The organism is Streptomyces sp. SudanB25_2051, assembly GCF_964272635.1.
Classification (GTDB): domain Bacteria; phylum Actinomycetota; class Actinomycetes; order Streptomycetales; family Streptomycetaceae; genus Streptomyces.
In genome coordinates this window covers 3297610-3411586 of record NZ_OZ186787.1, presented here as the reverse complement: position 1 = coordinate 3411586, position 113977 = coordinate 3297610, and the positions used below count along the sequence as shown (strand labels likewise).

The 113977-nt window shown below is 73.5% G+C and carries 95 protein-coding genes, 1 tRNA gene, 1 rRNA gene and 2 pseudogenes (1 of these 99 cut by a window edge); 45 read left to right on the top strand and 54 right to left on the bottom strand.

Annotated elements, in window-relative coordinates; genetic code table 11:
* Positions 1 to 42 (bottom strand): annotated as a pseudogene (locus ACSUPT_RS15240) (helix-turn-helix domain-containing protein); it reaches 229 nt to the left of the window's first position.
* A 141-nt stretch (positions 43 to 183) separates the two neighbouring features.
* Between ACSUPT_RS15240 and ACSUPT_RS15235 the strand changes: the two are divergent.
* The 4 genes and pseudogenes from ACSUPT_RS15235 to ACSUPT_RS15220 all read left to right on the top strand — a co-directional run.
* A pseudogene (locus ACSUPT_RS15235) lies at positions 184 to 737 on the top strand (class I SAM-dependent methyltransferase); the annotation flags it as partial.
* Between the two features lie 119 nt (positions 738 to 856).
* A complete protein-coding gene (locus ACSUPT_RS15230) occupies positions 857 to 1384 on the top strand; it encodes an ATP-binding protein (RefSeq protein WP_403500727.1) in 528 nt (175 codons plus the stop codon).
* Between the two features lie 248 nt (positions 1385 to 1632).
* Positions 1633 to 3192, top strand: coding sequence for an Eco57I restriction-modification methylase domain-containing protein (locus tag ACSUPT_RS15225; protein ID WP_436944639.1), 1560 nt, complete (start codon positions 1633 to 1635; stop codon positions 3190 to 3192).
* Positions 3193 to 3350: 158 nt separating this feature from the next.
* Positions 3351 to 4343 carry a BsuBI/PstI family type II restriction endonuclease gene (locus ACSUPT_RS15220; protein ID WP_403500723.1) on the top strand — a complete coding sequence of 331 codons (993 nt, stop codon included), beginning with the start codon at positions 3351 to 3353 and terminating at the stop codon, positions 4341 to 4343.
* 43 nt (positions 4344 to 4386) lie between these two features.
* Here the strand turns inward: ACSUPT_RS15220 and rrf are convergent.
* Both rrf and ACSUPT_RS15210 read right to left on the bottom strand, forming a co-directional pair.
* Positions 4387 to 4503: ribosomal RNA gene (gene rrf, locus ACSUPT_RS15215) — 5S ribosomal RNA — on the bottom strand.
* A gap of 430 nt (positions 4504 to 4933) precedes the next feature.
* Entirely contained in the window at positions 4934 to 5416 is a 483-nt protein-coding gene (locus ACSUPT_RS15210; RefSeq protein WP_436944637.1) for an MSMEG_6728 family protein, read from the bottom strand.
* 350 nt (positions 5417 to 5766) lie between these two features.
* On the opposite strand from ACSUPT_RS15210, the gene ACSUPT_RS15205 reads away from it, so the two are divergent.
* The 5 genes from ACSUPT_RS15205 to ACSUPT_RS15185 all read left to right on the top strand — a co-directional run bounded on the left by ACSUPT_RS15205 (position 5767) and on the right by ACSUPT_RS15185 (position 10166).
* Positions 5767 to 6210 carry a hypothetical protein gene (locus ACSUPT_RS15205; RefSeq protein WP_351966968.1) on the top strand — a complete coding sequence of 148 codons (444 nt, stop codon included), beginning with the start codon at positions 5767 to 5769 and terminating at the stop codon, positions 6208 to 6210.
* Positions 6211 to 6370: 160 nt separating this feature from the next.
* Positions 6371 to 7276 carry an ABC transporter ATP-binding protein gene (locus ACSUPT_RS15200; RefSeq protein WP_436944635.1) on the top strand — a complete coding sequence of 302 codons (906 nt, stop codon included), beginning with the start codon at positions 6371 to 6373 and terminating at the stop codon, positions 7274 to 7276.
* Positions 7273 to 8049, top strand: coding sequence for an ABC transporter permease (locus tag ACSUPT_RS15195; protein ID WP_361654442.1), 777 nt, complete (start codon positions 7273 to 7275; stop codon positions 8047 to 8049). The genes ACSUPT_RS15200 and ACSUPT_RS15195 overlap by 4 nt, the downstream gene beginning before the upstream one ends.
* Before the next feature lie 7 nt (positions 8050 to 8056).
* Positions 8057 to 9421, top strand: a complete 1365-nt coding sequence (locus tag ACSUPT_RS15190) for a sensor histidine kinase (RefSeq protein ID WP_436944633.1) — start codon at positions 8057 to 8059, stop codon at positions 9419 to 9421.
* Positions 9414 to 10166 (top strand): response regulator, encoded by a 753-nt coding sequence (locus ACSUPT_RS15185; RefSeq protein WP_399218589.1) that lies wholly within the window; start codon positions 9414 to 9416, stop codon positions 10164 to 10166. Before ACSUPT_RS15190 ends, ACSUPT_RS15185 begins: the two co-directional genes overlap by 8 nt.
* A gap of 10 nt (positions 10167 to 10176) precedes the next feature.
* On the opposite strand, the gene ACSUPT_RS15180 is transcribed toward ACSUPT_RS15185, so the two are convergent.
* Both ACSUPT_RS15180 and ACSUPT_RS15175 read right to left on the bottom strand, forming a co-directional pair.
* Entirely contained in the window at positions 10177 to 10656 is a 480-nt protein-coding gene (locus ACSUPT_RS15180) for a hypothetical protein (RefSeq protein WP_399218590.1), read from the bottom strand.
* Between the two features lie 284 nt (positions 10657 to 10940).
* Positions 10941 to 12416, bottom strand: coding sequence for an MFS transporter (locus ACSUPT_RS15175; RefSeq protein WP_436944632.1), 1476 nt, complete (start codon positions 12414 to 12416; stop codon positions 10941 to 10943).
* Positions 12417 to 12480: 64 nt separating this feature from the next.
* Between ACSUPT_RS15175 and ACSUPT_RS15170 the strand changes: the two genes are divergently transcribed.
* Positions 12481 to 13140, top strand: a complete 660-nt coding sequence (locus ACSUPT_RS15170) for a TetR/AcrR family transcriptional regulator (protein WP_399218592.1) — start codon at positions 12481 to 12483, stop codon at positions 13138 to 13140.
* A gap of 228 nt (positions 13141 to 13368) precedes the next feature.
* Here the strand turns inward: ACSUPT_RS15170 and ACSUPT_RS15165 are convergent, their stop codons facing one another.
* The 7 genes from ACSUPT_RS15165 to ACSUPT_RS15135 form a co-directional block, all read right to left on the bottom strand.
* The gene (locus ACSUPT_RS15165) at positions 13369 to 14673 is read right to left on the bottom strand and encodes a hypothetical protein (protein ID WP_436944630.1); all 1305 of its coding nucleotides are present in this window, start codon (positions 14671 to 14673) and stop codon (positions 13369 to 13371) included.
* Between the two features lie 300 nt (positions 14674 to 14973).
* A complete protein-coding gene (gene cobM, locus ACSUPT_RS15160) occupies positions 14974 to 15726 on the bottom strand; it encodes a precorrin-4 C(11)-methyltransferase (RefSeq protein ID WP_351966974.1) in 753 nt (250 codons plus the stop codon).
* A complete protein-coding gene (gene cbiE / locus ACSUPT_RS15155) occupies positions 15723 to 16946 on the bottom strand; it encodes a precorrin-6y C5,15-methyltransferase (decarboxylating) subunit CbiE (RefSeq protein ID WP_436946218.1) in 1224 nt (407 codons plus the stop codon). Before cbiE ends, cobM begins: the two co-directional genes overlap by 4 nt.
* Before the next feature lie 547 nt (positions 16947 to 17493).
* Complete coding sequence (locus ACSUPT_RS15150; protein ID WP_351966975.1) at positions 17494 to 18576, bottom strand: MerR family transcriptional regulator; 1083 nt, start codon at positions 18574 to 18576, stop codon at positions 17494 to 17496.
* A gap of 93 nt (positions 18577 to 18669) precedes the next feature.
* Entirely contained in the window at positions 18670 to 19557 is an 888-nt protein-coding gene (locus ACSUPT_RS15145; RefSeq protein WP_351966976.1) for an ABC transporter permease, read from the bottom strand.
* Positions 19554 to 20537: an ATP-binding cassette domain-containing protein gene (locus ACSUPT_RS15140; RefSeq protein ID WP_351966977.1), complete on the bottom strand. Its 984-nt coding sequence runs from the start codon at positions 20535 to 20537 to the stop codon at positions 19554 to 19556. The genes ACSUPT_RS15145 and ACSUPT_RS15140 overlap by 4 nt, the downstream gene beginning before the upstream one ends.
* Positions 20538 to 20763: 226 nt before the next feature.
* Positions 20764 to 21207, bottom strand: coding sequence for a hypothetical protein (locus ACSUPT_RS15135; protein WP_351966978.1), 444 nt, complete (start codon positions 21205 to 21207; stop codon positions 20764 to 20766).
* A 300-nt stretch (positions 21208 to 21507) separates the two neighbouring features.
* Between ACSUPT_RS15135 and ACSUPT_RS15130 the strand changes: the two genes are divergently transcribed.
* Together ACSUPT_RS15130 and ACSUPT_RS15125 are read left to right on the top strand one after the other, a co-directional pair.
* A complete protein-coding gene (locus tag ACSUPT_RS15130; protein WP_361654427.1) occupies positions 21508 to 22992 on the top strand; it encodes an APC family permease in 1485 nt (494 codons plus the stop codon).
* Between the two features lie 35 nt (positions 22993 to 23027).
* Entirely contained in the window at positions 23028 to 24116 is a 1089-nt protein-coding gene (locus ACSUPT_RS15125) for a hypothetical protein (protein ID WP_351966980.1), read from the top strand.
* 244 nt (positions 24117 to 24360) lie between these two features.
* Here the strand turns inward: ACSUPT_RS15125 and ACSUPT_RS15120 are convergent, their stop codons facing one another.
* On the bottom strand, positions 24361 to 26424 hold the full coding sequence (locus tag ACSUPT_RS15120) for a PhoX family protein (RefSeq protein WP_436944627.1): 2064 nt from the start codon (positions 26422 to 26424) through the stop codon (positions 24361 to 24363).
* A 268-nt stretch (positions 26425 to 26692) separates the two neighbouring features.
* On the opposite strand from ACSUPT_RS15120, the gene ACSUPT_RS15115 reads away from it, so the two are divergent.
* From ACSUPT_RS15115 to ACSUPT_RS15105, 3 genes are all read left to right on the top strand, one after another.
* Positions 26693 to 28498, top strand: coding sequence for a VWA domain-containing protein (locus ACSUPT_RS15115; RefSeq protein WP_436944626.1), 1806 nt, complete (start codon positions 26693 to 26695; stop codon positions 28496 to 28498).
* Between the two features lie 229 nt (positions 28499 to 28727).
* Positions 28728 to 30347 carry a methionine--tRNA ligase gene (gene metG / locus ACSUPT_RS15110; protein ID WP_436944625.1) on the top strand — a complete coding sequence of 540 codons (1620 nt, stop codon included), beginning with the start codon at positions 28728 to 28730 and terminating at the stop codon, positions 30345 to 30347.
* 283 nt (positions 30348 to 30630) lie between these two features.
* Complete coding sequence (locus ACSUPT_RS15105) at positions 30631 to 31650, top strand: DMT family transporter (RefSeq protein WP_436946217.1); 1020 nt, start codon at positions 30631 to 30633, stop codon at positions 31648 to 31650.
* Here ACSUPT_RS15105 and ACSUPT_RS15100 read toward each other — a convergent pair whose 3' ends face one another.
* Together ACSUPT_RS15100 and aspS are read right to left on the bottom strand one after the other, a co-directional pair.
* Entirely contained in the window at positions 31651 to 32508 is an 858-nt protein-coding gene (locus tag ACSUPT_RS15100; protein ID WP_361654593.1) for a hypothetical protein, read from the bottom strand.
* A gap of 261 nt (positions 32509 to 32769) precedes the next feature.
* Positions 32770 to 34536, bottom strand: coding sequence for an aspartate--tRNA ligase (aspS, locus tag ACSUPT_RS15095; RefSeq protein ID WP_436944623.1), 1767 nt, complete (start codon positions 34534 to 34536; stop codon positions 32770 to 32772).
* A gap of 224 nt (positions 34537 to 34760) precedes the next feature.
* Between aspS and ACSUPT_RS15090 the strand changes: the two genes are divergently transcribed.
* Positions 34761 to 36899 carry a SpoIIE family protein phosphatase gene (locus tag ACSUPT_RS15090; protein WP_351966547.1) on the top strand — a complete coding sequence of 713 codons (2139 nt, stop codon included), beginning with the start codon at positions 34761 to 34763 and terminating at the stop codon, positions 36897 to 36899.
* Here the strand turns inward: ACSUPT_RS15090 and ACSUPT_RS15085 are convergent.
* Positions 36863 to 37921, bottom strand: coding sequence for an AI-2E family transporter (locus ACSUPT_RS15085; protein ID WP_351966546.1), 1059 nt, complete (start codon positions 37919 to 37921; stop codon positions 36863 to 36865). The genes ACSUPT_RS15090 and ACSUPT_RS15085 overlap by 37 nt on opposite strands.
* Before the next feature lie 65 nt (positions 37922 to 37986).
* Positions 37987 to 38550, bottom strand: a complete 564-nt coding sequence (locus tag ACSUPT_RS15080) for a rhodanese-like domain-containing protein (protein WP_399218601.1) — start codon at positions 38548 to 38550, stop codon at positions 37987 to 37989.
* A 76-nt stretch (positions 38551 to 38626) separates the two neighbouring features.
* Between ACSUPT_RS15080 and ACSUPT_RS15075 the strand changes: the two genes are divergently transcribed.
* Entirely contained in the window at positions 38627 to 38908 is a 282-nt protein-coding gene (locus ACSUPT_RS15075; RefSeq protein ID WP_018845516.1) for a metal-sensitive transcriptional regulator, read from the top strand.
* 30 nt (positions 38909 to 38938) lie between these two features.
* Here ACSUPT_RS15075 and ACSUPT_RS15070 read toward each other — a convergent pair whose 3' ends face one another.
* The 4 genes from ACSUPT_RS15070 to ACSUPT_RS15055 form a co-directional block, all read right to left on the bottom strand.
* On the bottom strand, positions 38939 to 39748 hold the full coding sequence (locus tag ACSUPT_RS15070; protein ID WP_436944622.1) for a TSUP family transporter: 810 nt from the start codon (positions 39746 to 39748) through the stop codon (positions 38939 to 38941).
* Positions 39745 to 40107 (bottom strand): rhodanese-like domain-containing protein, encoded by a 363-nt coding sequence (locus ACSUPT_RS15065; RefSeq protein ID WP_436944621.1) that lies wholly within the window; start codon positions 40105 to 40107, stop codon positions 39745 to 39747. The genes ACSUPT_RS15070 and ACSUPT_RS15065 overlap by 4 nt, the downstream gene beginning before the upstream one ends.
* A 241-nt stretch (positions 40108 to 40348) precedes the next feature.
* Positions 40349 to 41728: an MBL fold metallo-hydrolase gene (locus tag ACSUPT_RS15060; protein ID WP_436944619.1), complete on the bottom strand. Its 1380-nt coding sequence runs from the start codon at positions 41726 to 41728 to the stop codon at positions 40349 to 40351.
* A gap of 281 nt (positions 41729 to 42009) precedes the next feature.
* The gene (locus ACSUPT_RS15055; protein ID WP_351966541.1) at positions 42010 to 42981 is read right to left on the bottom strand and encodes a pirin family protein; all 972 of its coding nucleotides are present in this window, start codon (positions 42979 to 42981) and stop codon (positions 42010 to 42012) included.
* Positions 42982 to 43414: 433 nt separating this feature from the next.
* On the opposite strand from ACSUPT_RS15055, the gene ACSUPT_RS15050 reads away from it, so the two are divergent.
* Positions 43415 to 44575, top strand: a complete 1161-nt coding sequence (locus ACSUPT_RS15050) for a sensor histidine kinase (RefSeq protein WP_436944617.1) — start codon at positions 43415 to 43417, stop codon at positions 44573 to 44575.
* A gap of 14 nt (positions 44576 to 44589) precedes the next feature.
* Here the strand turns inward: ACSUPT_RS15050 and ACSUPT_RS15045 are convergent, their stop codons facing one another.
* The gene (locus ACSUPT_RS15045; RefSeq protein ID WP_399218608.1) at positions 44590 to 44997 is read right to left on the bottom strand and encodes a hypothetical protein; all 408 of its coding nucleotides are present in this window, start codon (positions 44995 to 44997) and stop codon (positions 44590 to 44592) included.
* Positions 44998 to 45226: 229 nt separating this feature from the next.
* On the opposite strand from ACSUPT_RS15045, the gene ACSUPT_RS15040 reads away from it, so the two are divergent.
* Both ACSUPT_RS15040 and ACSUPT_RS15035 read left to right on the top strand, forming a co-directional pair.
* Positions 45227 to 45559, top strand: coding sequence for a CopG family transcriptional regulator (locus ACSUPT_RS15040; protein ID WP_361654392.1), 333 nt, complete (start codon positions 45227 to 45229; stop codon positions 45557 to 45559).
* Positions 45560 to 45600: 41 nt separating this feature from the next.
* Positions 45601 to 45951, top strand: coding sequence for a PIN domain-containing protein (locus ACSUPT_RS15035; RefSeq protein ID WP_436944616.1), 351 nt, complete (start codon positions 45601 to 45603; stop codon positions 45949 to 45951).
* 9 nt (positions 45952 to 45960) lie between these two features.
* Here the strand turns inward: ACSUPT_RS15035 and ACSUPT_RS15030 are convergent, their stop codons facing one another.
* Positions 45961 to 46413, bottom strand: coding sequence for an SseB family protein (locus ACSUPT_RS15030; protein ID WP_023587607.1), 453 nt, complete (start codon positions 46411 to 46413; stop codon positions 45961 to 45963).
* A gap of 62 nt (positions 46414 to 46475) precedes the next feature.
* Positions 46476 to 46811, bottom strand: a complete 336-nt coding sequence (locus ACSUPT_RS15025) for a hypothetical protein (RefSeq protein ID WP_365727539.1) — start codon at positions 46809 to 46811, stop codon at positions 46476 to 46478.
* 39 nt (positions 46812 to 46850) lie between these two features.
* On the opposite strand from ACSUPT_RS15025, the gene ACSUPT_RS15020 reads away from it, so the two are divergent.
* On the top strand, positions 46851 to 47516 hold the full coding sequence (locus ACSUPT_RS15020; RefSeq protein ID WP_436944615.1) for an SMI1/KNR4 family protein: 666 nt from the start codon (positions 46851 to 46853) through the stop codon (positions 47514 to 47516).
* Here the strand turns inward: ACSUPT_RS15020 and ACSUPT_RS15015 are convergent.
* Entirely contained in the window at positions 47506 to 47628 is a 123-nt protein-coding gene (locus ACSUPT_RS15015; protein ID WP_399218613.1) for a DUF397 domain-containing protein, read from the bottom strand. The genes ACSUPT_RS15020 and ACSUPT_RS15015 overlap by 11 nt on opposite strands.
* A gap of 34 nt (positions 47629 to 47662) precedes the next feature.
* Entirely contained in the window at positions 47663 to 48526 is an 864-nt protein-coding gene (locus tag ACSUPT_RS15010) for a helix-turn-helix domain-containing protein (protein ID WP_436944613.1), read from the bottom strand.
* Positions 48527 to 48657: 131 nt separating this feature from the next.
* Between ACSUPT_RS15010 and ACSUPT_RS15005 the strand changes: the two genes are divergently transcribed.
* Positions 48658 to 48852, top strand: a complete 195-nt coding sequence (locus ACSUPT_RS15005; protein WP_399218615.1) for a hypothetical protein — start codon at positions 48658 to 48660, stop codon at positions 48850 to 48852.
* Positions 48853 to 48979: 127 nt separating this feature from the next.
* Positions 48980 to 50809 carry an acyl-CoA dehydrogenase gene (locus ACSUPT_RS15000; RefSeq protein ID WP_436944611.1) on the top strand — a complete coding sequence of 610 codons (1830 nt, stop codon included), beginning with the start codon at positions 48980 to 48982 and terminating at the stop codon, positions 50807 to 50809.
* Between the two features lie 220 nt (positions 50810 to 51029).
* Here the strand turns inward: ACSUPT_RS15000 and ACSUPT_RS14995 are convergent, their stop codons facing one another.
* Positions 51030 to 51521 (bottom strand): DUF6083 domain-containing protein, encoded by a 492-nt coding sequence (locus tag ACSUPT_RS14995; RefSeq protein WP_361654367.1) that lies wholly within the window; start codon positions 51519 to 51521, stop codon positions 51030 to 51032.
* A 125-nt stretch (positions 51522 to 51646) separates the two neighbouring features.
* On the opposite strand from ACSUPT_RS14995, the gene ACSUPT_RS14990 reads away from it, so the two are divergent.
* Together ACSUPT_RS14990 and ACSUPT_RS14985 are read left to right on the top strand one after the other, a co-directional pair.
* Positions 51647 to 52942, top strand: coding sequence for a M18 family aminopeptidase (locus ACSUPT_RS14990; RefSeq protein ID WP_361654364.1), 1296 nt, complete (start codon positions 51647 to 51649; stop codon positions 52940 to 52942).
* A gap of 97 nt (positions 52943 to 53039) precedes the next feature.
* A complete protein-coding gene (locus ACSUPT_RS14985; RefSeq protein WP_351966529.1) occupies positions 53040 to 53273 on the top strand; it encodes a hypothetical protein in 234 nt (77 codons plus the stop codon).
* Positions 53274 to 53396: 123 nt separating this feature from the next.
* Here ACSUPT_RS14985 and ACSUPT_RS14980 read toward each other — a convergent pair whose 3' ends face one another.
* Together ACSUPT_RS14980 and ACSUPT_RS14975 are read right to left on the bottom strand one after the other, a co-directional pair.
* On the bottom strand, positions 53397 to 55223 hold the full coding sequence (locus ACSUPT_RS14980; RefSeq protein WP_436944609.1) for an NHL domain-containing thioredoxin family protein: 1827 nt from the start codon (positions 55221 to 55223) through the stop codon (positions 53397 to 53399).
* Positions 55224 to 55351: 128 nt separating this feature from the next.
* Positions 55352 to 56140 carry a carbon-nitrogen family hydrolase gene (locus ACSUPT_RS14975; RefSeq protein ID WP_351966527.1) on the bottom strand — a complete coding sequence of 263 codons (789 nt, stop codon included), beginning with the start codon at positions 56138 to 56140 and terminating at the stop codon, positions 55352 to 55354.
* Between the two features lie 200 nt (positions 56141 to 56340).
* Here ACSUPT_RS14975 and ACSUPT_RS14970 point away from each other — a divergent pair, with 200 nt between their 5' ends.
* On the top strand, positions 56341 to 57165 hold the full coding sequence (locus tag ACSUPT_RS14970; RefSeq protein WP_351966526.1) for a maleylpyruvate isomerase family mycothiol-dependent enzyme: 825 nt from the start codon (positions 56341 to 56343) through the stop codon (positions 57163 to 57165).
* A gap of 143 nt (positions 57166 to 57308) precedes the next feature.
* On the opposite strand, the gene ACSUPT_RS14965 is transcribed toward ACSUPT_RS14970, so the two are convergent.
* From ACSUPT_RS14965 to pdhA (ACSUPT_RS14945), 5 genes are all read right to left on the bottom strand, one after another.
* On the bottom strand, positions 57309 to 58619 hold the full coding sequence (locus tag ACSUPT_RS14965) for an MFS transporter (RefSeq protein ID WP_351966525.1): 1311 nt from the start codon (positions 58617 to 58619) through the stop codon (positions 57309 to 57311).
* Positions 58616 to 59299, bottom strand: coding sequence for a GntR family transcriptional regulator (locus ACSUPT_RS14960; protein WP_351966524.1), 684 nt, complete (start codon positions 59297 to 59299; stop codon positions 58616 to 58618). Before ACSUPT_RS14960 ends, ACSUPT_RS14965 begins: the two co-directional genes overlap by 4 nt.
* Positions 59300 to 59521: 222 nt before the next feature.
* The gene (locus tag ACSUPT_RS14955) at positions 59522 to 60943 is read right to left on the bottom strand and encodes a dihydrolipoamide acetyltransferase family protein (RefSeq protein WP_436946216.1); all 1422 of its coding nucleotides are present in this window, start codon (positions 60941 to 60943) and stop codon (positions 59522 to 59524) included.
* A gap of 29 nt (positions 60944 to 60972) precedes the next feature.
* Positions 60973 to 61953 carry an alpha-ketoacid dehydrogenase subunit beta gene (locus ACSUPT_RS14950; RefSeq protein ID WP_436944607.1) on the bottom strand — a complete coding sequence of 327 codons (981 nt, stop codon included), beginning with the start codon at positions 61951 to 61953 and terminating at the stop codon, positions 60973 to 60975.
* Between the two features lie 2 nt (positions 61954 to 61955).
* Entirely contained in the window at positions 61956 to 63149 is a 1194-nt protein-coding gene (pdhA, locus tag ACSUPT_RS14945) for a pyruvate dehydrogenase (acetyl-transferring) E1 component subunit alpha (RefSeq protein ID WP_351966522.1), read from the bottom strand.
* Between the two features lie 604 nt (positions 63150 to 63753).
* Here pdhA (ACSUPT_RS14945) and ACSUPT_RS14940 point away from each other — a divergent pair.
* A complete protein-coding gene (locus ACSUPT_RS14940; protein WP_351966553.1) occupies positions 63754 to 64743 on the top strand; it encodes a phosphotransferase in 990 nt (329 codons plus the stop codon).
* 41 nt (positions 64744 to 64784) lie between these two features.
* On the opposite strand, the gene ACSUPT_RS14935 is transcribed toward ACSUPT_RS14940, so the two are convergent.
* Positions 64785 to 66515: a protein kinase domain-containing protein gene (locus ACSUPT_RS14935; RefSeq protein WP_399218619.1), complete on the bottom strand. Its 1731-nt coding sequence runs from the start codon at positions 66513 to 66515 to the stop codon at positions 64785 to 64787.
* A gap of 313 nt (positions 66516 to 66828) precedes the next feature.
* Here ACSUPT_RS14935 and ACSUPT_RS14930 point away from each other — a divergent pair, with 313 nt between their 5' ends.
* From ACSUPT_RS14930 to ACSUPT_RS14905, 6 genes are all read left to right on the top strand, one after another.
* Positions 66829 to 68493 (top strand): protein kinase domain-containing protein, encoded by a 1665-nt coding sequence (locus ACSUPT_RS14930; protein WP_399218620.1) that lies wholly within the window; start codon positions 66829 to 66831, stop codon positions 68491 to 68493.
* A 382-nt stretch (positions 68494 to 68875) separates the two neighbouring features.
* Positions 68876 to 69724, top strand: a complete 849-nt coding sequence (locus ACSUPT_RS14925) for a hypothetical protein (protein WP_436944605.1) — start codon at positions 68876 to 68878, stop codon at positions 69722 to 69724.
* Between the two features lie 86 nt (positions 69725 to 69810).
* Positions 69811 to 70449, top strand: coding sequence for a PadR family transcriptional regulator (locus ACSUPT_RS14920; RefSeq protein ID WP_351966518.1), 639 nt, complete (start codon positions 69811 to 69813; stop codon positions 70447 to 70449).
* A gap of 74 nt (positions 70450 to 70523) precedes the next feature.
* Positions 70524 to 71294 carry an ABC transporter ATP-binding protein gene (locus ACSUPT_RS14915; protein ID WP_365724826.1) on the top strand — a complete coding sequence of 257 codons (771 nt, stop codon included), beginning with the start codon at positions 70524 to 70526 and terminating at the stop codon, positions 71292 to 71294.
* Positions 71291 to 74173, top strand: a complete 2883-nt coding sequence (locus ACSUPT_RS14910) for an ABC transporter permease (RefSeq protein ID WP_403504402.1) — start codon at positions 71291 to 71293, stop codon at positions 74171 to 74173. The genes ACSUPT_RS14915 and ACSUPT_RS14910 overlap by 4 nt, the downstream gene beginning before the upstream one ends.
* A 96-nt stretch (positions 74174 to 74269) precedes the next feature.
* Positions 74270 to 74815, top strand: a complete 546-nt coding sequence (locus ACSUPT_RS14905) for a bacterial proteasome activator family protein (RefSeq protein WP_351966516.1) — start codon at positions 74270 to 74272, stop codon at positions 74813 to 74815.
* A 163-nt stretch (positions 74816 to 74978) separates the two neighbouring features.
* Here ACSUPT_RS14905 and ACSUPT_RS14900 read toward each other — a convergent pair whose 3' ends face one another.
* From ACSUPT_RS14900 to pdhA (ACSUPT_RS14870), 7 genes are all read right to left on the bottom strand, one after another.
* Positions 74979 to 75974 carry an NAD(P)H-quinone oxidoreductase gene (locus tag ACSUPT_RS14900; RefSeq protein WP_436944603.1) on the bottom strand — a complete coding sequence of 332 codons (996 nt, stop codon included), beginning with the start codon at positions 75972 to 75974 and terminating at the stop codon, positions 74979 to 74981.
* A 10-nt stretch (positions 75975 to 75984) separates the two neighbouring features.
* Complete coding sequence (locus ACSUPT_RS14895) at positions 75985 to 77118, bottom strand: potassium channel family protein (RefSeq protein WP_351966514.1); 1134 nt, start codon at positions 77116 to 77118, stop codon at positions 75985 to 75987.
* On the bottom strand, positions 77106 to 78506 hold the full coding sequence (locus tag ACSUPT_RS14890) for a molybdopterin molybdotransferase MoeA (RefSeq protein WP_436944600.1): 1401 nt from the start codon (positions 78504 to 78506) through the stop codon (positions 77106 to 77108). Before ACSUPT_RS14890 ends, ACSUPT_RS14895 begins: the two co-directional genes overlap by 13 nt.
* Complete coding sequence (locus tag ACSUPT_RS14885) at positions 78503 to 79345, bottom strand: NTP transferase domain-containing protein (protein ID WP_351966512.1); 843 nt, start codon at positions 79343 to 79345, stop codon at positions 78503 to 78505. Before ACSUPT_RS14885 ends, ACSUPT_RS14890 begins: the two co-directional genes overlap by 4 nt.
* A 515-nt stretch (positions 79346 to 79860) precedes the next feature.
* On the bottom strand, positions 79861 to 81240 hold the full coding sequence (locus ACSUPT_RS14880; protein WP_436944598.1) for a dihydrolipoamide acetyltransferase family protein: 1380 nt from the start codon (positions 81238 to 81240) through the stop codon (positions 79861 to 79863).
* Entirely contained in the window at positions 81240 to 82256 is a 1017-nt protein-coding gene (locus ACSUPT_RS14875) for an alpha-ketoacid dehydrogenase subunit beta (RefSeq protein ID WP_365724833.1), read from the bottom strand. The genes ACSUPT_RS14880 and ACSUPT_RS14875 overlap by 1 nt, the downstream gene beginning before the upstream one ends.
* Positions 82253 to 83395, bottom strand: coding sequence for a pyruvate dehydrogenase (acetyl-transferring) E1 component subunit alpha (gene pdhA / locus ACSUPT_RS14870; RefSeq protein ID WP_351966509.1), 1143 nt, complete (start codon positions 83393 to 83395; stop codon positions 82253 to 82255). Before pdhA (ACSUPT_RS14870) ends, ACSUPT_RS14875 begins: the two co-directional genes overlap by 4 nt.
* Before the next feature lie 183 nt (positions 83396 to 83578).
* Here pdhA (ACSUPT_RS14870) and ACSUPT_RS14865 point away from each other — a divergent pair, with 183 nt between their 5' ends.
* On the top strand, positions 83579 to 84100 hold the full coding sequence (locus tag ACSUPT_RS14865) for an Lrp/AsnC family transcriptional regulator (protein ID WP_351966508.1): 522 nt from the start codon (positions 83579 to 83581) through the stop codon (positions 84098 to 84100).
* Between the two features lie 328 nt (positions 84101 to 84428).
* On the opposite strand, the gene ACSUPT_RS14860 is transcribed toward ACSUPT_RS14865, so the two are convergent.
* The gene (locus ACSUPT_RS14860) at positions 84429 to 85022 is read right to left on the bottom strand and encodes a TetR/AcrR family transcriptional regulator (protein ID WP_351966507.1); all 594 of its coding nucleotides are present in this window, start codon (positions 85020 to 85022) and stop codon (positions 84429 to 84431) included.
* Positions 85019 to 86572 carry a 3-hydroxyacyl-CoA dehydrogenase gene (locus ACSUPT_RS14855; RefSeq protein WP_436944595.1) on the bottom strand — a complete coding sequence of 518 codons (1554 nt, stop codon included), beginning with the start codon at positions 86570 to 86572 and terminating at the stop codon, positions 85019 to 85021. Before ACSUPT_RS14855 ends, ACSUPT_RS14860 begins: the two co-directional genes overlap by 4 nt.
* A gap of 123 nt (positions 86573 to 86695) precedes the next feature.
* On the opposite strand from ACSUPT_RS14855, the gene paaN reads away from it, so the two are divergent.
* Positions 86696 to 88390: a phenylacetic acid degradation protein PaaN gene (gene paaN, locus ACSUPT_RS14850; protein WP_436944594.1), complete on the top strand. Its 1695-nt coding sequence runs from the start codon at positions 86696 to 86698 to the stop codon at positions 88388 to 88390.
* Between the two features lie 124 nt (positions 88391 to 88514).
* Here paaN and ACSUPT_RS14845 read toward each other — a convergent pair whose 3' ends face one another.
* The 3 genes from ACSUPT_RS14845 to ACSUPT_RS14835 are packed head-to-tail and all read right to left on the bottom strand — an operon-like array spanning position 88515 to position 91116.
* Entirely contained in the window at positions 88515 to 89183 is a 669-nt protein-coding gene (locus ACSUPT_RS14845) for a TrmH family RNA methyltransferase (RefSeq protein WP_351966504.1), read from the bottom strand.
* Positions 89180 to 90394 (bottom strand): HTTM domain-containing protein, encoded by a 1215-nt coding sequence (locus ACSUPT_RS14840; protein ID WP_436944593.1) that lies wholly within the window; start codon positions 90392 to 90394, stop codon positions 89180 to 89182. The genes ACSUPT_RS14845 and ACSUPT_RS14840 overlap by 4 nt, the downstream gene beginning before the upstream one ends.
* A complete protein-coding gene (locus ACSUPT_RS14835) occupies positions 90391 to 91116 on the bottom strand; it encodes a DUF5819 family protein (protein ID WP_361654325.1) in 726 nt (241 codons plus the stop codon). The genes ACSUPT_RS14840 and ACSUPT_RS14835 overlap by 4 nt, the downstream gene beginning before the upstream one ends.
* A gap of 113 nt (positions 91117 to 91229) precedes the next feature.
* On the opposite strand from ACSUPT_RS14835, the gene paaA reads away from it, so the two are divergent.
* Genes paaA through ACSUPT_RS14810 form a run of 5 tightly spaced genes read left to right on the top strand, consistent with a single transcriptional unit; the run spans position 91230 to position 94793 of the window.
* Positions 91230 to 92219 carry a 1,2-phenylacetyl-CoA epoxidase subunit PaaA gene (gene paaA, locus ACSUPT_RS14830; protein ID WP_351966501.1) on the top strand — a complete coding sequence of 330 codons (990 nt, stop codon included), beginning with the start codon at positions 91230 to 91232 and terminating at the stop codon, positions 92217 to 92219.
* Positions 92216 to 92503 (top strand): 1,2-phenylacetyl-CoA epoxidase subunit PaaB, encoded by a 288-nt coding sequence (paaB, locus tag ACSUPT_RS14825; RefSeq protein ID WP_168437187.1) that lies wholly within the window; start codon positions 92216 to 92218, stop codon positions 92501 to 92503. The genes paaA and paaB overlap by 4 nt, the downstream gene beginning before the upstream one ends.
* Positions 92500 to 93240 (top strand): 1,2-phenylacetyl-CoA epoxidase subunit PaaC, encoded by a 741-nt coding sequence (gene paaC, locus ACSUPT_RS14820; protein ID WP_361654320.1) that lies wholly within the window; start codon positions 92500 to 92502, stop codon positions 93238 to 93240. Before paaB ends, paaC begins: the two co-directional genes overlap by 4 nt.
* The gene (gene paaD / locus ACSUPT_RS14815) at positions 93234 to 93731 is read left to right on the top strand and encodes a 1,2-phenylacetyl-CoA epoxidase subunit PaaD (RefSeq protein ID WP_351966499.1); all 498 of its coding nucleotides are present in this window, start codon (positions 93234 to 93236) and stop codon (positions 93729 to 93731) included. Before paaC ends, paaD begins: the two co-directional genes overlap by 7 nt.
* On the top strand, positions 93732 to 94793 hold the full coding sequence (locus tag ACSUPT_RS14810) for a 2Fe-2S iron-sulfur cluster-binding protein (protein WP_436944590.1): 1062 nt from the start codon (positions 93732 to 93734) through the stop codon (positions 94791 to 94793).
* 291 nt (positions 94794 to 95084) lie between these two features.
* Here the strand turns inward: ACSUPT_RS14810 and ACSUPT_RS14805 are convergent, their stop codons facing one another.
* The 7 genes from ACSUPT_RS14805 to ACSUPT_RS14775 form a co-directional block, all read right to left on the bottom strand.
* The gene (locus tag ACSUPT_RS14805) at positions 95085 to 95429 is read right to left on the bottom strand and encodes a rhodanese-like domain-containing protein (protein ID WP_351966497.1); all 345 of its coding nucleotides are present in this window, start codon (positions 95427 to 95429) and stop codon (positions 95085 to 95087) included.
* A gap of 73 nt (positions 95430 to 95502) precedes the next feature.
* Complete coding sequence (locus tag ACSUPT_RS14800; protein WP_436944588.1) at positions 95503 to 96453, bottom strand: hypothetical protein; 951 nt, start codon at positions 96451 to 96453, stop codon at positions 95503 to 95505.
* 221 nt (positions 96454 to 96674) lie between these two features.
* Positions 96675 to 98186 (bottom strand): DUF2252 domain-containing protein, encoded by a 1512-nt coding sequence (locus ACSUPT_RS14795; protein ID WP_436944587.1) that lies wholly within the window; start codon positions 98184 to 98186, stop codon positions 96675 to 96677.
* A 231-nt stretch (positions 98187 to 98417) separates the two neighbouring features.
* Entirely contained in the window at positions 98418 to 103430 is a 5013-nt protein-coding gene (locus tag ACSUPT_RS14790; RefSeq protein WP_436944585.1) for a DNA repair ATPase, read from the bottom strand.
* A 291-nt stretch (positions 103431 to 103721) separates the two neighbouring features.
* Positions 103722 to 105806: an SPFH domain-containing protein gene (locus tag ACSUPT_RS14785; protein WP_436944584.1), complete on the bottom strand. Its 2085-nt coding sequence runs from the start codon at positions 105804 to 105806 to the stop codon at positions 103722 to 103724.
* A 131-nt stretch (positions 105807 to 105937) separates the two neighbouring features.
* Positions 105938 to 106543, bottom strand: coding sequence for a hypothetical protein (locus tag ACSUPT_RS14780; RefSeq protein ID WP_361654306.1), 606 nt, complete (start codon positions 106541 to 106543; stop codon positions 105938 to 105940).
* A gap of 557 nt (positions 106544 to 107100) precedes the next feature.
* A tRNA-Leu gene (locus ACSUPT_RS14775) sits at positions 107101 to 107185 on the bottom strand.
* A gap of 821 nt (positions 107186 to 108006) precedes the next feature.
* Between ACSUPT_RS14775 and ACSUPT_RS14770 the strand changes: the two genes are divergently transcribed.
* The 5 genes from ACSUPT_RS14770 to ACSUPT_RS14750 all read left to right on the top strand — a co-directional run bounded on the left by ACSUPT_RS14770 (position 108007) and on the right by ACSUPT_RS14750 (position 113929).
* Entirely contained in the window at positions 108007 to 108870 is an 864-nt protein-coding gene (locus ACSUPT_RS14770) for a DUF3662 and FHA domain-containing protein (protein WP_351966492.1), read from the top strand.
* Between the two features lie 10 nt (positions 108871 to 108880).
* Complete coding sequence (locus tag ACSUPT_RS14765) at positions 108881 to 109375, top strand: FHA domain-containing protein FhaB/FipA (protein ID WP_351966491.1); 495 nt, start codon at positions 108881 to 108883, stop codon at positions 109373 to 109375.
* 126 nt (positions 109376 to 109501) lie between these two features.
* Positions 109502 to 111001 carry a Stp1/IreP family PP2C-type Ser/Thr phosphatase gene (locus ACSUPT_RS14760; RefSeq protein ID WP_351966490.1) on the top strand — a complete coding sequence of 500 codons (1500 nt, stop codon included), beginning with the start codon at positions 109502 to 109504 and terminating at the stop codon, positions 110999 to 111001.
* A 28-nt stretch (positions 111002 to 111029) separates the two neighbouring features.
* The gene (locus ACSUPT_RS14755; protein WP_351966489.1) at positions 111030 to 112472 is read left to right on the top strand and encodes an FtsW/RodA/SpoVE family cell cycle protein; all 1443 of its coding nucleotides are present in this window, start codon (positions 111030 to 111032) and stop codon (positions 112470 to 112472) included.
* A complete protein-coding gene (locus tag ACSUPT_RS14750; RefSeq protein ID WP_351966488.1) occupies positions 112469 to 113929 on the top strand; it encodes a peptidoglycan D,D-transpeptidase FtsI family protein in 1461 nt (486 codons plus the stop codon). The genes ACSUPT_RS14755 and ACSUPT_RS14750 overlap by 4 nt, the downstream gene beginning before the upstream one ends.
* Positions 113930 to 113977 lie beyond the last annotated feature (48 nt).

Genomic DNA, 113977 nt, shown 5'->3' with positions numbered 1-113977 from the left:
GTGCGCAGGGTCCCCTCGGGAACGTCCAGGAGCCGGGGCTATCTGGGCGAGCGGAAGATCGTTTCCGGGCGAGGAGAGGTCCTTCTCTGGCCAGGCGTGGGACGGCGAATCCCGTGCTGGCCGGTTGATCGTTCAGGGATGGGGTTGTGCGGCGCCGACCCCGGCGGAGGCTGACCTCGGCCTCCCGCCAAAGTGCAGATCGGCGGCGGGGCCCACCGCATCGACGGCTTCTTCAACATCGACCTCGTCCCTCCGGCCGACCTCCTCTGGGACATCCGCGAAGGCATCCCCCTCCAGGACGACAGCACCGACGAGATCTTCTCCGAGCACTTCCTGGAGCACATCGACTACCCGCGCTCGGCCAAGCACTACGTCCGCGAGGCCCACCGCGTCCTCGTCCCGGGCGGCTGTGTCATCACCGGCGTCCCCGACGCCGCCTTCGCCCTGAGCCAGTACCCGGCCCCCTGGACGCCACCGACGAGACGATCGAGCGCTGGTACGCCAAGCGCGACTGCCGCGGCGACATCAGCACGCAGCTCGACCTCGTCAACCTCGTCTTCCGCGACCAGGACGACGACCCCACCTATACCCCGCACCTGTGGGCCTACGACCACGAGAAGCTCGTCCAGATCTTCGCCGAGGCCGGCTTCACCACCGTCGAACCCTGGACCTTCGACCCCACTATGGCCAATCCGAAGCGCCGCTGGGGCAGCGTCTACGTCTTCGCCACGAAGTAGCCCCTCAAGCAGCCCGCGGGTCCGGGACGCACCGTCCCTAGCCGGCCTGGCCCCGCGGGCACCACCCACGCCACGGCGCCCCGCATCCGCCCGGCCACGCCGCCGAGGGAGCCACCCGCATGAACCAGGTCCCCCCTTCCATCAGCGAACTCACCCTCGCCGCCACCCCCAACGCCGTCGCGTGGGCCCGACGTCACACGGTCGACATCCTCCAGCGCTGGCGCTTCCCCGACGAGGGGATCGAAGTCGCCCGGCTCGTCGTCTCGGAGCTGGCTACCAACGCGATCCAGCACGCACGCCCCACAAGGACGTCTGAAGCGGCCACTCATTCCGTCGGCATCGGCACGATCGTGCTCATGCTCTGGCCCACCGACGGCGGCATCATCCTCGCGGTCAGTGACCCCGACCCGCGACCGCCGGCACCTCGCGCCAGTGACGCCAGCGCCACCAGGGGCCGCGGACTGGTCCTCATCCAGACCATGGCCAACCGTTGGGGCTACTCCCCCACGCAGCCACACCCCGGGAAGATCGTCTGGGCAGAGGTTCCCGCTCGTCCCAGCAGGGCCCTGGGTGAGCCAGGCTTCGGCGGCCGGCAGGCGGCCCCGATGCTCATCGGGCGAGTCCTGACCGGCCTGCGCGAGCTGTAATCGGGACACGGCGGCAGGCCGTGCCACTTCTCCTCTGGCGGGGAAAGAGGGTCTACACCGAATCCACGACTATTGGATGCCGCACCTCGCTACCCGGCCAAGGGAAAGCCGTGTCAGCAGGTCAGAGCGACAGCTTCGCACTCCACCTTGCAGCCCTCGGAGAGCAGCCGTGTTTCCCGCAGAAGTGATCACACAATGGGTTTTCCACAGGCTCATCGGATCCCGCGCGATCTGGCTACGCTGTGCCCATGGCAACAGAGGTAGCAGCAGCGGAAACGGATCTTGTGGCCCGCACGGAAGCGAGGAGGCAGGAGTCATCTTCGGCTCTTGACCCCAAGGAGCGTGCGAAGCGCGGTCAGTACTTCACGCCCGCCCCCGCTGCGGACTTCATTGCCTCGCTGGCGAGGCTGGACGGCGCAGCCCCGATTCGGCTCCTCGACCCCGGTGCCGGGGCGGGGTCTCTGACCGCCTCGGTCGTATCGCGCATCCTCCGGGAGCAGCCACGAGCCCAGATCACCGTGACCGCGTGCGAGAACGACCCACAGCTTCACGAGCCGCTCTCTGCAACGTTGGAAGACTGCGCGAACACGGCCCGAGCGGCCGGCGGATGGGTAGAGACCACCCTGGTGAAGGACGACTTCATCACCTGGGCGACCGAGGATGCAGGGCTGTTCGGTGAGGATCGGGGTCCGTTCGACCTCGTAGTCATGAACCCCCCGTACAAGAAGCTGGCCGCCAACTCACGTGAGCGGAGGGCAGTCGCTGCGGCCTGCACAGAGACCTCGAACCTCTATTCGGCATTCATGGCACTGGGGATCCACCTCCTCGCTCCAAGCGGCCAGCTCGTCGCCATCACGCCACGAAGCTTTGCGAATGGCCCTTACTTCCGGCCATTCCGCAAATATCTTCTGGACCGCATGCACATTGACCGCGTGCACCTGTTTGAATCGCGAAACAAAGTATTCGCCGATACAGACGTGCTCCAGGAGAACGTGATCTTCTCGGCGACACGCACCGACAAGCCTGACCGAGGCCCCATCATCGTCTCCTCAAGCCGCAGCTACGACGGCGAAATCCGTAGCCGCTCGGTGGAGTACAGCGAGATGGTGCATCCAGATGATGGCGAGCACTTCATCCACATCAGCGCAGACGAGGAAGACGCGCAGCTCGCGGCTACTCACGCCAACCTTCCCGCCACCCTCACACAAATCGACTGTCAGGTTTCGACGGGGCGCGTGGTGGACTTTCGTTCCAAGGAGCACCTGCGAGCCAACCCAGAGGAGGGAGCGGTTCCCCTCATCTACCCGCTTCACATGCGTAACGGCGGAATCCATTGGCCTGTACCGGGTGCCAAGAAAAATAATGCGATCATGCTCACCCCAGACACCGAAAAGATGACTTTCCCGTCTGGTTATTACGTCGTAGTGAAGCGGCTTTCTTCTAAGGAGGAGAAGCGCCGTGTGGTCGCTACCGTTTTCGATCCCGAAGTGACACCACACGCCCGGATTGGATTCGAAAACCACGTAAATGTGTTCCACAGGGCAGGGGCCGGACTCCCCCGGGACGTCGCACGCGGTCTCTGCTTCTGGCTCAACTCCACCCTGCTAGACCGGCTCATTCGTCGATTCAGCGGCCACACACAGGTGAACGCGACCGACCTACGGAACCTCCGCTACCCAAGCGAAGCTCAGCTGCAGGCCATTGGTGGCGAGTGGATAGAGGATGGGTGGCCCGATCAAGAGAAGCTCGACGATCTCGTCGAACGTCACCTAGAGCTGGATGAGACCGTCTCGTCCGGCGAAGCGTAGCGTCCGCGAGCACGGCCACAGAATGGCTTATTAACGTCGGGCATGGCGGAATCTTACCGCCCCTCAAGGTGTGTCCCCATCACCTGTCAGCGCACCCCCAGAGGCCCTGTAGCCTGAGCCGCACTCACTGTATCGATGTGGCTGGGGAGGGCCAGCGAGTGACCAAGGCACAGCAAGAAAAGAAGCTCAAAGAGGCGAAGGAAATTCTCGCCTCTATAGGGATGCCCGCGAAGCAGCAGAACACCCGGACCGCACTGGTCCTGCTTGCGATGTTGGACCTTCGCCCGGATCAGGAATGGGCGGAGGCGAGCTCCAACACCCTCGGCATCACCGAGTGCATGGATTGGATGGCCGTCCACTATCCCGACATCCCGAAAGGGACGAAGGACCCGAGCAGGTACGCACCGAACAGCCGCGAGTCCGTGCGCAAGGAATCCGTCCACCAGCTCATCGATGCCGGCGTCCTCGTCAAGAATTCTGACGCCCCAGGACGAGCCACGAACGACAAGAACAATCGATACCACCCGAGCCAGCTGGCCATAAAGGCGCTGACGACCTACGGGACCTCGGCATGGCAAGACTCGCTCGACGAATTCCACGCCGAATGGAAGAAGCTGATCGAGCTCTGGGCCGCTGAGAGGTCGGTTCACCGAGTGCCCGTCAAACTTCCTGACGGAACGGAGGTCAAGCTGAGCCCTGGCGAGCACAGCGAACTCATCGGGGCTGTCGTCGAACGCTTCGCATCGCAGTTCACCCCCGGAGGCACGGTCGTATACCTGGGCGACACGGGCTCCAAGTGGATCGTCAACAAGCCCGAGTACCTCGCGGAGCTCGGCGTGGTCGTGGATGCCCACGGCAAGATGCCCGACGTGGTCATCCACTACACGGACAGGGACTGGCTGGTGCTCGTGGAGGCAGTCACCTCCACCGGGCCGGTCAACGGTCTACGGGTCGCGCAGCTCAAGAAGCTCTTCGAGGGAGCGCGCCCGGGGCTGGTCTTCGTCACTGCCTTCCAGACGAAGAAGAAGTTCCGACAGTTCGCAGCCGACATCGCGTGGGAAACGGAAGTCTGGGTCGCGGAAGAGGAGACGCACATGGTGCACTTCAACGGCGAGCGCTTCCTCGGCCCCTACGGCGAAACTCACGAATAAACAACGAGGGCCGCCCCGCGAGGCGGAGCGGCCCTCAAGCAGATATCGGCGACGACCTACTCTCCCACGAGGTCCCCCTCGCAGTACCATCGGCGCTGGCAGTCTTAGCTTCCGGGTTCGGAATGTTGCCGGGCGTTTCCCCACCGCTATGGTCACCGAAAAACTACGCGCACGCCCAGGGGCAAGCACTTTCGAGCGATGAGTATACAGGCGGGCAGGTCGTTGGTCGGCCGGCCCGGACGTACCAAGTGGGGCGTGACGTGCACCGTTCCGCCGGGCACCGGCCGCCCCGTCGCCATCGTCCTGCCCACCCATGCCGAGGCCATCGTGGTTGCAGTTCTGGTTGCATTCACCCCCGTCCGGCTCCGTCCGGATGGGTCCACCTCGAACGCTCCGCCACAGGTCAGGACGGGTGCGGCCCGCTCCGGACCCCCGTACGAACATTTGGAAAGCGTGTTGGGGGCAACCCCTCACGAGTTCGAATCTCGTATCCTCCGCCAGTGCCTCACCGGGCACTTTGTCGAAGGGCCCCACCGCTTGCGGTGGGGCCCTTCGGCGTTGTCCCCACGCATGCGCCCCGCTCGCGGAGTTCAGGTGGGGTGGAGGGGGGTCTGGCGGTCGGAGGCGGGCCAGATGTAGGGGAGGTCGCCGGGGACGCCCGGGAAGACCCGGGCGTAGAGCTCGGGCTCCTTGCGGATCAGCGCCGATCTGTGGCTGCGGTGGAAGGCGGCGTCGCCCAGCCACGGCGGGAGTTCCCCGGCGGCCGCCAGGTCCTCCTGGGCGCGTACGGGGGTGTGCGGGCGCAGGGCGGCGTACCCGGAGACGAGGGACGCCGCGCAGCTGTCCTGGTGGCCGAGGTCGCGCCAGACGCGGCACACCTCCAGGCCGTACCGGACCAGCGCCTCCTCGTAGCCGGCCCACATGCGGACCGCCGGGTGCCGGCGCCACCCGTAGCCGGGGACGGTCAGGCCCCGCAGGACCTGGAGCGCCTCCACCCGCTGCTTGCCGAGCCTGCGGCGGTCCAGGGCCCGCGCGGAGTCCCGGAAGTCCGGGTACGGCAGGAAGGTCTGCATCGGTCGCCCCTCGTACGGCGTGCGCGGATGCCGCGCGGGTACCACGCCGCGCCCGGCCCACGCCGGGGGCGGGGTCACGCGGGTGCGGGCCGGGCCGGGGGCGGGGTCACGCGGGTGCGGGCCGGGCCGGGTGCGGGGTCACGCGGGTGCGGGCCCACGTCGCCGGGCCTACGCCGGGTGCGGGCCCACACTGGCCCGGCCCGCGTCGCGCCGGGCCTACGCCGGGTGTGAGCGTCCTCGGTGCGGGGGTGGGTGTGCGCGGTTCGGGGGCGTACGGGATTCCCGCGGCCGTTCCGGGGCACCCGACCGCGCGGACGGCAGCGGAACGGCAGAACGGCGAAGCGGCGGACATGGAAACCCACCAGGACGGCCCCGACCGGGCCCACCAGCGCCCCGAGGGGCTCGACGACGTACTCGTGGAGGCCCTGGGGTCGCTCTCCAAGGCGCGCGAGACGACGGAGCGGGCACGCGGGCACCTCTACGCGTTCCACCAGCTCACCGGCACGGCCGACCTGGAGCTGGACCGGGCCGTCGCCCTGCTGCGCGAGGCGGGCCACCCGGAGTGGGCGGAGCGGGTGGCCACGGAGATCCTGGGCCGCAACGTCATCCCCGGCCACTGGACGTTCCAGATCGTCGAGGCGTACGACGACACGTACTACGGGCCGTTCCGCGCCCTCGAAGGCGCCGCCGTGGACGAGCTGGCCGGAGGGCGCCGCCACCTGTACGAGGCCGAGATGAAGGAGGCCCGCCGCACCCCGGGCCACCCCGACCACACCGCCCGCCCCTCCGACTGACGGTGCGCCCCTCCGACTGACGGGGCAAGCCCTCAGGACTGGCCGGGCGGCCGCCGGCCGGGCGGCCCGGAGTCGTACCCGGGCATCAGCCGATCGGATGATGCCGGTCGGGCGGGGTGGTGGATACCGCGCGGCGCCCGGGGGCGGGAGGCTCTCGGGCATGGGAATCATCGAGGTCAGGGACCTGCGGAAGGTCTACGGGGAGAAGACCGCCGTCGACGGTGTGTCGTTCGACGTCGAGGAGGGGGAGGTCTTCGGCATCCTCGGGCCCAACGGCGCGGGCAAGACCACCACCGTCGAGTGCGTCGAGGGGCTGCGGCGGCCCGACGGCGGCACCGTGCGCGTCGCCGGGTACGACCCCGCCGCCGACCGCGACGCCGTCACGCGGCTGCTGGGGGCGCAGCTCCAGGAGAGCGACCTCCAGCCGAAGATCACCGTGCGGGAGGCGCTCCGGCTGTACGCCGCCTGCTACCCGGAGCCCGCCGACTGGTCCGCCCTCGCCGAGCGCCTCGGGCTCACCGACCGGCTCGACACCCGGTTCGCGAAGCTGTCCGGCGGCCAGAAGCAGCGCCTGTTCATCGCCCTCGCCCTGATCGGCAACCCCCGTGTCGTCGTCCTGGACGAGCTGACCACCGGGCTCGACCCGCGCGCCCGCCGCGACACCTGGCAGCTGATCGAGGACGTGCGGGACAGCGGCGTCACCGTCCTCCTCGTCACCCACTTCATGGAGGAGGCCCAGCGGCTGTGCGACCGGATCGCCCTGATCGACAAGGGCCGGGTCACCGCTCTGGACACCCCCTCCGGGCTCATCGGGCGCACCGCGCGCGGCACGGAGATCTCGTTCGTCCCGTCCGCCCCGCTGGACACGAGGCTCCTGGCCGAGCTGCCGTCCGTCGCCTCGGTCGCCGAGCGGGACGGCGGCCGGATCGTCGTCCACGGCACCGACGACACCGTCCACGCCGTGCTGTCCCTGCTCGCCCGGCTCGGCACCACCGCCCTCCACCTCCGCGTCACCGAGGCCACCTTGGACGACGCCTACCTCAACCTGACGGGACCGGACGCATGACCGCCCTCGCACGCCCCCGCCCCGCCGCCGTCAAGGGCAGCGCGACCGCCGTCCTCGCGGCGGAGGCACGCCTCTTCCTGCGGGACCCCGCCGCCCTCTTCTGGATCCTGGTCTTCCCGACCGCGCTGCTGTGCGTGCTCGGCGCGATCCCCGCCTTCCGGGAGCCGTCGCCCGACCTGGACGGGCTGCGCGTCATCGACCTGTACGTGCCCATCACCGTCCTGCTGGCGATGATCACGTCGGCGATCCAGTCCATGCCGCCCGTCCTCACCGGCTACCGCGAGCGCGGGATCCTGCGCCGCATGTCCACCACGCCCGTGCGGCCCGGTGCGCTCGTCGGCGCGCAGATCGTCCTGCACGGCGCGGCCGTGGTGGTCTCGGCGCTGCTCGCCCTCGCCGTCGGCCGGGTCGTGTTCGGCGTCGCCCTGCCCGGCCATCTGCCCGGCTACCTGGTGGCGTTCGTCCTCGCCGCGCTGGCCACCCTGGCGCTCGGCAGCACCGTCTCCGCCGTCAGCCGCACCACCAAGATCACGCAGGCGGTGGGTTCGGCGGTGTTCTTCCCGGCGATGTTCAGCGCCGGGGTGTGGCTGCCGGTCTCGGCGATGCCCGACACCCTGCAGCGGATCGTGCACCTCACGCCCCTCGGCGCCGCCGCACGGGCCCTCGACCAGGCCGCCGCGGGGGGCTGGCCCTCCTGGACGCACCTGGGGATCATGGCCCTCTGGACGGTCGCGCTGATCGCCGCGGCACGGCGCTGGTTCACCTGGGAGTAGGGCGGGGATGAGGACGACGCTCGAGGAGCGGTGGGCGCAGTTCTACCGGTACGGCCCGTACATCGCGCTCGGTCTCTCGACGCTCGTCTCCGCCGCCACCGCCGATCTGCTGATGACCCGGCGTGAGATGTACGCGGCCGGGGCCCTGCTCCTCGTGTCGCTCGCCCTCCACGTGTGGTGGACCCGCACGGCCGGCGCGACCAGCACGGCCGGCACGGCCAGCGCGACCAGCACGGCCCGCGCGACGCCCAGCACCGGCACGGCCCGCCCGGTGCCCGCGACCGGCACGGCCCGCACGACGCCCAGCACCGGCACGGACCGCGAGGTGGACGGGCGGGGCGGCGTGCGGGTGGATGGTGTCGCCGGGCCGGTGTACTTCGTCGTCCGTACCGTCCTGGCGTTCGCCCTCACCTGGCTCAACCCGTTCTTCGCGATCTACGCCTCGCTCGGCTACTTCGAGTCCCGGCGCGTGCTCCCTCCGCGTGCCGTCCGCGCCGGGCTCCTGGTCACCGCCGTCACCATGGCCGGCTCCCAGTCCGGCGGTCTGCCGCCCGCCTCCCCGATGGGCTGGGCCGCCTTCGCCGCGCTGTTCCTCTTCAACTCCGCGCTCGCCGTCGTCATGGACCACATGGAGGGCAAGGAGGGGGAGAAGGCGGCCGAGCGGGCCGCGACCATCACCGCCCTGGAGGCCGCCCTCGCCGAGAACGCCGCGCTCCACGCCCAACTCGTCGTCCAGGCGCGGGAGGCGGGCGTCGCCGACGAGCGCCGCCGCCTCGCCGCCGAGATCCACGACACCATCGCGCAGGGCCTGACCGGGGTCATCGCCCAGCTCCAGGCCGTCTCCACCACCACCGACCCGGAGGTCGCGCGCCGGCACCTGGCCCGCGCGCAGGCGCTGGCCCGCAGTTCCCTGGGCGAGGCCCGCCGCTCCGTGCACAACCTCTCGCCCGCCGCGCTGGAGCACGACACCCTGCCCGACGCGCTCGCGAAGACCGTCGCGGAGTGGGCCGAACGCACCGGCGTGGACGCCCGGTTCACCGTCACCGGCACCGAGGAGCCGCTGCACGACGAGGTCGCCGCGACCCTCCTGCGGATCGCCCAGGAGGCCCTGTCCAACGCGGCCCGGCACGCCGGCGCCGAACGTGCGGGCGTCACCCTCTCGTACATGGGCGACGAGGTCACCCTGGACATACGGGACGACGGCCGCGGCTTCGACCCGCTCGCCGTGCCGCCGCGCACCGGCACCGGCGGCTTCGGTCTCGACGGCATGCGGGCCCGCGCGGAGCGCATCGCGGGCACGGTCGCCGTCGAGTCGGAGCCCGGCCAGGGCACGGCGATCAGCGCCCGCGTACCGTTGGTGCGCCATGACTGAACGCGACGCCGCGACCGGGGGGAACGTGACCAGCGAGGACGTGAGCACGGAAGCCGGGACGCGGCAAAGCCCGCAGGCCAAAGGAGAGTTGGCGGAGTCGGCCGGTGCCGGGCGGGCCGTGACGCTGCTGATCGTCGACGACCACCCCGTCGTACGGGACGGTCTGCGCGGCATGTTCGCCGCCGACCCGGGCTTCCACGTGCTGGGCGAGGCCTCCGGCGGTGTCGAGGGCGTCGCGCTCGCCCGGAGCCTCGACCCGGACGTCGTGCTGATGGATCTGCGCATGCCCGCCGGGAGCGGCGTCGAGGCCATCGCGGAGCTGTCCCGGCTCGGCGTCCGCTCGAAGGTGCTGGTCCTCACCACGTACGACACCGACTCCGACACGATCCCCGCCATCGAGGCGGGCGCCACCGGCTATCTGCTCAAGGACGCGCCCCGCGAGGAGCTGTTCGCGGCGGTCCGCGCGGCGGCCGAGGGGCGGACCGTCCTGTCGCCCGCCGTCGCCTCCCGGCTGGTCTCCGCCGTCCGCAAGCCGGCCGAACCGGCGGGCGGGGCCCTGTCGGCGCGCGAACGCGAGGTGCTGGAACTCGTCGCGAAGGGCCGGTCCAACCGCGAGATCGCCCGCGAGCTGTTCATCAGCGAGGCGACGGTCAAGACGCATCTGACCCATCTGTACGCCAAGCTCGGTGTGAAGGACCGCGCGGCGGCCGTGGCCACCGCCTACGACCGGGGCATCCTCGGCTGATCCGCCGCCTTCACGCGCGTGTACGGGCGGCGCCCCGGGGCCAGATGACCTCCACCGGGATGCCCCGGGCTCGGGCGAAGGCGACCAGGTGGGCGGTGGCGTCGCGGCCGTCCGTCGGGGAGCCGTCCCAGACGGCCAGGAGGCGGCGGCTAGTGGTGATCATGCGTTCGTCGGCGGCCACGCACGCGTCGCGGCCCTCCGGGTCGTAGGGCATCAGCCGCATCTGCTCGGCCAGCCGGAGCAGTTCGCCCGCCGCGTGGCGGTCGCGGTGCGGGAGGACCGCCGGTACGGAGCCCTGTGCCGGGACCAGCACCACCAGGGGCCTGCCCACCTCCCGCGCGGCGCGGCCCGCCGCCACCGGGAGGCCGGGACCGACCCGTACGACGCCCTTCGCTCCCTCCTCCTGGCGGCGCAGGCGGGTGCGCAGCTCCGCCTCGACCAGGGTCAGCGTCTCCGGGGTCAGGTCGGTGTGCCCGACCATCGCGATCACCTCGCGGCTCGCTTTCCGGCCATGGCGCCTCCCGTTCGTCCGTCGTTCGCGTCCGCTAGTGAACACAGCGGACGCGTCGAGCGGAAGGGCGCATCGGGTCCCCGCCGGGTGCGCGGCGGGGACCTTGGGCCCCCGGCGCCGGGACTTGCGGCTCTGCGGGGGCGGGCGCGCCGCGTGGTTGTGTGGGGGACGCGGGATGGTGCGCCCGGCTCGGCGGTGCCTCCCCGTCCGGACGGCGACGGCCGGGCGCACCCCCGTCCAGGCGCCCACGCCCCGTACGGTCCTCAGTGGGCGTGCGGGACCGCCGGGCGCTCCGGGCGTACCGCCGGGACCAGCGCCGCGCACACCAGCGCGGCCGCCCCCGCCACCGCGGCGCACAGGGTGAACGCGTCGCCGAACGCCGTGACCGCGCCGCGCTCGATGCCCGCGGCCGCCACCGTCGACACGACGGCAACCCCGACCGACCCGCCCACCTCGTGGAACGTGTTGACCACCCCGGACGCCAGCCCCGCCTCGTCGTGGCGCACCAGCGCCAGGGCCGTCGTCGTCGCCGTCACGAAGACCGCGCCCAGCCCCAGCGCCGCCACCGACAGGGCGGGCGCGACCGTCGTGAACACGCCCGGCTCGCCGTCCAGACCGGCCAGCGGTACGCATCCGAGCGCCGCGACCGCCAGGCCCGCCACCGCGACCGTACGGCTGCCGAGGCGGCCGACGAGCCGGGCGCCCAGGTGCGCGCCGATCCCCGTCGCCACGGCGACCGGCAGGAAGACCAGGCCGGTGCGCAGGGCGCTGTAGCCGCGTACGTGCTGGAGGTAGACCGAGCCCAGGAAGAAGAACGCGATCAGCAGTGCCGTCGCGACCAGCATCAGGAACGCGCCCGTCACCACCGGGCGGCGGGTCAGCATCCGCACGTCCATCAGCGGCGCTCGCACCGACCGCTCCACGGCCGCGAACGCCGCGTACAGCGCCACGGCGGCGGCCAGCGGCAGCAGTGTGCCCGTGCCGGTCCAACCCGACTCGCCGGCCCGCACCAGGCCGTAGATCAGCGCCCCGGTCGCGGCCGTCACCAGCAGGGCGCCGGGCAGGTCCAGGCGGACGGGCGCCCCGTCGGCCGCCGGGGACCGCCGGGCGGGCAGGACCGAGGGGAGCGCCACGAGCAGGGCGACGCCCACCGGGACGTTCACATGGAAGATCCAGGGCCAGCCGGGGCCCGCCGTCAGTGCGCCGCCCACCAGGACGCCCGCCGCCGCGCCCGTACCGCCCAGGGCCGCCCACACGCCGAGCGCCTTGTTCCGCTCGGGCCCGTGGAAGGTGGTCGTGACCAGCGACAGCGCGGCCGGCGAGAGCAGCGCGGCGCCCACGCCCTGCGCCACCCGGCCGGCCAGCAGCGTCGTGGCGTCACCGGCGAGGCCCGCGGCCAGGGAGGCGGCCGTGAACAGCGCGAGCCCGGCGAGCAGGACGCGCCGCGCGCCGTACGTGTCGGCGAGTCGGCCGCCGAGGAGCATCAGGCCGCCGAAGCACAGGGTGTACGCGGTGACCGTCCAGGTCAGCGTCTCCCGGTCGAGACGCAGGTCGGCGGCCATGTCGGGGAGCGCGACATTCACCACGGTCACGTCCAGGACCAGCATGAACTGCGCCACGCAGACCAGTGCCAGCGCCCACCAGCGGCGGGGCGGCGGGTCCGTGGCGGAGGCGTGGTGGGCGGAGGCGTGGTGGGGGGACGGGTGGCCGGGGGAGGTGGAGTGCTCGATGGAGTCCATGAACTGAACTGTACGGTTCAGTTCATGTGAACTCAAGTGTTCAGTTCTGCGCTAGCCTCGGGACATGAGCGGTACCGACAGCAAGCCCGCGCCGTCCGGGCCCCGCGCCGCCCGCAAGCGCCGGGCCATCGTGGAGGCGGCCCGCACCCTGTTCCTGCGAGAGGGCTTCGGCGTCGGCATGGACGCCATCGCCGCCGAGGCCGGGGTGTCGAAGGTGACGGTCTACAACCACTTCGGCAGCAAGGAAGCCCTGTTCACGGCCGTGGTGACCGGCGCGCTGGACGACGCGCTGGGGGGCGACGACTCGTCCGCGGCACTGGACCGGCTCGCGGACGCAGACGATCTGCGCGCCGCCCTCCTGGAGGCCGCCCGCACCTGGGTCGGCGCCGTACGGGCCAACCAGGACGTGGCCGCCCTGCGGTCCCTGGTGGCCACCGAGCTCCACCGCTTCCCACAGCTCGCCGGCGCCTGGCGGGAGCACGGGCCCGCCGGCCACCACCCGGCCGTGGCCGACGCCCTGCGCGCCCTCGCCGACCAGGGCCGCCTGCGCGTACCGGACCTGGAGGTCGCCGTCATCCAGCTGTACGCGCTGCTGGTGTTCCCGCACATGGTCTTCGGGCAGTACGGCGCCGACCTGGACGAGGAGTTGGCGGAGCGGCTGCTCACCAGCGGGGTGGACATGTTCCTCGGCGCGTACGGGACCCGGGGCGCGGCCGGGGGCTGATCACCCGGTACGGGGCCGGGGCCGCCGGGCTCCGGGCCGGGGCGGCTTGAACAGGGCCGGGGCGTCTGGGCGGGCGGGCAGGGGTCGTCCGCCGGTACGCCGAAGGCCCCGGCCGCGCGGGGGCGGTCGGGGCCTTCGTACGGGTCGTCCGGACGCGGGCGCCATTCAGGTGGCCGGGCCCGTCGGGCGTCAGGCGTCAGGCGTCAGACGTCCGTCCGGCGTCAGGCGTCAGGCGTCCGTCGTGCGGCGGCGGCGCGTCGCGAAGACGGCGGCCGCGCCCAGCGCCACCGCCGCGCCGCTCGCGGCGGCGAGGCCGCCCAGGGCGTCGGACGAACCGGTCTTGGCGAGCGTGCCGGACGTGGCCGTCGTGGTGGTCGTACCGCCGGTCAGCGGCGTGGTGGTCGTACCGCCCTGCGGCGCCGGCGTGTTGGGCGTCGTGGTGGGCGCGGGCGTCGCGGCGGGCGCCACGACCTGGAACTTGTGGGACTTCAGCGTCGTGTTCGCGCCGCAGTCGTCGCCGCGCTCGTACCAGCCGTTCACCTCCAGCGAGCCCGACCAGTCCTTCAGCGAGGCGGCGGGGTTGAGCCGCAGCTTCAGGTCGGCGTGGGCGCCGGGCTCCAGCTTGCCGACGTTCAGGGCGATGCCCCACGAGTTCCAGTCGCGCCACTTGTCGGACGTGGCAGCGAGGTACTGGGGCTTGAAGAGGGGGACGAGCTTCGCGCCGCCCGGCTCCAGGGTGACCCGCCCGTACGCGCGGTCCACCGCCTTGCCGGTGTTGTTCGTGACCCGGACCGTGAGGTCGACGGTGGTGCCGGCGGTGACCTTCTCGGGCAGGCCGGTCAGTTCGGCGACGAGCGCGTCGTCCCCGGCGCACATGCCGTCGTCGTCCTGGTCCTTCTTCGCGTCGGCGAGCGCCTTCTCGGCGGCGGCCAGGTCGGCGGCGGCCTTCTTCACGGCTTCCGTCAGCACGCTGTACTGCCGTGCCATGGCGACGCGCCGGTCGTCGAACGCGGTGCGGGCGTCGGCGCGCTTCTGGTCGGCGAGGGTCTTCGCGGCCGCGGCGGTGTCGGCGGCCGTCTGCGCGTCTGCGACGGCCTTCTCCGCGGCCTTGCGCTCCTCGTCCGTGGCCGTGCCGGGCAGGGCCGCGAGCTTCGCCTTCGCCTCGTCCAGGGCCTTCACCGCGGCGGTGTGCGCGGCGGCGGCCTCGGTGGCGGCCTTCTCGGCGGCGACGAGCGCGATCGCCTCCGGCCAGTCGCTCTCCTTGTAGTCCTTCCTCAGCTCCTTGACGAGGACCTCGTAGGCGGCCTCCTTGGCGGCCACCGCCTCCTCGTGCGCCTTGCGGGCCTTGGCCACGGCCTTCTCCAGGTCCGCGATCGACGGGCCCTTCGCGAAGGCGGACGGCTCGGCCACGGCCGGGGGCGCGGGCGGCGGGGTCACCGTGGTCGCGTGCGCCGGGGCGACGGCGGCGAGGAGGAGGACGGGCGCGGTGACGGCAGCGGCGACGGCCGTTGCGAGAGTACGTGTGGTCTTCACGGATGCTCTTTCTCGGGAGCGGGCGTCGTGAACGCGACGGTGCACGTCGGTGATCGTACGATCGTACGGAGGAAACGTCCTCGCGCAGGCGGGAGTTGGGCGCGGCCCGGACCGCCCGGTCGCGGAATGGCGCACTCCACCACCGGGCATTGCGGGCAATCGACGCAGTTGCCCACGCACCCCCGGTTTTCTGTGTGGGGATTCTCATCGGCGCCCGGGCGGCCGCCGGCCCACGGCGGCCCGGCCCGGCCCGACGCGGTGCCGCCCGGAGCGCACCGCCGCGGTGCCGGCCGGCCCGCGTCAGTCGCAGACGTGCCGGTCGCGCTCGGGCGAGTACAGGTGGCTGTCGCGGAACTGCGTCGCCGCGAGCGTCCGGCCGACGAGGATCACCGCCGTACGCGTGATCCCCGCGGCCTTCGTCTGCCCGGCGATGTCCGCGAGCGTGCCGCGCAGCACCACCTCGTCGGGGCGGCTGGCCATCGCGACGACGGCGGCCGGGCAGTCCTCGCCGTAGTGCGGGACGAGTTCGGCGACGACACGGTCCACGTACCGGGCCGCGAGGTGCAGCACCAGGAGGGCGCCGCTGCGGCCGAGGGTCGCCAGGTCCTCGCCCTCCGGCATCGGCGTGGCCTGCTCCGCGATGCGCGTCAGGATGACGGTCTGGCCGACCGTCGGCACGGTCAGCTCCCGCTTGAGAGCCGCCGCGGCCGCCGCGAACGCCGGTACGCCCGGCACCACCTCGTACGGGACGCCCGCCGCGTCCAGGCGGCGCATCTGCTCCGCGACCGCGCTGAACACGGACGGGTCGCCGGAGTGCAGCCGCGCCACGTCGTGTCCCGCCTCGTGCGCGGCGACCAGCTCCGCCGTGATGGCGTCCAGGTCCATGCGGGCCGTGTCGACGAGCCGCGCGTCCGGCGGGCACTCGGCCAGCAGTTCCCGGGGCACGAGGGAGCCCGCGTACAGGCACACCCGGCAGGACGCGAGGGTCCGGGCGCCCCGCACCGTGATCAGGTCGGCGGCGCCGGGGCCCGCTCCGATGAAGTAGACCGTCATTGCTGTTCCTCTGCTCCCGCCTTCGTTACGGACCACTGCGTGACCGGCATCGCCTGCCGCCAGCCGGTGAAACCGCCCACCGGCACGGCGTGCGCGACCGCCAGCCGTACGAGCTCGCCGCCGTGCCGCCGGTACCGCTCGGCGAGCAGCGCCTCCGACTCCAGCGTCACGGTGTTGGCGACCAGGCGCCCGCCGGGGCGCAGCGCCTCCCAGCAGGCGTCGAGCAGGCCGGGCGCGGTGAGGCCGCCGCCGATGAACACCGCGTCGGGCGCTTCCAGTTCGGCGAGCCCTGCGGGTGCGGCCGCGGTGACCACGCGCAGGCCCGGCACGCCGAGCGCGGCGGCGTTGCGGGCGATGCGCGCGGCGCGCACCGGGTCGCGTTCGACGCTGACGGCACGGCAGGTCCGGTGGACGCGCATCCACTCGATGCCGATGGAACCGGAGCCTCCGCCGATGTCCCACAGCAGTTCGCCCGGCGCGGGCGCCAGCGCGGCGAGGGTGGCGGCGCGGACGTGGCGCTTGGTGAGCTGCCCGTCGTGTTCGTACGCGTCGTCCGGAAGGCCCGGTACGGCTCCGAGGCGCGGCGCGCCGGGGGCGCGGACGCACTCCACGGCGACGAGGTTCAGGGGGTCGCCCGGCGGGTGGGGCCAGTCGTCGGCGGTGCCGTGCAGGGACCGCTCGCTCTCCGGGTGGCCGAGCTGCTCCAGCACGCTCAGGCGGCTCGGGCCGTAGCCGCGGGCGCGCAGCAGGGCGGCCACCTCGGCGGGGGTGGACGCGCCCGCGCTGAGCACGATGAGGCGGCGGCCGTCGTGGAGGGCGGCGGACAGGGTGTCGAGGGGACGCCCGACGAGGGTGACCGTCTCGGTGTCCTCCTGCGGCCAGCCCATGCGGGCGCAGGCGTACGCGACGGAGGACGGGTGCGGCAGGACGCGCAGCCGGTGCGGGCCGACCGTCTCCGCGAGGGCGCGGCCGATGCCGTGGAACATGGGGTCGCCGCTCGCCAGGACGGCGATGGACCTGCCGGCGTGCGCGGCGAGGAGAGCGGGGACGGCGGGGCGGAGGGGGGTGGGCCAGGGGACGCGCTCGGCGGTGACCTCGGGGGGGAGGAGGTCCAGTTGGCGGGTGCCGCCGCCGAGGATGACGTCGGCGGTGCGGAGGGCGGTGCGGGAGGGTTCGGGGAGGCCGGGCCACCCGTCGGCCCCGATCCCCACGACGGTCACCACCTGGCCCTGGGCGAGGGCGGTGCCCTCGACACCAGGGGCGGTGCCGGTGCCTTCGGCGGGGGTGGTGCCGGTGCCGGGGGCGATGCCGGTGCCTTCGGCGGTTGCGGTGCCGGTGCCGGGGGCGTCCTGGCTGCTGGGTGGCCTGCTCACGGGCCGGAACCCTACCGGCCGGGTGCGGGGCGGGTGCGTGGCGGGGCTGCCCAGGGCTTGCTCCGAGCCTGCGGGTCCCGCACTCGGCCCGCCTCCCCGGCGCTGGACCCCACCACGGGGTTCGCCCCTTGTGGGGTCCAGCGCCCCGCACGGTGCCGGGTCGCCGCCCCGCTGCCGGGAGGGTGCCTCCTTGTGCGTCAGGCACTGGAAGCGGCACCCGCCAGGTCCGCTGTGCCCACCCGTTCCGCCCCAGGCGGAACGCATGCCCACAGCGGAGCGGACGCAGCGGCCCGCAGGGCGTTGCCGTCCAGGGCGCCACGCCCTGGACGGACTCGGGGCCATGGAGCCAGGGCCCAGGCAGAGCTCGGCCGCACGGGGCCACGGCCCCAGGGGGTTACCCCGTTACGTGGGCTACCGCGCAGGTGGTGTTGTCGGGGGCGCCGTGCTCGTGCGCGGCGGCCACGAGCCGGCGGGCGGCGTCCTCGGGGGTGGCCGCCGAGGCCAGGACGTCCAGGATCCGCTCCTCCGGCACCACCGCCGACAGCCCGTCCGAGCACAGCAGGTACCGGTCCCCCGCCCGCGCCTCCTGCAGCCGCACCTCCGGCGCGCGCCCCGACTCCTCCGCACCGTCCAGCGCCCGCAGCAGCAGCGCCCGCTGCGGATGCGACGCCGCCTCCTCAGGGGTCAGGCGCCCCTCGTCGACCATGGCCTGCACCACGGTGTGGTCGTGCGTGACGCGGTACAGCCGCCCGTCGCGCAGCAGGTAGGCGCGGCTGTCCCCGACGTGGACCAGCGCCAGCCGCGAGCCCGTCCACAGCATGGCCGTCAGGGTCGTACCGGACCCGGCGTAGCCGCGTACCGCCTCGTTGGCCCGCAGCACCGCGTCCTCCAGGGCGTTCAGCAGGTCGCCGGCCCGGCCGGTCGCCGAGGCCTCCAGCGGGCGGAGCGCCTCGATCGCGGCGGCGCCCGCGTCGGCGCCGGACGCGCCGTACCCGTCGGCGACCGCGAGCAGCCGCTCACCGGCGTACGCGGCGTCCTGGTTGGTCTCCCGCACCAGTCCGCGGTCCGTGACGGCGGCGTAGCGGATGGTCGGTTCCCTCGTGGTGGTCATCGTCTGCTCCCCGTTTCCCGGAAGGTGTCCTGACAGGTGGTCCACGAGGAAGGAGGCGAGGTCGCGGCGGGCCGCCGTGTCGGCCTCGACGCGGGCCCAGTACGCGCGGACCTCCCGCGCCGCACCGGCCGGGTCGGACGCGTCGTACAGGTCGCACACCGCGCCGATCCGCGCCAGCGGCATCCCGATCCGCCGCAGCCACGCCACCAGCCGCGCCCGCTCCAGCTGCTCCGGCGCGTAGTAGCGGTAGCCGCTGCACGGGTCGACGCGGACCGGCCGCAGCAGGCCCAGCTCGTCGTACCGGCGCAGTGCCTTCGCGGACAGCCGGGCGGCACGCGCGAACGCGCCGATGGTCAGCAGGGCCACGTCCCGTCTCCTCCCCCGCCGGGCTCCCCGCCCGGCACGCACCACGCTCCGGCTTCCCGCACGGGGAAGGTCAAGCGCTTGTCACCGGCGGGCTCACCTCCGGTTGTACAGCCGCATCGTGACCGCCCCGAAGACCAGCACGAACACCGCCGACCAGCCCAGGGTCCAGGCGATGTCGGCCATCGGGCGGGCGCCCGCCATCAGCTCGCGCACGGAGGTGGCGAGATGGGTCATCGGGCTGTTGTTGACGAACGCCTGGAGCCAGCCCGGCATGGTGCGCGGGTCCACGAAGACATTGCTCAGGAACGTCAGCGGGAAGATCACCATCATGCTGACGCCCATCACGGATTTCTCACTGCGCAGCAGCAGGCCGAACATCGTCCAGATCCACGAGAACGCGAACGAGAAGACCATCAGCAGCGCCACCCCGGCCAGCACCCCCGCGACCCCGCCGTCGGGCCGGTAGCCGATCAGGAGGCCCACGGTCAGCATCACGGCGGAGGCGATCAGATAGCGGACCACATCGCCCAGCAGGTAGCCGACCATCGGCGCGGGCCGCCAGATCGGCAGGGTGCGGAACCGGTCGAAGACGCCCTTCTCGATGTCCGTGTTGACCGAGACGCCGGTGTACATGGTGATCATCACGACGCTCATCGTGAGGATGCCCGGCAGCAGGAACTGGATGTACGACGACACCGAGCCGGCGAGCGCCCCGCCGAAGAGGTACGCGTACATCAGCACCATCATGATCGGGAAGGCCGTCACGTCGAAGAGCTGCTCCGGCACGTGCTTGATCTTCAGCATCGCCCGCCAGCCGAACGTCAGCGAAGCCGACAGCGCGGACGGGCGGGGCGGGCGCCGGTCCGCGCCCGTGACGAGCAGGGCCGCCAGTTCGTCGGCGCGCGGCGCGGCGAAGGCGTTCTCGTCGGCCGGGCGGGCCCCGGCGGGAGGCTGCTGCGACTGGGACGCCGTGGTGCTCATACCGGGCCCTCCTTGCCCGTCAGCGCCAGGAACACCTCGTCGAGGCTGGGCTGCCCCAGCGCGAAGTTGTCGACCGTGACCCCCGCGCGGGCCAGCTCCGCCAGGGCCCGCGCCGCCTGCTCGGCCGCGCCCAGCTCGGTACGGTGCCCGTCGACCGTCGCGGTGAGCGCGACCGGGTCCGCGTCGAGCTGCACGGTCGCCCCGAGCGCCTCGGTCAGCACCCGCACGGCGCGCTCCCGCTGGCCCGGTTCCCGGAGCCGTACGTGCACGGAGCCGGAGCCGACGGACGCCTTCAGCTCGCCCTTGGTGCCCTCGGCGATGACCCGGCCCTTGTCGATGACCGCGATCCGGGACGCCAGCTGGTCGGCCTCGTCCAGGTACTGCGTGGTGAGCAGCACCGTCGTGCCCTGCGCGACGACCGCGCGGACGATGTCCCACACCTGGTTGCGCGAGCGCGGGTCGAGGCCCGTGGTCGGTTCGTCCAGGAACAGCAGGTCCGGGGTGTTCAGGATGGACGCGGCGATGTCGATGCGGCGCCGCATCCCGCCCGAGTAGTGCTTGACCTGCCTGCCCGCGGCGCCCGAGAGGCCGAACGCCTCCAGCAGCTGCGCCGAGCGGTCGCGGGCGGCGGCGCGGGAGTGGCCGAGCAGCCGGCCGAGGAGGACCAGGTTCTCGGTGCCGGTCAGGTCCTCGTCGACCGACGCGTACTGCCCGGTCAGGCTGACCCGGCCGCGTACCTCGTCGGCGTCGCGCACGACGTCCCGGCCGAAGACGCGGGCCTCGCCGCCGTCCGGGCGCAGCAGTGTGGCGAGCACCTTCACGGCGGTCGTCTTGCCCGCGCCGTTCGGGCCGAGCACCCCGTACACCGTTCCGGCGGGGACGCGCAGGTCGACGCCGTCGACGGCGCGGGTGGCGCCGAAGACCTTGACCAGGCCGCGGGTCTCCACGGCGAGGGCGGACGCGGGGGGCTGCGGGGTCATGTCACGGGTCCTGTCGGTGCCTTTCGGTCCCTGTCGGTGCTTCGGGTCCCTGTCGGTGCTTCCGGTCCCTGTCGGTGCCTTTCGGTCCCTGCCGGTCGTCGACGGCGCGGTGGCCGTCGGCCCGGTCGTCGCCGGCGCGGTGGTCTGCGGGTGGCGTACGGGTGGCCTGTGGTCGGCCGGGGGATGACGGGCGCGGGGCGGGCCGGGGGCCTCGCACCGGCCCGGTTCACTCGTGCGTGTAGAAGACGTAGAACGCCGCCACGCCGATCGCCGCGCCGACGATCAGGCCGATCACGGCGCTGGTGAGGAGGCTGCCTCCGGCGAGGCTGCGCAGCAGGCCGATCGCGACGCCGCCGAGCGCCCCGTACGCGAAGGCCCGCGTCTCCCTGGGCAGGGCGCGCTGCCTGCGGCCCAGGGTGTGGCAGAGGGCGCCGAAGACCGCTCCCGCGACGAGGCCGAAGAGGACGTCGCCCCAGTCCGTCGGGCCCTCGCCGCGGTGCAGGAACCCGGCGTACAGGGCGTACACGAGGGCGAGCGCGGCGGGAAGTGCCCAGCTCAGGGTGGTGGTGCCGCGCCTGTGGGCGGTGGTGGCCGCGGTCGCGCCGTGGTCCGTCCCCGGGCGGGGGCGGCGGCTGCGGCGGTGCCGGGCCGGGGCTGCGTGGGCGCCCATGGCTGCTCCTTGACGACGTGGCCGCGCGTGCGGGGCGGTCCGGCACGCCCCTCCGCACGGGGCAGCGCGACGCGGCCCCGCCGTGCGGGAGCGTCCGGCGTGCCCCGCCGTGCGCGGCCCTCCGACGGCTGTCCTCCCAGGGCACACCCGCCCGGGTGAACCGGCAAGTGGATCAGTGGGTGGCCGGCGGCGCGCGGTGCGGGCGGCGCGGGTGATCCGCCCCGGACCGAACGGTTCCGGCGACGGCACTACGATGCGGCTGTCTCGCGCCACTTCCCCCGCCAGTCAAGGACGTTCGGCATGCGCAACCCATCGGGCAGAGGGCTCCGGCCCAATGCGCTGGGCACGTTCGACACCGTCGTCATGGCGGTCGCGGGCAGTGCCCCGGCCTATTCGCTGGCCGCGACGACGGCCGTGCTCGTCGGGGCCGTCGGGTTCGCGGCGCCGGCCGCGCTGCTGTACTGCGCCCTGCCCATGCTGGGCATCGTGCTCGCGTACGGGCGGCTCGGGCGGATCGACGTGAACGCGGGCGCCGCCTACTCGTGGGTGGGCCGCACCCTCCACCCGTTCCTCGGGTTCCTGTGCGGGTGGGCGCTCGTGGTGGCGGCGACGCTGTTCATGGTGGCGGGTTCGCTGCCGGCGGGGGCGCTGACGCTGTCGCTGTTCGCCCCGGAGCTGGCGGGCGACACCTGGCAGGCGACGGCGGTCGGGGCCGCGTGGTTCACGGCGATGCTGCTGATCGTGCTGGGCGGGGTGCGGCTGACCGTACGGGCGCAGCTGATCATCTCCGGGGTCGAGCTGCTGCTCCTGGTGCTTTTCGTGCTGGGCGCGGTGGTGCACGGCGGCGCGGCGGCGGCGTTCGACTGGTCGTGGCTGGGCTTCACGCACTTCGACGGGGTGTCGGGCTTCGCCTCGGGCGCTCTGATCGCGGCGTTCTCCTACTGGGGCTGGGACATCACGAGCAACCTCAGCGAGGAGACCCGCGACAGCCGCCGCACGGCCGGCCTCTCGGCGCTGCTCGGCGTCGGCGTGGTGTTCCTGCTGTTCGAGGCGTTCACCATCGCCGTCAACGTGCTGCTGACCAAGGAGGAGATCACCGCGGGCGGCGGGGCGAACACCCTCGCGCTGCTCGGTGACGCGGTCTGGCCGGGGCCCGGCGGGAAGCTGCTGATCGTGGCGGTGCTGCTGTCGACGGTGGCGACGCTGGAGACGACGCTGATCCAGGTGACGCGGACGCTGTTCGCGATGGGCCGGGACCGGACCGTGCCTGCGGCCTTCGGCCGGGTGCACCGCCGCTGGAACACCCCGTGGGTGGCGGTGACGGTGGTCGGCGCGGTCGCGCTGGCCCTGTTCGTCGCGTCGAACGCGCTGGGCTCCGTCGGGGACATCCTCGAGGGCGCGGTCGGCGCGATGGGCCTGCAGATCGCGTTCTACTACGGCCTCGCCGGGATCGCCGCCGTCGTCGCGTACCGCCGGATGCTGCTGTCGTCGGTGCGGGAGTTCCTGCTGGGCGGGGTGTGGCCGCTGGCGGGGGCCGCGTTCATGCTGTGGATCTTCTACGAGTCGCTGGCCGAACTGTCCACCGCGTCGGTCGCTATCGGCCTCGGAGGTCTCGCCGCAGGTCTCATTCCGATGACCTGGTACTGGCGGAGGGGCAGTTCGTACTACCGTCCGGCAAAGCTGGACGCGGTACGGACGCTGGCGGCGGAGGCGGACGTGCCGTACGGCGACGTACCGCGGCAGCACCGGCCGGCCGCCGACGAGACCCTGGCGACCGACTTCTGACCACGCGACTGACCACGCGATCGGGGGGAGAAGGCATGGCCGCACGCCACCGCGCCACCGGAGGGGGACGCCCGGAACGCACCGGCGGCACCGGGAAGCCGCGTCACGGGCGCGGCACGAGACGCGCCTTCATCGGCCGCGCGGGCCGCTCCGCGCGGGAGGACCGCTTCATCCCCGATCTGGACCCGTACTTCGGGGACGAGGCGCTCGGAGACGTACGCCACGACATCGCCATCGGCCGCTGGCAGGGCGTACGGGACCTGCTGCGGGACACCGGGGACGACTGGCCCCGCCGGACCCACCGCATCCGGCTCCTCGCCCACATCGCGGCCGGCACGTCCGCCGTGGAGTCCTGGCGGGCCGCCGAACCGGACAACCCGGACGCGGCGGTGCTGCGGGCCGCGACGGAGGTGGTACGGGTCTTCGACGCGGCCATCGCGGCCGGCCGGGGCGCCGCCGTGGACGCGGCCCGGCTCGACTCGACCGTCCTGGCGTGCCTGTCCGCCGCGGACGCCCGGCCCGCCGACCCGATGCCGTGGGTGTCGCTGCTGACGGTGGCCCGGCTGTACGAGGGCGGGGTCAGCCGGGCGGAGCTGCGCCGGTGGTGGGACGAGCTGCGGCGGCGCGACCCGCACAACTCCGAGGGCCATGTGCAGCTCCTGCGCTACTGGTCGGCGCGGTGGCACGGCACGCACGGCTCGATGTACGACTTCGCGCGGGACGCGGCGGGCGCGGCGCCGCCCGGCTGCCCGCTGCCGGTACTGGTGCAGATCGCCCGCGTCGAGGAGTACCGGTACGTGGTGGACGGGGCGCTCGGGCGCGGCCGGGGGCCCGGCTCGGTGCGCGGCTTCGACCAGCACTGGAAGCACGAGCTGGCGGTGACGGAGGTCCGGCGGACCTGGGAGCGCTGGATCGCCGAGCGCGCGCCGGGGCCGGTCCGGCCCGAGGAGGTGGAGCTGCTCAACTACCTCACGCACGCCGCCTGTTACGCGGGGCGGCTGGAGATGGCGGAGTACCTGTTCGGGCTGCTCGGGCCGCGGGTGTCCCGGGTGCCGTGGTCGTACACGGGTGATCCGGCGGAGCAGTTCACGAGGTGGCGCGCACAGGCCCGCGCCACCCCGTGAAGCCCCTTCCCCGGACCGGTCCGGCTGCCGTGCGGGCCGGCCCGGGGCGGCCTGGTACTGCCTGGTACTGCCTGGTACTGCCTGGTACTGCCTGGTGCGGTACGCCCGGCCGTGACCGGGCGGTCGTGGCTGGGCGGTCGTGACCGGCTGGCCGCTGGCCGGGTGGTAGCTGGCCGGCCGGTCGTGGCCGGGCGGGAGGGCGGGCGCCCCGGGCTCCGGTGGGCGCCCGCCCGGTCCGCCGCGGTCAGACGCCGATCGGCCGGCCGTCCTCGCGGTAGACGGCGACGACCGAGGGGCGGACCAGCTTGCCCGGGCCGTCGGGCCACGCCGACGCGGGCTTCTCGACGGACGCGCCGTCCACCTCGCCCGGGTGCTGCACGGCCACCAGGACCCGGCGGTTCTGGATGATCGGCCCGCAGGTCTCGGCACCGACCGGGACGGTGAGGAACTGCTTCAGCTCACCGCGCCGCTCCCCGTGCGTGGCCACGCCGAACAGGCCGTCGTGGGTGCCGAGCGCGTTGCCGTCCGTGGAGATCCAGAGGTTGCCGTACGGGTCGAAGGCGACGTTGTCCGGGCAGGAGATCGGCGACACCTTCTCCTTCGGGTACCCGGCGAAGTACGTGGCCGGGTCGTTCGGGTCGCCCGCCACCAGGAACAGCCGCCACGCGAAGCCGTCCGCCGCCGGGTCGTCCCAGTGCTCGGCCAGCTCCAGGATCTGGCCGTGCTTGTTCTTGGCGCGCGGGTTCGCCTCGTCCACGCCGGGCTTCCCGGCCGTGCCGCGCTGCGAGTTGTTCGTCAGGGCCACATACACGCGACCCGTACGGGGCGACGGCTCGACGTCCTCGGGGCGGTCCATCTTCGTGGCGCCGACCTTGTCCGCGGCGAGGCGCGTGAAGACGTACACCTCCTCGGCGGTCATCCCCGGCACGTGCGACACGTCGCCCGTGGCCAGCGGGATCCACACGCCGGAGCCGTCGAACTCGCCGTCGTCCGGGAGCTTGCCGGTGCCGTCGAGCTCGGCGGCCGGCGAGTCGCCGGTCAGCTTCGCCACGTACAGGGTGCCCTCGTCCAGCAGCGTCAGGTTGTGCTCGCGGGCGGCGCGCGAGGTGCCCTTCATCATCCGCTTGCTGGAGACGAACTTGTAGAAGTAGTCGAAGCGCTCGTCGTCGCCCATGTACACCACCGGGCGGCCGTCGTCGGTGAGCCGGGGCTGCGCCGCCTCGTGCTTGAACCGGCCGAGCGCGGTGCGCTTGCGGGGCGTCGAGTCCGGGTCGTACGGGTCGAGTTCGACGACCCAGCCGAAGCGGTGCGACTCGTTGGGCTCCTGGGCGGCGTCGAACCGCTTGTCGAACCGCTCCCACTTGCGCTCGGTCGGGCCGGAGCCGAGGCCGTAGCGCTTGTCGGTGGCGGAGGAGCCGTTGGCGAAGTACTGGTTGAAGTTCTCCTCGCCGTGGAGGGTGGTGCCCCACGGGGTGGTGCCGCCCGCGCAGTTGTTCAGCGTGCCGAGGACCTTGCGGCCCGACGGGTCGGCGGACGTCTTCAGCAGGACGCTCCCGGCGGCGGGGCCGGTCATCTCGAAGACGCTCGTCGCGGTGAGGCGGCGGTTCAGCGGGTGGCGGGTGACCGGGGTGAGCTTGCCGGTGCGGTGCTCCTCCTGCACGACGACGACCGACAGGCCGTGCGCCGCCCAGGCGATCTCCACCTGCTCGCGGGTCGGGTTCTCCGGGTCGTAGCCGCGGAACATCAGGACCTCGTCGGTGTACTCGTGGTTCGCGACGAGGATCTGGCGGCCCGGCTCACCGCGCAGCGGCAGCAGCGACAGGAAGTCGTTGTTGTAACCGAACTGGCCCGCCTGCGCCTTGGCGGTCTGCCGGTCCGGGTCGAAGGCGGGCGCGCCGCGCAGGATCGGGTCGCCCCAGCGGATGACCACGTTCTGGGTGTAGCCGCGCGGGACGGTGACCTGGTCGGCGGTGTTCGGCGCGACCGGCGCGAAGCGCAGGCCGCGCGCCCCCTGCGCCTTGCCCGCGCCGTGCTTGAGCGCGGCCGACTGCGCCTGCGCCGCGTGGGCCTCCGGGGCGCCCGCGCCGACGACGGCGCCGCCGGCGGCGGTCGCGACGGTCACCACGGCGGCGGCGCGCATCAGGGAGCGGCGCGAGAGGGCGTCGGCTATGACGTCGCCGACGTACTCGTTGCCGCTGGTGTTGGGCACCTCGTGGAAGCAGGCGTCGCCGCAGCGGTAGCGGCAGGTGAGGGCCGAACGGCCGCCCGCGTGCGGGTTCGTGGTGAGCAGCGGCAGCAGCTTGCGCACGGTGTTCCTCCTTCGGCGCGCACCGCGCCGACGTGGTGTCGTGATCGTCCGGCCGCGACGTTAAGCGGGCCCCTGAGCAGGGCGGCGGCAAGGAGGTGAACGTGCGATGAATGGGGGGCGTCAAGGGCGGGGTTGACGCGAATGGACGGCAGCGTTCCGCGCCACTCCGGGCGGCTAACCTTACGTGTCCGCCCTGGCCAGGGATGATTCTGAGTATTCCCAGCAGTACGGACATATACGGCACCCAATATGCGAAAGGCCATGGCCCATGGGCATTCGGAGCTTGCTGCGCAAGGTGTTCGGACGCGACCGCGAGGCGGAGCACGACGCGGTCCCGTCCACCCCCTCCGTCCCGCCCCAGGCGGAACGCACGGTGCCCCAGGACGAACCGTCGGCGGCGCCCACGCCGGAGGAGGTCGCGGCGGAACTGGTGGCCGCGTCGTTCGACCACCCCAAGCCCACGATCCCCCCGGCCCGCACCGACTCCCCGACGACGCCCCGGCCCGAGAAGTCCGAGCCCGCGCCCGCCCAGGACACCACCCCGGACAAGGCCGCCGAACCGGCCCAGGACGCCGAACCGGCCGAGGACGCCGAGTCCCAGCGCGCGAAGGCCCAGGAGCCCGAGCCGACCAAGGACGCCGAGCCGCAGGACGCGAAGGCCCAGGAGCCCGAGCCGGGCCAGGACGCCGAGCCGCAGGACGCGAAGGCCCAGGACGCCGAGCCCGCGGAGCCGGTCACCACCAGCACCGCGCCCCAGGGCGACGACCTCCAGGACGCCACCGGCGCAGACAGCACCGACACCCCCGCCCCGGCGGAGCCCGAGGCCCAGGCCGAGCCCGCCACCACCAGCACCGAGCCCCAGGGCGCGAAGGCCCAGGAGCCCGAGCCGGGCCAGGACGCCGAGCCGCAGGACGCGAAGGCGCAGGAGCCCGAGCCGGACCAGAACGCTGCGCCGGTCGCTACTAGCGCCGAGCCCCAGGACGCCGAACCGGCCCAGGACGCCGAGCCCCAGGCCGCCGAGGCCCACGAGCCCGCGCCGGACAAGGACGCCGACCCGCAGGAGCCCGCCCCCGTCCAGGACGCCGAGCCCCAGGCCGCCGAGGCCCACGAGCCCGCGCCGGACCAGGACGTCACCCCGCAGGACGTGAAGGCCCAGGAGCCCGAGCCGGACAAGGACGCCGAGCCGCAGGAGCCCGCCGCTCAGGCGGAGCCCGCGCCCGGCCAGGGCGTCGAGGCACCGGGCGCCGACCCGCGGGACGCCGAGGTCCTGGTCGACGCGTCCGCCGCCGGTGAGCCCGCGCCGCGGGACGCCGGGGCCGAGGGCGTCGACGGCGCGGAGGGTGCGGGTGGCGGTGCGGAGCCCGTACACGCCGAGGAGCGGCAGGACGGCGCCCCCCTCGGGGACGGCGCGCCCGCGGTCGCGCTGCGGGACGTCAAGCGGACCGCGCCGGACAGCGTCGTCGAGGCGTACAAGGCCGCCGGGGCGGCGCTGCGCAAGCGCGGCCTCCAGGGAGCGCGGGCCGCGGTGTACCTGGTGCTCGACCGCTCCGGGTCCATGCGCCCGTACTACAAGGACGGCAGCGCCCAGCGCCTGGGCGAGCAGGCGCTGGCCCTCGCCGCGCACCTGGACGAGGACGCCACCGTGCCCGTCGTCTTCTTCTCCACCGAGGTCGACGGCACCGGCGATCTGACCCTCGCCGACGCCGAGGGCCGCATCGACGCCCTGCACGCCGGCCTCGGCCGCATGGGCCGCACCAACTACGACCGCGCCATCCACGAGGTCCTCGCCCACCACGGGAAGGCCCACCCGGACCGCCCCGCCCTGGTGATCTTCCAGACGGACGGCGCGCCCGAGTCGAAGACCGCCGCGACGCAGGCGCTCGCGGAGGCCGCGGCGACGGGACGGCCGGTGTTCTGGCAGTTCGTCGCGTTCGGCGAGGAGGACGGCAAGGCCTTCGACTACCTGCGCAGGCTGGACGTCGACAACGCCGCGTTCTTCCACGCCGGGCCCACCCCGGCCGACATCCCGCACGCCCGGTTCTACCGCGAGCTCCTCGCCGCCTGGCCCGCCTGAGCCCCCAGCCCGCCCCAGGCCCCGGCCCGCCCGAGGCCCCGGCCCGCCTGAGCCCCAGGCCTGCCCGGCGCCCCGGCCGGCGGCCCCGGCGCCCCGGTCCCGCGACCCGCGCGGGGCCGGGGCGGCCGCCCCGCCGGGCCCCGGGCCGCTCCCCCCCCACCGCACCCCGGCGGCGTACCGCGGCAAACGGAGGTGAGGGGCGCTTCGGCCGACGGATAGGATTTCGACCATGGCGGCCACTGGAACCGAGAAGCAGGGGGACGAGAGCGTGAAGGCTTTCTACGTATCGACCCCCATCTACTACGTCAACGACGCTCCTCACCTGGGCCACGCCTACACGACCGTCGCAGGCGACGTGCTCACGCGCTGGCACCGTCAGCGCGGCGAGAAGGTGTGGTACCTCACCGGCACGGACGAGCACGGTCAGAAGATCATGCGCACCGCGGAGGCGAACAGCGTCACCCCGCAGGAGTGGTGCGACAAGCTCGTCGAGGAGGCGTGGAAGCCCCTCTGGGAGCACCTGAACATCGCGAACGACGACTTCATCCGCACCACGGAGAAGCGCCACACGGACCGCGTCCAGGAGTTCGTGCAGGACCTGTACGACAAGGGCGACATCTACAAGGGCGGCTACGAGGGCCCGTACTGCGTGGGCTGCGAGGAGTACAAGCTCCCCGGCGACCTCATCGAGGACGAGCAGGGCGTGAAGCTCTGCCCGATCCACAAGAAGCCGGTGGAGATCCTCAAGGAGGAGAACTACTTCTTCAAGCTCTCCGCCTACGGCCCGAAGCTCCTGGAGTTCTACGAGGCGAACCCGGACTTCATCCAGCCCGAGTCGGCGCGCAACGAAGTCGTGAACTTCGTCAAGCAGGGCCTGCAGGACCTGTCCATCTCGCGCTCCACCTTCGACTGGGGCATCCCGATCCCGTGGGACGACAAGCACGTCATCTACGTGTGGGTCGACGCCCTGCTGAACTACGCGACGGCCGTCGGCTACGGCGCCGACCAGGCGAAGTTCGAGGCGACGTTCCCCGCGAACGTGCACCTCGTCGGCAAGGACATCCTCCGCTTCCACGCGGTGATCTGGCCCGCCATGCTGATGGCGCAGGGCCTGCCCGTGCCGGGGAAGGTCGCCGCGAACGGCTGGCTGATGGTCGGCGGCGAGAAGATGTCGAAGTCGAACCTGACCGGCATCAAGCCGCAGGACCTGACCTCGCACTTCGGTGTGGACGCCTACCGCTGGTATTTCCTGCGGGCCATCGCCTTCGGCAGCGACGGCTCGTTCTCCTGGGAGGACTTCACCGCCCGGTACACCTCCGAGCTGGCCAACGACTACGGCAACCTCGCCTCGCGCGTCGCGGCCATGGTCGGCAAGTACTTCGACGGCGCCCTGCCGGAGGCCACCGCCGCCGGCGACGCCGAGCAGGCCATCCACGACGGCCTCGCGAAGGCCGTCGCGGAGGCCGACCGGAAGATCGGCGAGGAGCTGGACTTCCAGGGCGGCATCCTGGCGGTCTTCGACTTCGTGAAGCAGGTCAACGGCTACATCACGGAGCAGGAGCCCTGGAAGGTCGCCAAGGACGACTCGCCGGAGGGCCGCGCCCGCCTGGCGACGATCCTGTACACGGCCGCCGAGTCGCTGCGCGCCGTCGCGGTGCTGCTGAACCCGGTCATGCCGGAGACGTCCCAGAAGCTGTGGGAGTCGCTCGGCGCCGAGGCGGGTCTCGGCGCCCTGGCCGACCAGCGGCTGGCCGACGCCGGCCGCTGGGGCCAGCTGCCGGTGGGCGCCACCGTGACGAAGGGCGCGGTGCTGTTCCCGCGCCTGGAGGAGCCCAAGAAGGACGCCTGACCGGTCCGACGAGCCCCGGCGCCCGCCGGGCCGCCTCGTCCGCACCCGTGACCCCTTCACGAGACCGCCGCCCCGCCGCAAGGCCGGGGCGGCGGTCTCATGCGTACCGCGCCCCACCGCTGGGCCGGGCAGCGGCCTCATCCGTACCGCGCCCCACCGCATGGCCGGGCAGCGGCCTCGTGTGTACTGGCCCGGCATCCGCGCACGCCGCGCGCCCCGCCTCCCTCCTCCAGGAGCCCCCGTGTCCGCTGCCGCCGTCGCCCGCCGGGCCTGGCTGACCGACCTGCCCGTGCTCGCGGTCGCCGTCGTGTGGGGGTCCAGCTATCTCGCCGCCAAGGAGGTCACCACCGCGCAGACGGTCGTCGCGGTGCTCGTGCTGCGGTTCGCGGTCGTCATGCCCGTGCTGGTGATCGCCGGATGGCGGGGGCTGCGGCGGATGAGCGCGGCTCAGCTGGGCGGCGCCGGGGTGCTGGGGCTGATCCTCGCGGGGATCTTCCTCATCGAGACGTACGGGCTGGTCCACACGTCGGCGACGAACGCGGGGCTCATCATCAGCCTCACCATGATCCTCACCCCGGTCGCGGAGAGCCTGGTGCGCGGGACGCGGCTGTCCGGGGCGTTCATGGCGGCGGCCGGGATGTCGGTGCTGGGCGTGGTGCTGCTGACGCAGGGCAGCGGGTTCAGCGCCCCGTCGGGCGGTGACCTGCTGATGCTCGGCGCGGCGGTGGCCCGTACGGTGCACGTCCTGGCGATGGCGCGGATGGAGTCGGTGCGGGGCGCGGACGCGCTGTCGCTGACGACCGTGCAGCTGGGCGGGGCGGTACTGGTGTTCGCGCTGCTGGCGGGCGGCGGCGCGGGCGGCGGGGGTACGCCGTGGGCGGTGGCGGCCGGGTTCGGGGCGGGCGACTGGCTGGGGCTGCTGTACCTGTCGGTCTTCTGCACGCTGTTCGCGTTCTTCGTGCAGATGTGGGCGGTACGGCGCACGTCCCCGTCGCGGGTGAGCCTGCTGCTCGGTACGGAACCGGTCTGGGCGGCCGTCGTCGGCATCGTCCTGGCGGGCGACCGGCCGGGGTGGCTGGGGTTCGCGGGCGTCGCGCTGGTCCTGGGCGGTACGGCGTGGGGCCGCAGGGCCGCGGACCGGGACCTGGACGGGGAGCGGGGCCTGGACGGGGAGCGGGGCCAGGCCCCGGAGCGGGACCCGGCCCCGGAGAGTGCCCCGGATCCGGAGCGGGACCCGGCCCAGGGGCAGGACCCTGCCGGCGGGGCGGGCGCCGCCGTACCGGACCGCGCGCCGGCCTCCTGATCAGCGGGCCAAGCTCCGCACGTCGCCCATCACCACGACCGGCTTGAGCGCCGGGTCCAGACGGCGCAGCAGCTCCCGCATGTGGTCGCGGAGGAGGGACACGCAGCCCTGCGTGGGCCCGTCGTGGTCCACGTGGAGCCAGATGCCGCCGCCGCGCTCCTCGCCCAGGGGCCGGGTCAGGTCCAGGGGCGTCCGGCCGGGGACCCGGTTGTAGTTGATGGCGACGACGTAGTCGAAGGAGCCCTCCAGCGGTTCGCCCAGGGAGCCGCTGCCGGTCGCGACGAAGCCGGGGTCCTGGTCGTACGGGAGTTTCGCCCCGGGATCGGGGAGGAGGCCGCCCGCGTCGGTGAGCCCGAACACGCCGATCGGGGAGCGCAGGTCGTCGCGGACGTGGTGGTCGGTCCAGCCCTTGACGGCGTTGTGCGTGGGCCACGCGTCGGACACGGCGGTCCAGCCGGTGGTGGGGCGGCGCTCGTAGAGGGTGGCGGTGCCGGTGTTGAGGTCCCGGCCGTGGCCCTGGACGACGACGGCCTGGCGGCTGTCGGGCGGGATCGCGGCACGGGTGGCCGGGCCGAGGCCCGGGATCTGCGCGGACGTGGCCGGCGGCCCCGGTACGCCCTTCCGGGACGCGGCGGCCTCCGGGACGGGGGCGCCGCCCTGCCGGGCCTCGCCGCCGTCGGCACCGCGCTCTCCGGGAGCGGTACGGGACCCGGACGCGGACGGGGCCGCGGCGCCCTGCCCGGCACCGGACCCGCCTCCCGGTCCGCCGCCCGGCCCTCCCGCGCAGGCGGTCAGCGGCAGCAGCGCGAGCAGCAGCGTCGCGGCGAGGAGGCGGCGGGGGCGTCGCAGGACGGGCAGCATGGGGGGCCTTTCACTGGGGCGGCTTCGGCGCGGCGGCCCCGGTGGCGGCGGAGTCGCGGCGCTCTTCCCTACAGGCGTCCCACGGCAGGCCCCGCGCGGAACGCCCCACCCCCCGGAACGCCCCCGTACGCACGACCCCGGCCCGCCCGCGCACCGGCGCGGCACCGGGCGCGCACGGCCGGCGCGGGTCCGGTCGGGGGCCCCTCCGGCATGGCGAAGGCCCCGGAACCAGCGGGTTCCGGGGCCTTCGGCAGCGGCTTACTTCTCCGTGGCGGGCTTGCGCACCGAGATGTGCAGCTCGCGCAGGCGGGCCTCGTCCAGCTCCGTCGGGGCGCCCATCATCAGGTCCTGGGCGTTGCCGTTGAGCGGGAAGGCGATCGTCTCGCGGATGTTCGGCTCGTCGGCCAGCAGCATGACGATGCGGTCGACGCCCGGCGCGATGCCGCCGTGCGGCGGGGCACCGAAGCGGAACGCGCGGAGCATGCCCGCGAACTCCTGCTCGACGGTGTCCCGGTCGTAGCCGGCGATCTCGAACGCCTTGATCATGATCTCGGGCTCGTGGTTCCGGATCGCGCCGGAGGACAGCTCGACGCCGTTGCAGACGATGTCGTACTGCCAGGCCAGGATGTCGAGCGGGTCCTTCTCCTCCAGGTCCTTCATGCCGCCCTGGGGCATCGAGAAGGGGTTGTGGGAGAAGTCGATCTTGCCGGTCTCCTCGTCCTTCTCGTACATCGGGAAGTCGACGATCCAGCAGAAGCGGAAGACGTTCTCCTCGAAGTGGCCGGCGCGCTTGGCGGCCTCGACGCGGACGGCGCCCATGATCTTGGAGACCTCGTCGAAGTCGCCCGCGCCGAAGAAGACGGCGTGGCCGGGCTTCAGGCCGAGGCGGTCGACCAGGGTCTTCACGTTGTCCTCGGTGAGGAACTTCGCGATGGGGCCGCTGAACGCCATGTCCTCGCCGACGCGGATCCAGGCCAGGCCCTTCGCGCCGTGCTCGACGGCGAACTCGCCCATCGAGTCGAAGAACTTGCGCGGCTGGTCCTGCACGGCCGGGACCGGCAGGGCGCGGACGTGCTTGCCGGCGAACGCCTTGAACTCGGAGTCGGCGAAGACGTCCGTGATGTCGACGAGCTCCAGCTGCGCGCGCAGGTCGGGCTTGTCGGAGCCGTACTTCAGCATCGCCTCGCGGAACGGGATGCGCGGGAACGGCGAGGTGACGTGGCGGCCGCCGCCGAACTCCTCGAACAGCTCGGTCATGAGCTTCTCGATCGGCTGGAAGACGTCCTCCTGCTCGACGAAGGACATCTCGACGTCGAGCTGGTAGAACTCGCCCGGCGAGCGGTCGGCGCGGGCGTCCTCGTCGCGGAAGCAGGGCGCGATCTGGAAGTAGCGGTCGAAGCCGGAGACCATCAGCAGCTGCTTGAACTGCTGCGGCGCCTGCGGCAGCGCGTAGAACTTGCCCGGGTTGAGGCGGGACGGCACGACGAAGTCGCGGGCGCCCTCGGGGGAGGTCGCGGTGAGGATCGGCGTGGCCATCTCGTTGAAGCCGAGGGCGACCATCTTCTGCCGGATCGCGGAGATCACGGCCGTGCGCAGCATGATGTTGCGGTGCATGCGCTCGCGGCGCAGGTCGAGGAAGCGGTACTCCAGGCGGCGCTCCTCGTTGACCCCGTCGTCCGTGTTGATGGTGAACGGCAGCGGTCCGGCGGCGCCGAGCACCTCGACCTCGGCGACCTCGACCTCGATCTCGCCGGTCGGCAGGTCGGCGTTGACGTTCTCGGCGCCACGCGAGACGACCTTGCCGTCGACGCGGACGACGGACTCCTTCGTCTGCTTGTCGAGGGCCTCGTACGCGGGGGTGCCGGGCCGGGCGACGAGCTGCGTGATGCCGTAGTGGTCGCGCAGATCGATGAAGAGGATGCCGCCCAGGTCGCGCCGATTGTGCAGCCAGCCGCTCAGCCGGACGTCGGTGCCGACGTCAGAGGCGCGGAGCTCGCCGCAGGTGTGGGACCTGTACCGATGCATCGTGGTTCATCCAGTCTTCGCGGATCGGGGCCTGTGTGTCACGTCGAACCGTGTTTCACGTGAAACACCGACCAGGGTACCGGGCGGAGGCCGCGCGCCACCGCGCACTGCGCGCGACCGCGCGCGCAGGGCGCACACAGGACCGGGCGATGCCACCGCTCCCGCGCGAAGGAGTTACTCCGGCACGGTGGCGCCTCTTCCGTCCATCTTCTTAAAGTGGGGCAATGCGCACCGAGGAGGTCCTGGCCGCGATCCTGACCGGTCTGTGGCGGTGGGACAGCGGGACCGGGACCGTGGAGCTCGACGCCGAGGCGGCCCGGCTTCTCGGGCTGCCGGCCGAGCCCGTCGAGCTGACGGAGGGCGCCGTGCGCTCCCGTTTCCATCCCGTGGACTGGAACGAGATCGACGGGATCGTCAGTCTGGCGCTCGCCGAGGGCACCCTCGCCGAGTCGCGCCTGCGGGTGATGGACGACAGCGGCCGGGTGATCCGCGCGGTGCGGTCGCGGGCCAAGCCGATGGCGTACGACTCCGGGGCCGGCCTGCGGCTGGTGGGCACCCTCCAGGAGGTCGCCGAGCCCGAGCCCGGTCCGGGGCGGGCCGCGCGGCAGCCGGTGACGGGCGACTGGCGGCGGTCGCGGGAGGCGTTCCTGCTGGACGCGGGGCGGGCGCTGGCGGAGGCGCGGTCCACGGCGGAGGTGCTGCGGGTCGCGGCGTCGCTGTCGATGCCGGGCTTCTCACCGGACGGGCTCGCGGTGTTCGGGGTGGCGGGCGACCGCCTGACGATCATCGGACAGCACGGGCACAGCCCGGGTGACGAGGGGCCGTTCGCGGACATGCCGCTGGACACCGACTATCCGGCGGCCGAGGTGGTCCGCACGGGCCGGGCGATCTACCTCTCCACGCCGGAGGAGTACCGGAAGCGGTTCCCGGCGACCTGGCCGCTGGCGCAGCGGTTCGGGCGCGAGTCGTGGGCGTTCCTGCCGCTGATCGTGGCGGGCCGCACGATGGGCGCGTGGCTGGCGGCGTTCACGTACCGGGTGGGGTTCACACCGGACGAGCGGTCGGTGCTGACGACGGTGGCGCGGATGCTGGCGCAGGCGCTGGCCAGGGCGGGGGTCGCGGAGTCGGAGCGGGAGCTGTCGCTGGGCCTCCAGCGGACGATGCTGCCCGTGCTGGGCCCGGCGATCCCCGGCATGGAGGTGGCCGCGCGGTACGTCCCGACGGGCGGCGGGCTCCAGGTGGGCGGCGACTGGTACGACATGATCCAGCTGCCGGGCGGGCGGGTCGCGTTCGTGATCGGCGACGTGCAGGGGCACGACGTGCGGGCGGCGGGGCTGATGGGCCAGCTGCGGATCGCGCTGCGGGCGTACGCGTCGGAGGGGCACCGCCCGGACGCGGTGCTGTCGCGGGCGTCGCGGTTCCTGTACGGGATCACGGAGGGCGCGCACGGGGTGGACGGCCACGGGGCGGGGCCGGCCGCCTCGGACACGGACGGGGCCCGGTTCGCGACGTGCCTGTACCTGGAGGTGGACCCGGCGTCGGGCACCCTCGACATCGCGCGGGCCGGGCATCCGGACCCGGCCGTGCTGATGGCGGACGGCACGGTGATGATGCGGCCGACGGACGGCGGCCTGCCGCTGGGCATCGTCCCGGACACGGACTATCCGACGACGCGGATGGTCCTGGAGCCGGGCGAGACGCTGATGCTGTGCACGGACGGGCTGCTGGAGACCGGCGGGCACGACATGGAGACCGGCTGGCTGCGGGTGCGCAAGCTGCTGGAGGAGTACGACCCGCGCCGGGAGTCGCTGGAGGTGCTGGCGGACGCGCTGGTGCAGGCGGTGCACGGACCGGAGTCGCACCACACGGTGGGTCCGCTCGCGGACCGGCGGGAGGACGACATCGCGGTCCTGCTGCTGTCCCGCACGGGTGATCCCACCGTGCGCCTGGCTCCGCGCCGTACGGTGCTGACCGTCGCGCAGGCGGAGCCCGAGCGGATCGCGGGCGCCCGGCGGCAGCTGCGGGAGCTGCTGCACGACTGGGCGGACGAGGATCAGGTCGACTCGGCGGTGCTGATGGTGTCGGAGATGGTCACCAATGTGCTGGTCCACACCGACGGGGACGCCCTGCTGGTGGCGGAGGCGCGCGGCGAGCGGGGCGCGCGGCGGCTGCGGGTGGAGGTCGCGGACGCGAGCGACGAGCTGCCGCACCGCAGGAGGCCCGGCGAGATGGCGTCGTCGGGGCGCGGCCTGGTGCTGATGGAGATGCTGGCGCACGCGTGGGGCGTGGACCCGCGCGGCGAGGGCAAGTCGATCTGGTTCGAGCTCTACGAGGGCGGGACGCCGGACGCCGGCCGGGCGTAGTGCCGCCGCAGCTCCTCGAAGACGCCGAACGCGGCGGCGGCGAGGGGCACGGCGAGCAGCATGCCGAGGATCCCGGCGACGGACGCCCCGGCGGTGAGGGCGAGCAGCACGGCCGCCGGGTGCATCTGGACGGTGCGGCTCTGGATGATCGGCTGGAGGACGTTGCCCTCCAGCACCTGCACGGCCAGGACCACGCCGAGCGCCCACAGGGCGATGGCGAGCCCCCGGTCGGCGAAGGCGACGAGCACGGCGACGGCCCCGGAGAGGAACGCGCCCAGGTACGGGATGTAGGCCCCGACGAAGACGAGCGCGCCGAGCCCGACGGCGCCCGGCACGCGCAGCACGAGCAGCCCCGCCGTGATGAGGACGGCGTCGATCAGGGCGATCAGGGTGGTGCCCCGCATGAACCCCTCGACCGCCTCGTACGCCCGCCGCGCCATGGCCTCCACCATGTCGCCGGTGGAGGCGGGGGTGAGCGACCGCAGCGCGCCGACGGCCCGCCCGGAGTCGCGCAGGAAGAAGAAGACGAGGAACAGGGCGAGCAGGGCCATGGCGGCCACCTCGGCGGCCGCGCTGAGCCCGGTGATCACCCCGGAGGCGGCGGTGGAGCCGAACCGGCCGAGGAGGCCCCGCGCGTTGGCGGCGAGGTCGTCGAGGGTCGTCCCGGCGGCGCCGAACCGCTCGGCGAGGTCCTCGGCGGCACGGCGCAGGGAGCCGACGATCTGGTCGCCCGTGTCGATGAGCGCGGTGACGACGATGTACGCGGCGCCGCCGAAGACGGCGACGATCGCGGCGCAGGTGAGCCCGGCGGCCAGCGACCGGTGCACGCGCATCGCGACGAGGCGCCGGTGGAGGGGGCCCAGGAGCGCCGTGCCGAGCAGGGCGAGGAGCGCCGGGGTGACGGCGGTCCGGAAGGTGACGCACAGCCAGACCGCGACCGCCGCCACACCTGTGACCAGCAGCAGTACGGCGCACCAGGCGGCGAGGCGGCGTACGGGTTCGGGCAGCGGGGGCGGCGGCACGCCACCAGCCGACCATGCCCGTGCGGACCCCGCAGCTTCGCGGGGCCCGCGCGGGTGAGGGGGCGTCAGGCGGCGAGACGGGCGAGGGTGGCGTCCAGGTCCGCGGGCCGGGGCTGGTTGTGGGGGAGCCTGGCGAGGAGTTTGGCCATGGCGCAGGTGTCGGTGAGGGCGGAGAAGACCAGGCCTCCGGCGACGCCCGCGGAGAGCAGGCGGGCCGCGCTCCAGCGCTGTCCGGCGATCAGCCCGGTCAGGACGAGGGAGCCGGCGGCGAGGCGGACCTGCCGGTCCATCGCCCAGGGGGTGCGTGCCCCGGCGGGACGGTGGGTCTCGTGGCCGAGGCGCGTCCAGGCGGCGGTGCCGCCGCTGAGGGTGGCGGTCGCGATGCCGCGGTCGGCCAGGCGCCGGGAGGCTTCGGCGGAGCGGGCACCGGAGGCGCACACGACGAGGAGGTCACCGCGGTCCGCGGCGGACCTCAGGGCCGGCAGGGCGGTGTCGAGGTGGTCGAGGGGGATGTTGTGGGCGCCGGGCAGGTGGCCGGAGGCGAATTCGCCGGGGGTGCGCACGTCGATGACGGTCAGCTCGTGCAGACGGGCGTGGGCCTGCTCGGGGGTGAGGGCGGAGGGTGCCACGGGGACTTTCCTTTGCTCGGGTGTGGTTACCCCTTCGGTAGGATACCCGCGGGGGTATCCGGAAGGGGTGTTGGTCGTGGAACTGGCCATGGCGGCTGAGGAACTGAAGACGGTGGTCAACCGGCTGCGCCGGGCGCAGGGCCAGATCGCCGGAGTGATCAAGATGATCGAGGAGGGACGGGACTGCGAGGATGTGGTCACCCAGCTCGCGGCGGCGTCCCGCGCGCTGGACAAGGCCGGTTTCGCGATCATCGCGACCGGTCTCCAGCACTGCCTGACGGATGCCGACATGGCCGCGTCCGGCGACCGGGAGCAGATGCGCGCCCGTCTGGAGAAGCTGTTCCTGTCCCTGGCCTGAGCGGCCGCGCGCATCGGTCCGTCCCGCACGTCAGGTGAGGGCGTCGGCGAGCATGAACGCCGCCACCGCCAGCAGCGCGACGGCGAACGCCCGCCGCAGCAGGGTGCCGTCGGCCTTCGCGGCCAGGCGTCGGCCGTCCCAGGCGCCGAGGATCGCGGCGGCGGTGAACGGTCCGACGACCGCCCAGTCGATGCCGGCGGTGGTCGCGCCCCGGGTGGCCAGGGAGGCCACCGCGTTCGCCGAGATGACCAGCAGGCTGGTCCCGACGGCGGCCCGCATCCCGAGGCCCACGACGGTGACCAGGGCCGGGACGGCGAGGAAGCCGCCGCCGACGCCGAGCAGCCCGGTCAGCGCGCCCAGCCCCGCGCCCGCGCCGACGGCCCTGGCGGGCCCCGCCCCGCCGGCCGCCGCCGCCCCGCCGGCCGCCGCCGCCCCGCCGGCCGCCGCCGCCCCGCCGGCCGCCGCCGCGTCGGCGGCCGCGCGGCCGGGGCGCAGCATGGTGACGGCGGCGGACGCGGCGACGACGGCGAACGCCGCGGTCAGCAGGGGCTGCGGCAGTCGGCTCGCGGCGGCTCCGGCCGCGGCGGCGGGCAGGAGCCCGGCCGCCGCGACGAGGGCGCCCGCCTTCCAGCGGACGTCCCCCGCACGGGCGTGCGCGTACAGGGCGGTGGACGAGGTGAGGGCGACGATGATCAGCGCGGCGGTGGTCGCGGCGGCCGGGGTGAAATCGAGCAGGTAGACCAGCGCGGGCACGGCCAGGACGCTGCCGCCCCCGCCGAGCGCGCCGAGCGCGAGGCCGACCGCGGCTCCCGCGAGCAGGGCCAGGACCAGCGGGCTCACGCCGTGGCTCCGCCGCTGCCGCCCGGCCCGGTGACCGGCAGCCCGTCGCGCGCCCAGGCGGTCATGCCGCCGGCGACGTCGGTGGCCCGGACCCCGCGCCGCGCCAGCAGCCTCACGGCCCGCAGGGAGCGGTGACCGGAGCGGCATATCGCGATCACGGGCGTGTCGCGCACGGCTGCCGGGAGTGGCGCCCCCGCCTCCAGGCGGGACAGCGGGAGGTGCAGCGCGCCGACGGCGTGCCCGGCGTCCCACTCGGGTGTCTCGCGGACGTCCACCAGGACGGCGGCCTGGGCGCCGGTCTGCTGGTGGGCCTGCCGGGGAGTGAGGCGACCGGGGCCGCTGCGGAAGAGCGGGAACATCGTGGAATCGCTTTCGTGCGGGGTTGCGTAGGGCTCTCGTACGGGAGGGGGCGGTGCGCGACAGGCGCCTGTACGCGACGGGGCGCGGGGCGTCGTCCGGGCGCGACGGGGGGCGTGGGGCGTCGTCCGGGCGCGGGGCGCGGGCGGGCGCGGGGCGTGGAGGCGGGTGCCGCGCCGCGCGGGCGTGGCGGCCTCTGGGGCTGGGCCGCGCCCCGGGCGGGCCGTCGGTGCGCGGGGTCCGTCAGTCGGTGTCGCCGTGGTGGCGGACGACGGTCAGTCCGGCCTCGGCCGCCGCGTCGAAGCCGTCGTCGACGGCGACCACGGCACGCCCGGCGGCGTCCAGCAGGGAGGCGGCGATCGCCGCCCGCATCCCGCCGGCGCAGTGCACCCAGACCGTCCCGGGCGGCACCTCCCCGAGGCGTCCGTGCAGTTGGTGGAGCGGGATGGGCACGGAGCCGTCGATGAACCCGCCCGCGCGCTCGGAGTCCCGGCGCACGTCCAGGACGACGAGGTCCTCGCCGCGCCGGCGGGCGTCGGCCAGGTCGGCGAAGCGGGCGCGGGGGAAGGAGGCGAGCCGTTCGCCCTCGCGTACCCAGCCGGCCGGGTCGCCGGTGGCGGCCGCGGCCGGGCGGTCGATGCCCACCCGCGCCAGCTCGCGCTGCGCGTCGGCGACCCGCTCCGGGGTGTCGGCGAGCAGCGTGACGGGCCTGCCCCAGGGGATCAGCCACGCCAGGTAGGTGGCGAGCTTGCCCTCGCCCTCGAAGTTGAACGACCCGGCGACGTGTCCCTCGGCGAAGGCGACGCGGTTGCGCAGGTCCACCACCCACTCGCCCGCGGCGAGCCGGGCGGCGATCTCCCCGGCGTCGGCGCGGCGGGGCGGGGTGAGGTCGACGGGCGCGGGTCCCGCGGCGTTGGCCGGGCCCATGTGCGTGTAGTACGCGGGTACGTCGTCCAGTCCGGCGAGCGTCCGGGCGACGAAGGCCTCCACGTCGAGGGTGAGCGCGTCGTTGGTCGCGCGCTCCTTCCCGATCGTGGTGGCGTCGCCCTCGGCCTGGGAGGAGGAGCAGAAGCTGCCGAACCCGTGGGTGGGCAGCACCGGCACCTCGTCGTCCAGCTCGTCGGCCAGCCGGTGGGCGGAGGCGTGCTGGGCACGCGCCAGCCGCTCGGTCAGCCTCGGCTCGACCAGGTCGGGGCGGCCGACGGTGCCGATCAGCAGCGACCCGCCGGTGAACACGGCCACACCGCGCCCGTCCTCGGCCAGGGCGTAGGAGGTGTGGTGCGGGGTGTGTCCGGGGGTGGCGATGGCGCGCAGCACCAGCCCCTTGTCGATCGTCACGGTGTCCCCGTCCGCCACCGGGGTCCGGGGGAAGGACACGTGCGCGTCGGCCGGAACCAGGTAGCGGGCACCGGTGAGGCGGGCCAGCTCCAGACCGCCGGTGACGTAGTCGTTGTGGACATGGGTCTCGGCCACGAAGGCGATGCGGACCTTGCGGGCGGCGGCCGCGGCGATGACCCGGTCGATGTCCCGCGGCGGGTCCACGACCAGTGCGGTGGTGGGGCCGCCGGCCAGGTAGCTGCGGTTGCCCAGGCCCTCCGACTCCAGCGTGTCGACGAAGAACACGGCTCACGACTCCTCTCGGAAGTTGTACCCCGGGGGGTATCCCGGTCACCCACCCTAACAGGGGATACCCAGGGGGGTATTCCGGAGCCGTACGGGTGCCGTGAGCCGCGCGGTCGGGGCCGCCGCACGTGAAAGGGGCCGGGCCGGTGACCGGCGGGGAAGATCCCCGGAGAGTCACCGGCCCGGCCCCTCGGCCGTCAGGCCGTGTGGACCGCGCGCAGCGCGAGAGAAGCCCGGCCCGCCCGCGGGGGCGGGCCGGGCTGTCGAGGCCGTCGAGGCCGTTACACCAGCCCCTCGCCCATGCCGTGGACGGCGGGGACGCGGCCGAGCCGGCCGGCCTGGAAGTCCTCGAACGCCTGGAGCAGTTCGTCGCGGGTGTTCATGACGAACGGCCCGTAGTGCGCCATGGGCTCGCGGATGGGCTGCCCGCCGAGGAGGACGACCTCCAGGTCGGGCGTGTTGCCGTCCTGCTTCTCGTCGGCCCGTACGGTGACCGAGCCTCCGTCGCCGAAGACGGCGGTCTGCCCGGTCTGTACGGGCCGCCGCTCGGCGCCGACCGTGCCGCGCCCGGCCAGCACGTAGGCGAGGCTGTTGAAGTCGGAGCGCCAGGGCAGGGTGATCTCGGAGCCGGGGCGCAGGGTGGCGTGGACCATGGTGATGGGCGTGTGGGTGATGCCCGGACCCTCGTGGCCGTCCAGCTCGCCGGCGATGACGCGGAGCAGCGCGCCGCCGTCGGGCGAGGTGAGGAGCTTGACCGAGCCGCCGCGGATGTCCTGGTAGCGCGGGTCCTTCATCTTGTCCTTGGCGGGGAGGTTCACCCACAGCTGGAGGCCGTGGAAGAGGCCGCCCGACATGACGAGGGACTCCGGCGGGGCCTCGATGTGGAGGAGGCCGCTGCCGGCGGTCATCCACTGGGTGTCGCCGTTGGTGATCGTGCCGCCGCCGCCGTTGGAGTCCTGGTGGACGAACGTTCCGTCGATCAGGTAGGTGACGGTCTCGAAGCCGCGGTGCGGGTGCCACGGCGTGCCCTTGGGCTCGCCCGGCGCGTACTCCACCTCGCCCATCTGGTCCATCATGATGAACGGGTCGAGGTAGCGGTAGTTGATCCCGGCGAACGCGCGGCGGACCGGGAAGCCCTCCCCTTCGAAGCCGCTGGGCGCGGTGACCACCGTGAGGACCTTGCGGGCCTGGGTGTCGACCGGGGCGGCGACGCGGGGCAGGGTGAGCGGGTTCTCGACGGTGACGGCAGGCATGGTGACCTCCATGAGGCGGGTCGGCGTGCACCCAGATTAGTTGAATGCTGAACTTCTTGCCAGTGGAACCACGGGGCGGCCGGTCCATTCCCCGGGCGTACGGCCTGAACCGGACGCCCGGTGGCCTGATCCGCTCGGCGATACTGCGGGGTAACCGCAGCGCCATGCCCGCCTGCGAGATCGGGGGAACCACCGCATGCGCACACCCATGCCCGCGTCCACACCACCCGCACCGCCCACGGCGACCGCGTCCGAATCCGGATCCGCGTCCGGGTCCGGATCCAGATCGGCGTCCGGGTCCGGATCCAAATCGGCGTCCGGGTCCGGATCCGCGTCCGGGTCCGGGTCCACGTCGCGGTCCCGGTCCGGGCACCGCCCGTGGCCCGCGTCGTGGGCCCGGCCCCGGTCCCGCCGCGGGTCCCTGGTCTTCGACGTGCTGGTGGCGGCCGCGGCGTCCCTGGAGGTGCTCACCTGGTACGGGGCGCTGGACCGGACCTCCGCGCTCGTCTGCCCGCCCGCGCTGCTGGCCCTGGTGGTGCGCCGCCGCTTCCCCGTGCCCGTCCTCCTGGCCACGCTGCCGTCCATGGCGACCGGCCACCTGTGGATCGCGCCGATGATCGCGCTGTTCACGGTGGCGTCCCGCACCACGCGCGTCCCGCTCGTCCTGGGCGCGACGGCCTCGCTGTTCGCCGCGACCCTGTGGTCCGGGTACACCGAAGGCACCTCCGGCATGGAGTGGGGCGACCACCTGTTCGCGGTGGAGGTCGCCCTCATGTTCAGCGTCGGCCCGGCCGGCCTGGGACTGCTCGCCCGTACGCGCTTCGAGCTGCGCACCCGGCTGCGGGAGCTGACCGCGTCGCAGGAGCACGGGCGCCGGCTGGAGGCCGAGCGGGCGGTGGCGCGGGAACGGGCCCGCATGGCCCGCGAGATGCACGACACCGTCTCGTACCACCTGGGGATCATCGCCACCCAGTCCGGCGCGCTGTGGGCGACGGCGCCCGACGCGACGGTCCGGCAGGACGCCGAGACGATACGCCGCCACAGCGCCGCCGCGCTGGGCGAGCTGCGCGAGGTCGTGGGCGTCCTGCGCCGGGCGGCGGGCCGGGCCGACGACGGCGACACCGCGCGCCTGCACCACCTCCCGGCCCTGGTGCGCGACGCCCGCCTGGACGCCGTGCTCGACCTGGACGCGACCCTCCCGGACGGCCGCACCTGCGCGCCCGCCGTGGAGCGGGCCGCGTACCGGACCGTGCAGGAGGCGCTGACGAACGCCCGCAAGTACGCGCCGGGCGCCCCCGTGGCGGTGACCGTGCGGCCGTCGCTGCGGGGGGACACCCTCCTCGTGGAGGTGCGCAACGAGGCCCCGCCGGACAACCCGGCCGCGCCCGCGCACCCCGAGGGCGGCGGGTACGGGCTGACGGGCCTCAAGGAGCGGACGGCCCTGGTGGACGGGACGCTCCGCGCGGGTCCGACGCCCGACGGCGGCTTCGCGGTACGCGCGGAACTCCCCCTCGCGCCCGCGCCGACCGCCCCGGCGACGGCGCCCGCACCGCGGCCGCGCCTCGCCCGGGACGGCACGCCCCCGCGCCCCTGACCCGGGCCCGCGCCTCAGCGCCGCCCCGAGACGCCGCCCGCGACCAGCCGCACCAGCTCCACGTCCCAGGTGGCCAGCAGCAGTTCGGCGGGCGCCCCACTTCCGCCCGCCGGGACGGCCGTGCAGGACAGCGAGGTCCCGCCCCGCCCGCCGCCGGACACCGCCGACACGGGCCCGGCCAGCCGCACCGGCCCCCCGGGAACCCCGCCGAGCACGATCCCGCTCCGGCTCATCACGAGGGTGCCGCGCCGCAGCTCCGGGGCCTGCGCGCCCATCCGGTAGCGGCAGCGCAGCCGCACGGTCTCACCCCGCCGGTACGCGGCGACACGGCGGGCGGAGCGGGCCCGGTCGAGCGCCCTCCCGCCGAGCCGCACCCCCAGGTCCATCAGGGTGTGCAGGGCGAATTCCAGCAACAGCAGCATGCGAGCGCTCGGCTCCTCGGTAGGGCGGTCCAGGACGGGGCGGGGGTCCGCGACCCGAACGCCGCCGCCGCGGCACATCGCCACCACGGCACCGAACCGCGCCCCGACCGACAGTAGGCAGCCCGTCGGGCCCCTCCCGTCCGCCTCAAGGGGGATTGGCCCCCCGCCGACCGGAGGGGAACCGATCCTTTGACGAGAACTTTGCTACTTCGTTTACTACCATGCAGGTATGGACCCGGAAGAACTGAACGACGACACCGCGAGCACGGCGTCCGCCCAGAAGGTCAGCGTCTCCATGCCGGCGGACCGGATCGCAGCGGTACGCGCCCGCGTCGGCAAGCGCGGCTTCTCGGCTTACGTGAGCGCCGCGGTGGAGCGGCAGCTGCAGCGAGACCTCCTGGAAGAACTGCTGCAGGAGAAGGAGGCCGCGATCGGTCCTCCCTCACCCGAGATCGAGGCGTGGGCCGAGGACGTCTTCCGCAACGCGGAAGCCAAGGCCGTACAGGAGCGTGGCACCACGGCGGACGGGGGCGGGGAATGCCACGGTCGCGAGGCGGCCTGAACCACGGAGTCCTTCTCCTGGGCAGTGAAGGACTCAGTCGGTTGATCAAGAACGACCCGCACGTCGTGCATCTGGTCCGCAAGGCTCAGGAGCGGGACACGCTGGTGGCGATCAGCAACCTGACGCTCATCGAGGCCTGGCACGAGAAGGTACGCATGGACCAGTTCCGCTGGCACGTGTCCCGCCTGCGCGTTCTGCCTGTGACGGACGCGGTCACATGGCGCGCCATCGACCTGCTGCGAAAGGCCGGACTCCACGGCCACAAATACGCCGTTGACGCCGTCGTCGCCGCGACCGCCCTGCAGTACGCCGCACCGCGGATCGTCGTCACATCGGACGTGGACGACATGGACAAGCTGTGCGGAAACCGGGTCCAGGCCGTCGGCGTGTGAAGCGCCCCGTCAGCCGTACATGCGGCGCATCGCGAAGTCGACCATCTCCTCGACGGCCTTCGCGTCGAACACGATCCGGTGGTCGCCCTCCATGTCGAGGACGAAGCCGTACCCGGTCGGCAGGAGGTCCAGGACCTCCGCACCGGTGATCACGAAGTACTTGGACTCCTTGCCCGCGTACCGGCGCAGCTGCTTCAGCGACGTGAACATCGGGATGACCGGCTGCTGCGTGTTGTGCAGCGCGAGGAAGCCGGGATTGTCGCCGCGCGGGCAGTACACCTTGGACGTGGCGAAGATCTGCTGGAAGTCCTCGGCGGACATCGAGCCCGTGGTGAACGCGCGCACCGCGTCGGCGAGGGACGGCGGAGACGGCTCCGGGTACAGCGGCGGCTGCTGCCCGTACCCCTGCTGGGGCGGGGCGTACTGCTGCTGGGCGCCCGGGTTCTGCTCGTAGCCGTACATGTACGCAAGGGTACTGAGTGCGCGGCCCGCCCGTGCGCCCGCCCGGCAAGTGAGCGGAGGCCCTACGGGCCCTGCAGGGCGCTCGCCACGATCAGCGCCGCCGACGGCGCGAGGGCCGCCGCCGCGCCTACCGACCAGTACAGGGCGCCGCTGCCTTCGGCCCGCCGGCGGACCGGCCGGTTCGCCAGCCACCAGACCAGCGCGAACAGCAGCACGACGGGCCCGAACACCACGAACCACGGCCACACGCCGTCGTTCTCGGTCGGCTCCCGCTGCGTCCAACCCAGCGCCGCCAGCGGCCAGTTCGACAGCAGGTACCAGACCATCCACACCGGTACGACTCCGGGAACGCCGAGCCCCAGGTTCAACCCCGCACCCACCACCAGCCACTTCCGCATCGGCCCAGTCTGTCAGTGGCGCGCCCTACGCTCACCCGTATGAGCGCAGAGATCTGGACAGGGGTACGCGAGCGCGTCCTCGCACTGGCCGAGTCGCCGGGCGTGGAGAAGGTGTTCGGCTTCCCCTACGGCGGCACGCCGCTAGAAGACCCGCTGACCGAGGAGGAGTTGGCGGACCTGGAGCGGTACTGCGGGGTGCGGCTGCCCGACGAGTACCGGGACTTCCTGCTGCACGTCGGCGCGGGCGGCGCGGGCCCGACATACGGCGTGTTCCCGGTCCGCCGCGACGCCGACGGGGCGTGGCAGTGGCACGGCGACGGCGGCGACATGACACTGCCGAAGCGCCTCGCGGAGCCGTTCCGGCAGCACGTGAACCCGGAGGAGCTGGACGCCCTGCTGGCGGACCAGCCCGACGAGGAGGCGTACGAGGACATCGACGACTACGACACGGCGAACGACGCGTGGGAGGAGCGGCTCTTCGCGACCCTGTGGTCCGACGACCACACGGTCGGCGCGATATGCCTGTGCCACCTGGGCTGCGCCCAGCGGCAGTGGCTGGTCGTGTCCGGCCCGGAGCGCGGCCGCATGTGGGACGACGCCCGCTGCGACTACGTGGACCTGGAGCCGCTGGGCGTGACGTTCTCGCAGTGGTACCTGAACTGGCTGGCGGAGGCGGAGAAGACCGCCGGCGCGGTCAGCCCTTGAGCGAGGCGATGAACGGGCCCCACGCCTGGGCGGACACCACCAGCACGTCCCCATCCGGCACCTTGGAGTCCCGGACGGGGACGATGCCGGGGAAGTCGGCGGCGACTTCCACACAGTCGCCGCCGGAAGTGTTGCTGTAGGAACTCTTACGCCAGTGGGCGCCGGTGAACCCAAGCTGTCTGCTTGTCATTGCGGTAGTCCTCTGTCGCTTCCTCGATCAGGGCGAGGGACGCCTCGGGCGACAACGCGACGGCCCTCAGCACATCGTAGGACTTCCGGTACTGCTTCACGAGGGCCGGATCGTCAACAGTGAGCCCGTGATGCTGCGATTCCGTGTAGACCAGCGGTGGCGCGTCCGCGAAGGTCAACACCATGGCGTTGCTGAGCATCAGAGGATGAGCGCCAGCGTTCCACGGCACGACTTGTGTAGTCACACGGCGATCCGCAGACATCGCCAGGATGTGCGCCAGCTGCTCCGCCATCGATTGAGGCGGCAGCACCGGCAGCCTCAGCACCGACTCGTGAACGATCACCCAGTATTCGGGCCGCCCGCCGTCGCCCTGAAGGAGTTCGGCCCGCGCCAGCCTCCCCTGCACCCTGCTTTCGACCTCCTCCACTGAGCGCACGTGCTCAGCGCGGAAGAGTGCCCGCATGTACGACTCGGTCTGGAGCAACCCCGGAATGACGGCGGGCGCCCACTGCTCGATCGCCTCCGCACGCTTCTCTTCCTCCAGGATGCGTTCGAAGTACTGGGCGTGGCCGTTCCGCCGGGCCCGCCGCACATCCTCACAACACCGCTCGAAGTACCCGTCCGTCTTCAGAACGCGGTCCACGTGGCGGGCCAGGTCCACCGGGATGCTCCGCTGGCCCCGTTCGATCTCGCTCAGGTACGTCGCCCCGTAGAAGCTGCCCTCCACCAGCTGCTCCAGGGTGAGGCCCGCCCGCTCGCGCTGGAAGCGCAGCTCCTTGCCGTAGAAGCTCGGCACGCTCTCCGAGCCGTCGATCTCCACCCGCTGCCCTCGCGCCACCGAAGATCCCCTTTCACACCTGGCCCCGTGGGGCGGAAACGGCTTCCACGGTAGGCAGCACCGCGCCAGGCTGTGACTGGTTCGTCACAGCACGCACGGAAAGGGTGAAGACGATGAACATCGACTACGACCAGGACGCCGACCGGCAGGCCCGCCTCACGGTGGACGAGCTGCGGATCATCCTCGGGTCGCACGGGATCAAGCTGCCGTCGCTCGGGCGGGACTTCGGGGACCCGCCGCTGATCACGCTCGGGAACTGCAACCTCGCCACCGCCAGGGCGCTGGTGGACGTACTGCGCAGGGCGTGAAAGGGCGTAACGCGTCACAGTTCGGGCGGCAGGGGTTGCCCTTATTACCCGTGGGTAGCATCATCGTAGCTACTAGCTGGTAGATGCACGAGGAACCTGCCTCCCGATCCCTTACGGAGCCGTCGCCATGGGGCACTACAAGTCGAATCTCCGCGACATCGAGTTCAACCTCTTCGAGGTCCTCGGGCGCGACAAGGTGTACGGCACCGGTCCGTTCGAGGAGATGGACGTCGAGACCGCCAAGAGCGTCCTGGACGAGCTCTGCCGCCTCGCGGAGAACGAGTTCGCCGAGTCCTTCGCCGACGCGGACCGCAACCCGCCGGTCTTCGACCCGGAGACCAACACCGCTCCCATCCCGGAGTCCTTCAAGAAGTCCTACAAGGCGTTCATGGACTCCGAGTACTGGCGGCTCGGCCTGCCGGAGGAGATCGGCGGCACGACCTCCCCGCGCTCCCTGATCTGGGCGTACGCGGAGCTGATCCTCGGCTCGAACCCGGCCGTGTGGATGTACTCCTCCGGCCCGGCCTTCGCCGGTGTCCTCTTCGAGGAGGGCAACGAGGCGCAGAAGAAGATCGCCGAGATCGCCGTCGAGCGCCAGTGGGGCTCCACCATGGTGCTGACCGAGCCCGACGCGGGCTCCGACGTGGGCGCCGGCCGCACCAAGGCCGTCCAGCAGGAGGACGGCTCGTGGCACATCGAGGGCGTGAAGCGCTTCATCACGTCCGGTGAGCACGACATGTCGGAGAACATCCTCCACTACGTCCTCGCCCGCCCCGAGGGTGCCGGTCCGGGCACCAAGGGCCTGTCCCTCTTCCTGGTCCCGAAGTACCACTTCGACTGGGAGACCGGCGAGCTGGGCGAGCGCAACGGCGTCTACGCCACGAACGTCGAGCACAAGATGGGCCTCAAGGCGTCCAACACGTGCGAGATGACCTTCGGCGACAAGCACCCCGCCAAGGGCTGGCTCATCGGCGACAAGCACGACGGCATCCGCCAGATGTTCCGCATCATCGAGTTCGCCCGCATGATGGTCGGCACGAAGGCCATCGCCACCCTGTCGACGGGCTACCTCAACGCGCTGGAGTACGCCAAGGAGCGCGTCCAGGGCCCCGACCTGGCGAACTTCATGGACAAGACCGCGCCGAAGGTCACCATCACGCACCACCCCGACGTGCGCCGTTCGCTCATGACGCAGAAGGCGTACGCCGAGGGCATGCGCGCGCTGGTCATGTACACCGCCGCGATCCAGGACGAGATCCAGATCAAGGAGGCGGCCGGCGAGGACGCCAAGGCGCTGCACGGCCTGAACGACCTGCTCCTGCCGATCGTGAAGGGCTACGGCTCCGAGAAGTCCTACGAGCAGCTCGCCCAGTCGCTCCAGACCTTCGGCGGCTCCGGCTACCTGCAGGAGTACCCGGTCGAGCAGTACATCCGGGACGCCAAGATCGACACCCTCTACGAGGGCACGACCGCCATCCAGGGCCAGGACTACTTCTTCCGGAAGATCGTCCGCGACCAGGGCGCCGCGCTGAACACCCTCTCCGAGGAGATCAAGAAGTTCCTCGCGGTCGGCACCGGCGGCGACGAGCTGGCCCCGGCGCGCGAGGCGCTCGCCAAGGCGGCCGTCGACCTGGAGGGGATCGTCGGCAAGATGCTCACCGACCTCACCGCCACCGGCGAGGACGTCAAGAACATCTACAAGGTCGGCCTGAACACCACGCGCCTGCTCATGGCGTCCGGTGACGTCGTCGTCGGCTACCTGATGCTGCGCGGTGCCGCCGTCGCCGCCGAGAAGCTGGCCGCGGGCGCCTCCTCCAAGGACGTCCCCTTCTACCAGGGCAAGATCGCGGCGGCGAAGTTCTTCGCGGCCAACGTCCTGCCGGGCGTCGCCACCGAGCGCCTCATCGCCGAGGGCGTCGACAACTCCCTGATGGAGCTGGACGAGGCCGCCTTCTGACGGCCGCGCCCCAGGGCGCGACGCCGACGGCCTGACGGCCCGCTTCCCCGGATGGTCCGGTCCGGGGACGCGGGCCGTCCGCGTATCCGGGCACCCGGCGCCGGGTGTCCTCGGAGCGGGCCGGATCCGGGTAGACGGGCCGCGCTGTCAGGGCCCCGGCGAGGCCCCGGCGACCGGCCCGCCGCTCAGCTCCGCGGGCCGCCCCCGTGACCCGTCCCGCTCAGCCCCGCGTGCCCCGCCCCGGGCAGACGTCGAAGTGGCTCACCCGGCAGGTGTCCACCGGCGCCGCGCCGTGCAGATGCACCGCCGTGCCGTCACCCGCTATGTACCAGCGGCGGCCTCGCGGCACCCCCGCCACCGGACGCACCCCCGGCTCGATGGCCACCCACCGGTCCCCCGTCGTGCGGTGCCAGCGCGCCCGGCCCCCGCAGTACCGGCACGTCATGGGCGCGCCCGTGCGCGGCGACGGCACCCGGGCCGGGCCCCGGCCGGACGCGCGCAGCGCCGCCGCCGTCACCGGCAGCACGTCCCCCAGCCGCACCGGATCACGGTCCGCCGAACCCGTGCCCGCCTTCGTGCACGCGGCGCACAGCGGCATCATCAACGGCAGGCTCCACTGCGCCCCGGGTCCCTCGCAGGCCGCGCAGACGGGCGCCGCCGCGCCCCGGCCGGGCCCGGCGCCGCGCGGTCCGGCCCAAGTCGTCGTCTCCACCAGTGCACCTCCGGTCACGCGTCGGTCAACGGTGTGTCCCTGCCTCCGATACTCGCAGCCACCACTGACAACGCCGCCCGCCGAACCCCTGCGCCCCGCTCGCGGGCCGCCCGTATGGTGTGGGCATGAGCAGCTCTCCCACCCGCTTCGACCGCGGCCACACCGACGACCTCATGACGTTCCTGACGGCCTCCCCGTCCCCGTACCACGCCGTGGCGGCCGCCGCCGGGCGGCTGGAGAAGGCCGGCTTCCGCCAGGTCGAGGAGACCGCCGCGTGGGACGGCACGACGGGCGGCAAGTACGTGATCCGGGGCGGCGCGATCATCGCGTGGTACGTGCCGGAGGGCGCCGCCGCCCACACCCCGTACCGGATCGTGGGCGCCCACACCGACTCGCCGAACCTCCGGGTGAAGCCGCGGCCCGACAGCGGCGCGCACGGCTGGCGGCAGATCGCCGTCGAGATCTACGGCGGGCCCCTGCTGAACTCGTGGCTCGACCGGGACCTGGGCATCGCCGGCCGGCTCACCCTCCGCGACGGCACCCACCGGCTCGTCGACGTGAACCGGCCGCTGCTGCGCGTCCCGCAGCTGGCCATCCACCTCGACCGGGGCGCCAACGACGGCCTGAAGCTGGACCGGCAGCGGCACATGCAGCCCGTCTGGGGCCTGGGCGACGACATCCGCGACGGCGACCTGATCCGCTTCCTCGCCGACGAGGCGGACCTCGACGCGGACGACGTCACGGGCTGGGACCTCATGGTCCACTCCGTGGAACCCCCCGCCTACCTGGGCCGCGACCGCGAACTGCTCGCCGCGCCGCGCCTGGACAACCTGCTGTCCGTGCACGCCGCGACCGCCGCGCTCGCCGCCGTCGCCACCGACCGCACCCCGCCCTCGTACATCCCCGTCATGGCGGCCTTCGACCACGAGGAGAACGGCTCCGAGTCGGACACCGGCGCCCAGGGACCGCTGCTCGGGACGGTGCTGGAACGGTCCGTCTACGCGCGCGGCGGCACCTACGAGGACCGCGCCCGCGCCTTCGCCGGGACCGTCTGCCTCTCCTCCGACGTGGGCCACGCCGTCCACCCGAACTACGCGGAGCGGCACGACCCGACGCACCACCCGCGCCCCAACGGCGGCCCCATCCTGAAGGTGAACGTCAACCAGCGGTACGCCACGGACGGTTCCGGCCGCGCGGTGTTCGCCGCCGCGTGCGACGAGGCCGGGGTGCCGTGGCAGTCGTTCGTCTCCAACAACGACATGCCGTGCGGCACGACGATCGGCCCCATCACCGCCGCCCGGCACGGCATCCGCACGGTCGACATCGGCGTGGCGTGCCTGTCGATGCACAGCGCCCGCGAGCTGTGCGGCGCGGACGACCCGTACCTCCTCGCCAACGCCCTGGTCGCCTTCCTGAAGTGACCCCTCCTCAGGTGATTCCCGGTCCGGAGGCGTCGCGGGCCCCGCAGCGGGTACCCGAAGGGCCTCCGGGACGAGTTCACACACGAGGAGGCACACCATGGGCCTGGGCGGATGCCTGCTGCTCATCGCGGGAGGCGCGATCCTCACGTTCGCGACCGACTGGGAAGTCAGCGGCTTCAATCTGGACGTCGCCGGACTGATCATGATGGCGGTGGGGCTGATCGGCGTCGCCGCGTACACGAGCCTGGCACGCCGGCGCAGGGCGGTCGTCCCGCCCGTCGCGCCGGTCGTGGAGCCTGACCCGCTGCGCGACGACGGCCGCCACCTCTGACGCGCCGCGCACCGGCGGGAACGGCGGGCACGGCATGACAGGGGTACGGCGTGGCACGGCGGACGCGGACGCCCCCGGTACGGCATGCCGTACCGGGGGCGTCCGCGCGCGTGAGACCGGGTCCTACGCCTCGTCGAGACCCGCGAGGATCAGCGGGAGCCGGGTGGCGCCGCCGTCCTCGATCCGCACCGGGACGCCCCAGTCCTGCTGGTGGACGTGGCAGGCCGGGTACTCGTTCTCCGGGTCGTCGTCGCAGGACGCGGCCATCGCGGAGACGTGCAGGACGCCCTCCGTCACCGACGGGTCGAGCTTCAGCTCGCGGAACAGGTCCGTGCCCTGGCCCGCGCCGTCGGCCAGCAGCTCCGGCGGCGTGGACGACACCAGCAGGCGGGTCGAAGGACCGTAGCGTTCGTCCAGCTTCTGACCGGTCGGCGCGCGGAACACCACGTCCAGGCGGAGCGTGCCCGGCGCGATGGGCGTCGCCTCCCGCTGCGTGCGGTGCGCCACCGCCTCGACCCGCACGGCCTCCTCCGGCAGCCGCAGCCGCGTCAGCCGGTGCCGGGCCGACTCGACGACCACCAGGTCGTCGCCGACGAGGACCGCGTCGCTCGGCTCGCGCAGGTCGGTCGCCAGGGTGGTGACCTCGCCGGTCGCGGGGTCGTAGCGGCGCAGGGCGTGGTTGTACGTGTCGCACACCGCGACTGAGCCGTCCGGGAGGGCCGTCACGCCCAGCGGGTGCTGGAACAGGGCCTGCTCGGCGGCGCCGTCGCGGTGCCCGAAGTCGAACAGGCCGGTGCCGACGGCCGTGTGGACGAGGCCCTGCGGGTCCACCCAGCGAACGGCGCTCGTCTCCGAGTCGGCGATCCACAGGCGGTCCTCGGTGGCCGCGAGCCCCGACGGCTGCGCGAACCACGCCTCGGCGGCCGGTCCGTCGACCAGGCCCTCGTTGGTGGTGCCCGCGGCGACCTGGACCGTGCCGGCCTCCGGGTCGTACGCCCACAGCTGGTGCACGCCGGCCATGGCGATCCACACGCGGTCCTGCCACCACGCCACGTCCCACGGCGACGACAGCGCGACCTCGCGGGCGGGCCCCGAGGTGGGGGAGCCCTGCATCCACTGGGCGCCCGTGCCGGCGAGCGTCACGACCTCGCCGGTCGCCGGGTCCAGGGCGCGCAGCGCGTGGTTGACGGTGTCCGCGACGACGATCCGGCCGTCGGGGAGGACGCACATGCCCTGCGGCTCGTTGAACCTCGCGGACGCGGCCGGCCCGTCGGCCAGTCCGCGCTGCCCGTCGCCGTACCGGCGCACCACGGTCTCCCCGTCGGCGGCCAGCTCGACCAGCTGGTGGCGGGTGGTGTCGGACACCAGGAGGTTGCCGGACTCCAGGGCGATCGCCTTGCCGGGGAAGCGCAGGTGGGTGGCGACCGGCTCCGGCGGTACGTACGGGCCGTCGCCGCGCCGCAGGGTGCCCTTCGCCTCGTGCTCGGCCTCCAGCTCCTCGACCAGGGTCTCGATGGCCTTCGCGTGGCCCTCGCCGGCGTGCTGGGCGACGACGTACCCCTCCGGGTCGATCACGACGAGCGTCGGCCAGGCCCGCACGGCGTACTGCTTCCAGGTGGCGAGCTTCGGGTCGTCCAGGACCGGGTGCTCCACGCCGTACCGCTCGACGGCGTCCACGACGGCCTGGTGGTCGGCCTCGTGCACGAACTTCGGCGAGTGGACGCCGATGATCACGACGGTGTCGCGGTGCTTCTCCTCCAGCTCGCGCAGCTCGTCGAGGACGTGCAGGCAGTTGATGCAGCAGAAGGTCCAGAAGTCCAGGATGACGATACGTCCCCGCAGGTCGGCGAGGGTGTACGAGGCTCCGCCCGTGTTGAGCCAGCCTCCTTCGCCTACCAGCTCGGGGGCACGGACGCGGGCGCGGCGGGGCGCGGGAGCGGCATCGTTCATCCTTCAAGCTTGCCACCCCGCCCCCACTTGCCGCCCCACCCCCCGCACCTCACTCTCCGCCCCCGCGTGGCCCGGCCCCGTGCGGCCGTGGTCGCGGCACGCAGCGGGGGAGGGTGCCGGTCCAGGGCCTAGCGGGGGGCCTTCAGGCCCAGGACCCGGTCCTTGAGGGCGGGGAAGACCTCGCGGGTCTCGGGGACGCGCCCGGGATCGAGGTCCACCGTCAGAACCTCCTCCGCACGCCCCGCCTCGGCGAGCACCTCGCCCCACGGGTCCACGACCACACTGTGCCCCGCCTGCTCCACCCCCGCGTGCGCCCCCGCCGTCCCGCACGCCAGCACGTACGCCTGGTTCTCCACCGCCCGCGCCCGCGCCAGCAGCGACCAGTGCCCGCGCCGCCGCTCCGGCCAGCCCGCCGGGATCACGAACGCCGCCGCGCCCGCGTCCACCAGCCCCCGGAACAGCTCGGGGAACCGCAGGTCGTAGCAGGTCGCCAGGCCGAAGGGCAGCTCCGGGTGCGGGGCCACGACCAGATCGGAGCCGGCCGACATCAGCACCGCCTCGCCCTGGTCGAAGCCGAACCGGTGGATCTTCCGGTACGAGGACGCCAGCTCCCCGTCCGGGGAGAAGACCAGCGACGTGTTGTACAGGGCGTCCCCGTCGCGCTCCACGAACGACCCGGCGTGCAGCCACACCCCCGCGTCCGCGGCCGCCGCGGCCATCGCCTCGTACGTCGGTCCGCGCAGCGGCTCCGCGTCCGTCGCGAACGCCTCGTACGCGAACGCGCCGACCGGCCACAGCTCCGGCAGCACCACCAGGTCGGACGCCGACTCGTCGCGTACGAGCGCGGCGGCGCGCCGCCGCCGGGCGTCCACCGATTCGTCCGGGTTGACCGCAATCTGGATCAGAGAGGCGCGCACACTACCACCGTCCTGGCGTTGAAGCCGTCGATACGGGCCTACGATCGTCACACGAAAGCACTGCCGAGGGCCTTGGGGGGAGCGTACTGTTCTCCCCTGGGGGGATCTTTCCCCCGAGGACCGCGTCCAGGGGGGACCCCCGGGGCTCCCCGGCAGCCGCCACTGCACCCAGCCCGCGTACCAACCGCACGAGGGGTCCCGTGACCGTCCATCCCAGCCTCCAGACCTACGCCGACGCCTGGACCCACTCCATCGAGGCCATATCCGAGCTGGTGCAGCCGCTCGTCGAGGGTGAGTGGAACCGCGCAACCCCGTGCCCCGGCTGGTCGGTCCGGGACATCGTCTCCCATGTCATCGGCATGGAGTGCGAGATGCTGGGCGACCCGCGGCCGATTCACTCCCTCCCCCGCGACCTCTACCACGTGCGCAGTGATTTCGCGCGCTACATGGAGATGCAGGTCGATGTGCGGCGGCACCACACGGCACCGGAGATGACGGCCGAGCTGGAGTACGTCATGATCCGCCGCGCCCGCATGCTGCGCAACGAGAACCGCTCCCCCGACACCCTCGTGCGCGCCCCGCTCGGCGCCGAGCAGAGCCTCGAAGTGGCCTACCGGATGCGCGCCTTCGACGTGTGGGTGCACGAGCAGGACCTGCGCACCGCGCTCGACCAGCCGGGCAACCTCGACTCGCCCGGCGCGTACGTGACGCGGGACGTCCTGCTGGCCGTCCTGCCGAAGATCGTCGCGAAGGACGCGGGCGCCCCACCGAACACGGCTGTGGTGTTCGACGTGAGCGGCCCCGTGGAGTTCCTGCGGACCGTCCGGGTCGACGCGGACGGGCGCGGCACCGTCGACGGCGCCCCGTCGCTGGGCCCGGCCGCGACGCTGGCGATGGACTGGGAGACGTACGTGCGCCTCGCCTGCGGCCGGGTGCGGCCCGCCGCCGTCGCCGACCGGGTGAAGGTCGAGGGCGACGAGGAGCTGGCCGGCGCGATCCTCGCCCACTTCGCCGTCACGCCGTAACCCGCGGGCCGAGTACGCCGGTACACCGTGAGCCGGTACGCCCCGCCGGTGCCCACCGCGGGCCGGTACCCCCCGCCGGTGCCCACCGCGGGCCGGTACGCCCCGTCGGCGCACCCCGGCCGGTACGCCCACGTCGGGCCGTCTCACACCGGGACGTGGACGGTCTCCACGCGGCTGGCCACCAGCCGCTCGCGCTCCAGGCGGGCCGTGCGGGCGCGCAGGCGCAGGATCTGGGCGACGCCCAGGACCTGGAGGACGAACACCGACGAGAACGCCACCCGGTAGCTGCCCCCGGTCGCGTCCAGCAGGACACCGATGGCGAACAGGGTCGTCATCGACGCGGTGAACCCGCCGATGTTGACGATCCCGGACGCCGTGCCCTGCCGCTCCGGCGGGTTGGCCGGCCGCGCGAAGTCGAAGCCGATCATCGAGGCGGGCCCGCACGCGCCGAGCACCGCGCACAGGGTGACCAGCAGCCACATCGGGGCGTGCGCCCCGGGATACGTCACGGTGGCGGCCCACACCAGGGCGGTCGCGCCTATGGTGCCCAGCGCCAGCGGTGCCCGCGCCGCGTGATGGCGGGCGATCAGCTGCCCGTACACGAGGCCCACGACCATGTTGGAGAGCACCACCACGGTCAGCAGCTCGCCGGCCCGCCCCCGCGACAGGCCCTGCGCCTCCACCAGGAACGGCATGCCCCACAGCAGCAGGAACACCATGGCGGGGAACTGCGTCGTGAAGTGGACCCACATGCCGAGGCGGGTGCCGGGCTCCCGCCAGGCGCGGACGATCTGGTGGCGTACGTACGCCACGCCCGCGTGCGGTACCGGCTCCGGTTCGAAGCCCTCGGGGTGGTCCTTCAGGAACGCGACGACCAGGACGAAGACCACGAGACCGGCCAGGGAGCTGCCGGCGAACGTCGCGGTCCAGCCCAGCGAGTCCAGGGTCCGCGCGAGCACGATCGTGGACAGGAGGTTGCCGACGACCCCGAACAGGCCCGCGATCTGCACGACCATCGGTCCGCGCCGCGCCGGGAACCAGCGGCTGCCCAGCCGCAGCACGGAGATGAACGTCATGGCGTCGCCGCAGCCGAGCAGCGCGCGGGCGGCGAGCGCCATCCCGTACGACGGGGACAGCGCGAAGCCCAGCTGCCCGACGGTGAACAGCACGATCCCGAGCGTCAGGACCTTGCGCGTGCCGAGCCGGTCCACGAGCAGGCCGACGGGTATCTGCATGCCCGCGTAGACGAGGAGCTGGAGGATCGAGAAGGCGGACAGCGCGGAGGCGTTGACGTGGAAGCGGTCGGCCGCGTCGAGCCCGGCCACGCCGAGCGACGTACGGAAGACGACGGCGACGAGGTACACGCAGACGCCGACGCCCCACACGAGAGCCGCCCGGCGGCCACCGGGCGGATCGAGGGGGAGGGCGGGCCGGGCGGAGGAGGGCGAGCTCATCGGTCCTCCCCCCGGACCAGCACCTTCACGCGGCTGACGTGGGCGCGGACGCAGCGGGCCGCGCGCTCCGCGTCACCGGCGCGCAGCGCGTCCAGGATCTCGGAGTGCTCGGCGATGTTCTTCGCGATGCGGTCGGGGTGGGCCTCCATCACGGCGACGCCCATCCGCAGTTGACGGTCCCTCAGCTGGTCGTACAGCTTGGACAGGATCTGGTTTCCGGCGTGCCGGACGATCTCGGCGTGGAAGCAGCGGTCGGACACGGCGACCGCGCGCAGGTCGTTCGCGCGGGCGTGCTCGCGCTGCTCGGCGAGCAGCTCCTCCAGCCGCTCCAGCAGCGGCGCAGGCAGCGGTACGGCCTTGCGGACCGCGAACTCCTCTACCAGCAGCCGGGTTTCCACCACGTCCGCGATCTCCTGAGCGGAGACGGCGAGGACGAGCGCGCCCTTCTTGGGGTACAGCTTGAGCAGCCCCTCCATCTCCAGCTTCAGCAGCGCCTCGCGCACCGGGGTCCGGGAGACCCCGACGGCTTCCGCCAACTCGCCTTCCGTCAGGAGTGTTCCGCCCTCGATGCGGCGGTCGAGGACCGCCTCCTTGACGTGGGCGTAGACCCGCTCGGCGGCGGGCGGGGCGGGTGTCGGGGCGGGGGCGGGCTCAGGGGACGGAGGCGCGGCGGATGGCATGCGCACAGGATAGATACAACAGAGGTGCATTTAGGGGCCCGTCCAGGATGTGGACGGGCCGCGCGGGCGCCGGCACGGCGAAGGGCCCGAACACCGTTGGGTGTCCGGGCCCTTGGGCACCTGGAGCCGCGCGAGACGCGGCTCACACGGGCCGGTGGATCACACCGGGGCGGTCACACCGGCCGCCACACGACGGCCGGGCGGTCACACCGGCCCCGTGCCTCACGCCCAGGTGATCAGGCGCTTGGGCTGCTCCAGTACCGCCGCGATGTCGGCCAGCACCTTCGAGCCCAGCTCGCCGTCGACCAGCCGGTGGTCGAAGGAGAGCGCCAGCGTCGTGACGTGGCGCGGCTTGACCTTGCCCTTGTGGACCCACGGCTGGAGCTTGATCGCGCCGACCGCCAGGATCGCGGACTCGCCGGGGTTCAGGATCGGCGTGCCGGTGTCGACGCCGAAGACGCCGACGTTGGTGATCGTGACCGTGCCGCCCTGCATGGCCGCCGGGGTCGTCTTGCCCTCGCGGGCGGTGGCGACCAGCTCGCCGAGCGCCGCCGCCAGCTCCGGGAGGGTCTTGGCGTGGGCGTCTTTGATGTTCGGCACGATCAGGCCGCGCGGGGTGGCGGCCGCGATGCCCAGGTTGACGTAGTGCTTGAGCACGATCTCCTGGGCCGCCTCGTCCCAGGAGGCGTTGATCTCCGGGTTGCGGCGGATCGCGACGAGCAGGGCCTTGGCGACGAGCAGCAGCGGGTTGACCCGCAGCCCGGCCATGTCCTTGTCCGCCTTCAGCTCCTCGACGAGCCGCATGGTGCGGGTCACGTCGACGGTGATGAACTCGGTGACGTGCGGCGCGGTGAACGCCGAGCCGACCATGGCCTGCGCCGTGGCCTTCCGCACGCCCTTGATCGGGACGCGGGTCTCGCGGGCGCCCGACGCGAACGGCTCGGCGGCCGGGGCGGCGGACGGCGCGGGACGGGCGGCCGGTGCGGCCTGCGGCGCGGCGGCGGGGGCCGCCGGGGCCTGGGGCTGCGCCGGTACGGCCGCGGGGGCCTCGGCGGGCGCGGCCGCCTTGTGGACGTCCTCGCGGGTGATGATCCCGTCCGGGCCGGTCGGGACGACCGTCGCCAGGTCCACGCCGAGGTCCTTGGCCAGCTTCCGCACGGGCGGCTTGGCCAGCGGGCGCCCCTGCGGCGCGGGCGCCACGGGGGCGGGGGCGTGGCCGTTCAGCTCGCCCTGGACGGCCGCGCGGGCGACCGGGGCCGGGTCGGTGGCGGTGGCGTCCCTGCGCGGGCGGCGCTTGGTGGAGGACGCGGCGACGCCGTAGCCGACCAGGACCGGCTGGCGGCCCTGCGGCTCCTCCTCCGCCTCCGGCTCGGCGGCCGGGGCGGCGGCAGCGGCGGGGGCCTCGGCGGCGGGCGGCTCGTCGCCGCCCGTGTTCACCGAGATGATGACCTCGCCGACGTCGACCGTGGTGCCCTCGGGGAAGCGCAGCTCGTGCACCACTCCGTCGAACGGGCAGGGCAGCTCCACGGCCGCCTTCGCCGTCTCGACCTCGCAGACGACCTGGCCGTCCGTGACGGTGTCGCCGGGCTGGACGTACCACTTGAGGATCTCGGCCTCGGTGAGACCCTCACCGACGTCCGGCATCTTGAACTCGCGGATCACGGGTGTTCCTCCTAGTACGCAAGCGCGCGGTCGACGGAGTCGAGCACCCGGTCCAGACCCGGCAGGTACTCCTCCTCCAGCCTGGCCGGCGGGTACGGCGCGTGGTATCCGCCCACCCGCAGCACCGGGGCCTCCAGGTGGTAGAAGCACCGCTCGGTGATCCGGGCGGCGATCTCCGCGCCCGAGCCGAAGAACACCGGCGCCTCGTGCACGACGACCAGGCGGCGGGTCTTCTCCACCGACGTCTGGACCGTGTCGAAGTCGATCGGGGAGATCGACCGCAGGTCCACGACCTCGATCGAGCGGCCCTCCTCGGCGGCGGCCGCGGCCGCCTCCAGGCAGGTCTTCACCATCGGGCCGTAGGCGACGAGGGTCAGGTCCGTGCCCTCACGGGCGACCCGGGCCTTGTGTAGCTCGCCGGGGAACGCCTCGGTGTCGACCTCGCCCTTGTCCCAGTAGCGGCGCTTCGGCTCGAAGAAGATCACCGGGTCGTCGCTCTGGATGGCCTGCTGGAGCATCCAGTAGCCGTCGGACGGGGTCGCCGGGGTGACGACCTTGAGGCCCGCGACGTGCGCGAAGAGCGCCTCGGGCGACTCGGAGTGGTGCTCGACGGCACCGATGCCGCCGCCGTACGGGATGCGGATGACCACCGGCACCTTCACCGCGCCGAGCGAGCGGGCCCGCATCTTCGCCAGCTGCGTGACGATCTGGTCGTACGCCGGGAAGACGAAGCCGTCGAACTGGATCTCCACCACGGGGCGGTAGCCGCGCAGCGCGAGGCCGATCGCGGTGCCCACGATGCCGGACTCGGCGAGCGGGGTGTCGACGACCCGGTCCTCGCCGAAGTCCTTCTGCAGACCGTCGGTGATCCGGAAGACGCCGCCGAGCTTGCCGACGTCCAGGCCCATGACGACGACCTTGGGGTCGGTCTCCAGGGCCTTGCGAAGCGACTCGTTGAGCGCCTTCGCGAGGGGAAGCTTCTGGACTGCCATGGTTACTCGCCCTCTCCGTTCGCGAAGGACGCCTGGTAGGCGGCGAACTGCGCGCGCTCCTCGTCGACGAGCGCGTGCCCGTCCGCGTACACGTTGTCGAACATCGCCATGTGCTCCGGCACGGGCATGGCGCGGACGACCTCGCGGACGTGCCTGCCGAGGGCCTCGCTCTCCGCCTCCAGCTCCTCGAACCAGGCCGCGTCGGCGTGGCCCTGCGCCTCCAGGTGGCGGCGCAGGCGCAGGATCGGGTCCTTCGCCTCCCAGGCGGCCCGCTCGTCGTCGTGCCGGTAGCGGGTCGGGTCGTCGGAGGTGGTGTGGGCGGCCATGCGGTAGGTGAACGCCTCGATGAGCGTCGGGCCCTCGCCGCTGCGGGCGCGCTCCAGCGCCCAGCGGGTCACGGCCAGGCAGGCGAGGACGTCGTTGCCGTCGACGCGGACACCGGGGAAGCCGAAGCCCTGCGCGCGCTGGTAGAGCGGGACGCGGGTCTGCTTCTCGGTGGGCTCGGAGATGGCCCACTGGTTGTTCTGGCAGAAGAACACGACCGGGGCGTTGTAGACCGAGGAGAAGACGAACGACTCGTTGACGTCGCCCTGGCTGGAGGCGCCGTCGCCGAAGTACGCGAGCACGGCGGAGTCCGCGCCGTCCCTGGTCACGCCCATGGCGTAGCCGGTGGCGTGCAGGGTCTGCGAGCCGAGGACGATCGTGTACAGGTGGAAATTGTTGCTGTTGGGATCCCACCCGCCGTTGTTCACGCCGCGGAACATCCCGAGCAGGTTGGTCGGGTCGACCCCGCGGCACCAGGCGACGCCGTGCTCGCGGTAGGTCGGGAAGACGTAGTCGTCGTCGCGCAGGGCGCGGCCCGAGCCGATCTGCGCCGCCTCCTGGCCGAGCAGCGAGGCCCACAGGCCCAGCTCGCCCTGGCGCTGGAGCGCGGTCGCCTCGCCGTCGAAGCGGCGGGTCATGACCATGTCGCGGTACAGGCCGCGCAGGTCCTCGGGGGTCAGGTCGACGTCGTACTCGGGGTGCTGGACGCGCTCGCCCTCGGGCGTCAGCAGCTGTACGAGCTGCGGCTCGGAGTCGGAACTCCGCGGCTTCTTGGCGCGCGCGGCGCGCTTGGTGGCACCGGCGGCTTTGGTGCCACTGCTGGTGCCGCCGCTGCGTCGCGGCTGGCGCGCGGCAGTGCTGTCCACGGTCACGTGCGTGCTCCTCCGTCTGTCCGGGCTCCCGGGGTCCGCCGGGTCGCCTGGGGTTCCCCGCGCTCCGCTGGAGCTGGGGGAAGCGGCTCGCCTGGTCCGTACGCGATGCACGGGGTGGGTGCCCTCGGCCGGAGACAGGCGTGACAGGTGCCCCGGCGAGTGCCCTGTGACAGGCACGTTACCCAGTGCGCAGCATTCCTGCGAAACCCCTCTGACCTGCGATTTTGCTTGGATTTCCAAGTAAATCGAGAACCACGGGGACAACGCCTGGTCACACCGCTGGCGCGGCTCGGATAACACACGGATAACAGCCTCGCAGGCCGCCGGAACACGGGCACGTTATCCCGCGCACCCCGCCGTCGGGAAGAGTTCACAGGACAAGGATGTGACGCGGGTCATCTCATAGTGATCTAACATCTGACAAGTGCCGCGCTCATCTGTAACGGCTGCGCCCGCCGCTCCGCCCGCCCGTTCCGACGGGCTCCACGTCCCCCGGCCCCGCCCCGGCCACACCACCGCATCGCGGGCCCCAGGCGCCCCCTTACCCCCCGACGGCCCGCCCGCACCCGCCTGCGACGGCCCGCCCGCGCCGCCCGTCGCCGCGCTGCTGCGCCGCTATCCCGCGTACGGCGAACCGCTCTCGTGCGTCCCGGTCACCCAGGGCCTGCTGAACCGCGGCTACCGGCTCACCACCACGCACGGCACGTTCTTCCTCAAGCAGCACCTCGACGCCTCCACCTCGCACCACGCCACCATCGCCCGCCAGCACCGCGCGACCGAGCGGCTGCACGCGCTGGGCGTCCCGGTGGCGCCCGCCCTCCCGGACGCCGAGGGCCTCACGGTCGCGGAGCTGGACGGCCACTGCTACGCGCTGCACCCGTGGGTGGAGGGCCGCCACCGGGACGGCGCCCAGCTCACCGCGACCGGCTCCCGGCGGCTGGGCGCCCTCCTCGGGTTCGTCCACACCTGCCTGGAGCGGGTGCTCGGCGCGGCCGGCGCGCACCCGGCGGCCCGCTCGTACGGGAGCGCCGACCCCGAGGACACGTTCCGGCTGATCGACGAGCTGCTGGCGCTGGCCAGGTCGCGGCGCCGCCGCGTCGCCTTCGACGAGCTGGCCGAGCACCGGCTGCTGGAGCGCCGCCGCCTGCTGGCCGCGCACGCGCACCGGCGCCCGGCGGCCGCGTCGCCCTCGGCGGGCGGCTGGGTGCACGGGGACTTCCACCCCCTGAACGTGCTCTACCGGGGCGCCGAGCCCGCCGCGATCGTGGACTGGGACCGGCTGGGCGTCCAGCCGCGCGCCGAGGAGGCCGTACGGGCCGCGATGATCTTCTACGTACAGCCTTCGGGCCGCCTGGACCTGGCGAAGGTGCGGGCCTACGCGCGCGCGTACCGGCGCGCCGCCGGGGTGGACGCGGCGGAGCTGGGCGCCGCCGTGCACCGCGTGTGGTGGGAGCGGCTCAACGACTTCTGGATACTGCGGTGGCGCTACCAGCTGCACGACAGCAGGGCCGACCCGCAGTTCCCCGCGGTGTCGGCCCTGGCGGTGTGGTGGACCCGCGAGTACGACGCCGTGTGCGACGCGTTCACGGGGTGAGCCCCCGGCCGGGCGGGGGCCCGGCCTCTCGTGCAGGCGGCTCAGCCGGTCGTGGAGCCGCCGGTGCCGGCGCCGGCGGTCGTACCGCCCTGCTGCCCGCCGGTGCCGGCGCCGCCCGACGTCTCGGTGCCGCCGGAGTCGGTGGTGCCGGTGGAGCCGTCCGTCGTGCCCTGGTCGGTGCCGCCGGAGTCGGTGGTGCCGGTGGAGCCGTCGGTGGTGCCCTGGTCGGTGCCGCCGTCCTGGCCGCCGTCCGTGGTGCCGTCGGTCGTGCCCTGGTCGGTCGAGCCGTCCGTCGTCCCGGTGTCGCCCGTGTCACCGCTCGTGGTGGGCGCCGGGTCCTGGCTGTACGTGGGCGGCTGCGGGTTCCACGACGGGCGCTCCCAGCCGCCGCCACCGCCGGTGGTCGGGTCGGGCTGCTCCTGCTCCTCCTCGGACTTCGACGGGGAGGGCGAGGGGCTGCTGCTCTGCGACACGGACGGCGAGGGGCTGGTGCTCGGCTTGGGGTCGGTGCCGGTCGGCGTCTCGCTCATCTTCACCGCGTACACGACACCCGCCACGATCGCGATGAGCGCGAACGCGACGAACAGCAGCACCTTGCCGCGGCCGCCGCCCTGCCCGCTGTCGTACGGCACCGCGTAGGCGCCGTCGTCGGGGTTCATCGGCGGCAGGATCGGGCCCTGCGAGGTGTCGCCGTGCAGCGGCACGGGGCGGGGCGGCGTCGACGGGCCCTGGCCGGCGCCCGGCACCGCGCCCATCATGGCGGTCTTGGCGACACCGCCGTGCGGGGTGTGGCCGCCGTCGTGCGGGCCGACCGGGCCGGTGTTCCACGTGCCGGTGTGGCCGCCCTGCTCCTGGAGCATGCGCAGCCCGTACTGGATCAGCCCGCGCATCTCCTCGGCGCTCTGGAACCGGTCGTCCGGGTCCTTCGCCAGCGCCCGCATCGCCAGCCCGTCCAGCTCCGGCGGGGCGCCGTCGGACACCTGCGACGGCGGGACCGGGATGTCCTGCACATGCTGGTAGACGACCGACAGCGGCGTCTCGCCGACGAACGGCGGCCGCTGCGCGAGCAGTTCGTACAGCAGGCAGCCCGTAGCGTACAGGTCGGAGCGGTGGTCGACGGCCTTGCCGAGCGCCTGCTCCGGCGACAGGTACTGGGGCGTGCCCATGACCATGCCGGTCTGCGTCATCGTCGTGGACGCCCCGTGCAGGGCGCGCGCGATGCCGAAGTCCATCACCTTGACCGCGCCGCCGTGCGTGATGATCACGTTCGCGGGCTTGATGTCGCGGTGCACGATGCCGTGCTGGTGCGAGTAGGCCAGCGCCTCCAGCACGCCCGACACGATGATCAGGGCCTGCTCGGGCGGCGGAGCCTCCGCGCTGACCAGCAGCTCGCGGATGGTGCGGCCCTCGACCAGCTCCATGACGATGTACGGCACGGCCTGGCCGTTGACCTCGTCCTCGCCGGAGTCGTAGACCGCCACGATCGCGTGGTGGTTCAGGCCCGCGACGGACTGCGCCTCACGTGTGAAGCGGGCCTTGGAGACCGGGTCCTCCGCCAGGTCCGCGCGGAGCAGCTTCACGGCGACGGTGCGGCCGAGCCGTACGTCCTCCGCCGCGAAGACCTCGGCCATGCCGCCGCGGCCGAGGCGGTGCGTCAGCCGGTAGCGTCCGTCGCCGACCAGGCCGCCGACGCCGAACTCGACGGCGTCCCCGCGCCCCGACGCTCCGTCATCCGACACTCCGCCGCCACCTGCTTCGGATCCGGGTGCCATCGTCCTCGCCGTCATTTCCGTTGCTGTCCGCGCGCTGTGCCCGCGAGCGGTGTGCCGCCGTCTTTCCAGGGGTACTTCGCCACGTCACGCTACAGCCTCCGCGCGACGCGCCGGTTCGGGCTGGACCGGCCATCCAATCGGTTCCCCGTACACCTGTGCAAATCCGATCCGGGTCACGTAACACTTCCGAGACGCTTCCGGCGCGTACGGTCACGGAACGGGCGCGCGGCTTGACGTGTCGGTGGCCTGGGGCAGACTTGGCCCGTAAATCCGGATCACCGCGGCGGCACGCGCGCGCGTAGGGGGAAGCACGATGAGCCAGGACGGCGCACAGGGCCGCTATGCGGGCGGTTCGGTGGCGAACGGCCGGTACCAGCTGCGCGACCTGCTCGGCGAGGGCGGCATGGCCTCGGTGTACCTGGCGTACGACAGTGCCCTGGACCGCCAGGTCGCCATCAAGACCCTGCACACGGAACTCGGCCGGGAACAGTCGTTCCGCGAGCGGTTCCGGCGCGAGGCGCAGGCCGTCGCGAAGCTCCAGCACACCAACATCGTGTCGGTCTTCGACACCGGTGAGGACACGGTCGTCTTCAGCGACCCCTCGATGGGCGAGGGCGGCGTCATGCCGTACATCGTCATGGAGTACGTGGAGGGCCAGCCGCTCGGCTCGGTGCTGGCCGCCGACATCCAGCAGTACGGCGCGATGCCGGCCGACAAGGCCCTGAAGGTCACCGCCGACGTGCTCGCCGCGCTGGAGACCAGCCACGAGATGGGCCTGGTCCACCGCGACATCAAGCCGGGCAACGTGATGATGACCAAGCGCGGTGTGGTCAAGGTCATGGACTTCGGCATCGCGCGCGCCATGCAGTCCGGGGTCACGTCGATGACGCAGACCGGCATGGTCGTCGGCACGCCCCAGTACCTCTCGCCCGAGCAGGCGCTCGGCCGCGGGGTCGACGCCCGCTCCGACCTGTACTCGGTCGGCATCATGCTCTTCCAGCTGCTGACGGGGCGGCTGCCGTTCGACGCGGACTCGCCGCTGGCCATCGCGTACGCGCACGTCCAGGAGGAGCCGGTCGCGCCCTCTTCCATCAACCGGTCGATCACGCCCGCGATGGACGCCCTGGTGGCGCGGGCGCTGCGGAAGAACCCCAACGAGCGGTTCCCCAGCGCCGCCGCCATGCGTGACGAGTGCCTGCGGGTGCTGTCGGCCGGGCAGACGGGCGCGCCGGTGATCGTGCAGGGCGCCCCCTCCAACAGCGGCGCGGGTGTCGGCTCCGCGGTGTTCCCGCCGCTGGACCAGTCGCAGGCGAATGCGGGGCACCCGCCGCAGGGCGTCCACACGCCGTACCAGGCGCCGACGCCGAGCCCGTACGGGCCGCCGACCCCCGCCCCGGCTCCCGCGCCGATGCCGACCCCCGCTCCGGCGGCGTACGGCTACCCGCACCAGCAGGCGCAGCCGCCCGCGTACCAGACGCCGGCCCCGTACCAGCCCGCCACGAGCGGCGGCGGTGGCGGCGGTGGCGGTGGCGGGCGGAACATGCCGCTGCTGGTGGGCGCGATCGTCGTCGCGCTGATCGCCGTCGCGGGTGTCATCACGGCCGTCGTCGTCAACAAGGAGGACGACCCGGCGGGCCCCGTGGCGGGCGGCGGCGCGCAGGCGAGCCAGTCCGCGACCGGCGGCGACTACAAGGGCCCGGACCTGAGCCGGACGATGGACACCAAGGACTGCACGGAGCCGCGCGAGGGCGACGACCCGGAGAAGTTCGAGGTGCCGGACTTCCGGTACAAGAACATCACCTCGGTCAAGCAGTGCATCCAGGCGGCCGGGTGGACGATCGCGAAGGAGATCGCGGTCAACGAGAACGTCTACGGCGACGGCACGGTGCTGACCCAGTTCCCGACGAAGGGCACGGAGATCAGCAAGGACGAGGCCGACTTCACCCTGGAGATCTCCACGGGCCGCCCCCAGCAGTAACGCCTCCGGGCTGCCCGGACCGGGGCACCCCGCCGGGCGCGGGGCCGCTCCCGGCGCGCGGGCGGTTGCCTGGCCGGGCGTTCCGCTGTGCGGTTCGGTTCCGCCGGGCGGGGCCGCTCCCCGCGCGCGGGCGACTGCGTGGCCGGGCGTCCCGCTCGGCGCGGGCGACTGCGTGGCCGGGCGTTCCGCTAAGGGCGGGGCGGCTGCCTAGCCAGGCGTTCCGCTCGGCGCGGAGCCGGTCCCGCGGGGGTGGTCATCCGGTGGACGTCCCCCCGTCATCCCCCGGCACTGCGCCATTCGGCTGCTCCGGGAGGCCGGGGCGGGGTGGTCTGTGTGATCGTGGGCGGGAACGAGCAACCGCCGCGCGAAAGGGAGTCGCCCCATGACTCCACGACCTCAGGCCCGCTGGGCGGTCGCGCTGGGCTCCCTTCTGCTGTGCGCCGGTCTCGCCGCCCCCGTCGCGCACGCGCGCGCCGACATCAGCCCGCCGCCCCGCGCGCCGCTGGGGTGGCTGACGGGGGTGGGCGGTTCCCTGGGGATGATCGTCCCCGGCGCCGCCGGTGACGGCGGCTCCGGCAGCGGCGCCACGGCTCCGGCGCCCCCGGCCTCCCAGCCCGCCTCCTCCCCGTCGCGGGGCGGCACCCCGACCGGTGCGTCAGGATCCCCGGCGGACCCGTCGCCCGCCTCCCCGGGGCCGGGCGGCCCCGGCGGCACGGAAGCCCCCGGCGGCTCGGGGAGCGGCGGCCCCACAGGCCCCGCCGGTCCGAGCGGTCCCGGCGGTCCCGGCGGCCCCGGTGGCCCTGTGGCGGGGCCGTCCGCCGCGCCGGGCGTCACCGGCAGCGCCCGGCCCTCGCTCGCCGGGCGGCCCGCCGGCGCGGGCGTCAAGCGGCCCGGACGCGCCACACCGCCGACGGCGAGCGACTCCGCGACCCCGGCCCCGTCCGCGTCGGACGCCGCCGAGGAGCCCGTACGTAGCAGAACGGCAACAGACGAACGCCGCCGCGACGGCCGGTACCACGGCCAGGGGGCCGTGCCGGACGTCGTACCCGAGGGGGACTCCCACGGTGCCGTACCCCCGGCGGCCGACCCGTCCCACACCGCCTGGGAACCGCGCGGAAGGGCCGCCGAAACCGGCGTCGACCGGCGCGTTCCCGTACTGACCCTGGGGGTCGGGCTCACCCTCATGGGGCTCGGCCTCGGCTTCCTCGGGGTCCGCGTCCGCCGCGTCTGACCGGCCGCGTCCTCCTTGAGAGGGACCTTCCGGTTCCTTCGGAGGACGGTTGGCCGCCGACGGCATACCCGGTATACATACTCGGTATGTCGATCCGCCACGGGCTCCTCGCCCTCCTCGAACGCGGCCCTCGCTACGGCTCCCAGCTCCGCACGGAGTTCGAGTCCCGCACCGGCTCCACCTGGCCGCTCAACGTCGGCCAGGTCTACACGACCCTCAGCCGCCTGGAGCGCGACGGCATGGTCGCCCAGGATGGCGAGGACGAGGCCGGCCACCCGCTCTACGTCATCACCGACGCCGGCCGCGAGGAGCTGCGCACCTGGTTCGAACGGCCCGTCGACCGCACCAGCCCCGCCCGTGACGAGCTGGCCATCAAGCTCGCCATGGCCGTCGGCGCGCCCGGCGTGGACGTCCGCGCCGTGATCCAGGCCCAGCGCCACCACACGGTGAAGGCCATGCAGGACTACACCCGGCTCAAGGCGCAGGCGGTCAGCGCCCTGGAGAGCGGCGCCGGGCAGCGGCGCGACGACGTGGCCTGGCTCCTCGTACTGGAGCAGCTGATCTTCCAGACGGAGGCCGAGGCCCGCTGGCTGGACCACTGCGAGTCCCGGCTGATCCGCCTGTCGGCCGCCGCCGCCCCGCAGGACCCGCCGCCGCCCGACGCCGCCCCGGCGCCGGGCACCCCGGCGCCCCGCGCCACGGCCCGCGCCGGCCGCCGCCGCTGACCGCGGACACACCGACCACCACCGCGTACGGAGGGACCCCCGCGTCCCGCCGTACGCCCGAGGGGGGACCCTTCATGTCATCACCCACGCCACACACGCCCCACCAGCCCCACGTGTCCCAGCAGCCCGTGCTCCGGCTCCAGCAGCTGACCCGCGTCCACGGCAGCGGCCCCACCGAGGTCCACGCCCTGCGCGGCATCGACCTCGACGTGTACCCGGGCGAGCTGATCGCCGTCATGGGCCCCTCCGGCTCCGGCAAGTCCACGCTCCTCACCATCGCCGGCGGCCTGGACATGCCCACCTCCGGGCGGGTCGTCGTCGAGGGCACCGACATCACCGAGGCCGACCGCAAGACCCTCGCCGCGCTGCGCCGCCGCAGCATCGGCTACGTCTTCCAGGACTACAACCTCATCCCGGCCCTCACGGCCGCCGAGAACGTCGCCCTCCCGCGCGAGCTGGACGGCGTGTCGGCCCGCAAGGCGCGCGGCGAGGCCATCGCCGCGCTGGAGGAGATGGGCCTGGCCCACCTCGCGGACCGGTTCCCCGACGAGATGTCCGGCGGCCAGCAGCAGCGCGTCGCCATCGCCCGCGCCCTGGTCGGCGAGCGCCGCCTGGTCCTGGCCGACGAGCCGACCGGCGCCCTGGACTCCGAGACCGGCGAGTCCGTCCTCGCCCTGCTGCGCTCCCGCTGCGACGCCGGAGCCGCCGGGGTGCTCGTCACCCACGAGCCCCGCTTCGCCGCCTGGGCCGACCGCGTGGTGTTCCTCCGTGACGGCGCGGTCGTCGACCAGACGGTGCGGTCCGGCGCGGAGTCCCTGCTGACGGGGCAGGCGGGCGAGCGGTGAACGGCAGGCTCAACTCCTGGCGTGCCGCGGTGCGGATCGCCCGCCGCGACGCCTGGCGCTCCAAGGGCCGCAGCTCCCTCGTCCTCGCGATGATCGCCCTGCCGATCCTCGGGGTGAGCGCGGCCGATCTGACGCTGCGCACCGCCGAACTGTCCCCGGCCGAGCACGCCACCCGCGTCCTGGGCGCCGCGGACGCCCGCGTCTCGGATCCCGGATACGCCGGCATCGCCGTCCAGCAGGACCCGAAGGGCGACATCACCACCGCGGCGGACCCGAAGTACGACGACGAGCCGACGCCGACCGGCCCGGCGGACCTGGCGAAGGCGCTCCCGCCCGGGGTGACCCTGCTGCCGGACAGCGCCGGATCGGCGAAGATCCGCACCGCGCACGGCCTGCTCCACTCGGAGATCCGCGAGCTGAAGGCGACCGACCCGCTCGCCAAGGGCATCCTGACGCCGCTGGACGGCCGCTTCCCCGAGCGGCCCGACGAGGTCGCCGTCACCTCCCGCTTCCTGGAGGACAGCGGTCTGAGCATCGGCGGCACGCTCGCCGCGCGCGGCCTGGAGCGGGAGTTCCGGATCGTCGGCTCGTACGAGGTGCCAGACGACCTGAACGCGCAGCAGGTCAACGCCCTGCCCGGAGCGCTCCTGGAGCCGCTGCGCAAGGCCCTCGAAGGGGCCGGCCTGGCCGTGCCGGACCACTCCACGACCCACCTGCTGAGGCTTCCGGCGGACAGCGGCCCCGGTTTCACGTGGAACATGGTCAAGGAGTCCAACGCCAAGGGCGTGACCGTCGTCTCCCGCGCGGTCCTCATGGCCCCGCCCCCGGACTCCGAGGTGCCGCTGTTCCAGCGCGAGGGCTACCGCAACCACGGCGTGACCACCGGCGCGGGCGACACGTCCGCCCTGATCGCCGCGGCCACCGTCGTCGGCCTCGCGATGCTGGAGATCTGCCTGCTGGCCGGCCCCGCGTTCGCCGTCGGCGCCCGCCGCTCGCGCCGCCAGCTGGGCCTCGTCGGGGCCAACGGAGGCGACCGCCGCCACATCCGCGCCATCGTCCTGGCCGGCGGTCTGGTCATCGGTCTCGCCGCGGCCGTCGTCGGCACGGTGCTCGGTCTGGCCCTGACGTTCCTGCTCCAGCCCGTTCTGGAGGAGTCCTTCGGGCAGCGCTTCGGCGCCTTCGACGTGCGCCCGCTGGAACTGCTCGGCATCGGCGCGCTGGCCGTGCTGACCGGTCTGCTCGCCGCGATCGTGCCCGCCGTGACCGCCTCGCGCGAGACGGTCCTGGCGTCCCTGACGGGCCGCCGAGGGGTGCGCAGGAGCAGCCGCGTCCTGCCGATGGCCGGCCTCGCCGCCGCGCTGCTGGGCGGCGCCATCGCCCTGTACGGGTCGGTGTACTCGGACCACATGGTCGTCGTCGCCGGCGGCAGCGCCCTCGCGGAGCTGGGCGTCGTCGCGATGACCCCGGCCCTGGTGGGCCTGTTCGGCCGCGCCGGCCGCCTGCTGCCGCTCTCCCCGCGCCTGGCGCTGCGCGACTCGGTCCGCAACCGGGGCCGTACGGCTCCGGCCGTGGCCGCGGTCCTGGCCGCCGTCGCCGGTACGGTCGCCGTCGCCACGTACGCGACGAGCGAGGACGCCGAGCAGCGCGCCCAGTACCGGGCCCAGCTGCCGCACGGCGCGGTGTCCGCCTTCCTGACGGAGGACGGCGGCCGGGACGTGCCGGCGGTCCGCGAGGCCGTGCAGCGCCAGCTGCCCGTCGAGGTGCGGGCCGACGTCTCCCGCGTCAGCGTCGGCCGGCGCGCCTGCGAACCGTACTCCGGTGAAGAGGGCTGCGGGCGCCTCGAGATCGTCGTCCCGCAGGCCCACCAGTGCCCGCTGTGGGTGAGTCCCTCCGGCGACGGCGAGGACCCCGCGGCGCGGTTCTCCCCGCAGGAGCGCCGCAAGCTGGCCGAGGACTGGCGCTGCGCCATCGACGAGGGCGGCGGCTACGTCCCCTCGGAGGACGGACTGCTGGTCGCCGACGCGGCGCTGCTGAAGGTGCTCGGCGTCGACGACCCGGCCGCCGAGCGGGCGCTCGCCGAGGGGCGGGTCGTCTCCTTCCGCAAGCCGCAGGTCGACCCGTCCGGCCGGATCTCCCTGCGGCTGATCACCGACGCGAAGGCGTACGACGAGGCGGCCGAGCGGAACAAGCCGCTGCCCGGCGCGGTGAAGGCCCTCCCGGCGTACCAGGTGGCCGACGGCGTGCCCTCGTACGGGGTCGCGGGCGTGATCAGCCCGGCCACCGTCGAGGCGCTCGGCCTCCGCGCGGTGCCGGTGGGCTCGTACTTCAGCACCGACCGGCAGCCGAGCAGCGAGCAGCAGCAGCGCCTCGAAGCCGATCTCGCCCGGATCGGCGGCGGCGTCCAGCTGCACATCGAGCAGGGCTACAGCAGCGAGAACAACATCACGCTCCTCGCGCTGACCGTGTTCGCCGGCCTGATCACCATCGGCGCCGCGGGCATCGCCACCGGCCTGTCCCAGGCGGACGCCGAGGCGGACCTGAAGACCCTCGCCGCCGTCGGGGCGCCGCCGCGGGTGCGCCGCACCCTCAGCGGCTTCCAGTGCGGGGTGGTCGCCGTGATGGGTGTGGTGCTCGGCACGGCGGCGGGCGTGCTGCCCGCGATCGGGCTGCGGCTGACCGAGCGCCGCCAGCAGATGGCGCAGTGGGAGGAGGGCCGCGACGCCGGCTGGTCCACCGCCGCCGACCTGCCGCACGTCCCGATCGTCATCCCGTGGGAGACGTACGGGGCCCTGCTGGTCGTTGTCCCGCTGGGCGCGGCCGTGCTCGCCGCCCTGCTGACCCGCTCCCGCACCGCCCTGGCCCGCCGGGCGGCCGCGTAACGCGCCGCGGGCGGTCCTGTGCCCCTGCACGAAGGTGGATCATCTTCGTACAGGGGCACACCCTTCTCTGACGCGTCCGTACGAGAGAATGGCGGCATGGAGATGCCGAGGAATGAACGGTCGCAGGAGACCCCGCAGGTCCTCATCGTCGGGCAGGACGGGATGGCGCTCGGCGGCGGCGACGGTGACGACGAGCCGCGTGAGATCCCGGTGACGGAGATGGTCGAGCAGCCGGCCAAGGTGATGCGGATCGGCAGCATGATCAAGCAGCTGCTGGAGGAGGTGCGCGCGGCACCTCTGGACGAGGCGAGCCGTGTCCGGCTGAAGGAGATCCACCACAGCTCGGTCAAGGAGCTGGAAGAGGGCCTGGCGCCCGAGCTCGTGGAGGAACTGGAGCGGCTGTCGCTCCCGTTCACCGACGAGGCGATCCCGTCCGAGGCGGAACTGCGGATCGCGCAGGCGCAGTTGGTCGGATGGCTGGAGGGCCTCTTCCACGGCATCCAGACGGCGCTGTTCGCCCAGCAGATGGCGGCCCGTGCCCAGCTGGAGCAGATGCGGCGGGCCCTCCCGCCGGGGATGGCCTCGCAGGACGACGACGACCAGGGGCGCGGCCGCGCCCGGACGGGCGGCCCGTACCTGTAAGCCGCTGTGGGCCATGGCGGGCCGGTAGCCGCTGGGCCGTCGTGGGCCACTCGATGAGGATGCGTGAACGGCCCGGCACACCGCGCGTGTGCCGGGCCGTTCGCGTCGCCGTTCCGGTGACGTAGCCGTTGCGGTGACGCGTCGCCGTTCCGGTGAGTGGCCGTCAGTCCCCGGTGGCCGTACCGGTGGTGAGCAGCACCTTGCCGACGTGGGCGCTGTCCTCCAGGACCCGGTGGGCCTCCGAGGCCCGCTCCATGGGGAACGCGCGGTGCACGACCGGGCGTACCGTGCCCGCCTCGACCAGCGGCCAGACGTGTTCGCGTACGGCGGCGACGATGGCGGCCTTCTCCTCCAGCGGGCGCTGCCGCAGCGAGGTCGCGGTCACGGCGGCCCGCTTGCTCAGCAGCTCGCCGAGGTTCAGTTCGGCCTTCACCCCGCCCTGGAGGCCGATGACGGCGAGCCGGCCGTTCACGGCGAGCGCCTTGACGTTCCGCTCCAGGTACTTGGCGCCCATGATGTCGAGGATGACGTCCGCGCCCGCCCCGCCCGTCGCCGCGCGCACCTCGTCCACGAAGTCCTGCGTACGGTAGTCGATCAGCACGTCCGCGCCGAGCTCAGCGCACCGGGCGAGCTTCTCGGGGCCGCCGGCGGTCACGGCGACGCGGGCGCCGACCGCCTTGCCGAGCTGGATCGCCATCGTCCCGATGCCGCTGGCGCCGCCGTGCACCAGCAGCGTCTCGCCGGGCCGCAGATGGGCCACCATGAAGACGTTCGACCAGACCGTGGCGGTGACCTCCGGCAGCGCCGCCGCCGTCACCAGGTCCAGGCCCTTCGGCACGGGCAGCAGCTGCCCGGCGGGGACGGCCACCTTCTCGGCGTACCCGCCGCCCGCGAGCAGCGCGCACACCTCGTCGCCGACGGCCCATCCGGAGACGCCGGGGCCCACGGCGGCGATCCGGCCCGAGCATTCCAGGCCGGGGTACGGGGAGGAGCCGGGCGGCGGGTCGTAGAAGCCGCGCCGCTGGAGCAGGTCGGCCCGGTTGACGGCGCCCGCCGCCACGTCGACGAGCACCTCGCCCTCGCCGGGTACGGGATCGGGTACCTCGGACCAGACGAGCGCCTCGGGGCCACCGGGTTCGGGAATCGTGATCGCACGCATGGCCGCGAGGCTACTCCGCCGGTACGCCCGCGGAGGAGCCGTTCCAGCCCGCGCCCCTCGGCGGGTGCGCCGGAGCGGTCCGGCCGGGGGCGCGCTTGATGGTGATGACCCGGTCGGTCAGCTGGAGCGGGCTGGCCTCGGGATCGTCGTAGCCGATCAGCCGGTGCCCGCGCAGCACGCTCACCACCAGGTCCTCGGTGTCGCGGACGCTGCGGCCCGCCTCGGCCTTGGTCACCGGCCGTTCCACGATGTCGAGGCCGGTGCCCTGGTGGATCAGGTCCTCCAGGACCGTGCCGGCGCTGGGACTGAGCACGGACAGGCCGAGCAGCCGGCCGGCGGCGCTGGCGCTGGTGATGACGGCGTCAGCCCCGGACTGGCGCAGCAGCGGGGCGTTCTCCTCCTCGCGCACCGCGGCGATGATTTTGACGTTCTTGTTGAGCTGGCGGGCGGTGAGGGTGACGAGGACGGCGGTGTCGTCCCGCTGGGTGGCGACGATGATCTGCCGGGCGCGCTGGGCCTCGGCGCGCAGGAGGACGTCGCTGCGGGTGCCGTCGCCGACGACGCCGGTCAGGCCCTCCGCGTTGACCATCTCGATCACCTTGCTGCTCGGGTCGACGACCACGACCTGCTGCTTCTTCAGCCCCGTGGCCATCAGGGTCTCCAGCGCGGAGCGCCCCTTCGTGCCGAAGCCGACGACGACGGTGTGGTCTCGCAAGGCCAACCTCCAACGCTTCTGGCGCCACTCCTCGCGGGTGCGCTCGGCGAGCACCTCCAGGGTGGTGCCGACCAGGATGATCAGGAACAGGACGCGCAGCGGGGTCACGATCAGGACGTTGACGAGCCGGGCGGTGTCGCTGGCCGGCACGATGTCGCCGTATCCGGTCGTGGAGAGCGTGACCGTCGCGTAGTAGACGGCGTCGAGCAGGCTGAGGTGCCCGTCGGCCCCGTCCTTGTAGCCCTCGCGGTCGGCCATGACGATGACCACCGTCAGAACCATCACGAACAGGGCGAGGGCCAGCCGCTGGCCGACCTGCCGCAGCGGGTGCTCGACGATCGGCCGGGGCAGGCTGACCCGGCCGGTGGCGAGATGGTCCTCCTCCTCGCCGGGTCGGGAGGGGCGACGCACAGGTTTCACGTGAAACATCCGCCTTGGGCCGGGGCCGGGGCGGGCGCCGAGGTGGACGCCGTCCACGGCAGGTCGAGGATTTCGAGGACATCGCCGGTACGGGCGCCGCCGGGCGGGACGACGGCGAGCCCGTCGGCGGCTGCCAGCCCGCGCAGCATGGCGGGACCGGCGTAGTGGAGCGGGACCGCCCGCCCGTCGCGGTGGGCGACGGGCACGAGGCGGGTGTCGCGGGGGTGGCCGTGGACGTCACCCCGTACGGGCAGCCGGTACGGCTCGGGGGCGCGGCGTCCGGCGAGGCCGCGCAGCAGCGGCTCGGCGAGGGTCAGCAGCCCGGAGACGGCCGCCAGGGGGTTGCCGGGCAGTCCGACGAGGTGGCGGTTGGCGGTGAGCCGGGCGAGCAGCATGGGGTGGCCGGGCCGTACCCGCACGCCGTCGACCAGCAGTTCGGCGCCCGCCTTGCGCAGGACCGGGTGGACGTGGTCGACGGGCCCGGCGGCGGTGCCGCCCGTGGTGACGACCAGGTCGGCGTCGGTGCCGGTGACGGCCTCGTACAGGGCGTCGGCGTCGTCCCCGATCCGTCGCACGGTGGGCTCGGCGCCCAGGGTGCGCAGCCAGGGGCCGAGCATCGGGCCGAGCGCGTCGCGGATGAGGCCGTCGTACGGAATGCCGGAGGTGAGCAGCTCGTCGCCGAGGACGAGGACGTCGACGCGGGGCGGCTCGGCGGTGACCAGCCGGTCGTACCCGGCGGCGGCCGCGAGGCCCAGGACGGCGGGGGTGACGATGGTGGCGGCGGGCAGCAGCTCGTCGCCGGTGCGGCACTCCTGGCCCCGGGGGCGGATGTCCTGGCCGGGCACCACCTCGTGCCGGGCGTGCAGATGGCCGCCGCCTCCGCCCGTACCGGCCCGGTCGGCGCGGCCGGGTGTGGCGCGGGCGTGCTCGGTGCGGATGACGGCGGTCGTGTCGGCGGGGACGCGGGCCCCCGTCGCGATGCGTACGGCGATGCCGTCGGGCAGGGCGGTGGCCTCACCGCGTCCGGCGAGCAGGGACTCCTCGGCGCGGATCTCCCAGGGGCCGGGGCCCGCGACGGCCCAGCCGTCCATCGCGGAGGTGTCGAACGGCGGCAGGTCGGTGAGGGCGGTCAGCGGCTCTGCGAGGACCCGGCCGAGCGCCTGGTCGAGCGGGACGGTGCGGCTGCGGGGGGCGGCGCATCGTCCGGCACGGGCGGCGAGGGCACGGGCCCGGTCCCAGGCGGTGTCCCGGTGGCGCTGTGCGTCCCGGTGACCGGACGCGCCCTGCCCGTCCCGGGTGCCTTGCTGGCCGGGCGGCCGGGGTGCGGAGGGTCCGGTCGGGGCTCTGCCGACCAGGGCGAGGGCTTCGTCGACGCCGTCGACGTCCGGCTCGGTCATCCCGCCGCGCCCTCGTCCGCCCAGCGGTTGGCGAGCGCGGCGGCCTTGCGGGCCGCCTCGGCCACCGCCTGCGGTCCCTCGCCCTCCGCCTTGGCCGCCGCGTACCCCACGAGGAACGTGGTGAGCGGCGCGGCGGGCCGGGCGACCCCGTGGGCGGCGTCGCGGGCCAGGTCGAGCAGCAGACCGGTGTCGACGTCGAGTTCGATGCCGAGTTCGGCCTTGACCGCGGTGATCCATTCGTCCAGCACGTTCCCATGCTCCCTGATGCGGGCCCGGGCCGCGGCGAGGTCTTCCCAGGTGTCGCAGTCGAAGGAGGCGAGCGGCTGGGCGGGGACCCGGGCGAGGTCGAGTTCCTGGGTCAGCAGACGCAGGGGCAACCCGGAGAGAGGGCCGTGCTCGGTGGCGAGGAGAGCGATCTCGCGGCGCAGCGGTTCGGTGCGGTACGCGGCGACGAGCGGCTGGTCGCGGCCGTCGGCGTCGACGGCGAGGACGGCCTCGGCGGGCGACGCGTCGAGCGTGTCGACGAGGTGCCGTACGGCCGCCCGGTCCAGGAACGGCAGGTCGCCGCCGAGGACGACCACCGTGTCCGCCTCGACGTGCCGCACGCCTGCGGCGAGTGCGGCGACGGGGCCGCCTCCGGGCGGTTCCTCCCGCGCCCAGACGACGGGCCGGACGGTCGGCCGGCGACCGCCGACCACCACGGCCCGGCCGGCGTCACGGCAGGCGTGCAGCACCCGGTCGAGCAGGGTGCGCCCACCGACGCTCAGGCCGGGCTTGTCCGCCCCACCGAGGCGCCTGGCGGCGCCCCCTGCCAGCACGACGGCGTCAAATCGGGTCACCCGCCCAGTATGGTCGCCGCCCCACGGAAGCCGACACCGCCCCGGCACCACGGCGGTGCCCTGCCCCGGTCCCGCCACGGCGGTGCCCGGCCCGGCGCTCCAGCCGGGGGCCGCGGCCAAACCGGGACACCGCCACACGCGGCGGTGTCCCGGCCGGGTCCGGCCACGGGGGGGGGAAGGGAGGCCGGACCCGAGTTCGGAGGGCGCCCACGAAGCCCGCCGGGCCGTGCCCTGCCGACGGCACAGGTCGCCCTCGGCGTCACCCACCGCCGGGCCGGAAGGCCCCGCACTGGCACCCCAGTCGGCGTCGGAAGGGCGCTGCTTCGGCCACCCGCCGCGGCGGGAGGGCGCCGCCTCGGGCCCCACCAGGCGGGACACACCGCTTCCTTAACCCGCCGGGGCGGCGCCGCTTGAGCGCCCCGCTCAGCGAGGGGCACGGCCCGCCGGGGCGGGAGGGCGCGGCTTCCGCACCCCGCCGCGCCGGGGTCCCGAGAGCGGCCGGCTTCGCGCTCCTCCTAGAGGGTGCGCAGCAGCACCGCCGGATGCTCCACGCAGTCGGCGACGTACCGCAGGAAGCCGCCCGCCGTGCCGCCGTCGCACACCCGGTGGTCGAACGTCAGGGACAGCTGGACGACCTGGCGGACCGCCAGCTCCCCGTTGTGGACCCACGGCTTCGGGATGATCCGGCCGACACCGAGCATCGCCGCCTCGGGATGGTTGATGATCGGCGTGGAGCCGTCGACGCCGAACACGCCGTAATTGTTCAGCGTGAACGTGCCGCCCGTCAGGTCCGCCGGGGTCAGCTGCCCGGCGCGCGCCACCTCGGTGAGGCGGCCGAACTCGGCCGTCAGGTCCTCGGCGGAACGGGTGTGCGCGTCGCGGACGACGGGCACGACCAGGCCGCGGTCGGTCTGGGCGGCGAAGCCCAGGTGCACCTCGGAGAGCCGGACGATCTCGCGGGCCTCCAGGTCCACGCGGGAGTTCAGCTCCGGGAAGCGGGCGAGCGCGGCCGTGCAGATCCGGGCGAGCAGCGCCAGCAGGGAGATCTTCGGCCCGCCGGCGGCGTTCATCGCGGCGCGTGCCGCCATGAGCTCCGTCGCGTCGGCGTCGACCCAGCACGTGGCGTCCGGGATCTCCTGGCGGCTGCGGGTCAGCTTGTCGGCGACGGCGCCGCGCACCCCGCGCAGCGGCACCCGCTCGGCGACGGCGGTCCCCGCCGGTGCCGCGGCCGGCACGGGCCGGGCCTGGGCGGTGTCCGCGGGGGCCTGCGCCGCGGCCGAGGCGCGCTCGACGTCGGCCCGGAGGATCAGGCCGTCGGGGCCGGAGCCGCGCAGCTGCCGCAGATCGATGCCGCGTTCCCGGGCGAGCCTCCGCACGAGCGGCGAGATCACCGGGACCGGCCCGTCCACGGGAGCGGCGGGCTCCTGCGCGGCGGCCGGCGCCGGGGCGGCCAGGGCGGGGGCCGTCGGCGCGGACGCGGCGACCGGCGCCGCGGGGCGGACGCGCCGCCTGCGGGTGGTCGACGTGCTCGTGCCGTACCCGACCAGCACATTGCCCGAGCCCTCGTCGGCGGGCTTCCCACCGTCGGAAGCGCCCGCCGGGCGGGCGGCCTCGGACTGGCCGCCCGACGGGGACGCCGGGGCCTCCTGGGCGCCGACGGCGACGGTCAGCAGCGGGGCGCCGACGGGCAGCTCCTCGCCCTCCTCGCCGAAGCGGGCGGTGACGACACCGCCGTACGGGCAGGGCACCTCCACCATCGCCTTGGCGGTCTCGACCTCCACGACCGGCTGGTCGATGGCGACGACGTCGCCGACCGAGACGAGCCAGCGCACGATCTCGGCCTCGGTGAGCCCCTCGCCGAGGTCCGGCAGCTTGAACTCCAGCACCTGCGCCATCAGCTCTGCGCCTCCCACTGGAGCCGGGCGACGGCGTCGAGGACGCGGTCGACACCCGGCAGATGGTGCCGCTCCAGCATCGGCGGCGGGTAGGGGATGTCGAACCCGGTCACCCGCAGCACCGGCGCCTCCAGGTGGTGGAAGCACCGCTCGCTGACCCGGGCGGCGATCTCCGCGCCCGGCCCGGCGAAGCCGGTGGCCTCGTGGACGACGACCGCCCGTCCCGTGCGCCGCACCGACGCGCAGACGGTCTCGTCGTCGAACGGCACCAGCGAGCGCAGGTCCACGACCTCCAGGTCCCAGCCCTCCGCCTGCGCCGCCTCGGCGGCCTCCATGCAGACCGGCACGGACGGGCCGTACGTGATCAGCGTGGCGCTGCGGCCGGTGCGGCGGACCACGGCCCGGCCGATCGGCTCCACCACGGCAGGGCGCTCGGGCGACCAGTCGGACTTCGACCAGTACAGCCGCTTCGGCTCCAGGAAGACGACCGGGTCGTCGGAGGCGATGGCGGCGCGCAGCAGCCCGTAGGCGTCCTCGACGGTCGCGGGGGTGACGACGTGGAGACCGGGCGTCGCCATGTAGTACGCCTCGGAGGAGTCGCTGTGGTGCTCGACACCGCCGATGCCGCCGCCGTACGGCACGCGGATGACCAGCGGCATCGGCATGGCGCCGCGCGTGCGGTTGCGCATCTTGGCGACATGGCTGAGCAACTGCTCGAAGGCCGGGTAGGCGAACGCGTCGAACTGCATCTCGACGACGGGCCGCATGCCGTACATCGCCATGCCGACGGCCGTGCCGAGGATGCCCGCCTCAGCGAGCGGGGTGTCCGTGCAGCGGTCCTCGCCGAACTCCTTGGCGAGCCCGTCGGTGACGCGGAAGACCCCGCCGAGCGTGCCGACGTCCTCGCCCATGACGATGACGTCCGGGTCGTCGGCCATCGCGTCGCGCATGGCCCGCTGGAGGGCCTGCGCCATCGTGGCGGGCTTGGCTGCCGTCTTGGCTGCCACGGTGGTCATCGGTCGTCACCTTCCGCTTCGGCGTCCAGCTCGGCCCGCAGCTGTGCGGCCTGCTCCCTGAGCTGCGCGGTCTGCTCCGCGTACACATGGGTGAACAGGTCCATCGGGTTGAGCACGGCGTCGGCGTTCATGCGCTCGCGCAGCCGCGCCGCCATCTCCTCGGCCCGGTCGGCCGCCTCCTGGATGCCGTCCTCGTCGATGAGGCCACGCTCCGTCAGCTCGCGCTCCAGCAGCTTCACCGGGTCGTGCTGCCGCCACGCCTCCACCTCGGAGTCGCCGCGGTAGCGGGTCGCGTCGTCGGCGTTGGTGTGGGCGTCGATGCGGTACGTCACGGCCTCCACGAGAGTGGGGCCGCCGCCGCGCCGGGCGCGGGCCACCGCCTCGGAGAGCACCTGGTGGACGGCCGCGGCGTCGTTCCCGTCGACCAGCCGGCCCGGCATGCCGTAGCCGACGGCCTTGTGGGCGAGCGACGGGGCGGCGGTCTGCTTGTGGAGGGGCACGGAGATCGCGAAGCCGTTGTTCTGCACGAGGAAGACGACGGGGGCCTGCCACACCGCGGCGAAGTTCAGCGCCTCGTGGAAGTCGCCCTCGCTGGTGCCGCCGTCGCCGACCATGGCGAGCGCCACGACGTCGTCACCCTTGAGGCGGGCGGCGTGGGCCAGGCCCACGGCGTGGGGGAGCTGCGTCGCGAGCGGGGTGCACAGGGGGGCGACGCGGTGCTCGCGCGGGTCGTAGCCGGTGTGCCAGTCGCCCCGGAGCAGGGTCAGTGCCTCGACGGGGTCCAGTCCGCGCGCCACGGCGGCCAGGGTGTCCCGGTACGACGGGAAGAGCCAGTCCCGGTCCTCCAGGACGAGCGCCGCCGCCACCTCACAGGCCTCCTGGCCCGTGCTGGACGGGTACACGGCGAGCCGGCCCTGCTTGGTGAGCGCGGTCGCCTGCGTGTTGTACCGGCGGCCGCGCACCAGCTCGGCGTACAGCCGGCGCAGGACGTCGGGCGCGAAGTCGGCGGCCGCGTCCGTGCCCAGCACCCGGTACGGCTCGGGGTCCGGGAGCAGCGGCGCGGGGTCCGTGCGCGGTTTCCACGCCGGCGGCGGGGTGGGCCGGTAAGAGGCCGCGCCGGGCAGCTCTTGGACCGTCATGACAGCACCTCCTCATGGGAGTGGGCATAAGACCCTGGGGGGCGGCGCGAGTGTGGCGCGCCTCACCTACCGATTGTTCGGTCGTGGCGCCAATTTGGCTACAGGCACCCCGAGCCTGTGGACAAACGGTTTTGCACAGCCTGGGATAGGGGCAGGTCGTCCACAACAGAGAGGTGGGGGGACATGGAAGCTGAACAAATGGCCGACGGCCGGGAGCAGGCGCGTGACGAGCTCGTGACGCCGCCCCGGCCGCTCGACTCCATCGACCGCGACATCCTCCGGATTCTCCAGACGGACGGCCGGGCGTCCATACGGTCGGTGGCCGAGCGGGTCCATGTGTCGCGCGCGAACGCCTACGCCCGGATCAACCGTCTCATCGACGACGGGGTGATCCGCGGGTTCAGCGCGCGCGTCAACCACGAACGGGCGGGGCAGGGCGCGTCGGCGTACATCACGCTCAAGATCGTCCAGAACTCGTGGCGCACGGTCCGCGAGCAGCTCAGGGCGCTGCCGGGCGCCGCGCACATCGCCCTGGTCAGCGGGGACTTCGATGTCCTGCTGCTGGTGCACACACCGGACAACCGCACGCTGCGGGAGCTGGTGCTGACGAAGCTCCAGTCGATCCCGGAGGTCCTGTCCACGCGCACGCTGCTGGTCTTCGAGGAGACGGACCTCGACCGGCCGCCGGCGGCCGACGAGCTCTGACGTCCGCCCGCACCAACGGCTCCGGATCCAGCCGCACGCTCCGGATCCGACCGCACCAGCGGCTCCCGATCCAGCCTCATCCACGGCTCCGGGTCCGGCCACACAAGCGGCTCGGATCCAGCCGCACCCACGGCTCCGGGTCCGGCCACACCAGAGGCGCCCGGTCCAGCCGCACCCAGCGGTACCGGGCCCTGCCGCACCCGCGGCTCCCGGTCCGGCCGGCACCCGCGGGCGGGTCCGACCGCCTCCGCCGGCACGGGCGGCGGAGGCGGCGACCGGCCGGGAGCGCGGGGCGGGCTGCGGGATGCCGGCGGGGCGCCGGGCGGGGTCAGTGGGTGGTGCGCAGCCCGTCGAAGGCCAGGCGGGCCACCGTCTCCGCGATCTGGCGGCCGTCGGCACCGTCGCCGGGCTGCGGGCGGTACCACTCCACCAGCGAGTTGACCATGCCGAACAGCAGCCTGGTCGCGATCTTTATGTCCACGTCGGAGCGCAGGTCGCCCTCGGCCGCCGCCGCCTTCATCAGCTCGGCGATCCGGTGGTCGAACTCGCGGCGCCGCTCCAGCGCCCAGCGCTCGGTCCGCGTGTTGCCCCGGACCCTCAGCAGCAGCGTGACGTAGGGCAGTTCGTCGACCAGCACCTCGACCGTGCGCCGCGTGACGTACTCGACCCGCTCCACGGCCCTGCCGCGGGTGGCGGGGCCCTCGTCCAGGACGGCGAACAGCCCGTCCAGCGCGCGGCTGACCGCGCGGCGCAGCAGTTCCTCCTTGCCCGAGACGTGGTGGTAGATCGAGGACTTGGAGATCCCGGCGGCCTTGGACAGATGCTCCATGGACGTGCCGTCGTAGCCGCGCTCGTTGAAGACGCGCACGGCGACCGACAGCAGCGTCTCGGGCGTGTACGTGTCGCGCCTGACGGTGGTCATCGCTCGTTCTCCCACTGCTTGTCGGCGTAGGAGTGGCGGTAGTGCGCCAGCGAGGGGGCGTAGCGGCCGGAGGGGTCGCGCTCGTGCATCTCCTGCAGGACGCCGTACGCCCAGCCGCGGCCGAGCTTGCGGCTCCACTCGACGGGTCCCAGCGGGTAGTTGACGCCGAGCCGCATCGCCGTGTCGATGTCCTCCTCCGTGGCGACGCCCTTGGCGACCGCCTCGTACGCGAGGTCGATGAGCCGCGCCACGGTGCGGGCGACGATCATCCCCGGCACGTCGCCGATGACGCTGACCTTCTTGCCGAGCGCCTGGAACAGCCCGATCGCCTGGTCGAGTGTCTCGGGGGAGGTGTCGGGGCCGGCGGCGAGGGCGATGCGGGTGGCCTTGCGGTAGTCGAGGGCGAGGTCGAAGTAGACGACGTCGCGGAACTCCACCGACGTCTGCCCGTCGGCGGGGGCGAGCTGGCCGCCGCTGGGCAGCTCCAGCCGCGTGCCGTCGTCCTCGTCCTCCTCGCGGAGGGCGATCCCGGCCTCGCGGATCATGTCCAGCAGCTCGCCGAAGGGGGCGAGGTCGCCCTCGACGACGACGTACGCGGGCGGCTCGGCGGGCTCCGCCGTGTGCGGCTCCGGGCGCTGGACGGCGCCCTGCTCGTCGTACGCGTACCAGCCGCGCCCGGACTTGCGGCCCAGCATCCCGGCCTCCACCAGGCGCCGCTGCGCGAGCGAGGGGCGGAACCGCGGGTCCTGGAAGAACGCCTCCCAGACCGACCGGGTCACCGCCTCGTTGACGTCGTGGCCGATGAGGTCGGTCAGCTCGAAGGCGCCCATGCGGAAGCCGCCGCACTCGCGCAGGACCGCGTCGATCGTGGCCGGGTCCGCGGCCTGCTCCTCGTAGACCGCGAACGCCTCGGCGTAGAAGGGGCGGGCGATGCGGTTGACGATGAAGCCCGGGGTGTCGGCGCAGGCGACCGGGGTCTTGCCCCAGGCGCGGGCCGTCTCGTACGCGCGCGTGGCGGAGGCGATGTCCGTCGCGAAGCCGCTGACGACCTCGACGAGCGGCAGCAGCGGCGCCGGGTTGAAGAAGTGCATGCCGACGAAGCGGCCGGGGAGGCGCAGCGCCCCGCCGATGGCCGTGATGGACAGCGAGGAGGTGTTGGTGGCGAGGAGGCAGTCGTCGTCCACGACCTTCTCCAGGGCGGTGAACAGCTCCTGCTTGACGTCGAGGCGCTCCACGATCGCCTCCACGACGAGCGCGGCGTCGGCCAGCTCGTCCAGGCCCGCGGCCGGGTGGAGGCGGGCCGCGGCCGCGTCCCGGTCCTCCTGGGCGAGGCGGCCCTTGGCGACCAGCCGGTCCAGCCGGCCGAGCAGCGATTCGGCGGCCTGCGCGGCCCGGCCGGGGGCGGCGTCGTAGAGGCGTACGGGGTGGCCGGCGACGAGCGCGACCTGCGCGATGCCCTGGCCCATGGTCCCCGCGCCGACGACGGCGACGGTGCGGTCTCGTTCGACGGCGGTCCCGGCCGCCCGTGAGGTGGCGCCTGTGTCGGTCATGTCAGTGATCCTCCCCGATGCGTTTTCCACAGGTTCGAGAGACCCCCTTGTCCCGACCGATCGTTCGGTTACTCTAGCTCTGTCCGCCTGTTCCTGCCCAGCTCACCGAGGAGTTGGTCCGCCATGGCCGCCGCGCAGCTGACCCCCGCCCACCTGTCCGAGAGGCACCGGCCCACGCTCGACCAGGCGCTGGAGGCGATCCGCACCCGCGCCTACTGGTCGCCGCACCCGGAGCACCCGAAGGCGTACGGGGAGAACGGCTCGCTGAGCGCGGCCGACGGCCTCGCCGCGCACCAGGCGGCCCTCGGCTCCCGCTTCGAGCTGGACCAGCCCGGCACGGACGGCTGGACGGGCGGCGAGGTCTCCCCGTACGGCCCGGCGCTCGGCGTCGAGTACCCGCACGCGGACATCGACGTGCTGCTCCCGGCGATGCGCGCAGGCCTGGGCGCCTGGCGGGACGCGGGCGCGGAGACGCGCGCCCTGGTCTGCCTGGAGATCCTGGCCCGCATCAGCGCCCGGACGCACGAGTTCGCGCACGCGGTGATGCACACCAGCGGGCAGGCGTTCATGATGGCGTTCCAGGCGGGCGGCCCGCACGCGCAGGACCGCGGCCTGGAGGCGGTGGCGTACGCGTATGCGGAGCAGACCCGCACGCCGCAGGACGCCGAGTGGTCCAAGCCGCAGGGCAAGCGCGACCCGCTGGAGCTGCGCAAGACGTTCACCCCGGTCGGCCGGGGCATCGCCCTCATGATCGGCTGCAACACGTTCCCGACGTGGAACGGCTACCCGGGCCTGTTCGCCTCCCTGGCGACGGGCAATGCCGTGCTGGTCAAGCCGCACCCGCGCGCGGTGCTGCCGCTCGCCCTGACCGTGCGGATCGCGCGCGACGTGCTCGCCGAGGCCGGTTTCGACCCGAATCTGGTGGCGCTGGCCGCCGAGCGCCCGGGCGAGGGCATCGCCAAGACGCTGGCCGTCCGCCCCGAGATCCGGATCATCGACTACACGGGCTCGACGGAGTTCGGCGACTGGCTGGAGACCAACGCCCGCCAGGCCCAGGTGTACACGGAGAAGGCCGGCGTGAACACGGTCGTCGTGGACTCCACGGACGACTACAAGGGCATGCTGGCCAATCTGGCCTTCTCGCTGTCCCTGTACAGCGGCCAGATGTGCACCACCCCGCAGAACCTGCTGATCCCCCGCGACGGCATCGCCACCGACGCCGGCCACAAGTCGTACGACGAGGTGGTCACCGACATCGCCGCCGCCGTGGACGGCCTGCTGGGCGACGACGCCCGTGCGAACGGCCTGCTGGGCGCGCTGGTCAACCCGGACGTGAAGGCCCGCCTGGAGGCGGCCGCCGGTCTGGGCGAGGTCGCCCTGACCTCCCGCGAGGTCGCCAACCCCGACTTCCCCGACGCCGTCGTGCGCACGCCGCTGATGGTCAAGCTGGACGGCGCCAAGCCGGACGACGAGGCCGCCTACATGTCGGAGTGCTTCGGCCCGGTCTCCTTCGCCGTGGCGGTGGACTCCACCGCCGACGCGCTGGAGCTGCTGCGCCGCACGGTCCGCGAGAAGGGCGCCATGACGGTCGGCGCCTACACGACCTCCCCGGACGTGGAGCGCGCGGTCGAGGAGGTCTGCCTGGAGGAGTCGGCGCAGCTGTCGCTGAACCTGACCGGCGGGGTCTACGTCAACCAGACGGCCGCGTTCTCCGACTTCCACGGCTCCGGTGGCAACCCGGCCGCGAACGCCGCCCTGTGCGACGCCGCCTTCGTGGCGAACCGCTTCCGGGTGGTGGAGGTCCGCCGCCCGGCCTGACCCCCGGCGCGGGCCGATCTCGACGCGCGGGCGCCCGGCTGGGGCCCGCGCGTCCCGGCCCGCACCCACAGGCGCCCGGTGTGGCCCGGCGCCCGAGCACCGCGTTCCCCGGCTCCCCCGCAGCTCAGGCGGGGGAGCCGTCGATCTGCGCGTACCGCTGGATCCAGGCGTGCATGGCGATCGCTGCGGCGGCCCCCGCGTTGATGGACCGGGTCGAGCCGAACTGGGCGATCGAGCACACCATCCGCGCGTGCTTCCGCGCCTCCTCGGTGAGGCCCGGCCCCTCCTGCCCGAACAGCAGCACACAGCGGCGCGGCAGCTCCGTGCGCTCCAGCGGCACCGCGCCCGGCAGATTGTCGATACCGATGATCGGCAGCCCCTCCGCCTCGGCCCAGGCCGTCAGCGACTCGGTGTCGGGGTGGTGGCGCACATGCTGGTACCGGTCGGTGACCATCGCGCCGCGCCGGTTCCAGCGGCGACGGCCCACGATGTGGACCTCCTTCGCCAGGAAGGCGTTGGCCGTGCGGACGACCGACCCGATGTTGAAGTCGTGCCCCCAGTTCTCCACGGCCACATGGAAGTCGTGGCGGCGGGTGTCCAGGTCCGCGACGATCGCCTCGCGCGTCCAGTAGCGGTAGCGGTCCACGACGTTGCGGCGGTCACCACGCTCCAGCAGCTCGGGGTCGTACCGCTCGTCCTGCGGCCAGGGCAGGGGGTGCGGCCCGACACCGACCTCGGTGCCGTAGCCGTCGTCGTACTGGAGGGGGGTGTCCGCCCGGGTCTCGCTGCTCACCCGACGAGGGTACGGGGAGCGGGCACATCGGGCGCCTGGCCCTGCTCCCGCTCCTCCGCCGCCCGGCGGGGGCGCAGCCGCCGCCCGGCCAGGCGCGCCCGGCCCTCCACCCACAGCAGGAACACCGTCGGCAGGAACACCGCGTCCGCGGTGATCATGGCGAGTGAGAAGGCCGGCAGGCCCAGCAGCACCGCGATCCCGGCGTGCTCCATCATCATCACCGCGAGCAGCACGTTCTTGACGCGGCGGTTGAACAGGGTGAACGGGAACGCCACCTGCACGATCACCGTGCCGTAGGTGATGAGCATGACGACCACGCTCGCCCCGGCGAGCAGGTCGGAGACGGCGGGCCAGGGGTTGAAGTAGTCGAGGTTCAGCGGGTAGTACAGCGCCGTGCCGTCCTGCCAGCGCGAACCCTGGATCTTGTACCAGCCGGCCGTCGCGTAGATCAGGCACACCTCGGCCATGATCACCGCCAGTGTGGCGTTGTGCAGGAGGTTGGCGAGCACATCGAGCAGGACGCGCGGCTGGCCCGGCGCGTAGCGGCTCACCAGCCACCAGGCGCCCTGGGCGAGCCACAGCAGCCACAGCAGCACCACGACCCACGGTTCGCCGCTCCTGTCCTGGAACACCAGGACCGCGACGGGGCCCAGCCCCAGCACGGCCCACAGCGCCACCCCGGCCGCGTCGGCGCCCCGGCCCCCGGGGCGTCGGGCCCGGCGGCGGGCGTCCAGCGACCAGACCTGCCCGCAGCGGGTGAGGACCAGGTAGATCGCCATGAGGTGCAGGACGTTGTCGCCGCCGTCGCCCATGAAGACGGAGCGGTTCTGCAGCGACAGGACGCCCACCATGAACAGCGCGGATGTGGCGCGGGTCCGCCAGCCGACCAGCAGCAGCGCGCTGGAGAGCACGGCGAGCGCGTAGACGGCCTCGAACCACAGGACGGAGTCCGACCACATCAGGACGGTGAAGGACCGGTTGTCCGCGACCAGCTGCCGCGCCATGTCCCAGCCCCACGGGCCGTGCGGCCCGTACAGCTCGTGGCGGTGCGGGAACTCGCGGAGGAGGAAGAGCAGCCAGGTCGCGGCGAAGCCGATCCGTATGACGGCGCTCTGGTACGGGCCGAGGACGGTTCCGGTGACCCGCTGGACGGCGCGGGCGAGGCGCGCGTGGGCGCTCTCGCGGTGGGGCGCTGCGCCGGCGGGGCTCATCGGGACTCCTCCGCGGTGCGGCCGCCGGTCGCGCCGAGCGGCAGATCGGCGGCGGTCACGGTCCACCAGGGCAGGAGCCGGTAGTACGGCCGGGTGTCGGTCTTCTCGCGGCTCCACGGCGGCGCGGCGACGTTCGTGGTCGCCGAGCGCACCTGTATCCGCTCGATCCGGCCGCCCAGCTCGTGCTGGTCCAGGCGCAGCATGGCGATGCGGCGTATGTACCGCTCGGACAGGCCGGCGCGCAGCGTGTTGGCCCGGTCGTCGTCGCCGTGCTGGTTGGCGTAGAAGTCCCAGGCGCGGCGCAGCTCGTTCTGCTGCGCGTGGCTCGGGAAGGGGTTGCCCCGGATGGCGGCGGCGTCCTCGGCGGTCAGGTCGATCCAGGGGGTGACCCGGCGCGTGCCGTCGCCGGTGACCTCGGCGCGGACCTGGACGGCGATGTTCTGCTGGAGCGGATTGGGCGCGAACAGCTTCCAGTTCTGCTCGAACTCGGGCATGACCCACGCGTCGACCGTCTCGCCGTGCTGCTTGCTCAGCGTGTTCGAGGGCGCCACATGGAGGAAGACCATGCCCACGTGGAAGCAGGCGACCAGGCCGATCACGGCGAGGGCGACGGCTCCTACCACCTGGTAGGGCAGGGTCAGGGCGGCCAGTCCGGTGCGCTCGGGATCCCCGGCTCCGTCCGCGTGTCCGGCGCGTCCGCGCTGCTCGTCGTACGACTCCATCCCGCCCCGTTCCGCGTCTGGCCCACCCCGGTTATCCACAGGGTTGACACCATACGGGCCGCCGACTCACCATTGAAGTCATTCAACCGAACGATCGGTCGGTAGGGGGCCCGATGACGGCAGTGACTGCGGACTCGCAGGAGGCGTACGAGGCGGTGTTCAACGCCGCCGTGGCCGCCGACGAGCGCATCGAACCGCGCGACTGGATGCCCGAGGCGTATCGCGCCACGCTCATCCGCCAGATCGCCCAGCACGCGCACTCCGAGATCATCGGCATGCAGCCGGAGGCGAACTGGATCACCCGCGCGCCCTCGCTGCGCCGCAAGGCGATCCTGATGGCGAAGGTGCAGGACGAGGCCGGCCACGGCCTGTATCTGTACAGCGCCGCCGAGACCCTCGGCGTCAGCCGCGACGAGCTGCTCGACAAGCTGCACTCGGGCCGCCAGAAGTACTCCTCGATCTTCAATTACCCCACGCTGACCTGGGCCGACGTCGGCGCGATCGGCTGGCTCGTGGACGGCGCCGCGATCACCAACCAGGTACCGCTGTGCCGCTGCTCCTACGGCCCCTACGCCCGCGCGATGATCCGCGTCTGCAAGGAGGAGTCCTTCCACCAGCGGCAGGGCTACGAGGCGCTCCTCGCCCTCTCGAAGGGCACGCCGGCGCAGCACGAGATGGCGCAGGACGCCGTCAACCGCTGGTGGTGGCCGTCGCTGATGATGTTCGGCCCCCCTGACGACGAGTCGGCGCACTCCGCGCAGTCCATGGCGTGGAAGATCAAGCGCCACTCCAACGACGAGCTGCGCCAGCGCTTCGTCGACATCTGCGTCCCGCAGGCCGAGTCCCTCGGCCTGACCCTCCCCGACCCGGACCTCCGGTGGAACGAGGAGCGGGGCCACTACGACTTCGGCGCGATCGACTGGTCCGAGTTCCGCGAGGTCCTCAAGGGCAACGGCCCGTGCAACGACCAGCGGATCACCCAGCGCCGCCGCGCCCACGAGGAAGGCGCGTGGGTCAGGGAGGCGGCGGCCGCGTACGCCGCCAAGCACAGCGATCGGATCACGGGCGACGAGCCCGGCACCACCGGGGAGGCGACGGCATGACGACCAGCGACTGGCCGCTGTGGGAGGTGTTCGTGCGCTCGCGCCGCGGGCTGTCCCACACCCACGCGGGAAGCCTGCACGCCCCCGACGCCGAGATGGCCCTGCGCAACGCCCGCGACCTCTACACGCGGCGCAACGAAGGCGTCTCCATCTGGGTGGTCCCCGCCACCGCGATCACCGCGTCGTCGCCGGACGAGAAGGACCCCTTCTTCGAGCCGTCCGCCGACAAGCCCTACCGCCACCCGACCTTCTACGAGATCCCCGAGGGAGTGCAGCACCTGTGACGACCTCGCTGAACACGGCGGCCCTCGCCCTCGGCGACGACGCGCTGGTGCTGTCCCACCGCCTGGGGGAGTGGGCCGGACACGCGCCCGTCCTGGAGGAGGAGGTCGCCCTCGCGAACATCGCGCTCGACCTGCTCGGCCAGGCCCGCGTCCTGCTCTCCTTCGTGGGCGACGAGGACGAGCTCGCCTACCTCCGCGAGGAGCGCGCCTTCCGCAACGCCCAGCTCGTCGAGCAGCCCAACGGCGACTTCGCCCACACCATCGCCCGCCAGCTGTACTTCTCCACCTACCAGCGCCTGCTGTACGGGCGCCTCGCGGCCGCCGGGCCGCACCCCGGCGACGAGGGCCGCGAAGCCCTCCGGGGCCTGGCCGCGAAGGCGGTCAAGGAGGTCGCCTACCACCAGGACCACGCCGAGCAGTGGACGCTCCGGCTCGGCGACGGCACCCCCGAGAGCCACACCCGGATGCAGACGGCCGTCGACGCGCTGTGGCGCTTCACCGGCGAGCTGTTCCAGCCCGTCGAGGGCGTCGACGTGGACTGGACGGAGATGGAGGCCGACTGGCTGACCTCGGTCTCCGCCGTCCTGGAGCGGGCGACCCTCACCGTCCCCGAGGGGCCCCGGACGACCGCGTGGAGCGCGGGAGCCGGCCGGCAGGGCATCCACACCGAGCCGTTCGGGCGGATGCTCGCCGAGATGCAGCACCTGCACCGCAGCCACCCGGGGGCGTCGTGGTGACCATGACGCCGCTCGAGGAGGAGCTGAGCCGGCTCGCCGGTTCGGTCCCCGACCCCGAGATGCCCGTGCTCACCCTGGAGGAGCTGGGAGTGCTCCGGGGCGTGCGGGTCGAGGGCCCGGGCAAGGTGACGGTCGAGCTGACCCCGACCTACACCGGCTGCCCCGCCATCGAGGCGATGTCGTCGGACATCGAGCGGGTCCTCCACGACCGGGGCGTCGAGGACGTCTCCGTCGTCACGGTCCTCTCCCCCGCCTGGTCCACCGACGACATCAGCGACGAGGGCCGCCGCAAGCTCGCCGAGTACGGCATCGCACCGCCCCGGCGGCAGCAGTCGCCCGACGGGCCGGTGCCCCTGACGCTCGCCATCCGCTGCCCGCACTGCGGCTCCACCGACACAGAGCTGCTGAGCAGGTTCTCCTCGACCGCGTGCAAGTCGCTGCGCCGCTGCGCCACCTGCCGCGAACCCTTCGACCACTTCAAGGAGTTGTAGATGTTCCATCCGCTCCGGGTGAGCGAGGTCGAGCGGCTCACGGACGACTCGGTGGCCGTCACCTTCGCCGTGCCGCCCGAGCTGCGCGAGGCGTTCCGCCACACCCCCGGCCAGCATCTGACGATGCGCCGGACGTCCACGGCCGGCGAGGAGATCCGCCGCACGTACTCGATCTGCTCAGCCGCGGCCGCGCCCGGTGAGGAGCCGGTGCTGCGCGTCGGCATCCGCCTGGTCGAGGGCGGCGAGTTCTCCACGTACGCGCTGAAGGAGCTCTCCCCAGGCGACACTGTCGAGGTCATGGAGCCGATGGGCCGGTTCGTCCTGCCGCCCCGGCCGGGCCACTTCGCGGCGGTCGTCGGCGGCAGCGGCATCACGCCCGTGCTGTCGATCGCCTCGACGCTGCTGGCGCGTGAGCCGGAGGCCCGCTTCTGCCTGATCCGGAGCGACCGGACGGCGGCCTCCACGATGTTCCTGGACGAGGTCGCGGACCTCAAGGACCGCTACCCGGACCGGTTCCAGCTGGTCACGGTGCTCTCCCGTGAGGAGCAGCAGGCGGGGCTGCCGTCCGGGCGGCTGGACGAGGAGCGGCTGTCCGGCCTCCTGCCGGCGCTGCTGCCGGTGGCCGATGTGGACGGCTGGTTCCTGTGCGGCCCGTTCGGACTCGTCCAGGGCGCCGAGCGTGCGCTGCGCGGCCTGGGTGTCCCCAAGAGCCGCGTGCACCAGGAGATCTTCCATGTGGACGACGGTTCGTCGGCGGTGCGCCCGCCCGCTCCCGGCGAGGTCGCGGCGGCCACGCTGACGGCGACGCTGGACGGCCGTTCCGGCACGTGGCCCGTCCAGGACGGCGAGTCCCTCCTGGAGACGGTGCTGCGCGGCCGGTCGGACGCCCCGTACGCCTGCAAGGGCGGCGTGTGCGGCACCTGCCGGGCGTTCCTGGTCTCCGGCGAGGTGCGGATGGACCGCAACTACGCGCTGGAGGCCGAGGAGACGGACGCCGGCTACGTCCTGGCGTGCCAGTCACACGCGATGACCCCGGAAGTCGAGCTCGACTTCGACCGCTGAGCGGTGGCCGCCCGCCCCCGCCGGCGCGGGTATGTCCGCCGCGGACGGGGGCGGGTGGATCCGGTCGGGGGCGGTCGGCCGGACCGACAGCGCGCGACGGCGGCGGACAGGTGCCGATGCCCTCTCGGCCAGCGACCGGGCCGAGCGTCGCGGGGCCCGCGGGACCGGCGCCCGCCCACCGGTCACCGTCATGCGGCCACCGCCACGCGGTCAGGGTGTGCCCGCCGGTCGTACCGGCCGGGTTCCGACCGGTGGGCGAGGCAGCAGACCCCGTGGGCCCCGTGGGCGTCGTTACGCGACGGCCGCGGGGCCGCCGTGCTCGCTGACCATCGGACGGCCGGCGCTCGCCCAGGCGAGCATGCCGCCGTCGACGTTCACCGCGTCGATGCCCTGCTGCACCAGGTACTGCGTCACCTGCGCGGACCGGCCGCCGACCCGGCACATCACATAGGCGCGCCGCCCGTCGGCCACCGCCTCGGTCACCTCGCCGAACCGGGCGACGAACTCGCTCATCGGCACGTGCAGGGCGCCCTCGACATGCCCGGCGGCCCACTCGTCGTCCTCGCGGACATCCAGGACCAGTGCGTCGCCCGGTACGGAAGCGGCGTCCACGGTGGGCAGCGGTGCGAAGTTCATGGGTCTTTCCTTCTTCTCCGGGCCTCCGGGGCGCCGCTCGGGGCTCCGGAGGCCGCTTGGGGCTCTCGGGCGGTTACGGCGCCGTCGTCGTCAGCGCCGCGAGCTCCGCCTCACGCTCGGACACCTGGGCCAGCAGCTGCTCGGCGACCTCGTCGAGCAGCCGGTCGGGGTCGTCCGGCGCCATCCGCAGCATCGCACCGATGGCGCTCTCCTCCAGCTCCCGCGCCACGACCGTCAGCAGCTCCTTGCGCTGCGCCAGCCACTCCAGACGCGCGTACAGCTCCTCGGTCTCGCTCAGCGCCGGTTCGGCGGGCGCGGGACCCGCCTCCCACTCGTCGGCGAGCCGACGCAGCTGCTCCTCGTCGCCGCGGGCGTACGCGGCGTTCACACGGGTGATGAACGCGTCGCGCCGCTGCCGCTCCGCCTCCTCGGCGGCCAGGTCGGGGTGGGCCTTGCGGACCAGGTCCCGGTAGAGCTTGCGCGCCTCGTCGCTGGGCCGTACCCGCTTGGGTGCCTGCACGGGCTGCTCGTTCAGCATCGCCGCGGCCTCGGGCGACAGTCCGTCGGAGTCGATCCAGTCGTGGAACAGCTCGTCCACCCCCGGCATCGGCATCACCAGGGCGCGCGCCTCCTGCGCGCGGCGCAGGTCCTCCGGGTCGCCGGTGCGGGCCGCCCGCGCCTCGGCGATCAGGGCGTCCAGCTCGTCCAGACGCGCGTACATCGGGCCGAGCTTCTGGTGGTGCAGCCGGGAGAAGTTCTCCACCTCCACCCGGAAGGTCTCCACCGCGATCTCGAACTCGATGAGCGCCTGCTCGGCCGCCCGCACGGCACGGGCGAGCCGCGCTTCCGGCGCCTCCGCCTCCTGGGCCTCGTCCGGCCCGGCGTATCCGGCCGTGCCGGGAGCGCCCGCGGCGTCGCCGGGCTCGGCGGGCGGAGGGCCCTGCCGCTCGTGCTGCGGGGGCCGCCGGTCGGCAGCCGCCTCGTGCGCGGGGGCGCCGGTCAGGTCGTCGCTCGGGGTCGTCACCCGACCAGACTACGGGCGACCGGCCCCGTACCCCTCACATGCCCGGCCGCCCCCCGCACACCCCGTCGCACACCGGCCGCACCCCGGCCACGTCACACGCCGGTCCGCTACCGCGCACCCCGTCCCACGCCCGGCCGCCCCCGCGCAGCAACCCTTCACACGCCCAGCCGCGACCCGGCCGCGTCACACGCCGATCCCCCCCCGGCCGGGCGCCCGCCGCGTCACACGCCCAGCTCCGCAGCGATCCGCCCGGCGCGGACGGCCGCGACCAGTTCGGCGTGGTCGGCCTCCGTGCGGTCCGCGTAGGCCACGGCGAAGGCCGCCACGGCTTGGTCCAGCTCGTCGCCCTTGCCGCAGTACGCCGCGATGAGCCGGGGGTCGGCGCTGTGCGCGTGCGCCCGCGCCAGGAGCGCGCCCGTCATCCGCGCGTAGTCGTCGACCTGGTCGGCGGGCAGCGCCGCCGGGTCCACGCTGCCCTTCCGGTTGCGGAACTGCCGCACCTGGTACGGCCGCCCCTCCACGCTCGTCCAACCGAGCAGGCTGTCGCTCACGACCTGCATCCGCTTCTGGCCCAGCACGACCCGCCGCCCCTCGTGCCCGGTGTCCTCCACCTCGAACCCGGCATCGGGCAGGTGCGGCACCAGCGCGGAGGGCCGGGCCTCCTTGACCTGGAGCACCAGCGCCTCCCCCCGGTGGTCGAGGAGCAGCACCACATACGAGCGGGTGCCCACGCTGCCCGTGCCGACCACCCGGAACGCCACGTCCTGGATCGCGTACCGCGCGAGCAGCGGCAGCCGGTCCGGAGGCAGCGTCGCCAGATACGGGCCCAGGGCCGAGGCGACAGCGGCGGCCTCCGCGTCCGGCACGCGCGACAGCACCGGCGGGGCGTCCACGAACCGCCGCGAACCGTCCTCACAGGTCTCCGTCGCCCTCGCGGCGAACCGGGCGCTCGTGTTCCGCCGCGCCTTCTCCGAGACCCGCTCCAGCGTGCCGAGCAGGTCCCGCGCGTCCGTGTGGGAGACGAGTTCCTCGTCCGCGATGGCGTTCCACGCGTCCAGCACCGGCATCCGCGCCAGCAGCCGCATGGTCCGCCGGTAGGCGCCCACCGCGTCGTACGCGGCCGCCCGGCACAGGTCCTCGTCGGCCCCGGCCTCCCGCCCGGCCAGCACCAGGGACGCGGCGAGCCGCTTGACGTCCCACTCCCAGGGGCCGACCACGGTCTCGTCGAAGTCGTTCAGGTCGATGACCAGCCGGCCGCTCGCGTCGCCGTACAGCCCGAAGTTCGCCGCGTGGGCGTCCCCGCAGATCTGCGCGCCCACGCCCGTCACAGGCGTGCCCGCCAGGTCGTACGCCATCAGACCGGCGGCGCCCCGCAGGAACGCGAACGGCGTCGCGGCCATGCGCCCCACCCGTATCGGCGCCAGGCCGGGCACCCGGCCCCGGCTGGACTCCTCGACGGCGCGCACCGCGTCGGGGCGCCCCGCCCGCAGCGCCAGCACGTCGTGCGCGGACCTCGGTACCCGCTTCCGCAGCGCCTTGCCGTACGCCTTCGGCCCCTCGTCCCCGCACGGCCCGAACCCCTCGGCCGGATGCCGCGCGAACCCCGGCACGTACGGAATGCGCCCCGCGCCGCCCCCGCCGGCGCCGCCGTCGGCTGCGCCACCCGCCGAACCCGCGCCGGCCGCGGCGCCGCCGGTCCGCTGCGTGGGCACCGTGGCCCGGATCTCGTCCATACGCCCCCCATTACGTGCTCTTACGTGCTCTCGACCGAACGTGCGACGACCGTACCCCTCAGCCACCCACCCGTCTCCCCCTGTGGATAACTCGTCCACAGAGCCGCCTCCCCGCCCCCGGCGGCTCCACGACGACCGGCCGGACGACACGGCCGGACCTCCGTCCGGACGCACGGCCGGGCTCCCGTCCGGACCCCCGGCCGGACCCCCGGCCGGACCCCTCAGCAGAGCTCAGCGGCGCCCACCACCCGCCCCCGCGTCCGCCCCCTCCGCGGACGCGGTCGCCGCCCGGTTGATCGCGGCCTCCACCGCCGCGACCCGGTCGGCGAGCAGCCCCAGCGCCGCCACCGCGCGGCCGAGCGCGTCGTCCCCGGCGCCGCCCAGCGCCCGCTCGCGGACGTACGCCGCCGACACGGCGTCCCACCGCTCACGCCGCTCCCCGGTGAGCGTGCCGCGCAGGGCGGCGAACTTCAGCAGGTTCGCCTCGGCCCCGGAGGTGAGCGTCTGCGCCTCGGCCCTGTAGTGGTCGTCGACCAAGGCGGCCAGCTCGGCGTCGTCCATGGCGGGCGAGATACGCGCGACGATCTTGTTCATGTCGCGGTACGAGCCCTGCAGCCGGAACGGCGGCTCCGTCCGGCCCGCGTCGGCCTGCCCGGCGGAGGCGATGTACGCGGCGTTGACCGCCAGTACCGTCTCGCGGGCGGCCAGCAGATGGCGCAGCACCGCCAGCACGGGATCCAGCTCGGCGGGAGCGTACGGGTGGGCCAGCTGGTCCGGGCGGGCCGCGCCGTCCCCGGCGGCGAGCCGCAGCAGCACCTCCAGATCGGCGCGCTCCCGTCCCGCGAGGGGCGCGAGCAGCGGGTGGGAGGTGAGCGCGTTCTCCACGAAACTCAGCGCGAAGACGTCCTCCTTGCCGGTCAGCACGTCACCGAGGTTCCACACGTCGGCGCGGTTGGCCAGCATGTCGGGGACGCGGAAACGCTGCCCGGACTCGGTGTACGGGTTGCCGGCCATGCAGACGGCGAAGCGCTTGCCCCGCAGGTCGTGGCCGTTCAGCGTGCGGGTCGCGTCGCACAGCGGCACGAACTTCTGCAGCAGTTCGGGGGAGGTGTGCTGGATGTCGTCGAGGTACAGCAGGACGTTGTTCCCGGCCGACAGCGCGAACTCGACCTTCTCCAGCTCCCGGCGCGCGGCCGCGTCGGGCGCCTCCGCCGGGTCGAGCGAGACCGTGCCGTGCCCGAGAGCGGGTCCGTCGACCTTCACCAGCAGCAGGCCGAGCCGGTCGGCGACGTACTCCACCAGGGTCGTCTTGCCGTAGCCCGGCGGCGACAGGAGCAGCAGCAGGCCGTTCGTGTCGGCCCGCTTGGCCTCGCCCGCGACGCCGATCTGCCGCGCGAGGTTGTCGCCGACGAGCGGCAGGTACACCTCGTCCACGAGCCTGCTCCGCACGAAGGAGGACATGACGCGCGGCCGGTAGTCGTCCAGGCGCAGCCGCTTCCGCTCGGCGGCCAGCAGGTCGTTGCGCACCCGCTGGTAGGCGCGGAAACCGGGCACCACGCGGCGGGCGAAGTCCCCGGTCCTCGCCAGGAACTCGTCGAGCCGCAGCCGCAGCACGCCCCGCTCGATCCTCGGGTGGGTGCCGAGCAGCCCCTCCACGCGCGCGGAAAGGCCCCCTTCCCCGTCGCGGCGCGGCAGACCGGGGCACACCTCGATCGCGACGGCCTCCGCGAGGTCGCCGGGGTCCACGTCCTCGCCGCAGGAGGCCGCGTACGAGTGGAGCCAGCCCTCCACGAGCCGCCGGGCGCCCGCCGCGTCGCCGTGCGCGAGCAGGCGCCGCACATCGGCGCCGTACGGCACCCCGGAGCCCGCCCACGCCCCGTCCCGGTCCTCCGGCACCGCCCCCACCGCGTGGTGGAACTTCGCCAGCAGGGTCCGGGCCGCCGGGCCCGTGGCGAACGACCCGCCCGCCGCCAGCTCCTCCACCAGGTACGCGGCGGCCGGGTCCGGCAGCCGGCCCGCCCCGGCCAGTTCGGCGCGCAGCGCGTCGAGGCCCGGCGCCGCCGCCCCGAACGCCTCCCGCGCGCGGACCAGCGAGACGGCCGCGCGCGTCCACGTGTCCCGCTCCTCGGGCGTCGTCCCGTGGGCCCAGAACAGCTGGGCGGCGGCCCGGTCGGCGGCCCGGTGGCGCAGCAGCCCGGCCCGCTCGTACAGCGGCAGCAGCGCGGCGAGGATCGCGGCGGCGTCGTGGTCGTGGACGCCGCGCTCGTACCCCTCGTCGTAGGCCGCCTCGGCGGTCTCCCGGGCCAGCCGGGCAAGGTCCGCGGCGGCGAGGGCCTGCGCGCCGTGCTCGCGCAGCAGGCGGGAGGCCAGGTACTCGCCCCGGTACACGTCCGCGTTCTCGGACGGCAGCAGCTGGTCCCAGTAGGGGCGGGTGTCCGCGAAGGCGGGGTCGGTGACGGGACGCCGGTAGTCGGTGCCGGTCAGCGCGAACGCGAGACCGGCGGAGGCGGGCCCCGAAGCGGCGGGACCCGCGGAGGCAAGGCCCGAAGCGGCGGGACCCGCGGAGGCAAGACCCGAAGCAGCAGGTCGGGCGGAGGCAGGATCCGAGGCCGCGGGCCCGGCGGAGACAAGGCCCGAGGCGGCGGGACCGGCGCCGGTGTGCGGGACGAGGGTCAGCTCCGGCGGGCGGGTGGTGACGGCGAAGCGGTGGGCACCCAGCCGGATCGTGCCGCCGCCGTCCGCGTACAGCTCGGCGCGGTCCCGCAGCGCCCGTGCGGCCTCCTGGCGGGCGGCCTTGAGGCGGCCCTCCAGTTCCTCGGCGCGCACCTGGTCACCGAGTCCGCGCAGTTCACCAGCGGTGCGGCGGACCTTGGCGACCATGGGGTCGGAGGCGAAGTACGTGTTGACCGCGTCCAGGCCGTCCAGTGCTGCCGCGCGGCGCGCGACGGTCTCCAGGACGCGTACGGCCGCCGCGGCGAGCCGCTCGGCGCGCCGGGCCCGGGTGTCCTGCAGCGTCTGCCGGCGCCCGGCGAACGCGTCGTGCACCTCGGCCCGCTTGTCGGCGATCCGGGCGAGGAAGCCGTCGTGGTCAGCGAACCGCGACTCCAGGTTGTCCAGCTGGAGCAGCAGCCGGGCGAGCTGCTCGTCGCAGGCCTCCGGGGTTCCGGCGGCGGCCAGCGCGCCGGTGACCGCCTGGCCCAGCAGGGCGAACTCGGCGGCGAACGCGGCCCGCCCCTCCTGGTCGACGAGCTCGCGGCGCCGGGCGGCGAGCAGTGCGCGGACGCGGTTCAGTCCGCCCAGCACCTCGGCGATCCGCTCCAGGATGGCCGTGCGGACCGTCGGGTCGCCGATGTCGAGGCCGGCCACGACCTCGGTGAGCGTCTGCAGCCCGTGGACCCGCGCGTCGAGCCGTCCGGCGACAGCCGCCGCCTCGGCGGTCGTGCCGACGGCGTCCGCGTCGGCGGCGAGCCGTTCGACCTCGGCGTGCTGGGCGGTGAACGCGTCGTCGCGCCCGAGGAAGGCGACCGCCCGCTGCGCGGTAGCCGCGATCTGGGTGCCTGCCTCGTCGACGAGCGCGTCGACGGCGGCGGTGTCCGCGTACCGCGTCTCCTTCAGCGTCGTCAGGCGCCCCTGGGCGCGGCGCAGCGCGGTGATCCGCTCGATCCACTCCTCCGCGGTGGCCGGGGCCTCGCCGCGCACCCGCCGCACCAGCCGCCGGAAGTCCTGTGCCGCGGCGTCGACGGCCTCGGCGGCCCGGTCGGTGAGCTGCTGTACGGCGGCGAACTCGCGCAACACCTGCTCGGCGGTGTCCCTGACCTCGTCCAGCGGGGTGCGCAGATCCCCCGCGTCCGCGTCGCCCAGCCAGGGGAAGCGGTCGGCGGTGCGGGTGCAGGCGGCGACCAGCGCGGCGTACATCTCGCCCGTCGCGGTGGTCTCCGCGACCTGCCGGGCGATGGCGAGGCACGTGGAGACGCCGCGGACCAGGTCGGCGTTGCCGATGCGGGCGAGCGGCCCCTCGCCCTCGGGCACGGCCCCGGCCGCGAACGGCGTACGCCACATCTGCAGCGGGTGGACACGCCCGGGCTCCCCGGAGTCGGCGCGCAGCACGGCGAGGGTGCCGTCGTCCAGCAGCGCGTGGCCGCGTCCGGTCACCGGGGCGGCGACCTCCTTGCGGATGACGTTGTACGGCAGCAGCAGCGAACGGCCGTCGGCGGAGGAGTGGAACACGTACAGCACGTCCTCGCCGTTGGGCGACCGGACAGCCCCTTCGAACTCCAGCCCCGCCGTGTCGGTGTCGAACGCCTTCACACCGCCCGTGGCCAGGCAGTAGCCGCCGGGGAAGACGACGCCCTGGTCGTCGGGCAGGCGGCGGCAGGACCGTCCGACGCCGTCGAGCCGCCGCACGGTCCCGGTGAGCGTGTGGAAGACGAGGTGGCGCGGGTTCTCCTCCTTGTAGGGCCGCACCCGCAGCAGGACCAGAGCGCCGACGACGGCGTACGCGACCTCCGCGTCCGCCAGGGACTGCAGGGGCTCGTCCACCGGTTCGCTGTGGACGCCCTCGGCGGTCTCGGTGTCGTCGGCGGTCTTCACGGTGAGCGTGCCGCCGACCGTCGAGACGAACAGCGCGCCGTCCGCGACGGCGATGTGCGGATGCCGCCCGGGGACATGGTCGTCCCGGCCGGTCTGCGTCCACGCGAAGTCGTACGGCGCGGGCAGCACGTGGTCCCGCTCCCCGCGCGCGTCGAGGAACCGCACTGCTCCCGACGGCTCGACCGCCCAGCGCAGCACGCGCACGTCGTCGGCCTGCGCCCCGGTGCGGAACACCGCCAGCAGCCTGTCGTCCACCCGGCGCAGCCGCAGCAGCCGCGCCCCCCGGAAGTAGCGGTGCAGCGCGTCGAACTCGGCGGTGAACGCCGGGTCGTCGAGCAGTCCCGGCACGGCGTCGTCCGGCAGCCGCCGCAGCTCCCGGTCGTAGAGCGCGAAGACCCCGTCGGGCGAGGCCGCCTCGTACCCGACGAGCAGCACGTCGCCGACCGCCACGATGTCGCGGGCCCGCAGATCGCGTTCCGTGCGGAGGTGGCCGGTGGCGGCGAGGGCCATCCCGGTGGTGCCGAACACCTCGACCCGCGCGGTGTTCAGCGCCTCGGCGCGGCGGGCCAGTTCGCCGGCGCGGGCGTCCAGCCGGCCGCGCAGCAGCTCGTACGTACCGGCGTCCAGACCGCTCGCCGTCCCGGTCCCTGTCACTGTCCAGCTCCTCGTGTACGTGATGGATGGCGGATACGGGGAGGGGGCGAGGGGAGCCGCCGCCCCCCGCGCGGCAGCTCCCCGGTCTCCTCGAGGGGCCTGTGGCGGCTCCGAGGCGAACCACGGCCCCCAGCCGCCCACTTGAGGCTCCAAGGCCCTCCAGAGGGCTCCTGTGGCCCTCCAGAGGCCGTGGACCCTCCCCAGGCCTCCCTGGGCCCCCCACAGGCCTCCCTGGGCCGTTGACGGGCCCATCTCGCCCTCACCGCCGCCCCGTTGGGCCACGCGGGCCCCTCAGCCCGCCTTGACCGCCGGTCCGCCCAGCCCGGCGAGTTCCGAGACCGGCACGTCGGCGAGGCCCAGCTGCCGTGCCTTGCCCAGCAGTTCGTCCAGCTGCCCCGACCCGGCCGGCATGAGCTTCATCAGCAGCGCGGACACCGTCAGGTTCCGCACGTCGGCGGTGGACACCGAGCCGACCATCCTGGCCAGGTCGTCGGTGAACGACCCGGAGCCGTCCAGCCACGGCCCGGCGAGCGCCCGGGCGGTGTGCGAGCTGTCCACGAACCCGTCCACGGCCTTGCCGAGCGCCATCGACTGCACGATCCGGTCGAAGAAGGCCGACTCGCCGCCGACGATGCTGATGTCGGCGCTCTCCAGCCCGGTGGCGAGCACCGTCGCCTGCGCCTCCGCGACCTGCCGCTGCACATCGAGCCCGGCGAGCCTGATGTCCTTCTCGGCCTCCAGGCGGAGCCGGAACTCCTCGTGGCCGCGCGACGCCTCGTCCAGCGCCGCCATGGCAGCGGCCTTCTCCGTCAGGCCCGCGGCCTCCGCCTTGAGCCGCTCCCCGATAGCGGTGGCCTCGGCGAGCGCCTTCTCGCGGGTACCGACCGCCTCGGCGAGCGCCTTCTCCCGCGTACCGACCGCCTCGGCGCGCAGCCGGGCCTCCGTGGCCTCCGCCTCGGCGCAGCCGGCCTTCTCGATGGCGTCGGCCTCCTTCTCGCGCACCTGCACGGCGGCCAGTCCCTCGGCCGCGGCCTCGGCCTGGATGCCCTCCGCGAGGCGGACCTTCGCGCGGGCGTCCATGTCGGCGGCCTTGTGGCGCGCCTCGGCGAGCGTCAGTTCCTCGGCGGCCCGGTGCACGGCGGCCTGCTCCGCGGCCTCCGCGGCCTTGATGTCCTTGACCAGCCGCTCCTGGGCCTCCGCCTCGGCGGCGATGACGAGGGCCTGCCGCTTGCGCTCGGCCTCCTCGACGGCGCGCAGCCGCTTGATGGACTCCTCCTGCTCGGCGACCGTACGGTCCACCGCGACCCGCTCGCGGATCACCTCGGCGATCTCGCGGCGCTCCGCCTCGACCTCCTTCTCGGCGGAGATCCGGGTCAGTTCGGTCTCCCGCTCGCGGGCGATGACCTCCAGCAGGCGGTCCTTCTCGATGCGCTCGTTCTCGATGGCGATGACCCGCTCGCGGTTCTTCTGCGCGACGGCCACCTCGCGGGCCTGGTTCTCACGCTGGACGCCGAGCTGCTCCTCGGTCTTGAGGAAGGCGCTCTGCGCCCGCAGCCGCTCCTCCTCCACCACGCGGGCGGTCTCGGCCTCCTCACGCGCCCGTACGGTCTCGATCTCCCGCTTCTGCTTGATCTCGGCGTCGGCCTGGCGGCGTTCGAGCTCCAGGATGGCCTCGCGGGCGTCGACGTCCTGCCGGGTGATCTCCTTCTCCTCCGTGCGCCGGAACTCGTTGGTGCGCACGTGCTCGACGGCGGTCAGCTCCGTGATCTTCCGGATGCCCTGGGCGTCGAGGATGTTGGAGGCGTCCAGCTGCGCGAGCGGCGTCTGCTCCAGGTAGTCGATCGCCGCGTCCTCCAGGCTGTAGCCGTTGAGGTCGGTGCCGATGACCTGGATGATCCGGTCCCGGAACTCGTCGCGCTTGGTGTACAGGTCGGTGAAGTCCAGCTGCTTGCCGACCGTCTTCAGCGCCTCGGAGAACTTGGCGTTGAACAGCTCCTGCAGCGTGGCCTGGTCGCTGGCGCGGGCCGTGCCGATGGCCTGGGCGACCTTGATGACGTCCTCGACGGTCTTGTTGACGCGGACGAAGAACGAGATGCGGATGTCGGCGCGGATGTTGTCCCGGCAGATCAGGCCGTCGCGGCCGGTCCGGCTGATCTCGATGGTCTTGACCGAGATGTCCATGACCTCGGCCTTGTGCAGCACGGGCAGGACGACCTGTCCGGTGAAGGTGACGTCGACCTTCCGCATCTTCGAGACGATCAGCGCCTTGCCCTGTTCCACCTTGCGGAACAGCCGGCTGATCACGAACAGCATGGCGACGGCGACGAGCAGGACAACGGCGACGAGCACGCCGATACCCCAGGTGAAGGCATCCATGAGCGTTCCCCGGATCGATGGTGGGAGCTGGGTGGGCGGGGTTGAGGTGGAGGTGGCCCGACGTGAGCGAGCGTCCGACGTGGGCCGGAGGGCCGGCGTGGGCGGAGGGCCGGCGTGGGCGGAGGGCGGGGTCAGCCGCGCGGGTCGAGCGCCCCGTCGAAGGGCGCGACCCAGAAGAACCCGCCGGTGTCGTCGTACGCGTACAGCAGCCCCGTACTGCCGAGGGCCAGCCGTTCCCCTTCGTACTGGCGGACCTGTACGACGGCGGTGGAGCCGTCCCGCGCCGCGACCTCGGCCTGCCCGAACTCCGCGTCCACCCGCCCCGTACGGATGGTGCAGGTCAGGCCGACGAAGTCCCGCAGGGACGGCCCGGGTTCATCGGGCAGGAGCTTGGCGAGCGGGCGTACGAGCACGCGGGTCACCCGCCAGGAGACCGCCACGGACACCGGCAGCAGCACCACCCCGCCCGTCCACACCACGGCCTCGGACCAGCCCGTACGGGAGAGGAGCAACGTCCCGGCGAGGCTGAGGAACCAGGCCAGTACGACCAGCAGCGAGGCCGCCACCGCGACCGGTACGCCGCCCAGGCGCAGCGCGGCGGCGTCCACGTCCGCGTCGAAGCCGTCCACGTCGGCCACGCCGACCGCCACCAGCAGCCAGAAGACGACGACCACCGCGAGGGCCGCCGTGAGCGGCAGGGTGGGGAAGGCCGTCACGGCCTGCCAGAGCTCCGCCATGACCGGTCCCCCTTCGCGTCGTCGGCGCGGCATGCCGCGTTTCCGGGCTACGGCATGGTTCCCACGCGCTGTTCCCCGGTGGCCCCATGCTGGCAGGGAGATCCGCCGGTCCACATTGCCGCCTTCCGGCAATCTTCACGGCCCGTTGAATGCCGGTGACCACCCCAGGCCCCGCCTGCGCGGCCCCGGCGAACGGGGCCCGGGGCCGCTGCCGCCTCGAAGCGGCCGAGACCCGCGACGACCACCACTGCTGTGACCCGGTTCACATCCGGACCGCCGACCCGGAGACCGACAGAACGCCGGAACAGCGGACCGGCGGAACGACAGAACGCCGGAACAGCGGACCGGCGGAACGGCAGAACGCCGGAACAGCAGACCGGCGGAACGGCAGACCGGCATGCGAGCCCCGAGAACACACGCGGAGCACAGGAGGACGAGAGCACGCGAGAGGCGCGGGAGGAGCGGCGGGCGTGGGCCGGCACGGAAGGCGCGGCGGCCAAGGAGAGGGCGGGCAAAGAGAAACGGTCGGCATCGTGATGATGCCGACCGTTTCGTCGGTGCGCGAGGGGGAGTTGAACCCCCACGCCCTTGCGGGCACTGGAACCTGAATCCAGCGCGTCTGCCTATTCCGCCACCCGCGCATTTGGGTGTTGTCACCTCGGGCCCCACCTTGTTCGGTGCGACCGCCTGGCGACATCTGAAGATTAGCACGTCGCACGGGGTGGATTCACATCCGTTGTTTCGCGGGCCCTCCGGACGAACAAGGGAGGAGGGGGAAGGCCCCACCGCGGCGACGTCGAGCACGCGCCGGGGGACGTACATCGCGACGGAGACGTACATATGGACACCCCGGCACCGGACGACCGGCGCGGCCCGGCACGGACCGAGGCCCTCCCGCCACCGGCAGCGCACCGCCGATCCGCCGCGCGCCCCTTCCCCGGCAGAACGGACCACCGCGCGGCCGCCGTGCGCACCGCCCCCGCAGGACCCCGCCGTCCTGGCAGCGCGGACCGCCCCCTCACCGGCCGCGCGGACGCCCCCCGCAGCGCGGCCCGCCCCGGCCCGGCACAACACCCCGCCCCGCAGCCCGCACCGTCCCCGCACATGGCACCGTCCCCACAGCGCACACCGCCCGCCCACAGGACACCGCCCCCGCGGTCCGCACCCTCCCCGCTGTCCGCACCGCCCCCGCAGTCCGCACCCTCCCCGCAGTGCGCGCCGGCCCCGCGCGGGCACCGCCCCCGCAGCGCACCGTCCCGGCCGGAGCGGACGTCCTCGCCCCCTCTCCTCCCGGCCGCGCCCCCGGTGCGGGACACTGTCCACAGGCCGCCTCTACGATCCGTACAGGAGATGTGAGAGGTGACACTCGTCCACAGGGCAGAGAAGGGGAACCAGCCGATTTCCCGACGCGTGGATACGATCAGTAAGCAGTACCAGGACGGCAACGACGGAGGAGGTGCCCCATGGGAGTCCTGAAGCGGTTCGAGCAGCGACTCGAAGGCCTGGTCAACGGCACCTTCGCCAAAGTCTTCAAGTCCGAGGTGCAGCCCGTCGAGATCGCCGGGGCCCTCCAGCGCGAGTGCGACAACAACGCGACGATCTGGAACCGCGAGCGGACCGTCGTCCCCAACGACTTCATCGTCGAGCTGAGCGCCCCGGACTTCGAGCGCCTCAGCCCGTACTCGGGGCAGCTCGGCGACGAGCTCGCCGGCCTGGTCAGGGACTACGCCAAGCAGCAGCGGTACACGTTCATGGGCCCCATCAAGGTCCACCTGGAGAAGGCCGACGACCTCGACACCGGCCTGTACCGGGTCCGCAGCCGCACGCTGGCGTCCAGCTCCTCGCAGTCGGCGCAGCCCGTCGACAGCCCGCACCCCGCGGGTCCGCCGCCCGGCGCGGGCGGCCGCCCCGGCGGGTACGGCTACCCGCCGGCCGGCGTCCCGCCGATGCCCGCCGCGCCGCCGCCGGGCGGCCCCGGCGCCGCGCGCCCCGGTCCCGCCGCGCACCGCCCGCCGGGCGCCTCCGGCCATCTGCCGGGCGCCGGCCAGGTGCGCCGCTGGATCGAGATCAACGGCACCCGCCACCAGATCTCCCGCCCCACCCTCGTGCTCGGCCGCAGCACGGACGCCGACGTGCGGATCGACGACCCCGGCGTATCGCGCCGCCACTGCGAGATCCGGACCGGAACGCCCTCGACGATCCAGGATCTCGGGTCCACCAACGGCATCGTGGTGGACGGGCAGCACACCACCCGCGCTACGCTCCGCGACGGCTCGCGGATCCTCGTGGGCAGTACCACCATCGTTTACCGGCAAGCCGAAGGGTGAAGCGGGGGCAATGTCAGAGCTGACCCTCACGGTCATGCGGTTGGGTTTCCTCGCCGTACTGTGGCTGTTCGTCATCGTGGCCGTCCAGGTCATCCGCAGCGACCTGTTCGGCACGCGGGTCACGCAGCGCGGTTCGCGCCGCGACTCCGCGCGCCCGCAGCAGGGCGGACGCCAGGGCGCGGCACCGCCGCAGCAGCGGCAGCGCCGCGGCGCCCCGACCAAGCTGGTCGTGTCCGAGGGCACCCTCACCGGTACGACGGTCGCCCTCCAGGGGCAGACCATCACGCTGGGCCGGGCCCACGACTCCACCATCGTGCTGGACGATGACTACGCCTCCAGCCGGCATGCCAGGATCTACCCGGACCGTGACGGCCAGTGGATCGTCGAGGATCTCGGGTCCACGAACGGCACCTACCTCGACCGGACCCGACTCACCACGCCGACCCCGATTCCGCTGGGCGCGCCGATCCGCATCGGCAAGACCGTCATCGAGCTGCGGAAGTAGTACGACAATGAGCGAGCGGAGCGAGCGAGCCGCAGCGGTCCCAGGGGACCGGAGGGGGCTCCCGACCGGAGGGTGGGCAGTGTGGCTCGAGACCGGCTTTACCCCGAGCCGACAGGTGAGGTGCGCATGAGTCTGTCACTGCGCTTCGCCGCCGGGTCGCACAAGGGCATGATCCGCGAGGGCAACGAGGACTCCGGTTACGCCGGCCCCCGGCTGCTCGCCATCGCCGACGGCATGGGCGGCCAGGCCGCGGGCGAGGTCGCGTCCTCCGAGGTCATCTCCGCGCTCGTCACGCTCGACGACGACGTCCCCGGCTCGGACATCCTCACCTCGCTCGGCACGGCGGTGCAGCGCGCCAACGACCAGCTGCGGATGATGGTCGAGGAGGACCCCCAGCTCGAAGGCATGGGGACCACCCTGACCGCCCTGCTGTGGACCGGTCAGCGCCTGGGCCTCGTCCACGTCGGCGACTCCCGCGCGTACCTCCTGCGCGACGGCGTCCTCACGCAGATCACCCAGGACCACACCTGGGTCCAGCGGCTCGTCGACGAGGGCCGGATCACCGAGGAGGAGGCCACCACCCACCCGCAGCGCTCCCTGCTGATGCGCGCGCTGGGCAGCGGCGACCACGTCGAGCCCGACCTGTCGATCCGCGAGGTCCGCGCCGGCGACCGGTATCTGATCTGCTCCGACGGCCTGTCCGGCGTCGTCTCCCACCAGACGATGGAGGAGACCCTCGCCGGCTACCAGGACCCGCAGCAGACCGTCCAGGAGCTGATCCAGCTCGCCCTGCGCGGCGGCGGCCCGGACAACATCACCGTGATCGTCGCGGACGTCCTCGACGTCGACGGCGGCGACACCCTCGCCGGCCGGCTCAGCGACACCCCCGTCGTCGTGGGCGCGGTCGCCGAGAACCAGCCGCAGCTCAACGACGGCGGCGCCATGCAGACCCCGGCGGGCCGCGCGTCCGGCCTGGGCCGGTCCGGGCCGCCCCCGGCGGGCGGCTTCGGCCCCCCCGGCAGCGGCGACGACATCGGCTACGGCGGCATGCCGCCCGAGGACGGCGGCTACGGCACGTACAGCCAGGCCGACCTCAGCAAGCCGCGCGGCAAGGGCCGCAAGTGGTTCAAGCGGATCTTCTTCACGCTGCTGGTGCTCGCGCTCATCGGCGGCGGCGCCTACGGCGGCTGGCGCTGGACGCAGACGCAGTACTACGTCGGTGCGAACGACGGCCATGTCGCGCTGTACCGCGGCATCAGCCAGGACCTGGCGTGGATCTCGCTGTCGAAGGTCGAGAAGGACCACCCCGACATCGAACTCAAGTACCTCCCCGCCTATCAGCAGAAGCAGGTCGAGGAGACCATCCCCGGCAGCAGCCTCGCCAAGGCGGAAGCCAAGATCAAGGAGCTGGGCGCGCAGGCCTCGGCCTGCCGCAAGCGCGAGCAGGCCCGCGCGGCCGCCGCCGCCCAGCCGTCGGCACCGCCGAGCGAGGAGCAGGCCGGCGGCACCACGGGCTCCGCCGACACCACCAAGCCCAAGCCCACGCCCACCACAGCCAACCCCTCCCCGGGCCCCACGCTCACGGAGGACGAGCAGAGGCTGGCCTCGAACTGCGGCAAGCAGTAAGCACCCGTAGGGGGGCCTTTCCACCACCATGAGCGTTGTCACCAACACGACCACGATCGGCGCGATCGACGCACCGAGCCGCCGCAACACCGAGCTGATGCTGCTCGGCTTCGCCGTGGCGATCCCCGTCTTCGCGTATCTGAACGTCGGGCTCGCCCTCGACGGCGAGGTCCCGGCCGGCATGCTCGGCTACGGGCTGGGCCTGGGCCTCCTCGCCGGCATCGCGCACCTGCTGGTGCGCCGCTTCGCCACCTACGCGGACCCGCTGCTGCTGCCGCTGGCGACCCTCCTCAACGGACTGGGCCTGGTGCTGATCTGGCGCCTCGACCAGTCGCCCCGGCTGATCGCCGACTCGATGCGGCTGTACGGCAGCCACAGCGGCGACGCCCCGAAGCAGCTGATGTACTCGGCGATCGGCGTGGCGCTGTTCCTGCTGGTGCTGGTGTTCCTCAAGGACCACCGGGTGCTCCAGCGCTACACGTACATCTCCATGGTCGCGGCGATCGTGCTGCTGCTGCTGCCGCTCGTCCCCGGGCTCGGCACGGACAGCTTCGGCGCCAAGATCTGGATCCGGGTCGGCCCGTTCTCCATCCAGCCCGGTGAGTTCGCCAAGATCGTCCTGGCGGTGTTCTTCGCCGGGTACCTGATGGTGAAGCGCGACGCGCTCGCGCTGGCCAGCCGCCGCTTCATGGGCCTCTACCTGCCCCGCGGCCGCGACCTCGGCCCGATCCTCACCATCTGGGCGCTCAGCCTCGCGATCCTGGTCTTCGAGAACGACCTCGGCACGTCGCTGCTGTTCTTCGGCATGTTCGTCGTCCTGCTCTACGTGGCGACCGAGCGCACCAGCTGGATCGTCATGGGTCTGCTGATGGCCGTGGGCGGCGCGGTGGTCGTCGGCTCGTTCGCGACCCATGTGCAGTCCCGTGTGGCGGCCTGGCTCGACCCGTTCGAGTGCCTGAAGACCGCGCCCGAGAACAGCAACATGGCGTGGGCCTGCGACCAGATGACCCAGGTCCTCATGTCGTTCGGCTCGGGCGGCACCATCGGCACCGGTCTCGGTCAGGGCAACTCCGACCTGATCAAGTTCGCCGTCAACTCCGACTTCATCTTCGCCTCCGTCGGCGAGGAGCTGGGCCTGGCCGGCGCCATGGCGTTCATCCTCCTGTACGGGCTGATCGTCGAGCGCGGTCTGCGTACCGCCCTCGCGGCCCGCGACCCGTTCGGCAAGCTGCTCGCCTGCGGCCTCTCCGGGGCCTTCGCGCTCCAGGTCTTCGTCGTCGCCGGCGGTGTGATGGGCCTCATCCCGCTCACCGGTATGACGATGCCGTTCCTCGCGTACGGCGGTTCGTCGGTGATCGCCAACTGGGCGCTGATCGCCATCCTGCTGCGGATCAGCGACACCGCGCGCCGCCCCGCGCCCGCCCCCGCTCCCAGCCCCGACGCCGAGATGACCCAGGTGGTCCGCCCGTGAACAAGCCCCTGCGCCATATCGCGATCTTCTGCGGCCTGTTGGTGTTCGCGCTGCTCATCCGGGACAACTGGCTGCAGTTCGTCCGCGCCGACGAGCTGAACTCCCACGAGCGCAACAGGCGCGTGACGATCGAGCGGTACGCCTCCGTCCGCGGCAACATCATCGTGGACGGCAAGCCGATCACCGGCTCCGTCGACTCGAAGGACCCGTACTTCCGGTACAAGCGGACCTACGTGGACGGCCCCATGTGGGCCCCGGTCACCGGCTTCGCGTCGCAGGCGTACGGCTCCACGCAGCTGGAGAAGCTGAACGACTCGATCCTCACCGGCAACGACGACCGGCTGTTCTTCGACCGCACGCTCTCGATGTTCACGGGCGAGCAGAAGAAGGGCGGCAATGTCGTCACCACCCTCAGCGGCGCCGCGCAGAAGGCCGCCTACGAGGGCCTCGGCGACAAGAAGGGCGCCGTCGCGGCGATCGACCCGCAGACCGGCAAGATCCTCGCGCTGGCCTCCACCCCCTCGTACGACCCGGGCAGCTTCGCCGGCTACTCCGGCAAGGACGAGAAGGCCTGGATCGCGCTGGAGAAGGACAAGGACAAGCCGAAGCAGAACCGCGCGCTGCGCGAGATCTACCCGCCCGGCTCGACGTTCAAGGTCGTCACGGCCGCCGCCGCGATCGAGAACGGCATCGTCAAGGACATCAACGCCCCGACGGACACCCCGGAGCCGTACAAGCTGCCGCTGTCCACGGTGCCGATGAAGAACCACGCGAGCGGCTGCGAGAACGCGACGCTGAACTACGCGATGGAGGTCTCCTGCAACTCCGTCTTCGCGAAGCTCGGCGACGAGGTCGGCCGCGACAAGATGGTCGAGATGGCGGAGAAGTTCGGCTTCAACAACCCGGAGGTCGACACCCCGGTCCGCGCCGCCGCCTCCGTCTACGACAAGAAGATGGACCGGGGCGGCAACGCCCTGTCGTCCATCGGCCAGTTCAACACCGCGACCACCCCGCTCCAGATGGCGATGGTCACCGCCGCGATCGCCAACGACGGCAAGCTGATGAAGCCGTACATGGTGGACCACCTCGTCGCTCCGAACCTCGACGTGATCGAGAAGCACGAGCCCGAGGAGATGAGCCGCCCGATGTCCGCGGAGACCGCGCAGCTCGTCCAGAAGATGATGGAGAACGTCGTCGAGAAGGGCACCGGCACCAAGGCGCGGATCGACGGCGTGACCGTCGGCGGCAAGACGGGTACGGCGCAGCACGGCGAGAAGAACAAGGCCCGCCCGTACGCGTGGTTCATCTCGTACGCCAAGACGGACAGCGGCTCCCCCGTCGCCGTCGCCGTGGTCGTGGAGGACTCCAACGCGACCCGCGACGACATCAGCGGCGGCGGCCTGGCCGCGCCGATCGCGCGCGACGTGATGAAGGCGGTGCTGGACAGCCGGAAGTGAGGGCGGTGCCTGTGTACCGGTCCCGTATCAGCTTCCGGTCCCGGCCGG

Coding starts and splice junctions, on each gene's coding strand:
- ACSUPT_RS15230 (WP_403500727.1), top strand. CDS start 857: ATGAACCAGGTCCCCCCTTCCATCAGCGAACTCACCCTCGCCGCCACC.
- ACSUPT_RS15225 (WP_436944639.1), top strand. CDS start 1,633: ATGGCAACAGAGGTAGCAGCAGCGGAAACGGATCTTGTGGCCCGCACG.
- ACSUPT_RS15210 (WP_436944637.1), bottom strand. CDS start 5,416: ATGCAGACCTTCCTGCCGTACCCGGACTTCCGGGACTCCGCGCGGGCC.
- ACSUPT_RS15205 (WP_351966968.1), top strand. CDS start 5,767: ATGGAAACCCACCAGGACGGCCCCGACCGGGCCCACCAGCGCCCCGAG.
- ACSUPT_RS15200 (WP_436944635.1), top strand. CDS start 6,371: ATGGGAATCATCGAGGTCAGGGACCTGCGGAAGGTCTACGGGGAGAAG.
- ACSUPT_RS15195 (WP_361654442.1), top strand. CDS start 7,273: ATGACCGCCCTCGCACGCCCCCGCCCCGCCGCCGTCAAGGGCAGCGCG.
- ACSUPT_RS15190 (WP_436944633.1), top strand. CDS start 8,057: ATGAGGACGACGCTCGAGGAGCGGTGGGCGCAGTTCTACCGGTACGGC.
- ACSUPT_RS15185 (WP_399218589.1), top strand. CDS start 9,414: ATGACTGAACGCGACGCCGCGACCGGGGGGAACGTGACCAGCGAGGAC.
- ACSUPT_RS15175 (WP_436944632.1), bottom strand. CDS start 12,416: ATGGACTCCATCGAGCACTCCACCTCCCCCGGCCACCCGTCCCCCCAC.
- ACSUPT_RS15170 (WP_399218592.1), top strand. CDS start 12,481: ATGAGCGGTACCGACAGCAAGCCCGCGCCGTCCGGGCCCCGCGCCGCC.
- cobM (WP_351966974.1), bottom strand. CDS start 15,726: ATGACGGTCTACTTCATCGGAGCGGGCCCCGGCGCCGCCGACCTGATC.
- ACSUPT_RS15145 (WP_351966976.1), bottom strand. CDS start 19,557: ATGAGCACCACGGCGTCCCAGTCGCAGCAGCCTCCCGCCGGGGCCCGC.
- ACSUPT_RS15140 (WP_351966977.1), bottom strand. CDS start 20,537: ATGACCCCGCAGCCCCCCGCGTCCGCCCTCGCCGTGGAGACCCGCGGC.
- ACSUPT_RS15135 (WP_351966978.1), bottom strand. CDS start 21,207: ATGGGCGCCCACGCAGCCCCGGCCCGGCACCGCCGCAGCCGCCGCCCC.
- ACSUPT_RS15130 (WP_361654427.1), top strand. CDS start 21,508: ATGCGCAACCCATCGGGCAGAGGGCTCCGGCCCAATGCGCTGGGCACG.
- ACSUPT_RS15125 (WP_351966980.1), top strand. CDS start 23,028: ATGGCCGCACGCCACCGCGCCACCGGAGGGGGACGCCCGGAACGCACC.
- ACSUPT_RS15115 (WP_436944626.1), top strand. CDS start 26,693: ATGGGCATTCGGAGCTTGCTGCGCAAGGTGTTCGGACGCGACCGCGAG.
- metG (WP_436944625.1), top strand. CDS start 28,728: ATGGCGGCCACTGGAACCGAGAAGCAGGGGGACGAGAGCGTGAAGGCT.
- aspS (WP_436944623.1), bottom strand. CDS start 34,536: ATGCATCGGTACAGGTCCCACACCTGCGGCGAGCTCCGCGCCTCTGAC.
- ACSUPT_RS15090 (WP_351966547.1), top strand. CDS start 34,761: ATGCGCACCGAGGAGGTCCTGGCCGCGATCCTGACCGGTCTGTGGCGG.
- ACSUPT_RS15065 (WP_436944621.1), bottom strand. CDS start 40,107: ATGTTCCCGCTCTTCCGCAGCGGCCCCGGTCGCCTCACTCCCCGGCAG.
- ACSUPT_RS15055 (WP_351966541.1), bottom strand. CDS start 42,981: ATGCCTGCCGTCACCGTCGAGAACCCGCTCACCCTGCCCCGCGTCGCC.
- ACSUPT_RS15045 (WP_399218608.1), bottom strand. CDS start 44,997: ATGCTGCTGTTGCTGGAATTCGCCCTGCACACCCTGATGGACCTGGGG.
- ACSUPT_RS15040 (WP_361654392.1), top strand. CDS start 45,227: ATGGACCCGGAAGAACTGAACGACGACACCGCGAGCACGGCGTCCGCC.
- ACSUPT_RS15030 (WP_023587607.1), bottom strand. CDS start 46,413: ATGTACGGCTACGAGCAGAACCCGGGCGCCCAGCAGCAGTACGCCCCG.
- ACSUPT_RS15025 (WP_365727539.1), bottom strand. CDS start 46,811: ATGCGGAAGTGGCTGGTGGTGGGTGCGGGGTTGAACCTGGGGCTCGGC.
- ACSUPT_RS15020 (WP_436944615.1), top strand. CDS start 46,851: ATGAGCGCAGAGATCTGGACAGGGGTACGCGAGCGCGTCCTCGCACTG.
- ACSUPT_RS15005 (WP_399218615.1), top strand. CDS start 48,658: ATGAACATCGACTACGACCAGGACGCCGACCGGCAGGCCCGCCTCACG.
- ACSUPT_RS15000 (WP_436944611.1), top strand. CDS start 48,980: ATGGGGCACTACAAGTCGAATCTCCGCGACATCGAGTTCAACCTCTTC.
- ACSUPT_RS14990 (WP_361654364.1), top strand. CDS start 51,647: ATGAGCAGCTCTCCCACCCGCTTCGACCGCGGCCACACCGACGACCTC.
- ACSUPT_RS14985 (WP_351966529.1), top strand. CDS start 53,040: ATGGGCCTGGGCGGATGCCTGCTGCTCATCGCGGGAGGCGCGATCCTC.
- ACSUPT_RS14980 (WP_436944609.1), bottom strand. CDS start 55,223: ATGAACGATGCCGCTCCCGCGCCCCGCCGCGCCCGCGTCCGTGCCCCC.
- ACSUPT_RS14965 (WP_351966525.1), bottom strand. CDS start 58,619: ATGAGCTCGCCCTCCTCCGCCCGGCCCGCCCTCCCCCTCGATCCGCCC.
- ACSUPT_RS14960 (WP_351966524.1), bottom strand. CDS start 59,299: ATGCCATCCGCCGCGCCTCCGTCCCCTGAGCCCGCCCCCGCCCCGACA.
- ACSUPT_RS14955 (WP_436946216.1), bottom strand. CDS start 60,943: ATGCCGGACGTCGGTGAGGGTCTCACCGAGGCCGAGATCCTCAAGTGG.
- ACSUPT_RS14950 (WP_436944607.1), bottom strand. CDS start 61,953: ATGGCAGTCCAGAAGCTTCCCCTCGCGAAGGCGCTCAACGAGTCGCTT.
- ACSUPT_RS14935 (WP_399218619.1), bottom strand. CDS start 66,515: ATGGCACCCGGATCCGAAGCAGGTGGCGGCGGAGTGTCGGATGACGGA.
- ACSUPT_RS14930 (WP_399218620.1), top strand. CDS start 66,829: ATGAGCCAGGACGGCGCACAGGGCCGCTATGCGGGCGGTTCGGTGGCG.
- ACSUPT_RS14925 (WP_436944605.1), top strand. CDS start 68,876: ATGACTCCACGACCTCAGGCCCGCTGGGCGGTCGCGCTGGGCTCCCTT.
- ACSUPT_RS14920 (WP_351966518.1), top strand. CDS start 69,811: ATGTCGATCCGCCACGGGCTCCTCGCCCTCCTCGAACGCGGCCCTCGC.
- ACSUPT_RS14915 (WP_365724826.1), top strand. CDS start 70,524: ATGTCATCACCCACGCCACACACGCCCCACCAGCCCCACGTGTCCCAG.
- ACSUPT_RS14905 (WP_351966516.1), top strand. CDS start 74,270: ATGGAGATGCCGAGGAATGAACGGTCGCAGGAGACCCCGCAGGTCCTC.
- ACSUPT_RS14900 (WP_436944603.1), bottom strand. CDS start 75,974: ATGCGTGCGATCACGATTCCCGAACCCGGTGGCCCCGAGGCGCTCGTC.
- ACSUPT_RS14895 (WP_351966514.1), bottom strand. CDS start 77,118: ATGTTTCACGTGAAACCTGTGCGTCGCCCCTCCCGACCCGGCGAGGAG.
- ACSUPT_RS14890 (WP_436944600.1), bottom strand. CDS start 78,506: ATGACCGAGCCGGACGTCGACGGCGTCGACGAAGCCCTCGCCCTGGTC.
- ACSUPT_RS14880 (WP_436944598.1), bottom strand. CDS start 81,240: ATGGCGCAGGTGCTGGAGTTCAAGCTGCCGGACCTCGGCGAGGGGCTC.
- ACSUPT_RS14875 (WP_365724833.1), bottom strand. CDS start 82,256: ATGACCACCGTGGCAGCCAAGACGGCAGCCAAGCCCGCCACGATGGCG.
- pdhA (WP_351966509.1), bottom strand. CDS start 83,395: ATGACGGTCCAAGAGCTGCCCGGCGCGGCCTCTTACCGGCCCACCCCG.
- ACSUPT_RS14865 (WP_351966508.1), top strand. CDS start 83,579: ATGGAAGCTGAACAAATGGCCGACGGCCGGGAGCAGGCGCGTGACGAG.
- ACSUPT_RS14860 (WP_351966507.1), bottom strand. CDS start 85,022: ATGACCACCGTCAGGCGCGACACGTACACGCCCGAGACGCTGCTGTCG.
- ACSUPT_RS14855 (WP_436944595.1), bottom strand. CDS start 86,572: ATGACCGACACAGGCGCCACCTCACGGGCGGCCGGGACCGCCGTCGAA.
- paaN (WP_436944594.1), top strand. CDS start 86,696: ATGGCCGCCGCGCAGCTGACCCCCGCCCACCTGTCCGAGAGGCACCGG.
- ACSUPT_RS14840 (WP_436944593.1), bottom strand. CDS start 90,394: ATGAGCCCCGCCGGCGCAGCGCCCCACCGCGAGAGCGCCCACGCGCGC.
- ACSUPT_RS14835 (WP_361654325.1), bottom strand. CDS start 91,116: ATGGAGTCGTACGACGAGCAGCGCGGACGCGCCGGACACGCGGACGGA.
- paaA (WP_351966501.1), top strand. CDS start 91,230: ATGACGGCAGTGACTGCGGACTCGCAGGAGGCGTACGAGGCGGTGTTC.
- paaB (WP_168437187.1), top strand. CDS start 92,216: ATGACGACCAGCGACTGGCCGCTGTGGGAGGTGTTCGTGCGCTCGCGC.
- ACSUPT_RS14810 (WP_436944590.1), top strand. CDS start 93,732: ATGTTCCATCCGCTCCGGGTGAGCGAGGTCGAGCGGCTCACGGACGAC.
- ACSUPT_RS14805 (WP_351966497.1), bottom strand. CDS start 95,429: ATGAACTTCGCACCGCTGCCCACCGTGGACGCCGCTTCCGTACCGGGC.
- ACSUPT_RS14795 (WP_436944587.1), bottom strand. CDS start 98,186: ATGGACGAGATCCGGGCCACGGTGCCCACGCAGCGGACCGGCGGCGCC.
- ACSUPT_RS14785 (WP_436944584.1), bottom strand. CDS start 105,806: ATGGATGCCTTCACCTGGGGTATCGGCGTGCTCGTCGCCGTTGTCCTG.
- ACSUPT_RS14780 (WP_361654306.1), bottom strand. CDS start 106,543: ATGGCGGAGCTCTGGCAGGCCGTGACGGCCTTCCCCACCCTGCCGCTC.
- ACSUPT_RS14770 (WP_351966492.1), top strand. CDS start 108,007: ATGGGAGTCCTGAAGCGGTTCGAGCAGCGACTCGAAGGCCTGGTCAAC.
- ACSUPT_RS14765 (WP_351966491.1), top strand. CDS start 108,881: ATGTCAGAGCTGACCCTCACGGTCATGCGGTTGGGTTTCCTCGCCGTA.
- ACSUPT_RS14760 (WP_351966490.1), top strand. CDS start 109,502: ATGAGTCTGTCACTGCGCTTCGCCGCCGGGTCGCACAAGGGCATGATC.
- ACSUPT_RS14755 (WP_351966489.1), top strand. CDS start 111,030: ATGAGCGTTGTCACCAACACGACCACGATCGGCGCGATCGACGCACCG.